At 66.4% G+C, this 115,343-nt stretch carries 92 protein-coding genes and 2 pseudogenes (1 of these 94 only partly in view); 37 read left to right on the plus strand and 57 right to left on the minus strand.

Annotated features, from left to right (window positions below):
- The 6 genes from EJV47_RS08810 to EJV47_RS08835 form a co-directional block, all read left to right on the plus strand.
- On the plus strand, positions 1–1,131 hold the 3' end of the coding sequence (locus EJV47_RS08810) for a hypothetical protein (RefSeq protein ID WP_126692789.1). 5,310 nt of this gene lie to the left of the window's left edge; the window shows 1,131 of its 6,441 coding nt (coding positions 5,311–6,441); the start codon falls outside the window, past its left edge; its stop codon occupies positions 1,129–1,131.
- Positions 1,132–1,318: 187 nt separating this feature from the next.
- On the plus strand, positions 1,319–2,176 hold the full coding sequence (locus tag EJV47_RS08815; RefSeq protein WP_126692790.1) for a hypothetical protein: 858 nt from the start codon (positions 1,319–1,321) through the stop codon (positions 2,174–2,176).
- A gap of 106 nt (positions 2,177–2,282) precedes the next feature.
- A complete protein-coding gene (locus EJV47_RS08820; RefSeq protein WP_243651072.1) occupies positions 2,283–3,044 on the plus strand; it encodes an endonuclease III domain-containing protein in 762 nt (253 codons plus the stop codon).
- Positions 3,045–3,073: 29 nt separating this feature from the next.
- The gene (locus tag EJV47_RS08825) at positions 3,074–3,271 is read left to right on the plus strand and encodes a hypothetical protein (RefSeq protein WP_126692791.1); all 198 of its coding nucleotides are present in this window, start codon (positions 3,074–3,076) and stop codon (positions 3,269–3,271) included.
- Positions 3,272–3,414: 143 nt separating this feature from the next.
- A complete protein-coding gene (locus EJV47_RS08830; RefSeq protein WP_126692792.1) occupies positions 3,415–3,684 on the plus strand; it encodes a DUF167 domain-containing protein in 270 nt (89 codons plus the stop codon).
- A gap of 85 nt (positions 3,685–3,769) precedes the next feature.
- Entirely contained in the window at positions 3,770–4,648 is an 879-nt protein-coding gene (locus EJV47_RS08835; protein ID WP_207895862.1) for a ZIP family metal transporter, read from the plus strand.
- Positions 4,649–4,807: 159 nt separating this feature from the next.
- On the opposite strand, the gene EJV47_RS08840 is transcribed toward EJV47_RS08835, so the two are convergent.
- The gene (locus EJV47_RS08840) at positions 4,808–5,515 is read right to left on the minus strand and encodes a hypothetical protein (RefSeq protein WP_165903672.1); all 708 of its coding nucleotides are present in this window, start codon (positions 5,513–5,515) and stop codon (positions 4,808–4,810) included.
- A 231-nt stretch (positions 5,516–5,746) separates the two neighbouring features.
- Positions 5,747–7,129 (minus strand): ammonium transporter, encoded by a 1,383-nt coding sequence (locus EJV47_RS08845; protein ID WP_243651074.1) that lies wholly within the window; start codon positions 7,127–7,129, stop codon positions 5,747–5,749.
- 262 nt (positions 7,130–7,391) lie between these two features.
- Between EJV47_RS08845 and EJV47_RS08850 the strand changes: the two genes are divergently transcribed.
- Together EJV47_RS08850 and EJV47_RS08855 are read left to right on the plus strand one after the other, a co-directional pair.
- Positions 7,392–8,738 (plus strand): ATP-binding protein, encoded by a 1,347-nt coding sequence (locus EJV47_RS08850; protein ID WP_243651076.1) that lies wholly within the window; start codon positions 7,392–7,394, stop codon positions 8,736–8,738.
- A 193-nt stretch (positions 8,739–8,931) separates the two neighbouring features.
- Positions 8,932–9,507: a DUF308 domain-containing protein gene (locus EJV47_RS08855; protein ID WP_126692794.1), complete on the plus strand. Its 576-nt coding sequence runs from the start codon at positions 8,932–8,934 to the stop codon at positions 9,505–9,507.
- A gap of 60 nt (positions 9,508–9,567) precedes the next feature.
- Here EJV47_RS08855 and EJV47_RS08860 read toward each other — a convergent pair whose 3' ends face one another.
- On the minus strand, positions 9,568–10,197 hold the full coding sequence (locus EJV47_RS08860) for a Crp/Fnr family transcriptional regulator (protein WP_126692795.1): 630 nt from the start codon (positions 10,195–10,197) through the stop codon (positions 9,568–9,570).
- A gap of 234 nt (positions 10,198–10,431) precedes the next feature.
- Between EJV47_RS08860 and EJV47_RS08865 the strand changes: the two genes are divergently transcribed.
- Positions 10,432–11,637 (plus strand): tetratricopeptide repeat protein, encoded by a 1,206-nt coding sequence (locus tag EJV47_RS08865; protein WP_126692796.1) that lies wholly within the window; start codon positions 10,432–10,434, stop codon positions 11,635–11,637.
- 64 nt (positions 11,638–11,701) lie between these two features.
- Here the strand turns inward: EJV47_RS08865 and EJV47_RS08870 are convergent, their stop codons facing one another.
- The 6 genes from EJV47_RS08870 to EJV47_RS08895 all read right to left on the minus strand — a co-directional run bounded on the left by EJV47_RS08870 (position 11,702) and on the right by EJV47_RS08895 (position 18,375).
- Positions 11,702–12,898 carry a threonine synthase gene (locus tag EJV47_RS08870; RefSeq protein WP_126692797.1) on the minus strand — a complete coding sequence of 399 codons (1,197 nt, stop codon included), beginning with the start codon at positions 12,896–12,898 and terminating at the stop codon, positions 11,702–11,704.
- A 104-nt stretch (positions 12,899–13,002) separates the two neighbouring features.
- Complete coding sequence (locus tag EJV47_RS08875; RefSeq protein ID WP_126692798.1) at positions 13,003–13,911, minus strand: LysR family transcriptional regulator; 909 nt, start codon at positions 13,909–13,911, stop codon at positions 13,003–13,005.
- A 112-nt stretch (positions 13,912–14,023) separates the two neighbouring features.
- A complete protein-coding gene (locus tag EJV47_RS08880) occupies positions 14,024–15,019 on the minus strand; it encodes a M20/M25/M40 family metallo-hydrolase (RefSeq protein WP_243651078.1) in 996 nt (331 codons plus the stop codon).
- A 103-nt stretch (positions 15,020–15,122) separates the two neighbouring features.
- Positions 15,123–15,878 (minus strand): hypothetical protein, encoded by a 756-nt coding sequence (locus tag EJV47_RS08885; protein WP_126692799.1) that lies wholly within the window; start codon positions 15,876–15,878, stop codon positions 15,123–15,125.
- 593 nt (positions 15,879–16,471) lie between these two features.
- Entirely contained in the window at positions 16,472–16,972 is a 501-nt protein-coding gene (locus tag EJV47_RS08890; RefSeq protein WP_126692800.1) for a hypothetical protein, read from the minus strand.
- 32 nt (positions 16,973–17,004) lie between these two features.
- On the minus strand, positions 17,005–18,375 hold the full coding sequence (locus tag EJV47_RS08895; protein ID WP_126692801.1) for an AAA family ATPase: 1,371 nt from the start codon (positions 18,373–18,375) through the stop codon (positions 17,005–17,007).
- A 152-nt stretch (positions 18,376–18,527) separates the two neighbouring features.
- On the opposite strand from EJV47_RS08895, the gene EJV47_RS08900 reads away from it, so the two are divergent.
- Both EJV47_RS08900 and EJV47_RS08905 read left to right on the plus strand, forming a co-directional pair.
- A complete protein-coding gene (locus EJV47_RS08900) occupies positions 18,528–24,083 on the plus strand; it encodes an alpha-2-macroglobulin family protein (RefSeq protein ID WP_126692802.1) in 5,556 nt (1,851 codons plus the stop codon).
- An 11-nt stretch (positions 24,084–24,094) separates the two neighbouring features.
- A complete protein-coding gene (locus EJV47_RS08905) occupies positions 24,095–24,562 on the plus strand; it encodes a hypothetical protein (RefSeq protein ID WP_126692803.1) in 468 nt (155 codons plus the stop codon).
- A gap of 143 nt (positions 24,563–24,705) precedes the next feature.
- Here the strand turns inward: EJV47_RS08905 and EJV47_RS08910 are convergent, their stop codons facing one another.
- Entirely contained in the window at positions 24,706–25,296 is a 591-nt protein-coding gene (locus EJV47_RS08910; RefSeq protein WP_126692804.1) for a Uma2 family endonuclease, read from the minus strand.
- Between the two features lie 68 nt (positions 25,297–25,364).
- Between EJV47_RS08910 and pbpC the strand changes: the two genes are divergently transcribed.
- Complete coding sequence (pbpC, locus tag EJV47_RS08915) at positions 25,365–27,866, plus strand: penicillin-binding protein 1C (RefSeq protein WP_126692805.1); 2,502 nt, start codon at positions 25,365–25,367, stop codon at positions 27,864–27,866.
- Positions 27,867–28,050: 184 nt separating this feature from the next.
- Here the strand turns inward: pbpC and EJV47_RS08920 are convergent, their stop codons facing one another.
- Positions 28,051–28,485 carry a hypothetical protein gene (locus EJV47_RS08920; RefSeq protein WP_126692806.1) on the minus strand — a complete coding sequence of 145 codons (435 nt, stop codon included), beginning with the start codon at positions 28,483–28,485 and terminating at the stop codon, positions 28,051–28,053.
- Between the two features lie 116 nt (positions 28,486–28,601).
- Between EJV47_RS08920 and EJV47_RS08925 the strand changes: the two genes are divergently transcribed.
- The 3 genes from EJV47_RS08925 (at position 28,602) to EJV47_RS08935 (ending at position 30,854) form a co-directional block, all read left to right on the plus strand.
- The gene (locus tag EJV47_RS08925; RefSeq protein WP_126692807.1) at positions 28,602–29,516 is read left to right on the plus strand and encodes an alpha/beta hydrolase; all 915 of its coding nucleotides are present in this window, start codon (positions 28,602–28,604) and stop codon (positions 29,514–29,516) included.
- A 213-nt stretch (positions 29,517–29,729) separates the two neighbouring features.
- Positions 29,730–30,302 carry a YMGG-like glycine zipper-containing protein gene (locus EJV47_RS08930; RefSeq protein ID WP_126692808.1) on the plus strand — a complete coding sequence of 191 codons (573 nt, stop codon included), beginning with the start codon at positions 29,730–29,732 and terminating at the stop codon, positions 30,300–30,302.
- An 87-nt stretch (positions 30,303–30,389) separates the two neighbouring features.
- Entirely contained in the window at positions 30,390–30,854 is a 465-nt protein-coding gene (locus EJV47_RS08935; protein ID WP_126692809.1) for a DUF4440 domain-containing protein, read from the plus strand.
- Between the two features lie 153 nt (positions 30,855–31,007).
- Here EJV47_RS08935 and EJV47_RS08940 read toward each other — a convergent pair whose 3' ends face one another.
- The 4 genes from EJV47_RS08940 to EJV47_RS08955 all read right to left on the minus strand — a co-directional run bounded on the left by EJV47_RS08940 (position 31,008) and on the right by EJV47_RS08955 (position 34,807).
- Positions 31,008–31,934, minus strand: coding sequence for a manganese catalase family protein (locus EJV47_RS08940; RefSeq protein ID WP_126692810.1), 927 nt, complete (start codon positions 31,932–31,934; stop codon positions 31,008–31,010).
- Between the two features lie 213 nt (positions 31,935–32,147).
- Positions 32,148–32,564: a DUF779 domain-containing protein gene (locus tag EJV47_RS08945; protein WP_126692811.1), complete on the minus strand. Its 417-nt coding sequence runs from the start codon at positions 32,562–32,564 to the stop codon at positions 32,148–32,150.
- 37 nt (positions 32,565–32,601) lie between these two features.
- On the minus strand, positions 32,602–32,961 hold the full coding sequence (locus tag EJV47_RS08950) for a hypothetical protein (protein ID WP_126692812.1): 360 nt from the start codon (positions 32,959–32,961) through the stop codon (positions 32,602–32,604).
- A 319-nt stretch (positions 32,962–33,280) separates the two neighbouring features.
- Complete coding sequence (locus EJV47_RS08955) at positions 33,281–34,807, minus strand: aldehyde dehydrogenase family protein (RefSeq protein WP_126692813.1); 1,527 nt, start codon at positions 34,805–34,807, stop codon at positions 33,281–33,283.
- Positions 34,808–35,268: 461 nt separating this feature from the next.
- Between EJV47_RS08955 and EJV47_RS08960 the strand changes: the two genes are divergently transcribed.
- Together EJV47_RS08960 and EJV47_RS08965 are read left to right on the plus strand one after the other, a co-directional pair.
- Positions 35,269–36,201, plus strand: coding sequence for an AraC family transcriptional regulator (locus EJV47_RS08960; RefSeq protein WP_126692814.1), 933 nt, complete (start codon positions 35,269–35,271; stop codon positions 36,199–36,201).
- Positions 36,202–36,234: 33 nt separating this feature from the next.
- Positions 36,235–36,828, plus strand: a complete 594-nt coding sequence (locus EJV47_RS08965) for a DUF416 family protein (protein WP_126692815.1) — start codon at positions 36,235–36,237, stop codon at positions 36,826–36,828.
- Between the two features lie 215 nt (positions 36,829–37,043).
- Here EJV47_RS08965 and EJV47_RS08970 read toward each other — a convergent pair whose 3' ends face one another.
- The 11 genes from EJV47_RS08970 to EJV47_RS09020 all read right to left on the minus strand — a co-directional run bounded on the left by EJV47_RS08970 (position 37,044) and on the right by EJV47_RS09020 (position 53,364).
- Positions 37,044–37,970, minus strand: a complete 927-nt coding sequence (locus EJV47_RS08970) for a bestrophin family protein (protein ID WP_126692816.1) — start codon at positions 37,968–37,970, stop codon at positions 37,044–37,046.
- A gap of 66 nt (positions 37,971–38,036) precedes the next feature.
- Positions 38,037–38,573 (minus strand): GreA/GreB family elongation factor, encoded by a 537-nt coding sequence (locus tag EJV47_RS08975; RefSeq protein ID WP_126692817.1) that lies wholly within the window; start codon positions 38,571–38,573, stop codon positions 38,037–38,039.
- A gap of 293 nt (positions 38,574–38,866) precedes the next feature.
- Positions 38,867–41,854, minus strand: coding sequence for a glycosyltransferase family 117 protein (locus EJV47_RS08980; protein ID WP_126692818.1), 2,988 nt, complete (start codon positions 41,852–41,854; stop codon positions 38,867–38,869).
- A gap of 179 nt (positions 41,855–42,033) precedes the next feature.
- The gene (gene rfbD / locus EJV47_RS08985; protein WP_126692819.1) at positions 42,034–42,888 is read right to left on the minus strand and encodes a dTDP-4-dehydrorhamnose reductase; all 855 of its coding nucleotides are present in this window, start codon (positions 42,886–42,888) and stop codon (positions 42,034–42,036) included.
- 126 nt (positions 42,889–43,014) lie between these two features.
- Positions 43,015–44,481 carry an efflux transporter outer membrane subunit gene (locus EJV47_RS08990; protein WP_165903673.1) on the minus strand — a complete coding sequence of 489 codons (1,467 nt, stop codon included), beginning with the start codon at positions 44,479–44,481 and terminating at the stop codon, positions 43,015–43,017.
- Positions 44,482–44,551: 70 nt separating this feature from the next.
- Positions 44,552–46,309, minus strand: a complete 1,758-nt coding sequence (locus tag EJV47_RS08995; protein WP_126692821.1) for an efflux RND transporter periplasmic adaptor subunit — start codon at positions 46,307–46,309, stop codon at positions 44,552–44,554.
- Positions 46,310–46,347: 38 nt separating this feature from the next.
- Positions 46,348–49,692, minus strand: coding sequence for an efflux RND transporter permease subunit (locus EJV47_RS09000; protein ID WP_126692822.1), 3,345 nt, complete (start codon positions 49,690–49,692; stop codon positions 46,348–46,350).
- A 99-nt stretch (positions 49,693–49,791) separates the two neighbouring features.
- Positions 49,792–50,718, minus strand: coding sequence for a TIGR03915 family putative DNA repair protein (locus EJV47_RS09005; protein ID WP_243651080.1), 927 nt, complete (start codon positions 50,716–50,718; stop codon positions 49,792–49,794).
- An 88-nt stretch (positions 50,719–50,806) separates the two neighbouring features.
- Positions 50,807–51,673 carry an alpha/beta fold hydrolase gene (locus EJV47_RS09010; protein WP_126692823.1) on the minus strand — a complete coding sequence of 289 codons (867 nt, stop codon included), beginning with the start codon at positions 51,671–51,673 and terminating at the stop codon, positions 50,807–50,809.
- A gap of 138 nt (positions 51,674–51,811) precedes the next feature.
- On the minus strand, positions 51,812–51,994 hold the full coding sequence (locus EJV47_RS09015; protein ID WP_126692824.1) for a hypothetical protein: 183 nt from the start codon (positions 51,992–51,994) through the stop codon (positions 51,812–51,814).
- A 44-nt stretch (positions 51,995–52,038) separates the two neighbouring features.
- Complete coding sequence (locus EJV47_RS09020) at positions 52,039–53,364, minus strand: putative DNA modification/repair radical SAM protein (RefSeq protein WP_126692825.1); 1,326 nt, start codon at positions 53,362–53,364, stop codon at positions 52,039–52,041.
- A 184-nt stretch (positions 53,365–53,548) separates the two neighbouring features.
- Here EJV47_RS09020 and EJV47_RS09025 point away from each other — a divergent pair, with 184 nt between their 5' ends.
- The 4 genes from EJV47_RS09025 to EJV47_RS09040 all read left to right on the plus strand — a co-directional run bounded on the left by EJV47_RS09025 (position 53,549) and on the right by EJV47_RS09040 (position 58,156).
- Complete coding sequence (locus EJV47_RS09025; RefSeq protein WP_126692826.1) at positions 53,549–55,462, plus strand: BamA/TamA family outer membrane protein; 1,914 nt, start codon at positions 53,549–53,551, stop codon at positions 55,460–55,462.
- Positions 55,463–55,663: 201 nt separating this feature from the next.
- Positions 55,664–56,497, plus strand: a complete 834-nt coding sequence (locus tag EJV47_RS09030) for a CvfB family protein (protein WP_126692827.1) — start codon at positions 55,664–55,666, stop codon at positions 56,495–56,497.
- 274 nt (positions 56,498–56,771) lie between these two features.
- A complete protein-coding gene (locus tag EJV47_RS09035; protein WP_126692828.1) occupies positions 56,772–57,461 on the plus strand; it encodes a Rossmann-fold NAD(P)-binding domain-containing protein in 690 nt (229 codons plus the stop codon).
- Between the two features lie 77 nt (positions 57,462–57,538).
- Complete coding sequence (locus EJV47_RS09040) at positions 57,539–58,156, plus strand: hypothetical protein (RefSeq protein ID WP_126692829.1); 618 nt, start codon at positions 57,539–57,541, stop codon at positions 58,154–58,156.
- Positions 58,157–58,239: 83 nt separating this feature from the next.
- Here EJV47_RS09040 and EJV47_RS09045 read toward each other — a convergent pair whose 3' ends face one another.
- The 4 genes from EJV47_RS09045 to EJV47_RS09060 all read right to left on the minus strand — a co-directional run bounded on the left by EJV47_RS09045 (position 58,240) and on the right by EJV47_RS09060 (position 63,327).
- A complete protein-coding gene (locus EJV47_RS09045; RefSeq protein ID WP_126692830.1) occupies positions 58,240–58,500 on the minus strand; it encodes a hypothetical protein in 261 nt (86 codons plus the stop codon).
- 122 nt (positions 58,501–58,622) lie between these two features.
- Positions 58,623–59,744 carry a DUF4249 domain-containing protein gene (locus tag EJV47_RS09050; protein ID WP_126692831.1) on the minus strand — a complete coding sequence of 374 codons (1,122 nt, stop codon included), beginning with the start codon at positions 59,742–59,744 and terminating at the stop codon, positions 58,623–58,625.
- 9 nt (positions 59,745–59,753) lie between these two features.
- Positions 59,754–62,147 (minus strand): TonB-dependent receptor, encoded by a 2,394-nt coding sequence (locus EJV47_RS09055; RefSeq protein WP_126692832.1) that lies wholly within the window; start codon positions 62,145–62,147, stop codon positions 59,754–59,756.
- Positions 62,148–62,649: 502 nt separating this feature from the next.
- Entirely contained in the window at positions 62,650–63,327 is a 678-nt protein-coding gene (locus tag EJV47_RS09060) for an OmpH/Skp family outer membrane protein (protein ID WP_126692833.1), read from the minus strand.
- Between the two features lie 279 nt (positions 63,328–63,606).
- Here EJV47_RS09060 and EJV47_RS09065 point away from each other — a divergent pair, with 279 nt between their 5' ends.
- Positions 63,607–65,511 (plus strand): S9 family peptidase, encoded by a 1,905-nt coding sequence (locus EJV47_RS09065; RefSeq protein WP_126692834.1) that lies wholly within the window; start codon positions 63,607–63,609, stop codon positions 65,509–65,511.
- A 206-nt stretch (positions 65,512–65,717) separates the two neighbouring features.
- Here EJV47_RS09065 and EJV47_RS28385 read toward each other — a convergent pair whose 3' ends face one another.
- The 4 genes from EJV47_RS28385 to EJV47_RS09110 form a co-directional block, all read right to left on the minus strand.
- Positions 65,718–71,231: a M4 family metallopeptidase gene (locus EJV47_RS28385; RefSeq protein WP_207895863.1), complete on the minus strand. Its 5,514-nt coding sequence runs from the start codon at positions 71,229–71,231 to the stop codon at positions 65,718–65,720.
- A 277-nt stretch (positions 71,232–71,508) separates the two neighbouring features.
- Positions 71,509–73,665 (minus strand): beta strand repeat-containing protein, encoded by a 2,157-nt coding sequence (locus EJV47_RS09100; protein WP_126692835.1) that lies wholly within the window; start codon positions 73,663–73,665, stop codon positions 71,509–71,511.
- A 320-nt stretch (positions 73,666–73,985) separates the two neighbouring features.
- Positions 73,986–75,113, minus strand: coding sequence for a jacalin-like lectin (locus tag EJV47_RS09105; protein WP_126692836.1), 1,128 nt, complete (start codon positions 75,111–75,113; stop codon positions 73,986–73,988).
- An 18-nt stretch (positions 75,114–75,131) separates the two neighbouring features.
- A complete protein-coding gene (locus tag EJV47_RS09110; RefSeq protein ID WP_126692837.1) occupies positions 75,132–76,061 on the minus strand; it encodes a peptidase inhibitor family I36 protein in 930 nt (309 codons plus the stop codon).
- 604 nt (positions 76,062–76,665) lie between these two features.
- Here EJV47_RS09110 and EJV47_RS09115 point away from each other — a divergent pair.
- On the plus strand, positions 76,666–77,313 hold the full coding sequence (locus EJV47_RS09115) for a response regulator transcription factor (RefSeq protein ID WP_126692838.1): 648 nt from the start codon (positions 76,666–76,668) through the stop codon (positions 77,311–77,313).
- On the opposite strand, the gene EJV47_RS09120 is transcribed toward EJV47_RS09115, so the two are convergent.
- The 10 genes from EJV47_RS09120 to EJV47_RS09165 all read right to left on the minus strand — a co-directional run bounded on the left by EJV47_RS09120 (position 77,247) and on the right by EJV47_RS09165 (position 88,520).
- Positions 77,247–78,380, minus strand: coding sequence for an ATP-binding protein (locus EJV47_RS09120; RefSeq protein WP_207895864.1), 1,134 nt, complete (start codon positions 78,378–78,380; stop codon positions 77,247–77,249). The two genes, EJV47_RS09115 and EJV47_RS09120, sit on opposite strands and share 67 nt — an antisense overlap.
- Entirely contained in the window at positions 78,323–80,014 is a 1,692-nt protein-coding gene (locus EJV47_RS09125; RefSeq protein WP_126692840.1) for a ligand-binding sensor domain-containing protein, read from the minus strand. The genes EJV47_RS09120 and EJV47_RS09125 overlap by 58 nt, the downstream gene beginning before the upstream one ends.
- Positions 80,015–80,088: 74 nt before the next feature.
- Complete coding sequence (locus tag EJV47_RS09130; protein ID WP_126692841.1) at positions 80,089–82,539, minus strand: RCC1 domain-containing protein; 2,451 nt, start codon at positions 82,537–82,539, stop codon at positions 80,089–80,091.
- Positions 82,540–82,625: 86 nt separating this feature from the next.
- Positions 82,626–83,618 carry a succinylglutamate desuccinylase/aspartoacylase family protein gene (locus tag EJV47_RS09135; protein WP_243651082.1) on the minus strand — a complete coding sequence of 331 codons (993 nt, stop codon included), beginning with the start codon at positions 83,616–83,618 and terminating at the stop codon, positions 82,626–82,628.
- Between the two features lie 94 nt (positions 83,619–83,712).
- The gene (locus EJV47_RS09140) at positions 83,713–84,591 is read right to left on the minus strand and encodes a T9SS type A sorting domain-containing protein (RefSeq protein ID WP_165903675.1); all 879 of its coding nucleotides are present in this window, start codon (positions 84,589–84,591) and stop codon (positions 83,713–83,715) included.
- Between the two features lie 170 nt (positions 84,592–84,761).
- Positions 84,762–85,718, minus strand: coding sequence for a 30S ribosomal protein S6--L-glutamate ligase (gene rimK / locus EJV47_RS09145; RefSeq protein ID WP_126692843.1), 957 nt, complete (start codon positions 85,716–85,718; stop codon positions 84,762–84,764).
- A gap of 45 nt (positions 85,719–85,763) precedes the next feature.
- Positions 85,764–86,246, minus strand: a complete 483-nt coding sequence (locus tag EJV47_RS09150; RefSeq protein WP_126692844.1) for an ATP-dependent zinc protease family protein — start codon at positions 86,244–86,246, stop codon at positions 85,764–85,766.
- Positions 86,247–86,543: 297 nt separating this feature from the next.
- Complete coding sequence (locus EJV47_RS09155) at positions 86,544–87,659, minus strand: PQQ-dependent sugar dehydrogenase (RefSeq protein WP_341539257.1); 1,116 nt, start codon at positions 87,657–87,659, stop codon at positions 86,544–86,546.
- A gap of 194 nt (positions 87,660–87,853) precedes the next feature.
- The gene (locus EJV47_RS09160) at positions 87,854–88,150 is read right to left on the minus strand and encodes a 2TM domain-containing protein (protein WP_126692846.1); all 297 of its coding nucleotides are present in this window, start codon (positions 88,148–88,150) and stop codon (positions 87,854–87,856) included.
- 76 nt (positions 88,151–88,226) lie between these two features.
- Positions 88,227–88,520: a 2TM domain-containing protein gene (locus EJV47_RS09165; RefSeq protein ID WP_126692847.1), complete on the minus strand. Its 294-nt coding sequence runs from the start codon at positions 88,518–88,520 to the stop codon at positions 88,227–88,229.
- A 209-nt stretch (positions 88,521–88,729) separates the two neighbouring features.
- Here EJV47_RS09165 and EJV47_RS09170 point away from each other — a divergent pair, with 209 nt between their 5' ends.
- Positions 88,730–89,281 (plus strand): O-acetyl-ADP-ribose deacetylase, encoded by a 552-nt coding sequence (locus tag EJV47_RS09170; RefSeq protein WP_126692848.1) that lies wholly within the window; start codon positions 88,730–88,732, stop codon positions 89,279–89,281.
- 321 nt (positions 89,282–89,602) lie between these two features.
- Here EJV47_RS09170 and EJV47_RS09175 read toward each other — a convergent pair whose 3' ends face one another.
- From EJV47_RS09175 to EJV47_RS27975, 9 genes are all read right to left on the minus strand, one after another.
- Entirely contained in the window at positions 89,603–90,418 is an 816-nt protein-coding gene (locus EJV47_RS09175; protein WP_126692849.1) for an alpha/beta fold hydrolase, read from the minus strand.
- A 291-nt stretch (positions 90,419–90,709) separates the two neighbouring features.
- Complete coding sequence (locus EJV47_RS09180) at positions 90,710–91,252, minus strand: DUF502 domain-containing protein (protein WP_243651083.1); 543 nt, start codon at positions 91,250–91,252, stop codon at positions 90,710–90,712.
- Between the two features lie 152 nt (positions 91,253–91,404).
- Positions 91,405–92,292: a 4-hydroxy-3-methylbut-2-enyl diphosphate reductase gene (locus EJV47_RS09185; protein WP_126692850.1), complete on the minus strand. Its 888-nt coding sequence runs from the start codon at positions 92,290–92,292 to the stop codon at positions 91,405–91,407.
- A gap of 46 nt (positions 92,293–92,338) precedes the next feature.
- Complete coding sequence (locus tag EJV47_RS09190; protein WP_165903676.1) at positions 92,339–93,028, minus strand: DUF1963 domain-containing protein; 690 nt, start codon at positions 93,026–93,028, stop codon at positions 92,339–92,341.
- 100 nt (positions 93,029–93,128) lie between these two features.
- Positions 93,129–93,833 carry a (d)CMP kinase gene (cmk, locus tag EJV47_RS09195; protein ID WP_126692852.1) on the minus strand — a complete coding sequence of 235 codons (705 nt, stop codon included), beginning with the start codon at positions 93,831–93,833 and terminating at the stop codon, positions 93,129–93,131.
- Positions 93,834–94,256 carry a hypothetical protein gene (locus EJV47_RS09200; RefSeq protein WP_126692853.1) on the minus strand — a complete coding sequence of 141 codons (423 nt, stop codon included), beginning with the start codon at positions 94,254–94,256 and terminating at the stop codon, positions 93,834–93,836. It abuts the gene before it with no gap.
- 186 nt (positions 94,257–94,442) lie between these two features.
- Positions 94,443–94,835: a hypothetical protein gene (locus tag EJV47_RS09205; RefSeq protein ID WP_126692854.1), complete on the minus strand. Its 393-nt coding sequence runs from the start codon at positions 94,833–94,835 to the stop codon at positions 94,443–94,445.
- 179 nt (positions 94,836–95,014) lie between these two features.
- Positions 95,015–95,719, minus strand: a complete 705-nt coding sequence (locus tag EJV47_RS09210) for a hypothetical protein (RefSeq protein ID WP_126692855.1) — start codon at positions 95,717–95,719, stop codon at positions 95,015–95,017.
- 41 nt (positions 95,720–95,760) lie between these two features.
- Positions 95,761–95,922, minus strand: coding sequence for a hypothetical protein (locus EJV47_RS27975; protein ID WP_165903677.1), 162 nt, complete (start codon positions 95,920–95,922; stop codon positions 95,761–95,763).
- An 89-nt stretch (positions 95,923–96,011) separates the two neighbouring features.
- On the opposite strand from EJV47_RS27975, the gene ade reads away from it, so the two are divergent.
- A complete protein-coding gene (gene ade, locus EJV47_RS09215; protein ID WP_126692856.1) occupies positions 96,012–97,676 on the plus strand; it encodes an adenine deaminase in 1,665 nt (554 codons plus the stop codon).
- A 260-nt stretch (positions 97,677–97,936) separates the two neighbouring features.
- On the opposite strand, the gene EJV47_RS09220 is transcribed toward ade, so the two are convergent.
- Complete coding sequence (locus EJV47_RS09220; RefSeq protein WP_126692857.1) at positions 97,937–98,353, minus strand: response regulator; 417 nt, start codon at positions 98,351–98,353, stop codon at positions 97,937–97,939.
- 73 nt (positions 98,354–98,426) lie between these two features.
- Positions 98,427–99,404: pseudogene (locus tag EJV47_RS09225) on the minus strand (PLP-dependent cysteine synthase family protein); the annotation flags it as partial.
- A 280-nt stretch (positions 99,405–99,684) separates the two neighbouring features.
- On the opposite strand from EJV47_RS09225, the gene sucD reads away from it, so the two are divergent.
- From sucD to EJV47_RS09250, 5 genes and pseudogenes are all read left to right on the plus strand, one after another.
- Positions 99,685–100,578 (plus strand): succinate--CoA ligase subunit alpha, encoded by an 894-nt coding sequence (gene sucD / locus EJV47_RS09230; protein ID WP_126692859.1) that lies wholly within the window; start codon positions 99,685–99,687, stop codon positions 100,576–100,578.
- Positions 100,579–101,088: 510 nt separating this feature from the next.
- Positions 101,089–101,823 carry a hypothetical protein gene (locus tag EJV47_RS09235; protein ID WP_126692860.1) on the plus strand — a complete coding sequence of 245 codons (735 nt, stop codon included), beginning with the start codon at positions 101,089–101,091 and terminating at the stop codon, positions 101,821–101,823.
- 51 nt (positions 101,824–101,874) lie between these two features.
- Positions 101,875–101,988 (plus strand): annotated as a pseudogene (locus EJV47_RS09240) (succinate--CoA ligase subunit alpha); the annotation flags it as partial.
- 467 nt (positions 101,989–102,455) lie between these two features.
- Positions 102,456–103,271 carry a hypothetical protein gene (locus EJV47_RS09245; RefSeq protein ID WP_126692861.1) on the plus strand — a complete coding sequence of 272 codons (816 nt, stop codon included), beginning with the start codon at positions 102,456–102,458 and terminating at the stop codon, positions 103,269–103,271.
- 217 nt (positions 103,272–103,488) lie between these two features.
- Positions 103,489–104,523, plus strand: a complete 1,035-nt coding sequence (locus tag EJV47_RS09250; RefSeq protein WP_126692862.1) for a hypothetical protein — start codon at positions 103,489–103,491, stop codon at positions 104,521–104,523.
- 49 nt (positions 104,524–104,572) lie between these two features.
- Here EJV47_RS09250 and EJV47_RS09255 read toward each other — a convergent pair whose 3' ends face one another.
- Entirely contained in the window at positions 104,573–105,316 is a 744-nt protein-coding gene (locus EJV47_RS09255; RefSeq protein ID WP_126692863.1) for a hypothetical protein, read from the minus strand.
- 113 nt (positions 105,317–105,429) lie between these two features.
- On the opposite strand from EJV47_RS09255, the gene EJV47_RS09260 reads away from it, so the two are divergent.
- The 5 genes from EJV47_RS09260 (at position 105,430) to EJV47_RS09280 (ending at position 110,712) form a co-directional block, all read left to right on the plus strand.
- Positions 105,430–106,833: a mercuric reductase gene (locus EJV47_RS09260; protein ID WP_126692864.1), complete on the plus strand. Its 1,404-nt coding sequence runs from the start codon at positions 105,430–105,432 to the stop codon at positions 106,831–106,833.
- A gap of 460 nt (positions 106,834–107,293) precedes the next feature.
- Positions 107,294–107,842 carry an RNA polymerase sigma factor gene (locus tag EJV47_RS09265; RefSeq protein ID WP_243651085.1) on the plus strand — a complete coding sequence of 183 codons (549 nt, stop codon included), beginning with the start codon at positions 107,294–107,296 and terminating at the stop codon, positions 107,840–107,842.
- Positions 107,839–108,969 carry a hypothetical protein gene (locus EJV47_RS09270; protein WP_126692866.1) on the plus strand — a complete coding sequence of 377 codons (1,131 nt, stop codon included), beginning with the start codon at positions 107,839–107,841 and terminating at the stop codon, positions 108,967–108,969. The genes EJV47_RS09265 and EJV47_RS09270 overlap by 4 nt, the downstream gene beginning before the upstream one ends.
- Complete coding sequence (locus EJV47_RS09275) at positions 108,966–109,901, plus strand: hypothetical protein (RefSeq protein WP_126692867.1); 936 nt, start codon at positions 108,966–108,968, stop codon at positions 109,899–109,901. The genes EJV47_RS09270 and EJV47_RS09275 overlap by 4 nt, the downstream gene beginning before the upstream one ends.
- Positions 109,902–109,935: 34 nt before the next feature.
- A complete protein-coding gene (locus EJV47_RS09280) occupies positions 109,936–110,712 on the plus strand; it encodes a hypothetical protein (RefSeq protein ID WP_126692868.1) in 777 nt (258 codons plus the stop codon).
- Between the two features lie 21 nt (positions 110,713–110,733).
- On the opposite strand, the gene EJV47_RS09285 is transcribed toward EJV47_RS09280, so the two are convergent.
- Positions 110,734–111,549 (minus strand): hypothetical protein, encoded by an 816-nt coding sequence (locus EJV47_RS09285; RefSeq protein WP_126692869.1) that lies wholly within the window; start codon positions 111,547–111,549, stop codon positions 110,734–110,736.
- A gap of 162 nt (positions 111,550–111,711) precedes the next feature.
- Between EJV47_RS09285 and EJV47_RS09290 the strand changes: the two genes are divergently transcribed.
- Positions 111,712–113,337 (plus strand): glycerol-3-phosphate dehydrogenase/oxidase, encoded by a 1,626-nt coding sequence (locus EJV47_RS09290; RefSeq protein WP_126692870.1) that lies wholly within the window; start codon positions 111,712–111,714, stop codon positions 113,335–113,337.
- A 214-nt stretch (positions 113,338–113,551) separates the two neighbouring features.
- A complete protein-coding gene (gene glpK, locus EJV47_RS09295) occupies positions 113,552–115,057 on the plus strand; it encodes a glycerol kinase GlpK (RefSeq protein ID WP_126692871.1) in 1,506 nt (501 codons plus the stop codon).
- Positions 115,058–115,343 lie beyond the last annotated feature (286 nt).

Below are 115,343 nucleotides of genomic sequence, written 5' to 3' on the forward strand. Positions count from 1 at the left end.
CACCTGGCCGTGGCCTTCTGGCTGAGCTTCCAGGCCCGCTCCGACGCCGCCCCGGTGCTGCTCTGGGCCTTGCTGGCCGCCGCGTTCTTCACCGCCGCCCGGGTGCTGGCCCCGCGCTGGTTGGGGCCCGAAGCGGAGCAACGCGCCGGCCGGCCCGGGCGCTACCTGCTGCACCTGAGCTACGCGCTGCTGGGCCTGGGCTTGCTCTACCACCTCGGCCCGGTGCTGGCCGGCGACGAATACCGCCTGAGCTGGCCGGCCCGCCGCTTCACGGCCGCCGCGCTGCTGCTGGTGCTGGGCGGCTTCACGCTCACCGCCCCGCCCGCCGCCAGCCCCTACCGCAGCTGGCGCTACCTGCACCCCTGGCTGCCCGAAGTCACGCTGCTCTTCCTTGGCTTTACCCTGCACTGGGAAACCCGCCTGATCTGGCACGCGCCGCTGGCCATCGGGCTAGCCCTGCTGCTGGCCGCCGCCGGGCCGCTGCTGCCCGCGCGGCTGCGGCGCGTGCAGCTGTACGCGCTGCCGCTGTTCTGGCTCAGCACCTTGCTCATCGGCTACGTGAGCCTGCGCTACCTGCGGCCCGGGCAGTGGCTGGGGGCCGACTGGCTGGCTACGGCCGGCGCCACCGGGCTGCTCTTCGGCTTTGCGGCCCTGGCCCTGCGCCGCCCGCCGGCCACCGAAGGGCTGCAGTGGCCGCCCGGCCTCGGCGGCCTGGCCGCCCTGGGCCGCCTGCCGTTTCACCCGCTGGTGTCGGCGCTGCTGTACCCGGCTTTCGTGGCCCTGGCCCTGCTGCTGGTGCAAAGCTTCGACCGCTCGGTGCTGACGGTACTGCTGATGCTGGAGGTCATGGCCGTGTTCGGGGGCAGCCTGCTGCTGCGCCGCCGCGACTTCCGCTACGTGGCCCTGGCCGGCATTGGGGTGTGCATGGTGCGTCTGGTGTTCTTCGATCTGAAGCAGCGCGGCACGCTCACGCAGGCGGTGGTGTTCATATTTATGGGCCTGCTGCTGCTGGCCATGAATGCCCTGTACGCCCGCTTCAAGAGCCGTTTTGCGCCGCCCGCGGAGCCTGAGCCGGAGGACGAGCCCGAAGAATTTGCCCCCGATGACCCCGACGCAGCCCTGACGCCGTAAAAAGCCCGGCAGGGGGCGGAACGTCTTGCCGGGCCGGCGTCGTTACTTGCCTGGAATACCGCTCCTGCGCTGGCATTTGTCCGCAAGGTTGTTTTTTTGCCGGGCCAGGCGCTTGTTCATGCTGCCGCCACCGTGCCCAGCGTTGCTTCCGGTCCGTTATTGTTCCGCTTACGCCCACCTCTCTCCCATGAATAGTCGTTCCCTGTTGCTCGTTCTCGGCCTGAGCGGGGCCGCCCTGCTGCCCGCCACCGCGCAGGACACGCCCGCCCAGCTCAATACCCCGCCCACCGCCCCCGATACCGTGGCCCAGCAGGCCCCGGTGCAGGCGGCCCCGGCCCAGCCGCGCTACCGTATCGGCCTCGTCAACGGCGCGGTGTACGCGGCCGACGACGTGGAAATGCGCCAGCCCGCCATTGGCCGCTCCTATCTGCTGCTGAACGGGCAGCAGCGCTTCGAGCTGGACCAGATTAAGTTCTTCGACGACGAAACCGGCCACTACATCCGCACGAACCTGCCCGGCTCGCGCCGCATGGCCACCATGCGCCGCGAGAAAACCGGCCGCATCAGCACTTACTCCATCACCTCGCAGCAGTATTCGCCGGGCGCGTTCGGGCCTTACGGCTACGGGTATGGCTACGGCTTCGGGCGCTTCGGCTACCCCTACGGCGGCCTGCCCTACGGCGGGGGCTACCCCTACGGCGGCTACCGCACCGTCAAGACCGAGTATTTCAGCAAGGACGGGGGCCCGATTCAGGACATGAACTACCGCAGCCTGCGCGTAGCCCTGTCGGACAACCCCGGCAGCGCCGAGCTGTTGCAGGATGTGGCCCGCCTGCGCCGCTTCAGCACGGCCGGCTACATCGTGGGCGGCGGCCTGCTGGCGGCCGGTATGCTGAACACCTTCAACGGGGCCCAGCGCATTTCGCCGCTGGTGTTCCTCTCGGTGCCGGTGCTGCTGGTGCCCACGTTCCTGAGCGGCTCGCAGAGCAAAAAGCTCAAGCAGGCCGTACAGATGTACAACTACGCCGGCGCTGCCGCCCGCTAAGGGCCGGTTGCCGCCGCCTGAATGCCTGAAAGCCAGCGCCCCATCCGGCGCTGGCTTTTTCGTACCCTGGCCCAACCGTGCGCCCCGCCCCTGCGTTTGCGCAAAGGTGTCTACCCTCCGCCTCCCCACCGAATCCGGCGCCGACTTTGCCCGCCGCCAGGCCCTGGCCTTGCTAGCCCACGAGCGGCTGTGCGCGCTCTACGGGGCGCCGTTCCGGTTTTTCAGCGTGAAAGACCCGCTCAGCGAGCTGGTCAGCGCCATTCTCTCGCACCGCACCAAAAACGCCGACTCGCACCGGGCCTACCAGCAGCTGACGGCCGCCCTGCCCAGCTGGGAGCAGGTGCGCGACGCGCCCACGGCCGAGGTAGAGGCCCTCATCAGTCCCTGCACCTGGCCCGAGCAGAAAGCCCCGCGCATTCAGGCCGTGTTGCAAGAGCTGACCGCGCGCCTCGACGGCCAGCTCAGCCTGCCCCGGCTCACCGAGCAGCTGACCACCCTGCCCGTGCCCGAGGCCCGCAGCTGGCTGGAAACCCTGCCCGGCGTGGGGCCCAAAACCAGCGCCGCCACCCTGCTCTTCAGCACCCTGCGCCGCCCGGCCATGCCCGTCGACAGCCACCACCACCGCGTGGCCCAGCGCCTGGGCCTGATCGGGCCGAAAGTGGGCACCGAGGCCTCGCACGCCCTGCTCGAAGCCCTGCTGCCCACCGATTGGGACGCCCAGCAGGTGTACGACCACCACGAGGCGCTGATGTTTCACGGCCAGAAATGCTGTTATTTCCGCAGCCCCGCCTGCGGCCGCTGCGTTATGCTCGACGTGTGCCCCACCGGCCAGCAGCTGCGCGGCAGCCAGGCTGCCTCGGCGGCATAACTTCCCACCGCCTTCTTCCCCGAAATCATATGCAAACCCACGGCGTGCCGGCCCTGCTGTCGGCCTTCATCCCCGGCCTCGGCCAGCTCATCAAAGGCCAGATTCTGAAAGCCGTCTTCATCTGGATTGCCAGCGGCGTGGTCGGCTTCCTGCTCTGGTGGACCATCGTCGTCCCCCTCGCCCTCTGGGCCTGGAACGTGTACGACGCCTACAACTCGCCGGCGTAGCGAGGGTATGAGGGTATGAGGGTATGAGGGTATATGTCGGGCGGGTTGTAGGGTTGGGCTTTTTTGCAGCTTTGCAACAACTTACTACCTCACTACTTCCGAACTCCTACCCTCCCACCCTCATACCCTCCTAAACTAACAGAATGGCCACCCTGCACCTGAAAGCCAAGCCCAACGCCCGCCAGAATGCCCTGGAGCTGGCCGCCGATGGGGCGCTGACGGTGCGGCTGAACGCGCCGCCCCAGGACGGCAAGGCCAACGACTGTCTGCTGCGCTTTCTGGCCACGGTGCTGCAGGTGCCGCGCAGCAGCCTCGCGCTGCTCAGCGGCCACACGGCCCCGTTTAAGAAGGTCGACGTGCCGGGGCTGAGCGAGGAGGAAGTGCGCAGCCGGCTGGCGGCGTATCCGAAATAGCGGCTGGTGCGTAGTGCCTGGGGCTTATTGCCGGGCTTGCAGAAGCATTTCCGGGGCATAAGGCACCACCAAGCACTACACCAACATGACATTTCCGCTCTGGCTGCTGGCCGGATTCTGGGGCCTGGTATCGGGCTCGGCCCTGCTGCTGGGCGCCGCCGTGGGCTACTTCGTTCGGGTGCCGCAGCGCCTCATTGCCGCCGTCATGGCCTTTGGCAGCGGCGTACTGATTTCAACGCTTTCCCTGGAGCTGATGGAGGAGGCCTACGCCCGCGGCGGCTTCAACGCCACCGGGCTGGGCTTCGTGGGCGGGGCGGCGGCCTACACCGGGGCCAACTGGCTGCTGGCCCGCTACGGGGCCAAGCACCGCAAACGCTCGGGCCACGAGCAGGCGGCCGAGCGGCAACAAGTGCAGGAAGGCGCCACCGAGGGCAACCAGGCCGGCGACGACAACGGCATGGCCCTGGCCGTAGGTGCCCTGCTCGACGGTATTCCCGAAAGCATCGTTATCGGGCTGAGCATGCTGGCCGGCGGGGTAGTGAGTACGGTGGCGGTGGTAGCCATTTTCCTCTCTAACCTGCCCGAGGGGCTGAGCAGCGCGGCCGGCATGAAAAAAGCCGGCCGCTCGGCCCGCTACGTGCTGCTGCTCTGGGGCGGCATTGCCCTGATTTCGGGCATTGCGGCCTGGGCCGGCTACGCCGTATTCAGCCACTTCTCCGCCAGCGTGGTGGCCTTCACCACGGCCGTGGCCGCCGGCGCCGTACTGGCCATGATTGCCGACACGATGATTCCCGAAGCCTTCGAGGTGGCCCACAACTTCACCGGCCTGATTACGGTGCTGGGCTTTCTGGCCGCTTTCTACCTGAGCAAGCTCGACAAGGACGACCCAAACGCCCCGGAAGTCATCAACAAGCACCAGCCTGCCCGAACCGCGGAGGCCGACCAGGAGGCACCCGGAAGCTAAGCCCGGCTCCGCAATCGGCACTGGAGCCGTAACAAGGCTTTTTCGGGCCGCCGCTGAATCGGCGCCGGGCCTGGGGCCGCAACACAACGCGGCGGGCCGGGACAGTAACTCTGCCCCGGCCCGCCGCGTGTGGATGCATCGGAGTTCGAAAGCAGCCGGTTACGCCGGCAGCTCCCGGGCCCGCACGGAGGCCAGGCGCGTCTGCCCGTCCAGGGCCAGCGCGGCGGTGAGCAGGCCGCTGAGGGCCACGATGCGCAGGCCGTACTCCAGGATGAAAATCATCCGGATCAAGTCGGTGTCGTAGTTCAGCCGGGTTTCGAGCACGTACACGAACACCGTACCGGCGCAGTAGAGCACCGAGCCCACGCTGGCCAGAAACATCGGCTCCCGCGTCAACCGCACCCGGTGCGGGTGGCTGAGCAGCTGCTCGAAATAGGCCAAGCCCAGCCCGATCAGCAGCACGGCCTGCCCCACGTGCAGGTAGGGGCTGTTGCTCACCCGCCAGTCCATCAGCCAGCCCGTTTCGTAGATGGCGCCCAGGGTGAAAACCACCATCAGCCCGAGCAATATCCGCCGCCGCCGCGGACTGGTGAAGGTGTGGTAGTAGGCCAGGCCGATCAGCACGGCTTCCAGCCACACCTGCGTGCGCAGAAACAGCAGGTTGTTGTGCAGCACGATGCGGCCGTACTCGCACAGCCCCCCAAACAGCAGGCTGCCCAGCAAGGTGCACGCCCACAGGCAGCGCCCGGCCGCCGTGAGGAAGTGGCGGCGCATCAGGCCCACGGCCGCCGGCACCAGGGCCGACACCACGCTCAGCACGTTCAGCTGCTTGGAAACGGCCACCAGCCAATCGGAAGATATACCCATCAAGCCCGAATTTACGCTATTGGCGCGCAACGCTCCGGGCCGCCGCTCGGTTCAGCCACCGCCGTTTTAGCCGACCGATTCTACCCTGGTACTACTGCCCCGAAAAAACGAAAAGCCGCCAGTTTCCCCTCTGGCGGCTTTTCTCCCTGCTTCACGAAACCTCCCCCCTGGTCCGCGCCGTGGGTGATCAGTCAACCCCGGACGGCGACTGACGGCGCGAATTCAGCTTGTTTAGTGCACTTCCGCGGGCGTCAACTCCCGGCGGTAAGTGCGCTCAAATTGTTCGTCCACGTGGTAAGTGGATTCCTCGTGCTGGCTCAGGTCGAGGCCCAGCTCTTCCTCGGAGGGCTTCACGCGCAGGGCGAAGAAGCGGCCGGTGAGCTTGAGCAGCAGCCAGGTGCCCGCGAAGGAGTAGCCGACCACGATAACCAAAGCTAGCAGGTGGTAGCCGAAGGTGGTAAACGAGCCGTGAATCAGGCCCACCTTATCGGCAAATACGCCGGTGAGCAGCATGCCCACGATGCCCCCCAGCCCGTGGCAGGGAAACACGTCGAGTGTGTCGTCGATGCCGGTGCGCGAGTTCTGCCAGTGCACGGCCAGCTGGCTGATCATCGAAGCCAGCACCCCGAACAGGATGCTCTGCCCGTAGGTGACGTAGCCGGCGGCCGGCGTAATGGCCACCAGTCCCACCACCGCGCCCACGCAGGCGCCCACGGCCGTGGGCTTGCCGCCGCGGGCCACTTCCATCAGCAGCCAGGCGAAAAGCGCGGCGGCCGAAGCCAGGTTCGTATTGACGAAGGCGGTAGCGGCCAGTTCGTTGGCGGCCAGGGCCGAGCCGGCGTTGAAGCCAAACCAGCCAAACCACAGCAGGCCGGTGCCCAGCATCACGTAGGGCACGTTGGGCGTCGAGAAAACCGAGTTGCGCTGGTGCGTGGTGCGCGGGCCCAGCACCATGGCCCCGGCCAGGGCCGCAATGCCGGCCGAAATGTGCACTACGGTGCCGCCGGCGAAATCGAGCACGCCCCACTTGCGCAGGAAGCCCTCGGGGTGCCAAGTCCAGTGCGCCAGCGGGCAGTAGATGAACAGGCAGAAGAGAATCATGAACACCAGGTAGCCCTTGAAGCGCACCCGCTCGGCGAAGGAGCCGGTAATCAGGGCCGGGGTGATGATGGCAAACTTCAGCTGAAAGGCGAAGTAGAGGATGAACGGGATGGTGGGCGAGAGCAGCGGGTGCGGGGCCGTGCCCACGTTGTTCAGCAGGGCAAAGGTGAGCGGGTTGCCGATGAGCCCGTGCCAGGAGTCGCCGTAGGCCAGGGAAAAGCCCACGAAGTAGAATACCAGCGAAATGACGCCCAGAGCCACGAAGCTCTGCAGCATGGTGCTGATGACGTTCTTGGGGCGCACCATGCCGCCGTAAAAGAACGAGAGGCCCGGCGTCATAATCAGCACCAGGGCGGTGGCGGTGAGCATCCAGGCAATGTCGGCCTGGTTGAGGCTGCCGGCTGCCGCGGCCGGGTGCTCGGTGGGGACGCCGGCGGCCACCATTGCCGCCAGCAGCAGCCCGCCCAGCGCCACGCGGGCTACTGATAACCGGGGAGAAGCTTCAGAAACCATACAACCTTTGTTTTTCAGGGGTCAATTTACGCAGAACTATCTTTTATCCGCAATACCCCCTCCATTTTACAAGCCCATTTTACGAAATAGACACAACATAAATTCAAAACCACCCCTTAACATGACACCCTCTGCCTGTAACAGACATTACACTCAAGTAAAGCCAGCCGTAGCATTTGCTCCTACCCTCCGCCGCGAAACGCGTAGCTTGCTGGCTGAACCCGCGTACCGTGTGATGTCGACGCTACCGAACCCTTCCGACTTGCAGCCACTGCTCGACGCACTGGCTTTTTCGCCCAACAACCTGCCACTGCGCCGCCACGTGGCCGGCCTGCTCCGCCAGCTCGGCCGCCTGCAGGAAGCCGAGGAACACTACCGCCTGGGCCTGCGCCAGGACCCCGCCGACGCCGATTTGCAGCTCGGCCTGGCCGATACCTACGCCGCCCTGGGCAAAACCTCCACCGCCCTGGTGGTACTGGAGGAGCTGCTCAGCTCGCACCCCGACAACGGCCGCGCCCACCTGCTGCACGCCCGCCTGCTGGCCCGTGCTGGCGGCCCGCCCGACGAAGCCCGCCAGGCCTACCAGCAGGCCCTGCAGCTCGACAGCAGCCTGCGCGACGCCGAGCTGGACGAGCAGCTGGGCTTGCGCCCGGCCGCCCAGGCCAGCACCGGCGGCGGCCCCATCGAATTCACGGCCAGCGTCTCGCCCCAGGGCCTCGACGAGCGGGCCCTCTTCGCCGGCCTCGAAAAGCCCACCATCGACTTCAACGACGTAGGCGGCATGGAGGCGGTGAAGGAGGAAATCCGCCTGAAAATCATCCACCCCCTGCAGTTTTCGGACCTGTACAAGGCCTACGGCAAGGCCGCGGGCGGCGGACTGCTGCTCTACGGCCCGCCTGGCTGCGGCAAGACCCACCTGGCCCGCGCCACCGCCGGCGAGGTGAAGGCCTCGTTTATCCACGTGGGCATCAGCGACATTCTGGACATGTGGATGGGCCAGAGCGAGAAAAAGCTGCACGAGCTGTTCGAGCTGGCCCGCATGCAGGCCCCCTGCGTGCTGTTCTTCGACGAGGTGGATGCCCTGGCTGCCAACCGCCACGACCTGCGCCAGAGCGCCGGCCGCACCCTCATCAACCAGTTTCTGGAGGAGCTGGACGGCGCCCGCCGCTCCAACGACGGGGTGCTCATCCTGGCCGCCACCAACGCCCCCTGGCACCTCGACCCGGCCTTCCGCCGCCCCGGCCGCTTCGACCGCATCGTGCTGGTGACGCCGCCCGACGAGCCGGCCCGCCAGGCCGTGCTGGAAGTGCAGCTGCGCGGCAAGCCGGTGGAGGAGAAAGTCAACCTGAAAGCCATTGCGGGCCTGACCGCCGGCTTCTCGGGCGCCGACCTCAAGGCCGTGGTCGACACCGCCGTGGAAACGCGCCTGCGCGAGTCGATGCGGGCGGGGCGGCCGCTGCCGGTGCAGCAGAGCGACCTGGCCGCCGCCGCCAAGCAGGTGCGGCCGAGCACCAAGGAGTGGTTTGCCACGGCCAAGAACTACGCCCTGTACTCCAACGAGGGCGGCACCTACGACGACATCCTGACTTATCTGGGCATCAAGAAGTAGGCGCGTGTAGTGTCTACGCCCGGCCCGGCAGCGTTTTTCGCGGCCGCGCCAACAGAGTTCAAGCAGGACACCCACCGCGCGGGCGGCTGATTCACGGAGCGGAATCGGCCGCCCGCGCTTTTTCACCTGGGTGAAAAATCAGCCGGCAGCGGGCCGGGACCTTTGCCTTGTCATTCACCTAATCGACCGGCATATGTCTACTCTCGTTTCAACGCCCGCTGCCCCGCCGCGCCAGGCCCAGGGCCTGCGCAACCTGTACCTGGTGCGGGCCGGCTTCTCCCTCATCTGGGTTACGCTGCTGCTCACGGCGGCCCCGTCGTCGGCGGTGCTGACGGCCGGCTTGCTGCTGCTCTACCCCACCTGGGACGTGCTGGCCACCCTCTGGGACGTGCGCCTGCACCACGGCACCGCTTCGCTGCGGCCGCAGTACCTCAACATCGGCATCGGGGTGCTGACGACCGGGGCCGTGGTGCAGGCCCTGCGCCAAGGCTTGCCCACCGTCATGCAGGTGTTCGGGGCCTGGGCCATCGTGACGGGCCTGCTGCAGCTGCTGCTGGCGCTGCGCCGGCGCCGGCAGCTGGGCGGGCAGTGGCCGCTCATCATCAGCGGGGCGCAGTCGACGCTCGGGGGCCTGTCGTTTATCCTGATGGCCCACGACCCGGCAACGGGCCTGCCCAATCTGGCCGGGTATTCCGCTTTCGGCGCGTTTTATTTCCTGCTCGCGGCCTACCGCCTGCACAAGGCCGCCGGCCACCCTGCGGCGTCGTAGCCCGTAACGCGGCCCTGCCCCAACCGATAGTAGCCTGGGCGGCGGAGCTTGTTGAGGGGGTTATTCGTCCGACCGCGCGCCCCGTTTGCCGCTCAGCCGGGCCCGGATACGGCTCAGGGAAGGCCCTTTGATGCCCAGATACGAGGCAATGTGCCCCAACGACACTCGCGCCGTCACGCCGGGAAACTGCCGCAGCAGCCCCAGGTAGCGCTGCTCCGCCGATTCGAACAGCAGGCTTTCGGCCTTGCTCTGCTGCAGAATCAGGTACTGCTCGGCCAGCAGCCGGCCAAACCGCTCCCAGCCGTGGGCCTGCGCGTACAGCTCTTGCAGCCGCTCGACGCTGATAACCAGCAGCTCACTGTCTTCCAGGGCCTCGATGTAGTACGGGCAGGCCTCCTGGGTGAGCAGGCTCTTGAGCGAGGTGATAAAGGCGCCTTCGGGCACGAAAACCAGGCTGTGCTCCTGCCCCGTGCTGGGGTCGACGTAATAGACCCGGAACAGGCCGCGCACGATGAAGCCCACGTAGCGGCACACCGAGTTGCGGAAGTTGAAGAACTCGTGGCGGGCAATGCGGCGGCTCACCCAGCTGCCCTCGGCCAGGTGCAGGTCCGCTTCGGAAAGCCGGGCGAAATCCACCAGCTGCCGGTGCAGCAGCTCGTGCGGGGTTGGGGAGGGAGCGGGCTTGGTCATAGGGCGCAAAGCAACGGAGAAGACAAAGTACCCGGCAAGGGAGCAGGTTTACCGCGCTTATTTTTTCACCTGGGTGAAAAACAACCGCCCCGCCGGGAGCCGGTGCTGCCCACTACCGCGGCCGGCAGGCCGGGCTTGCCCGCGCCGCCGTACTTTAGCGGAGCTTTCGGGCCCACGGGCCCGGCTCCACCTCCGATTTAGCCGCCCGGCACCGCCCACCGGGCGCCACTTTGCATGCCTTCTTACCAGCACATCAACCGCATCCACCTGCTGCTGCAGCACAAGCGCCCCCAGGACGCCGAACAGGAAGCCCGCCGCCTGCTGAGCGAGGAGCCCGAAAACGCCCAGGTGCTCAACCTGCTGGCCTGGGCCCTGATGGACCAGCAGCGCCTGCCCGAGGCCGAGGAAGCCGCCCACCAGGCCATTGCCGCCGCGCCCGAGTTCGACAACGCCTACTACTCGCTCAGCGCCGTGCTGCAGCGCCAGTACCGCCTGTCCGAGGCCGCCGAGGCCATCGACCAGGCCCTGGCCCTCGACCCGCAGGATGCCAACTACTACCACGTGCTCGGGCTGATCCGGTTTCAGCAGGGCCAGCTGCAGGCCGCCCTGCGCGCCGCCGAAGCCGGCCTCGCCTCCGACCCCACCCACGTCGACTGCCTGGGGCTGCGGGCGCGCTGCCTGGCCCGCCTCGGCCGCCGCGACGAAGCCACGGCCGACCTCGACGAAGCCCTGCGCCAGGCCCCCGGCGACGCGGGTACCTACGCCGACCTGGGCTGGGTGGCCCTGGAGCGCGGCCGGGCCAAGGAGGCCGCCGGCCATTTCCGCGAGGCCCTGCGCCTGCGCCCCACCATGGAGTACGCCCGCGAAGGGCTGGTAGCCTCGCTGAAGGCCCGCTTCTGGCTCTACAACTGGTTTTACCGCTTTATGGTCTGGACGCAGACGCTCAGCAGCGGCATGCGCGCGGGCCTGTTCCTGGGCATGTTTTTTCTCTCGCGCTTCGTGCCGGCGCTGGTGCCGCTGTACCTGGTGCTGGTGTACATGAGCTGGTTTGCCGAGCCCATCTTCAACTCCCTGCTGCGCCTGAACCGCTACGGCCGCCACGCCCTCAGCCCCGCCGCCACCCGCGACTCCAACCAGTTTCTGGCCCTGCTGCTGAGCGGCGGCACCCTGCTGCTGACGGGCTACTTCACCAACCTTGAGCCCCTGTTCATGCTCGGCATTACCGGCCTGGGGCTGCTGTTTCCGCTGGTGGGCACGCAGCGGCAGCTGCTGCCGGAGCGCCGCAGATGGTCCACGTGGTTTGGCCTGGCCCTGGCCCTGACGGGCGTGGCCGCCGCCCTGCTCACCGGCCTGGGCCACCCCTGGGGCCCGATGCTGTTCATGGGCTTCATCTACGGCACGCTGGGCTATGTCTGGCTGTTTGCCCTGAGCGGCTACTAGCAGTTCCCAGCAACAAAGTCGCGAAAAGCCCCGCCGTAGTCACGGACGGGGCTTTTTCGTGGCCTCAATCGGCGTGGCGGCCCTGCACGTTGGCGAGGTATTTCTGGGCCGAACCGGTGTTGAGCAGCAGGATGTCTTCGTCGGGGCGCAGCCAGCCGGCGGTGAGCAGCTGCCGGGCGGCCATCCACACGGCCGCGCCCTCGGGGGCCACAAACAGGCCTTCCAGCCGGGCCAGCTCCCGCATACCAGTCAGCATGTCTTCGTCGCTGATGGCCAGGGCCGTGCCGTTTGATTCGGCCAGCACCTGCAGCATGAGGGCTTCGCCCAGGGGCCGGGGCACAGCCAGGCCGTTGGCAATGGTGGGGCGGCCCTGGTAGTGCCGGCAGTCGGGCTGGCGGCCGGCCAGGGTTTCGACCAGCGGGCAGCAGCTCTGGGCCTGCACGGCCACCATGCGCGGCAGCTTGGCCTCCCGGGGCAGCCAGCCCAGGGCCTGCATTTCGCGCAGGGCTTTCCAGATACCGATGAGCCCGGTGCCGCCCCCGGCCGGGTACAGGATGACGTCGGGCAGGCGCCAGTCGTTCTGCTCGGCCAGCTCGTAGCCCATGGTTTTCTTGCCCTCGATGCGGTAGGGCTCCTTGAGCGTCGACACGTCGAGCAGCTGGCCGGCGACGTTGAGCTGGCGCACCCGGGCGGCGCAGTCGTTGATGAGCCCGTCGACCAGCTCCACTTCGGCGCCGTACCAGCGGCATTCCTCCTGAAAGGCCGCGGGCGTGTGCCGGGGCATTACCACGGTGGCGGGCAGCCCGGCCCGGGCGCAGTAGGCGGCCAGGGCCACGCCCGCGTTGCCGGCCGTGGGAATGATGCAGCCGGCCGCGCCCAGCTCCCGCGCCATCGACACGGCCATGCTCAGCCCGCGGGCCTTGAACGAGCCGGTAGGGTTCTGGCCTTCGTCCTTGAGCTGCACGGCGCGCAGCCCGTAGCGGGCCGCCAGCCGGGGCAGAGGCAGCAGCGGCGTCATGCCCTCGCCCAGACTCACGCGGTGGGCCTCGTCCTGCAGGGGCAGCAGCTCGTGGTAGCGCCACATGCTGGCTTCGCGGCCGGCCAGGGCGCTGCGGGGCGGGGCGGTGCTCAGGTCGTAGTCGGCCAGCAGCGGGGCGGCGCAGCAGGCCGAGACGGTGTGCAGGCGGGCGGCTTCGTGCGGGGTGCGGCAGCGGCTGCAGTGCAGGCCGCTGAGCCGGCTGGTAGTGGTGGCGGTGAGCATGGCGGAGGTTGTCGGCGCGGCCGCCCGGTGGTGGGCGACGGGCCTGAAAACGGCCGCAAGTAGCTCCGCGGTTATGCCCCCGGCAAATGGTATTTGGGCATAGGCTATTCCGCCGCGGAATAGTGGCGCCGCGCAAACTGCATAAACTCCCGGAACGGAGCCAGGTTCTCGGTGCCACGGCGCTGAATAAACTCGAAGTGCCGCTTAAGGGCCAGGCCTTCCACCGGCACCTCCGCCAGCTCGCCGGCGGCCAGGGCCCGGGCCACCGCCTGCCGGGGCAGAAAAGCCAGCACCTGGTCGTCGACGCGCACAAAGTTCTTCAGGGCCTCGGTGCCGCCCAGGCGCACCGGCACCCGGAGGTCGGCCAGGCGGATGCGCTGGGCCAGCAGGGCCTGCTCCAGCACGGCCAGGGTGCCCGAGCCGGCCTCGCGCAGGGCCAGCGGCACCTGGTAAAGGTCGGTGAGGGTGAGGTGGCGGTGGCGCAGCGGGTTGCGGGCCGAACACACGGCTACCACGTCGTCGGTGAGCAGGGGCGTGTAAGTCACGTTGCTCACGCGGTGAATACCCTCGATGACGCCCAGGTCGATTTCGTGGTCGAGCAGGGCCTTGAGGATATTCTCGCTGTTGCGGTTTTTGAGCGTGAGCTGGGTGCGCGGCCGCTCGGCCAGGTAGGCCGACAGCACCGGCGGCAGCACGTACAACGACACGGTGGTGCTGGCCCCGATAACCATCTGCACCTCGGGCGCGAAGCGCGGGTTCAGGGCCGCCATTTCCTCGCGCAGCTCGGTTTGCAGCTGCTGGGCCTGCAGCAGCTTGCGGTAGAGCAGCTGCCCGGCCGGCGTGAGGGCCACCGCGTTGCCAAGCCGCTCGAACAGGCCCGTCTGGTAGTACTCCTCCAGCGCCTTCACCTGCTTGCTCACCGCCGACTGGCTCAGAAACAGGCTCTGCCCCGCCTTGGTGAAGCTCAGCCGCCGCGCCACTTCCAGAAAGACCAGGTGTTGGGTGGAAAGCATGGAATTCGTTTTTCGTTGTTTGTTTTTCGTTGTTCGACCGGGCTGGATCAAGTGTCCTCTTCCGCTTCCCCTAACGAACAACGAAAAACAAACAACGAAAAACGAACATACCCTACGTTGCCAGGGCTACCACGGCGGCCACGGCACCGTTCACAACCTCGGCCATGCGGCGGAAGTCCAGCGTGTCGATGGTGTCGGAGGCTTGGTGGTAGTGCGGATTGCGCAGAAAGGAAGTGTCGTTGATCATCACCGCCGGGAAGCCGTAGCGCCAGTAGTTGCGGTGGTCCGACAGGCCGGCCAGCGACAGGGAGTCGGGCAGGTTGATGCGCTGCACGTCGAGCTGGGCGACGCCCTGCATGAGCTGCTGCACGCGCTGGGTAAAGGCTTCTTCCCCGTTGCGGCCGACCACGATGATGAAGTTGCCGGTGTTGGGGAACAGCGCGGCCAGGGCGTCGTTGGGGAAACGCTGGGAGCCGGGCTCGTCGCGGAAGTAGCCAATCATTTCGTAGCAGAGCATGGCCTTCACGGGCACCTGGGCCTCGTGCAGGGCCTGGGCGTGCACGGCGCTGCCCATGTCGTCGGAGGCGAAATAGGGCGGTTCCTCGTTGGGGTAGGCTACCAGCTCCACGGGGTGCTTCAGCTGCGGCGCCTGGGCGTGCAGCAGGCGGGCGGTTTCGAGCAGGCCGGCCACGGCGGAGGCGTTGTCGTCGGCCCCGGGCGTGTCGTCGCACACGTCGTAGTGGGCCCCGACTACCACCCGCTCGCCCTCGGCCGGCCCGAAGCAGGCAATGATGTTGCGGTAGCGGCGGCCGGCCACGGTGAAGGGCTGCTCGGTGACGCGGCAGCCGAGCTTACCGAACTCGGCCTTAATGTAATCGGCGGCCTGGTTGAGGGACGCGAGGTTGCGGTAGTTGCGGGCGGGCTGCAGCTCGGTCAGAAACTGCACGTCGGCGTAAAGGCGGCTTTGGTCGGCGCGCATGGCGGGGGTAGACGAGGCGGAAGGTAAAGCAAAGGGCCGCGGCCCCCACAGCAGGACTACCGTCAGCACCCCAAGCAGGACGGCGCCGGCGGCCAGCAGCCGGGCGCGGGCAACAATGGATAGAGGCATAGCAACGAGCAGGAGGCCGGGGCAACGCCGCCTCAGCCGAAGGAGCTGATGCCGGCGCGCTACGGGCTGGTAGGCAGCCAGCCGGGGCAAGATAGCGCCTGTTTTATTGCATAGCCACGGCCCGCAGGCTGTTGGCGTAGTCGACGAGGCGGGCCAAATGGGCGCTGTCGGTGAAGTTCAGGCCGTACTCCTCGGCGTACCGCTCGATTTGGGCGGCCTCGGCCGGAAAGTAGGCCAGCAGGTCGCGCCGGGGCTTGCGCAGGGCCACGATGCTGCCCTGCGGGGTGCCCAGGTAGAGGTTTTCGCGCACGTCGGTGTAGTAATACGGGCCACCTGCCGGGCGGGCGGCGTAGCCGGTGTTGAAGTACGCGTCGGACCAGGGCACGGCGCGCTGCACCAGCTGCTGGCGCCGCAGCAGGATAACCGGGCCGCCATTGAGCCGCTCAAAAAACGCCGGGGCCGAGGCCGGCGCCTGGTCCCGGTCGCGGTTCCAGGGGTACACCAAAAAGGGCCGGGAGCGTTGCACGTCCTGCCCGCGCCGCCGGACGCGGGCCGGCACGAAAGCCGAGCTGTTGCGGTACTGGGCGGGCAGCCGGTCGAAGCTCATGATTTCGCCGCGCACGGCAAAGGTGCGCACCATCATGGCGGGCACGGTGCGCACGGTGTTGTCGGCCATGGTGATGAGCAGCACGTCCAGCTCCGAGTGCAGAATCAGGGAGCCGCGCAGCGTGTCACCGTTGGTCAGCACCACGGTGCTGGAGGTGAAGGTTCGGGGCGTGGCGCTGAGCTGCCCCAGCGCCGCCTGCGGCAGCACGGAGCCGAGCGTGAGAATTCCCAGGGTGCGTAGCAGTGGCAGCATAGTCGTGAAGCGGCTGACAAAGTGGAAAGACGTGGAGAAAGAACGCACTAACGATGAAATGGTTAAGGGTGAGCTTGGCTTACTAAAAATAACGTTTCGGCGGGCTGAAAGCAAGCCCCGGAACCGGGCCCGCAGGCCGCAGGGCTATAGATGTCGAAGTCACGCTCAGGGCTGCGCTTCCGGCGACTCGCGGGCGCGTCAGCCGCTTGCTTCGGCCGGTTCGGAACCTACTCCGGTTCATTCAGGGGCTGCTCCGGTTGGTGCATAAGGTGCTCCGGTTCGTTCACACGCCACTCGGGTACATTCAGACGAGGCTCCGGTTCATTCAGGCGCCTCTCATGTTCGTTCGAACGAGGCTCATGTTCATTCGAACGAAGCTCCGGTTCGTTCAGACGCGTCTCCGGTTCGTTCAGACGACTCTTCGTACAGTTCGCATCCTAATTCGCAACGAATTTATCCAACTCATGTACGTGCAAACGCTGCCCGTGTAAGCTGGCTGCGGGTGCGACAGATGCGCCCGGCCCCGTCGCCACGGCCGCGCTACCGGGCCCTAGCGTGGGACGGGAGAGGTATCTGAGCACGTGTGGATGTAGTTATTCAGCTGCCGGAATGCAGCTGGCGGCCTTTACGCTGGCCCCCTTTTCCAGCCAGACAATGCACGCTGCCTCATTATCAACCGGGTGTACCCAGGCCACGGGCCGGGGAATCTGCAAGGCCTGCGCGTGCGTCGTGAAAAGATTAAACACGTTCGTCTCCTGCGAAATCACCGTGTCATCCGTAGCCAAGGCATTTTCCAGCAGATGCACGTCCTTAAGCATTTCGTGCCGCATCTTATCCGTGATTTCAAGAGCATGAATCCGGGTAGTCAGGCCACTATCTGGCTCTGGCTTCAACAATACGTATAGTTTCTTGCTCATCATCTGCACCAACCATTTCTTCGAGAAGATGGATTGATGCTTTTGCCATTCTGCATACTGTGTGGCAGATAGCACCACGCGGTGCTGCGCGGCTATAATCGTTTCCAGCACGCGGCGGCAAGCATCCGAAACCGGATGCTCTTTCTCACTGGCAGAACTGACCACGTTGGTGTCCACCACTACACGACGAGAGGTAGCTGGCAGCCGCATTATTCCGCCACGTTACCAAAGTGGCGCTTTCCTACCGCCGTCAGGTAGGCATCCTGGGCTTTCAGCTCCACATCGCCGAAATCCTCCGGCCACTCGCCGTAGGCCCCGTCCTCGTCCGGCTGCACGTACGTCACCTGCGTAGCGCCCTTCGAGTCGCGCGCAAACCAGTGCAGGGCCACGTCGGTATTGGCAATTTTATTCTCCGCAATCAGCGTCTGCACCGTCAGCAGAATCAGGCTGCTGTGCGTCTCCACGATGACGCGCACGCCCCGGTTAGCCGCCTCTGCCAGCAGCTCCGCCATGACCACCTGTGCCCGCGGGTGCAGGTGCAGCTCCGGCTGCTCCACGTACACAATCTGCCCCTCCTGCGCCGCAATCAGCGCCACCACGATGGGCAGCACCTGCGAAACGCCGATACCCACGTCCGCAATGTTGACCATATCGGCCTTCTTGCGGGTCTTGCTACCCACGGGCAGCCGGCTCACGCTTAGTTCGACTTCGTTGGCATTTTTGACTTTGGCGGTTACAGAATCGGTGAGTCCAAGACGGTGCAAGTATTCATTAGTTTGAGCCAGTGCAATCGTATTGCCCTGCTGTTGCCACTGACTAATTGTTCCTGCAGCGTACAAGTCAAAAGTCCCTTTTACTTGATTTTCGAAAGTAGTAGCCAAGTAAGAGCGTTTAGGAATACTGCGTAGTCCAGGAATATGCATGATTCTAGACAAAGCATTTTCCAGTAAATGTGTAAAAGACACCTTACCTATGTTTTCTCCTGCAGCAGTCTTCATCTGAATGCGCAAAAAACCATTGGTCTGGATTATTTCACCATACGCACCTTTTATACCCATTGCACCTCTTTGTATAGAGTATTTTATCTCCTCTGAAAGATCGTTGCTTGATGTACCAGGTATTAACGTGCTTATTTCATCTTCGAATGAAAACGTCTGCTGCTTCAAGTAGAAATTATTACCTTCTGCTGAATATATCTGTGTGTAGCTTATCGAGTGAAATTCATCTCTCCAGACTTCTTTACCCCATGTATTTATTGTTAATACCTTGTTCTCACCTTTAATATTACCAACTATTTCTTGCGCTGTTTCTGCTTGTATATGACTGCCATCTAACAATAACGAGCCAATTGGTTCATAAGACGACTCCATTGTTTGTTTAACTAGTAGAAAAGGCTGTAGTATACTCGACTTCCCCGAGCTATTCGTTCCCGCCAGCAGCGTCAGCGGCCGCACGTGCAGCGTAGCATCTACCAGCGACTTGTAGCCTTTCACCTGAATCTGCTCGATGAGCATGTAAGGCGGGCGGTTGGAAGCGGGTGGAGTAGCGGGAGCAGCTTTCGGTGTGCGTTTGGTAGCCATAGTGGCAAAGTACGAGACTAAACCCCGAAGTGCGGAAGCGCTTTGGCCGGGCGTCCCGACAATTGCATTACCAAATCAACGTTTTTAGCCTATCCAGTCCCGTTTTTCTCTACCTTTCCGCCCCGCCGCAACCGTCCACCACTACCCTATTCATGACTACCCCCCAACTGCTCCGCCTGCCGCTGCTGGTGCTGCTGGCTATGCTGTGCGCCTGCTCCAAACACGGCGCCGACGACTCGGCCCACGGGCCCGACGGCGAGGAAATCGACCCGTACGAAAACCTGGTGTTCAGCTTCGACGAGCCGGTGGCCGCGCCCGAGCAGCTCAGCCGCTGGGACACCACGCAGTATCTGCAGTTTGAGCCGGCCGTGCGCGGGCGGTTTATGTGGACCTCGGAGCGGGAGCTGGTGTTTTCGCCGGCCGAGCCCTTCAAGCCCAGCACCGCCTTCAAGGCCGAGTGGCGCAAGAAGGCCCTGCCCGCCGCCCAGAAAAAGACGCCCGACCTCAAGCGCGCCAAGTTCCACACGCCCTACCTCGATTTGGGCACCCCGCAGGTGTTCTGGACGGCCGCCGACGGCGGCGGGGCCCCGCAGGTGCGCCTGAACGTGCTCTTCAACTACCCCGTGCGCCCCGCCGACCTGCAGGCGCACCTGCGCCTGTCGGCCAACGGCCAGGTGCTGCCCTTCGACGTGGTAGCCAAACAGGCCGACCGCAGTCTGGGCGTGCAGCCCACCCAGCCCATCAGCCCGGGTAGCGTCGTGCAATTGGAGGTGCTGCCCGGCCTGCTGCCCGTGGGCGCCGAAGCCCCGGCCGAGGTGCAGAACGGCGAAGCCGACGGCCAGGCCAACCGCGGCAAGCTCACCGCCGCCGTCACCGTGCCCGACCCGCAGGACCTGCAGGTGCGCGAGCTGAGCGGCGCCATGCTCAACGGCGAGCCGGTGGTAACGCTCAGCATGAACCAGCCCGTCGACGCCGCTGCCATTCAGCCGCTGATTTCGGTGCAGCCGGAGGTGAGCTACTCGGTGGAAAGCCTGGAAAACGGGCTGCAGCTGCGCGGGGGCTTCGAGGAAGGCAAAACCTACACGGTGAGCGTACAGGCCGGGGCCCGGGGGCAGTTCGGCGGGGAGCTGAGCAAGCCCTTCAGCCAGAGCGTGGGCTTCACCGACGAGCGGCCCAGCATCAGCTTCGCCAACGGTGAAAAGGCCATGTACCTCGGCGCCGCCGGGGCCCGCAACCTGGGCCTGCGCATCAACGAGGTGGACAAGGTGAAGGTGAGCATCTACAAGGTGTACGCCAACAACATCCGCGAGCTGCTGCGCTCGGGCGAGCAGTACGGCTACGACTCCGACGAGGAAGGCAGCAGCTACGACGAAAACGGCGAGTACATCGACCGCAGCTACCGCTACTACAACACCGCCGACTTCGGCAGCCTGCTCACCGAGCGGACGTACACCACCACCGGCCTGCCCAAGCAGGGGCCGCTACGCCTGCTGCACCTGAGTTTGCAGGATCTGGAATTCGGCAACCAGCTCAAGGGACTGTACGTGGTGCGGGTGCAGGACACCGAGCGCACCTGGCTGCAGGTGTCGAAGATGGTGATGGTGTCGGACCTGGGCGTGGTGGTGAAGCAGGGGCCAACGGGCGCCACGGTGTTCGTCAACTCCCTGCGCAACGCCAAGCCGGTGAGCGGGGCCGCTGTGCGCTTTATCAGCCAGAACAACCAGACCATGTTCGAGGGCTCGACCAACGCCCGCGGCGTGGCCCAGATGGGCACCCCGGGCGACACGGTGCTGGCCCGGCGCTTCAAGCTGGGCGCGGTGATGGTGCAGCAGGGCCAGGACTTTACGTTCCTGGATCTGGAGCGCAGCCGCGTCGAAACCTCGCGCTACGACGTGGGCGGCCTGCAAAGCAACGCGGCCCGCTTCCAGGCCTTTCTGTACGGCGACCGGGACCTGTACCGCCCCGGCGACACCGTGCGCACCAACACCGTGGTGCGCACCGAGGACTGGCGCCTGCCCGGCGCGGTGCCGATGAAAATCCGCCTGCTGCTGCCCACCGGCAAGGAATACGCCAGCTACCGCCGCACCCTGAGCAAGGACTTCGGCTCCTTCGAGGCGCAGTTTATTTTGCCCCCGGCCGTCATGACCGGCCTCTACACCCTGGAAGTGCTGACCGGCAACGACGTGCTGCTGACCAGCAAGCAAATCAGCGTGGAGGAGTTCATGCCCGACCGCCTGAAAGTAACCGTGACGGCCACGCCCAAAACCGTGCAGCCCGGCCAGACCGTGCGCGCCGCGGTGCTGGCCCAAAACCTGTTCGGCCCGCCCGCCACAGATAGAAAGGTAGAGGTGGAATTCTCGCTCAAGCAGAAATACTTCAGCTCCAAGGACTACGCCGACTACGACTTCACCCTGAGCAGCGGCACCCAGCGCCGCGTGTCCTACGACGAGGAAGGCTCGGAGGAATCGTCCCTGAACAGCCGCTTCGAGAAGGCCGTGCGCGAAACCCGCACCGACGAGCAGGGCCGCGGCCTGGCCGAGTACCAGGTGCCCGACTACCGCGACCTGGGCACCCTGGAAGGCACCGCCTTCGCCACGGTGTTCGACGAAACGGGCCGCCCAGTCAACCGCCTGGCTACCTTCGAGGTGCGCACCCAGACGACCATGTTCGGCATTCAGCGCCTGCCCGACCTGGTGAATACCCGCCAGAATCTGCCCATCCGCGTAGTGGCCCTCACGCCGACGGGGCAGCCGGCCCAGGCGGCGGCGCAGGTGCAGGTGGTGCGCCTGATGTGGGAAACCGTGCTGGAGCGCCAGGGCAGCCGCTACGTGTACCAGTCGCAGCGCCGCGAGGAAACCTTGCTGACCAAGACCGTGCAGACCGGCCCCACCGGCGAGCTGACGTTTATGCCCGTGTACTCGGGCGAGTACGAGGTGCGCGTGGCCCGGCCCGGCGCCCAGACCTACGTGGCCAGCCGCTTCTACGCCTACGGCTACGGCGACACTCAGAGCAACGCCTTCGAAGTCAGCAACGAGGGCCAGGTGCAGATTGAGCCCGACAAGCCCAAGTACCAGCCCGGCGACAAGGCCACGCTGCTGCTCAAGACGCCCTTCCCCGGTCGGGTGCTGGTGACGGTGGAGCGCAACCGCGTGTTCGAGCACTTCTACGTGGATACCGACGAGAAATCGGCCAAGGTCTCGGTGAGCATCACCGCCGCTCACGTGCCCAACGTGTACGTGACGGCCACCGCCATCCGGCCCCTTTCGCCCGAGTCCAAGGTGCCGCTGACGGTGGCCCGGGGCTTCGTGCCGCTGACGGTGGAAAAGCCCGGCACCCACCTGCCCGTCGCCATCAAGGCCCCGGCCCAGAGCCGCTCCCAGCTGTGGCAGACGGTGGAGGTGCAAACCAAGCCCGGCGCGGCCGTGACGCTGGCCGTGGTGGATGAGGGCATTCTGCAGCTGAAAAACTACAAGACGCCCGACCCCTTCGGCTACTTCTACCAGAAGCGCGCCCTGGAAGTCTCGGCCCACGACGTGTACCCCTTCCTGCTGCCCGAGCTGGGCACCAGCTCCTCGGGTGGTGACGGCTACGACCTCTCGCGCCGCACCACGCCCGTACCCTCGCGCCGGGTGCAGCTGGTGGCCCGCTGGAGCGGCCTCAAGCGCGCCGACTCCAACGGCCGGGTGCAGGTTAAAATCCGCGTGCCGCAGTTCAGCGGCGCCCTGCGCCTGATGGCCGTGGCCTACACCGACGAGGGCTTCGGCTCGGCCGACCACACCATGCGCGTGGCCGACCCGGTAGTCATCAGCACCGCCCTGCCCCGCTTCATGAGCCCCGGCGACACCATCGACGTGCCCGTGACGCTGACGAATACGACCAGCAAGCCGATGACGCTGCTGGTCAGCGGCGACACTGAAGAAGGTCTGTTGGTGCCGGCCGAGAAACCTGCAAGCCAGAGGGGCAAGCTCAACGTCCGTTCGGTGACGTTGCGGCCAAATGCCGAAGGCCGGGTGAACTTCCGCTTCCTCGCCGACAAAATCGGGGCTGAAACCATTGCTATCAGCGCTAGCGTGGGTAGCACCAGTGCCAGCGCCAAGAGCGAAACATTCAAAGAAATCATCGAGCTGCCCATCCGCCCGGCTTCGCCCTTACAGATGCGCACTGGCGGCGGCACGGTGGCGGGCGGCAAGACGCAGGCGCTGGACTTGCGCACCGATTTCCTGCCGACCTCGCAGCGCAGCCAGCTGGTGCTGAGCCGCTCGCCCATGACCGAGTTCAGCAAGGACTTGCGCTACCTGCTGCAGTACCCCTACGGCTGCCTGGAGCAAACCGTGTCGGCCGCCTTCCCGCAGATTTACTACCCCGACCTGGCCGCCACGCTGGGCCAGGACAAGAAAGCCCAGCGCTACAACCCCAACTACCACGTGCAGGAGGCCATCCGCAAGATTGAGAGCATGCAGCTCTACAACGGCGCCCTCAGCTACTGGCCCGGCGGCGACTACGACAACTGGTGGGCCACCGCCTACGCCGCGCACTTCCTCTTCGAGGCCAAGCGCGCCGGTTTCGCCGTCAACCAGGGCATCCTGGACAAGGTCATGCGCTACCTGCAGTACCGCATCCGCAAGCGCGAAACCGAAGAGTACCAGTTCATGGATGTGAACAACATCGCCCGGCAGAAGACCATTGCCAAAAAGGAAATTGCCTACTCGCTCTACGTGTTGGCCCTGGCCGGCAAGCCCGACCCGGTGGCCCTGAACTACTACCGCGCCAACCAGCGCCTGCTCGCCCAGGACTCCCGCTTCGTGCTGGCCAGCACCAGCGCGCTATCCGGCCAGACGAAAGGCTTCCGCGACCTGCTGCCGCGTAGCTTCTCCGAGCCCGCCGCCCGCCGCGCCCTCGACGGCTCGTTCTACTCCCCCGTCCGCGACCTGGGCCTGGCCCTGAACACTCTCATCGAAGCCGACCCGAATAACCCGCTGGTGGCCCAGATGGCCCGGCAACTCTCGCGGCAGGTGAAGCAGGCCGGCTGGCTGAGCACCCAGGAACGCGCCTTTGCGCTGCTGGCCCTGGGCAAAGTGGCCAAGCAGAACCGCAACAGCACCGTAACGGCCACCCTGGCCGAAGCCGGCGGCAAAGTACTGGGCCAGTACAAAGGTCCGCAGGACCTCTCGGTGAACAACGTGGCCAACCGCCGCCTGAGCCTGAACACCCAGGGCAGCGGCAACCTGTACTACTCCTGGACGCTGGAGGGCATTTCGCCCACCGGGCAGGTGCGCCAGGAAGACCAGTACCTGATGGTGCGCCGGCAGTTCCTCGACCGCAACGGCGCCCCGCTCGGCCGGGCCGAGTTCCGCCAGAACGACCTAGTGGTGGTGAAAATCACCCTGCAGTCGGCCGATGCCGCCGGCGAGGTGCCCAACGTGGCCATTACCGACCTGCTGCCCGCCGGCCTGGAAATCGAAAACCCGCGCATCGGCACGGTGCGCGACATCACCTGGGCCACCGACGCCAGCACCCCCGACTACCTGGACGTGCGCGACGACCGGATCAACCTGTTCACCACCGCCACCACCCAGCCCAAGTACTTCTACTACCTGGCCCGCGCCGTGTCGAAAGGCGCGTTCAAGCTCGGCCCCGTCAGCGCCGACGCCATGTACAACGCCGAGTACCACTCGTACAACGGCGCAGGCGTGGTGCGGGTGCGCTAAGCCCAATGGCTATGCACCCGGACGCCCCGTTGGTTGGTATTCTATTTCTGCTGTTGCTGGCCGTTGGTACTCCTATCTGCCTGCTACTGCTCAGCCTGATGCGGAGCCGTTTCGGTCGCCGTACCAGTCGATTTGTAGCCGCTGGCGTTGGACTGGTGACGGTGTTGGCGGCATGCCTGGCCGGCGCCGTATTGTTTTATCTGCACTATCCCAGTCAGAAGTTCAGTCCGCAGGCTTGGGCGCAACACCCGGACGCGCGCTACACCCTCCGCGACAGCCTGGTAGCCTCCCGCCGGCTGCTGGGTTTGTCGCGGGCGCAGGTGTTGGGGTTGCTGGGCGAGCCGTCAGCTACTTACCGCTCCGCCGGCAATCAGCTGCTTTTTGACTTGGGCTATCCTCCTTCGCTGACCACCACCGTACGCCCGGCCGTGTTGGCCGTGCAGTTCGATACGCACGGACGAGTAGCCCGGGTTCGTTGATTTGCGCAAAACCAACACCGCAAGCCGCAAGCATGGCGCAACGAAAAACCGCCCTCCGATTAGGGAATCGGAGGGCGGTTTTTCGTTGTACGGCCTCTGTAGACCTCTGCGCACCTCTGCGGGAACCAGACGCCCGCGCCGCCCTACACATTTTCAAACACTTCGTCCCAGTCCAGCGTCAGCCCCGGCAGCGTATGCACGGGCACGGCACCCGGCTCGGCGTATTCGCCCTGGAGTTGATACTGCCCATCGACGAGGACGTAAACCAGAATGGTTTTCAAGTGCGGGCAGACAATCCAGTACTCCGGTACCTGGTACCGTTCGTACAGGGCAAATTTCACCCTCGTATCGTGGTGGAAATTGCCGGGTTGAATAATTTCTACAGCCCAATCGGGTGGCGCGATGCCGCCAAACTCGTCTAGCTGTTCTTCGGAGCGAAATACCATCAGGTCGGGCTGCACCACGTCACAGATCAAATCATCAGCCAAGCCAGCAGTGGGAAGCCGTACGTCGAGCGGCGCCATGAAAGCGTGCAGCTTATGAGCCCGCACGTATGGGTAGATGGCAGTAGCCAGATTCCCAACCACCTCCTGATGAAGCCGCAGATGGGGCGGTATTACGCGGAAATAGCCGTCGATTAATTCTGTTCGCTCCGGAAACCTCCACGTCAGATAGTCGGCGTAAGTGTAGCGCTGAGCCGGATCGAGCTGTTTGATATCGGTAATAGCGTCCATCTTTTCCTGGGTGAAGACTCCCGAAGATACGTGCCAAAAGCCCGCCGCCACCGGCGTATCTTGCAGGTATGAATAAGCGTCGCGGGCTGCGTTTTCTGGGCGGATTGGCCGTTTTGCTGCTGCTGTTGCTGGGGCTGGACCGCCTGTTTCCGCTGCCCCCGGTGCCGCCCTACTCGCCCGTAGTCTTGGCCGCCGACGGCTCGGTGCTGCACGCCTACCTCGCCCCCGACCAGAAGTGGCGCCTGCCGGCCGAATTGAGCGACATCACGCCCGCCCTGCGCGAGGCGCTGATTGCCAAGGAAGACCGGTGGTTTCGCTGGCACCCGGGCATCAACCCGGTGGCCCTGCTCAAAGCCGCCGGCCGCAACGCCCTGGGCCGGGGCCGCCGCACCGGGGCCAGCACTATCACCATGCAGGTGGCCCGGCTGCTGGAGCCCAAGGAGCGCACCGTGGGCGGCAAGCTGCAGGAAATGCTGCGGGCCCTGCAGCTCGAAGCGCACTACTCCAAGGACGACATCCTGCGCCTGTACCTGAACCTGGTGCCCTACGGCTCCAACATCGAGGGCGTGAAATCAGCCGCGCTGCTCTACTACGGTCAGCCCCCGCACTACCTCTCCCTGGCCCAGACGGTCACGCTGACCATCGTGCCGAACAACCCCACCGGCCTGGCCCCCGGCCGCCACAACGCGGCCTTGCAGGCCGCCCGCAACAAGTGGCTGCGCCGCCTGGGTGAGCAGGGAGTATTCGCGCAGAAAGATGTGGCAAACGCCCTGCAGGAGCCGCTATTGGCCCAGCGCCGGGCCGCCCCGCAGCTGGCCCCGCACCTCTCGCGCCGGCTGGTGCAGGAAGCCTTGCGTGGCACCGGGTCGTTCCACGAAAGTGGTACGACGACGTTGAGCCGTAGTACCACGCCAGCTTTCGATGCGGGCATCCGCTCCACGCTGGTGCGCAGCACCCAGGCCAAGGCCGAAGACCTCACGCGCCACTACGTGCGCCGCCTGGCCCCGCTGGGCATCACCCAGGCCGCCGTGCTCGTTGTCGACAACCGCACCCGCACGGTGCAGGCCTACGTGGGCTCCGCCGACTTTCACGACCTGCGCCACCAGGGCCAGGTCGACGGCATCCGGGCCATCCGCTCCCCCGGCAGCACGCTAAAGCCCTTTCTTTACGCCCTGGCCATGGACCGCGGCCTCGTGACGCCCAAGCGCGTGCTACCCGACGTGCCCACCAGCTTCGGCGGCTTCCGCCCCGAAAACTTCGACAAGCGTTGCCAGGGCGAAGTAACCCTGGAGCGCGCCCTGTGCTACTCCCTGAACCTGCCCGCGGTGCACGTGCTGCAGCAGCTCGGCGTGGGCGAATTCACCGGGCAGCTCGGCCGCGCCGGCTTCCGCACCGTGGCCCGGCAGGCCCCGCAGCTCGGCCTGAGCACCATCCTGGGCGGCTGCGGCGCCACCCTCGAAGAGCTGACCAACCTCTACGCCACCCTGGCCAACCAGGGCCGCTACGAGCCGCTGCAGTGGACCGCGTCAGGCCAGCCAGGCCCCGCAAAAAGCGACGCCAGCGGCGGGGCGGCGCAGCGCGAGCGAAGCGGCTCCGCGTCGTTGCTGACGGCAGGCTCCCCCTCTCTGCGGGAGAGGGGGCAGGGGGGTGAGGCCCGCGGGACCGGGAGTGCAACCCAGCTTTTGTCTGAATCCTCCGCCTACCTTGTCACCGATATCCTCTCCCAGCTCGTGCGCCCCGACCTCCCCGTGGGCTACGAAAACTCGCTGCGCTTGCCGCGCGTGGCCTGGAAAACCGGCACCAGCTACGGCCGCCGCGACGCCTGGAGCATCGGCTACAACCGCCACTACACCATCGGGGTGTGGGTGGGCAACTTCGGCGGACAGGGCGCCCCGGCCCTCACCGGCACCGACGTGGCCACGCCCCTTCTCTTCGACCTGTTCAACGCCCTGAGCTACAACGACGGCGGCGAGTGGTACGCCCCGCCCGCCGGGCTGGATTTCCGCCTCGTCTGCCCCGTCACCGGCCAGGTGCCCGGCGAGCATTGCCCCGACCAGGTCATGGACTACTTCCTGCCCGGCGTGTCCGACGTGCGCCGCTGTGAGCATCAGCAGGAGGTATTTGTGGCGGCCGACGGGGCGGTGAGCTACTGCCGCAGCTGCCTGCCCGCCGCCGGCTACCGCCGGGTGCTGTTCCCGAATTTCGCGCCCGAGGTGCTGGCCTTCAAAGCGGCCAACGGCCTGCCCCACGCCCTGCGCCCCCCGCACAACCCGGCCTGCGCCCTCGTGCGCGCCGCCGACGCCGCGCCCGACCAGGCTCCGCGCATCCTCTCCCCCACCCCCAACGCCGAGTACGTGCTCGACGCCCGTGACTCGCAGCAGCTCCAGTTGCGCTGCGCCGCCTGGAGCGACGTGCGCCAGGTGTACTGGTACGCCAACGACCAGTTCGTGCGGGCCGCCGCGCCCACCGAGGCCGTGTTCATCCGCCCCACGGCCGGCCCGCTAAAGATTTCCTGCGCCGACGACCACGGCCGCAATACCAACGTGCAGGTGCTGGTGGAGCAGCTATAACGGCGCATACGCGCGGCTCAATCGTTGCTGACGCTGGTCAACAGGCCAATCCAACGTCATGCTGAGCGAAGCCGAAACATCTCGCTCGGTAGTAATTTCTTCGTTGAACGAAAGAGTAACTACCCATCATCAGCACGCCAGATGTCTCGACTTCGCTCGACATGACAGCTCCGGTTATGCGTCTCTACACCGTGGCGGCGAGCTGTTCCTCGCGCTGCGCTTTCAGCAGCCAGTCCGTAGCCTCGCCTTCCTGGCTGGCATAGTGCAGGGCGTAGGGCAAGGCGTTGCAGCGCGACTCTTCCAGGCGGCGGAAGTCGTCGGCATCGACCAGGTGCAGGGGCGAAATCAGGTAGCTGAAGTACAGCCGGCCGCCCAGCTGCCGGGCCAGATGCGGCGCAAACTCGTCGAACACCCAGCGGGTGATGACCGGGCTGGAACTGGGCCGGCGGCGGGCGTCGAGCAGCCAGAAGCGGCAGCGGGGTATGTTGGCATGCTCCAGGTAGCCGTAGAGCCGCCGGATTTCGTCGTCGGTGGTGGCGCCCAGCCAGCGCACGACGAGGATACCCAGATCGGGGCGGTAGGACAGCTCGGCAAGGGGCGACGGGGAGGGCAGGCGCATGTGGGTGGAGGGCAGAAGCTGCCGCCTCATACGTAGCGGGCCGGGGCAAATGTTGGCTTTGGCGCACCACCGGGCCATTTTACCGTTATTTTGGCCAGTCTCCTGACTCGTTTTTCATGCGTAAGCTCTTTGTTTTCCTCGTGACTTTGCTGACAGCGGCGCCCCTGCTACGCGCCCAAACGGTGCTGCCGCTCTATCCCGGCCCCATCCCGAATGCCAAGCCCAGCGCCGTCGAGGAAGCCAGCGTGACCCTGGCTAACGGCGGAGTACGCATCTCCAATGTCGTGCAGCCCACGCTCACGGTGTTTCGGCCCGCCGCGGACAAAGCCAATGGCACGGCCATCGTCATCTGCCCCGGCGGCGGTTACGCCCGCCTCTCCATCGACCACGAGGGCTACGACGTGGCCCGGCGCCTCGCGGAGTGGGGCATCACTGCCTTCGTACTGAAATACCGCCTGCCCAACGCCGAAAGCCAGCTGGATAAGTCGACGGCGCCGCTGATGGATGCCCAGCAGGCCCTGCGGCTGGTGCGGCAGCAGAGCGCGGAGTACGGCATCCGGCGCGCGGGTATCATGGGTTTTTCGGCCGGCGGGCACCTGGCCAGCACCGCCGCCACCAGTGCCCCCGTTACCCGGGAAGGGCTGTTCAGTGCGACGCCCTCCCGGCCCGACTTCCAGATCCTGATTTACCCCGTCATCAGCTTCTCCGACAGCCTGATGCACGCCGGCTCCCGCACCAACCTGCTGGGAACCACGCCCGCGGCCCAGCAGATACGCCGGTACTCGAATGAGCTGCAGGTGTCGGCCCGGACGCCGCCCACTTTTCTGGTGCACGCCCAGGACGACAAAACGGTGAAAGTGCAAAACAGCCTGCGCTTTTACGAGGCTTGCCTGCACCACCGCGTCCCGGTGGAAATGCACCTTTATCCGCAGGGCGGCCACGGTTTTGGGCTGCACAACAAGACCACCAAGGACGACTGGATGGAGCGCCTGCGCAACTGGCTGGACGCGGGCGGCTGGCTGAGCCGATAACTTCTTATCTTTTTCACAAAACGCCCTGAAAACCGCTCTTCAGGGCGTTTTTCACGCTATAGCCGGGCTTCTGTACTGCCGCTGTAACCTTCTTTTGGCAAGGCTAGTTTAGGGTTGTGTAGCCGCTCTTGGCACGGTGCTTGCAAACCACCAGTCAGAAGTCGGAAACAAAGTTGAGTCTGGTTCTTCGGAACCTTAACCCGAAACACAGCCATGAAAAAGCTCCCGTATATCTTCAGCCTGCTGCTCGCCCTTGTTGTTCTAATGCAATCGGCTGCCGTGCAGGCCCAGAGCAAAGTAAGCCCGCAAGCTAAAGGTGCCATCATCGGTGGCATCGGTGGTGCCGCCGCCGGGGCCATCATCAACAAGAAAAACCGCAAAGTAGGTGGCGTAGTAGGTGCCGCCGCCGGTGCCGGTACCGGTTACATGATCGGCCGCAACATCCAGAACAAGCAGAAAGCCCGCGCCGCCGAGGCTGCCCGCGTAGCCGCCGCCAACCGCGCCGCCCGGGCTGAGCGCGAAGCCGCCGCCGCCCGCGCCGAGCGCAACGCCCTGGCCAAGCGCGCCGAAGCCGCCGAGCAGCGCGCCGCCCTGGCCCAGGCCGGTCAGCTGCCCCAGCAGCAGGCTATGCAGCCCGCTATGGCCGCTGGATTTGCCGCCGCTGGCACGCCGGCCATGCTCTACAACACCAGCAACGCAATGAGCGCCGCCTACCTGCCCAACAACTCCTACGGCGACCGTTCGACACCCTACGCTTCGTCGGAGGTGCGTCGTAAGAGCTGGTAAGCTGCCGCCTGGCCTCCTTTCCCGAAAACCCAGGCCTTCGGGCCTGGGTTTTCGCTTTTCCTCTCCGTCCCAACCAAAACTGACCCCATGAAACCCATTGCAGCCCTTTTGCTGACGTCGACGGCGGCCCTGACCCTGGCTTGCACCAAAACCGCCGAGACGCCCGCCGTCAACGTGCAGACCCTGGACCAGCAGTTCATCACCGCCTGGAACTCGCGCAACGCCATTCAGCTCGACACCCTGCTGGCCGATGACGTGCATTTTCTGCAGGGTGAGGCTCATTACCAGGGCAAGTCGGAAGTCTCGGACAAGTGGATTCGGGCCACGATGGGCACCATCGAAAACCTGCGCCTGAACGTGGCTTCCTCCGTCAACGACGAGAAAACCGCCTACGAGGGCGGCACCTACTCGGTGGACGTGCTGCCCGCCGGCCCCGGCCAGCCCGCCGGCGAAGGCGAAGGCAACTTCGTGCTGATCTGGAAAAAGAACCCCAAGGGCCTCTGGAAGCTCGGCTACGCCCAGCTCGAAGGCCTGCCGGTGCGGGCGCGCTGACCTGCTCCAGTCACCAATAAACAACGGGCCCCGACCAAACAGCTTGGTCGGGGCCCGTTGTCGTTGGGGGTTGCTCAACTGCCATGTCGAACGAAGTGAGACATCTGGGTCGGGATCCACTACCCGGACGTCTCGCTTCGTTCGACATGACAATTATTCGGCGTCGCGGCCGCCGAGGGGGCCGTGGCCGCCGGTACCGCTGCCGCTCATCTTGCCTTTCACTTTGTCGCTGAGGGTGCCCGTCATAGCGCCCATGGTGGTCATCTGCTCGGTTTGGGCGTGGCCGCGCGGGTCGGGCGGGGCCAGCACCGGGATGCCGCCCAGCGGCGCGGCTTTTTCCACCCGGAACTCACCCTTGCCGTCGATGGAGGGGCCGGAGGTCCAGCGGCCGCCCTCGGTCGTATCGTTGCCGATGTAGGTGCTGACGAAGGAGTAGTTGAAGTTCTGGTTTTCCTCGCTCTGCGGGAAGCTGTTGGGGATGGGGTGCGCCCCGAGCCCGCCGATTTCCTCCAGCACGGCCATCCACTGGTTCTGGTGCATGGTGTCGCGGGCAATGAGGAAGGCCAGCATGTCCTTCATGCCGGGGTCGTCGGTGGCTTCCCAGAGGCGGGTGGCCAGCACGCGGCCGGTGGCTTCGGCCATGACGTTGGCGTGCATGTCGGCGGCCAGGTTGCCGCTGCCCACCACCCAGGAGCCGTTGAAGGGCACCCCGTTGGCGTCGACGGCCATAGCCGCCAGGCCCGACGACAGCACGTGGCGCGGGTCCATGCCGCCGAGCACGGCGCCCACCACTTTGTCCTTGGCAAACTCGTCCTGCACGCTCATCGGCGCACCTTCCAGGTTCAGGGCCACGGCCGTAGCCAGCATTTCGATGTGGGCAATTTCCTCGGTGCCGGTTTCGAGCAGCATGTTGCGGTACTTCACCGGGCCCCGGGCGCCCCAGCCCTGAAACAGGTACTGCAGGCACACGCGAATTTCGCCTTCGATGCCGCCGATGGCCTGCTGCAGCATGCGCGCGAATACGGGATTGGGCTTGTCGACCCGGACTTTGTACTGCAGTTCTCTATCGTGGTAGAACATAGCGTGGAAAGGGTTTGGTTGTGGTTGCTGGTGCCCCCAACCGGAAGGCACGTAGCATAGCTATACGCCCCATTTTCCTGCCACAGCGAATCGATAAATACGGGTTTAGCTAGGCATTTTTACCCTTTCTGCGCGAACAAATACGCACAAACTCGGCCGTAAGCGCACAAAAAAGCCCGGCCTTCAAGGGCCGGGCGGTATGGTTTCCCAGTTCTACGCCTCGCTCATCTGCGGGTACTCATCCCCGGCGTACACCGGGGCCATGTTCTGCTCCTCTTCCTGCGTAAACAGCCGGGAGCGAATCAGAAACCTTACGCCCAGCGGAATTTCCAGCGAGAAGCTGGCGCCGCGGCCTTTCACCACGTCTACCGTCAGCTGGGTGTGCTGCCAGTACTCAAACTGGCTGCGGGTCATGAAAAAGTCGCAGCCGTGGATGCGGCCCAGCCACACGTCGTTGCCGCCGACGCGAAATTCGCCCTTGGCAAAGCACATGGGCGAAGACCCGTCGCAGCAGCCGCCGCTCTGGTGAAACATCAGGGGGCCGTGCTCGTCGCGCAGCAGGTCGATGGTGGCTTCGGCGGCCGGCGTGACGAGTACGCGCGGGGTGGGTTCGGAGGCGGTGGTGGACATGGCGAAAGGAAACGGGATGACGCCGGGCCGGGCGCCGCTACTTGGCGGCGCCGGCGCGGCGGGCGTAGAGGTAGTAGGTGCCGGTTTCGGTGTTTTGCACCAGCAGCTTGCCCTGGCGGCGCTTGCTCATGTTGTAGCGCAGGCGCCGGACGGGGTCGTAGTACCACACCCAGTCGCCGTTTTCGCCCTGGGTGCCGCCGTATACCGGCATGGTGGGCATGCGCACGGGCGCGCTGGGCAGGGCGTACGCCGGCGGCTTCTGCGCCGTGGGCTCCACCACTTGTTTCAGCTCCCAGTCCGGGTTTTGGGCGCCGGGCACGGGCAATTCCTGGGCGTGGCTGGCCGTGGTCAGCAGCACGGCCCCGAGCAGCAGATAACTTTTGGAACAGAGCGACATAGACAAGAACAATGGGTTTAGGTGTATGACGCAGATACCACCGCCACCGTTGCACCCCGGCCCGCTCACCAAACAGGCCGCGCCCACCCCGCACGAAGCAGTGGGCACGGCCTGCGGCAGTCCTACGCAGTGGAGGCGCCAGCAGCTACCAGCCGGGTCGGGCGCGTCCCCACGGATTACATGCGCGCCCGGGCCCCAGCCGGTATCAGCGCGCCCCCACGCGCTGAGAAAGGGTAAGAGGGTATGAGGGTAGGAGTTTAAGAGTTATTAAGGCCGATCAATAACTCCTACCTTCACACCCCCATACCCTGATACCCTACTAGAAGAAGCCCAGCTTCTGCTGGCTGTAGCTGATGAGCATGTTCTTGTTCTGGCGGTAATGCGAGAGCATCATCTTGTGGTTCTCGCGGCCGAAACCGGAGGCCTTATAGCCGCCGAAGGGGGCACCGGCGGGGTAGTCGTGGTAGCAGTTGACCCACACGCGGCCGGCCTGGATGGCGCGGGGCACTTCGTACAGCTCGTGGGCGTCGCGGCTCCACACGCCGGCGCCGAGGCCGTAGAGCGTGTCGTTGGCCAGGGCAATGGCTTCGTCGGTGGTTTTGAAGGTGGTTACGGACACTACCGGGCCGAAGATTTCCTCCTGGAAGATGCGCATCTTGTTGTGGCCCCGGAACACGGTGGGCTGGATGTAGTAGCCCTCGGCCAGGGCGCCGTCTTCCTGCGTGTAAGCGTCGCCGCCGGTCAGCACCTCGGCGCCTTCGGCCTTGCCGATTTCCAGGTAGCTCAGGATTTTCTCGAACTGGTCGTTCGAAGCCTGGGCGCCCATCATGGTTTCCTTGTCGAGCGGGTTGCCGAGCTTGATGGCCTTCACGCGCTCAATCACGCGCTCCATAAACTCGTCGTAGATGTCTTCGTGGACCAGCATGCGCGAGGGGCAGGTGCAGATTTCGCCCTGGTTCAGGGCAAACATCACCGCGCCTTCGATGGCCTTGTCGAGGAAGTCGTCGTCGGCGTCGAGCACCGATTTGAAGAAGATGTTCGGCGACTTACCGCCCAGCTCCATCGTGACGGGAATGAGGTTTTCGGCGGCGTACTGCATGATGAGGCGGCCGGTGGTCGTCTCGCCCGTAAACGACACCTTCTGGATGCGCGGCGAGGAAGCCAGGGGCTTGCCCGCTTCCAGCCCGAAGCCGTTGACCACGTTCACCACGCCGGCCGGAATCAGGTCGCCGATGAGCTCCATCAGCACCATGATGCTGGCGGGCGTCTGCTCGGCGGGCTTCATCACCACGGTGCAGCCGGCGGCCAGGGCCGGGGCCAGCTTCCAGGTAGCCATCAGCAGCGGGAAGTTCCAGGGGATAATCTGGCCCACCACGCCCAGCGGCTCGTTGATGTTCAAGGACACGGTACTGGCGTTCAGCTCGGTAGCCGATCCTTCCTCGGCCCGAATAACGCTGGCGAAGTAGCGGAAGTGGTCGACGACCAGCGGCAGGTCGGCGTTGAGCGTTTCGCGGATGGCCTTGCCGTTTTCCACCGTTTCCACCGCCGCCAAGGCCTCCAGGTTTTCCTCGATGCGGTTGGCAATCTTGTTCAGCATGTTGCTGCGCTCCGTGGCCGAGGTCTTGCCGTAGGTCTTGAAAGCCTCATGCGCGGCGTCGAGGGCCAGCTCGATGTCTTCCTTGGTGCTGCGGGCGACTTTGGTAAAGTTCTTCCCGTCGATGGGCGACGGGTTGTCGAAGTACTGGCCCTTCACCGGCGCCGTCCACTTCCCGCCGATGTAGTTATCGTAGTGGTCCTTGAATTTCGGGCGGGTAACGAGGGTGGTGGTTCTTTCGAGCGTTTCCATGCGGATGGGAAGTATGTGGGGTGATTGGGTAAGCCAATTTCCCCTTATCCTCCCCGAAACTGCTGTACTATTCTCTCATCAAGGTGGCCTATCGTCGCAACTTGAGTAAGTGCTTGCTCACCTCCGCGAAACCAACGGCTGCGCCTCGCGCCCGTTCCTTATATTGCTACTGCCTTTGTTGCTTGAAACGCCCCCGATTTACGCGGTAAAGGCCGGATTTTGGAGGACCGGATGTATACGTTTTCGTCTGTCATCCTGAGCAGAGCGAAGGACCTTATCACGCGAGAACGGGTCGTTGTTACGTCGGTCGTTCCTATTCCATAAGGTCCTTCGCTTTGCTCAGGATGACAGGCACGAAACAAGCTACCAGCTCGCCCTCCCATCCGCAACCATTACCGCTGCTCCGGGTTCTTTCCAGTACCGGAAGTAGCATTTTCAGTTTCAGGCTTCCCCCGCTGCCCATGAGCCGAACCTTGTTGCCCACGCCCATTGCCCTGCACCCGGAAGCCGACCTGACGACGCTGGTCGAGCACCGCACGGTGTACTCGCTCAATGCTTTTGAGCTGAACATCTTCGAGACGCACCAGCAGGCGGCGCAGGTGCCGCTGAGCATGGGCGCGCTGGTGCTGACCACCATGCTGCGCGGCAAGAAAGTGATGCACCTGCCCGGCCGCGACGCCTTCGACTACCTGCCCGGCGAGTCGGTCATCGTGAGCGAGCAGCAGACCATGGTCATCGACTTTCCGGAGGCCGACGAGCAAAACCCTACGCAGTGCCTGGCCGTGGCCATTCCGGCCGATACCATCCGCGGCACCGTTGATATGCTGAACGAGCGGTACCCGCGGGTGGAAGAGCACACGCCCTGGCTTCTCGACGAGCACGCCTACGCCCACCTGCACAACACGCCGGAGCTGACGGGCACGCTGGAGCGCATTATCCGCGTCTCGCAGGAAGACACGGCGGCCAAGGACGTGCTGGCCGGCTTCACCCTGCAGGAGCTGCTGGTGCGCCTGATGCAGACCCAGGCCCGCAAGCTCATCTTCGACAACTACGCCCAGCACCTGACCTCGCACCGCTTCGCCCACGTGGTGCAGCACATCAAGCGCAACCTGGCCGAGCCCCTGCCCATCGAGAAGCTCAGCGAAATGGCCTGCATGAGCAAGGCCACGTTCTTCCGCCTGTTCAAGCGCGAATTCGGCCTCACGCCGGTGGAATTTATTATTCAGGAGCGGCTGAAAGAGGCCAAGCGCCTGCTGCGCCACCCCTTGAGCACCGTGGCCGAGGTGTGCTACCGCACCGGCTTCAACAACCCGGCCTACTTCCAGAAGCTGTTTCGCAAGCACGAAGGGCTGACGCCGGGCGTGTACAAAAAGCAACAGGGCGCGTTGGGCTGAGCCGGCTGCCTGATTCCGGCCTAGCTTTGTGGCATGGCCGACGACCTCGAAACCCTCATCTACAGCTTATCCGACCGGCAGAAAGCCGTATTTGCCGGCCTCGTGTGCGAGCGGCTGCTGCCGCAGTACGAGGCGTTTTGCCGGGCCGTGAGCTGGGGCAGTCCGGCCGTGTACGAGCGGGGCGTAGAGCTGCTCTACAACTCGGCCTTGGGCGAGTTTCACGCGGCCGAAGCCGCCGCGCTGCTGGAAAAGCTGGAGCTGGTCACGCCTGGTCTGCAGGAGTTTGACAGCCCCCTGACCTCCTACGCCGTGGATGCCTGCATTGCCCTGCACGAGGCGCTGCAGTTTCTCACCGACAAGCAGGAAACCCACATCAGCCACTGCGCCACCGCCACGCTCGACAGCGTGGAAGCCTTCGTGCAGCACTACCGGCAGCTCAACCCTGACCAGCGCGGTTTCGAGGCCGCCGTGGCCGCCGACCCGTTCATGCAGGCCGAAGCGGCCCGGCAGCACCGCCTGCTCGATGCCCTGCTCAGCATCCACGAGTTCGACGCGGCCAGCATTCATCAGCTGCGCCGGCTCAACGGCCGCGGCGGCATCGTGGATTTGGCGCGGCTACCAGAGTAGGCAGCCCATCATCCTGAGCGCAGCGAACCGGAGGTCGACGTAGTCAAGGCCCTTCCCCGAACCCTGCACCGCCGCTGTCTACGAAGTGCAGACGCTAATGCCAGAACGACAAAAGCGCAGTTACCTAACGTCAGGGCATTGGTGGCTGCGCTTTTCGGTTGGTGCAGGGCGCGAGCAAGGTCCTTCCTTCGTCAGGATGACGTGCTAGTGCTTGGCTAGAACACCAAACTATAGGGCGCGGCGGCAATGGCTTTTTTGTCTTCGTGCAGCTCTACGCCCAGGATTTCGTGCACGTTCACGCGGATGCGGTTGGCCATCTGGGTTAGCGGCAAGTCGTTGCTGTCCTTGCCGAAGGGGTCCTCGATTTCGTCGCCAATCATTTCGACGCCCAGCAGGGCAAAGGCGCCAAACATGGTAATGGGCACCATGAAATAGCCGTAGGTGGAAAGCAGCACCAGCGGCATGACCACCAAAAACACCGTGATGAAGGCTTTGATAAAGAAGCTGTAGGAAAACGGAATGGGCGTGCGCTGAATCCGTTCGCAGGCACCCGTCACGTCCAGCAGGACTTCGTGGTGGCGCTGAATGGCCAGCAGGTGCACCGGCAGAATCAGCTCCTTGCACAGCAGCTCCTCGTAGAACTCCTGCAAAGTGGCCGCCAGCAGCGAAGGTACGTGCCCCGACTGCCGCAGCCGCTCCATCATGTCGGGGCCGAGGTCCTCCAGCTGCTCGAACCGCACCCCCTCGCGCAGGTGGCCGTCGAGGGCCATCGGGAAATTGGAGAGCAGCTTGGCGAGGTGGAAACGGTTGGCCTGGTCGGTGGCGGGCAGGCGCGCGTGCAGCAGCACGGCCAGGTTGCGGCAGTTGTTGACGAGCTGCCCCCACAGCCGGCGCCCCTCCCAGAACCGGTCGTAAGCCGTGTTGGTGCGGAAGGCCAGCAGCAGGCTCAGCAGGATGCCCAGCAAGGAGAAATACTGCGGGTCGACGGTAAACTTGACGTTCATCACCCCGCGGCCCAAGATGGCAATGGCCAGGCCGTAGAGGCCCAGCAGCAGCACGCGCCGCAGCAGCTTACGGATGATGGCCGACTTGTGCAGGTGGCGGAAGGCTTCCCACCAGTCGCTGGATTTGTATACTATCATGGGCAACAACGGGGCGTAGGCGGCGCCGCAAAGCTACAACCCGCCCTCACAACCGCGCCGGCTGCCCTAGCCGCCGTCGTACGCTATGCCCACGACTTCCACCTGCTCATCCTTGGGCCCGAGACGCAGCGTGAGTACCTGGCCCCGCCGGGCCCCGACGACGGCCCGGGCAATGGGCGCCACAAACGCCACCCGCCCTTCGGCCACCGAAGCCTCATCCACCCCCACGATGGTGAAGCGCCGCTCGGTCGTTGTCTTGCCGCCGGGCTTTGCGCTGTCCACCGGCCGCAGCGTCACCGTGGCCCCGAAGCGCACTTCGTCGGCGGGCTGCTGGCGCGGGTCCACCACTTTGGCGCTGGCCAGGCGGGCATTGAGCTGGCTAAGCTGCCCGTTGAGCAGGCCCAGCTGCCGGGTGCGGTCGGTGTCGTTTTCGCGGTTGGCTTCGGCCTGGCTGCGCTGGGCTTCCAGCTCCGCCAGCTCCTGGCGCAGCTGCTCCAGTCCGCGCGGCGTCACGTAGTTGGGCGTACCCGGCGGCAGCGCCGCCCGCGGCGGAATAATCGGCGGCGCCTGCGAATCGTCTTCTTTTACAAAACCTCGGCTCATGCCTGAGCAAACGGATGCGGGGCCGGTTTGGTGACACAACAGCTTCTGCTTGGACAATCAGTGCCAGTTGTCACAAACGTTTCTATTTTTTATTGAATGTGACTCACGTTGTCACATTCAACTATTTTTTTCATGCAATGTGACAACGTGAGTCACATTCCGTCTTATTTTCTATCAAATGTGACAGCGCCAACGGGTGCATACTACCGCTGAGGTGGTATGCACCCGTTGGCGCTGGTTGCCTATTGATACCTTATTACACGGCACCAACGCCGTACAACGCGCTTACTGCCTCACGACCGGGGCACGTACTGCTCCAGCAGCCCCACGATGCGCTGGGCCCGGGCCGTGTCGCCCGTATCGGCAGCGGCCTGGTAGAGGCGGCTCAGAGTGAGGGCCTGCAGCTGAATTTCGCGCTCGAAGCGGGCCGGCTCGTGGGTGCTGTAGTAAGCCAGGCTCTGCTGGGCGCGGTTGGTGAGCAAATCCATGATGCGGTGGCCGCGCTCGGCCTGCCCCAGCTGCACCAGCGGCGCGGTCAGGTCGGCGGTGTTGTAGTCGAAGGGGATGGTGTCGTCGGGCATCACGCGCAGGCAGCGGTCGATGACCTGCCGGGCGCGGGCGCGGTTGCCATCCTGCATATAAGCCTGGGCCAGGCGGGCAAACTGCTCGCGGTACTGGCCCACGGTGCGGCGCTGGGGCTCGTCGTAGTACACGCGCGGGTTGTTGAGGTTGCGGTACGCGAACTTGCGCATGAGCGAGTCGAAGAGAATTTCGCGGGCCACGTAGCCGATTTCGCCTTTCTGCGCCGCCTTGGCGTCGGGGTTGTCGCAGGGCAGAATGCGGTAGGCCAGGCCTTCGAGCTGCATGTAGGGCGCCAGCCCCGCGTACTCGCCCGGCGACATGTAGGTGGACATGTACACCGGCCGCTGCCAGTTGTTGGTGGCCAGCAGGTCGATGATGGCCAGCTCCTTTTTCTCCATGTAGCCGCCCGAGCCGGCCTGCCACTGCATACGGGCGGTAAGCTGCCCCAGCCGCTCCCGCGGCACGATGCCCAGGCGGCGCACGGCGGCCGTATCCACGTCGAGGAAGAAGTTCTCGGACGGGTACGACAGCAGCGGCCGGCCGTTCTGCGTTTGCACCTGCAGCAGCGGGGAGTTCTGGCGCACCAGCTGCACAAACTCGCGGGCGTTGACGGCCGCCACCGACGGATTCGGCACCAGCGGCAGGTAGTCGTTGGTGCCCTGGGTGTAGTCGGCGTGGGTGAGGCTCAGGGGCAGCGCGGCCGAGGGGCCCATGCGCTGCTTCATCTGGTCGAGGTACCAGTCGGTATTGAGGTAGGGCGACACGGCCACGCGCACGTCGGGGCGGATGCCTTCCACCTGCTGGGCATACCAGAGCGGAAAGGTGTCGTTGTCGCCGGCGGTGATGAGCACGGCGTTGGGGGCTACGCTGCTCAGCACGTTGCGGGCCCAGTCGAGGGCCAGGTAGCGGTCCGAGCGGTTGTGGTCGTCCCAGCCCTCGGCGGCCATGAGGGCCGGCACCACCAGGCCCAGCGCGGTGGCCGCGGCCAGGCGCAGCGCCGGGGCCCGCAGCAGGGTGCGCAGCGCCGCCGCCAGGGCCGGCACGCCCAGCCCGATCCAGATGGCAAAGGCGTAGAACGAGCCCACAAAGGTGTAGTCCCGCTCGCGCGGCTCGATGGGCGGCTGGTTGAGGTACAGCACGATGGCCGCGCCCGTCAGCACGAACAGCAGACCGACCACGGCGGCCCCGCGCCCGTCGCGGCGCAGCTGCAGCAGCAGGCCGGCCAGGCCCAGCAGCAGCGGCAGGGCGTAGTAGTCGTTGCGGGCGCGGGTGGCGGCCAGGTCAGCGGGCAGGCCGTTCTTGGCCGTGCCGGGCCAGAGCACGCCGGCCTGCTGCACGTCCGACTCGCGGCCCACGAAATTCCACAGTAAATAGCGCCCGTACATGTGGCCGAGCTGGTAGCGCACGAGGAAGCTCAGGTTGGCGGCCATCGTGGGCCGCTGCTCGGGCTGCACGTCGACCCACTTCTGATACTCGCGCAGGTGGCCGGGCAGCTGGCTGTAGAGGCGCGGCAGCAGGGTTTTGTCCTCGGCGGCGTACACCGGCTCGGCTTTGCGCTCCACCACCACGTAGCGGCCGTTTTGCCGCTCGTAGCGCGGGGCACCGTCTTCCTGGGCCACGGGCCGGGCGTTCAGCTGGGGGCCGTAAAACAAGGGCCGGCTGCCGTACTGCTCGCGCTTCAGGTAGCTCACAAACGACAGCACGTCCTCGGGGTTATTCTCGTCGATTAGCGGATTGTAGCCCGAGCGGATAGGCACAATCAGGTAGGTGGTGTAGCCGATGAGCACGAAGCACAAGCTCAGCAGGCCGGTGTGCAGCAGGCGCTGCTGCCGGCGCTGGGCCGTGCGCAGGCCGTACGCCAGGCCGCCCACCAGCAGCAGCCCAAACAGCGCCACGCCCGAGTTGTAGGGCAGCCCGAAGGCGTTGACCACCAGCACTTCCAGCTCCCCGGCCAGGGCGGGCAGCCCCGGAATGACGCCCAGCAGCACCGTCAGCACCAGCGCGCCGCTGATGGCCAGCGTAAGCAGCACTCCGCCCCGGGTGGGCGCGGCGTGGCGGCGGAAGTAGTAGATAAGCCCCAGCGCCGGCAAAGCCAGCAGGTTCAGCAGGTGCACCCCGATGCTCAGGCCCATCACGTAGGCAATGAGCACCAGCCATTTGTCCGAATCCGGCTCGGCGGCGCGGTTGTCCCACTTCAGCATCAGCCACAGCACCAGGGCCGTGCCCAGCGACGACAGAGCGTACACCTCCCCTTCCACGGCGCTAAACCAGAACGAGTCGGAAAAGGCAAAGGCCAGGGCGCCCACCACGCCGCTGCCCAGGATGAGCGTGGTCTGTTGGGCCGCGGGCTCGGCGGTGCGACTTTCGGCCGCGCCCAGCACCAGCCGCCGGGCCAGCAGGGTGATGGTCCAGAACAGCAGCAGCACGGTAAAGGCGCTGCTCAGGGCCGAAAGCAGGTTGATGAGCACCGGCACCTTGGCCGCGTCGCCGAAGCTGAGCATGGAAAACAGCCGGCCCAGCAGTAGGAAGGTGGGCGCGCCGGGCGGGTGCGGCACCAGCAGCCGGTGGGCGCTGGCAATAAACTCGCCGCAGTCCCAGAAGCTGACGGTGGGCTCCAGCGTGAGCCAGTAGGCCGTGAGGGCCAGGCCGAACACCAGCCAGCCGAAGAGGTTATTGAGCCTGGAATAAGAGTAGCGCATGAGCCAGCAGGATAAGGTCCGGGCGCGTCAGATGCGGACCGGGGCGCCAGGGTTGCCTGGGCAGCCGGCCCGATTTTGCGGAACGGCACTTTCCCTTTCTCCGCTCAAGCTGAAAAGCCCACGTCAGTGCGCTGACGCCGGCTTTTTCCGTCTTCGATTCTTGAAGTAGCAACGAGCGGCTACCCCAGCCGCCGCAGGCACTGCTGCAGGCTCACCCGCCAGTGCGGAATGCTCAGCCCCAGCTGCTGCTTGGCCTTGCTCTTGTCCAGCACCGAGTAGGCCGGGCGCCGCGCCCGCGTCGGAAACTCGGCCGTGCGGATGGGCACCACCCGGGCCGGCACACCGCTCAGCTCGAAGATGGCCACCGCAAAGTCGTACCACGACGTGACGCCCTCGTTGCTGTAGTGGTAGAGCCCGTAGGCGGTGCTGCCCGTGTCGATGATGTGCAGCAGGGCCGCGGCCAGGTCCACGGCGTAGGTGGGCGTGCCCACCTGGTCCCACACCACCCGCACCTCGCCCCGCTCCCGGCCCAGGCGCAGCATGGTTTTCACGAAGTTGTGGGCAAACTCGGAGTACAGCCAGCCGGTACGCACGATGAAGTGCCGCTCGACCAGGGCTGCCACCGCCTGCTCCCCCTCCAGCTTGGTAAGGCCGTACGCGCCGATGGGCGCGGCTGCGTCGGTTTCCTGCAGGGGCTCATTGGCCGCGCCGGCAAACACGAAATCGGTGGAAACGTGCAGCAGCGTGGCCCCGAACTCCTGGCACAGCCGGGCCAGGGTTGCGGCCCCGTCGCGGTTGATGCGCCGGGCCTGCTCGGGCTCGTCTTCAGCCCGGTCCACGGCCGTGTAGGCGGCGCAGTTGATGCAGTACTGCGGCCGGTGCTGCTCAAACACCCCGCGCAGCGCGGCGGGGTCCAGGATATTGGCCTGCTGTGAACTCAGCAGCACCAGGCCCGGGAGGTTGCGCTCGGCCGCCACGCGCGCCAGGCATTGCCCCAATTGCCCGGAGGCCCCAAAAACCAGAATGCTGCTCATACCAGGTGCGTGTGTCCGGCGGCGAAAATAGCGCGTTCCGGCTTGTGCTGCTTCGGCGTCCTCCGGCGGCCGCGTCCAGGCCGGGCACCTTGCCAAACAGCCAGGCGAGCCGCCCGGTCAGCGGCGTTATTGCCAGCTGCCGCCCAGGGCGCGCACCAGCTGCACGGTGGCGCGCAGCTGCTCGCCGCGGTTCTGGGCCAGCAGCCGGGCCGATTCCAGGCTGACGCGGTTGGCGTCGACGACTTCGAAATAGGAAGTCAGGCCGGTGCGGTAGCGCTCGGCGGTGAGGCGCACGGCCAGGTGGGCGGCGCGCTGGGCGGCTTCCTGGGCCGCGAGCTGCTGCTGCCGAAAGCGCACGTCGGCCAGGGCGGTTTCCACTTCCTGCACGGCCGTGAGGGCCCGCTGCCGGTACTCGGCGGCCAGGGCGTCGTAGCGGGCGGCGGCCACCTGCTGGGTAGCCCGCAGCCGCCCGCCGTTGAAGATGGGAATAGACACCACCCCGCCCACGTAGTAGGTGTAGTTGTCGGCCACCCGGGGCAAATCAGCCAGCTCGGCGCTCTGCGGGCCGATAAAGCCGTTCAGCGACACCGTGGGCAGCCGCGCCAGCCGGGCCACGTCGACGCGGGCGGCGGCGGCGGCCAGCTCCCGCTCGGCGCGCTGCAAATCGGGGCGCTGGGCCAGCAGCGCGGCGGGCAGGGCCACCGGCACGGCGGGCGGCGGGGCGGGCACGCCGGGGCGCGCAGCCAGGGCAAAGGCGCTGGCCGGCCGGCCGACGGCGGCGGCCAGGGCAGCTTCGAGGCCGGCGCGCTGGCGCTGCACGTCGAGCAAGGCGGCTTCTACCAGGGCTAGCTCGCTTTCGGCCCGGCGCAGGGCTATTTCGTTGTCGATGCCGGCTTTGAACCGCGCCTGGGTGAGCTGCACGGCGCGCAGGCGGTCCTGGCGGGTGGTGTCGAGCACGGCCGCGTCGGCGTCGAGGGCACGCAGGCCGAAGTAGTAGGTGGCCGCGTCGGTGGTGAGGGTGAGCTGCACGGTGCGCAAATCGGCTTCGGCGGCCTGGGCGTCGGCGCGGGCGGCCCGGATGCCGCCGCGCAAACGGCCCCACACGTCGGCCTCGTAGCTCGCGTTCAGCGGCACGTAATACTGGGTTTGCAGCACGCCGCGGCGGTTGTTGGCCCCGTCGCCGAGGGCAAACGGGATGGGGCGCAGGCCGGAGAGGCGGGTGCGGTAGGCCTGCGGGTCCAGGGTCAGCTCGGGCAGGCGGTACGAGGTGGCAATGCGCAGATTGGCGCGGGCTTCGTCGACGCGGGCGGCGGCGGCTTGCAGGGTCGGACTGTTAGCCAGGGCCTGCACTTCCAGCGCGGTCAGGTCGGGGTCGGCAAACAGCTCCCACCACGGCGCCACGGCCGGCGACGCCGCCGGTGCGGGCACTTCGGCGGTGGTCAGCGGCTGCGGCACGATGGGCGCGGCCGGGTCGGCGGGCGTTTTCCAGGCGGCGGGCAGCGGCACGGCGGGCGGCTGGTAGCGCGGGCCGCGGGCGCAGCCGCCCAGCCCGCCGAGAGCCAGCAGCAGCGCGGCCACGAGCGGCTTCAGCAAGCAGTACGCGGCGGCCCTTACGCGCGGGCGGCCGTTGACTAGCGACGATGGTGACAAGAGCAGCACGGCGTTAGGGTTTGCCTCGGCCTGATTCACCCGCTGACCCGCCGCGGGCCGCTTGCGCCCCTTGGCGGCTGGGGCCGCCAGGCTGCTTGTCCACGGGCAAGGACTGGCGCGGGCGGTCGGGCTCGTAGAGCGGCTCGGGGCCTTCGGGCTTATCCTTCTTGCCCTTGCCTTTGTTGTCCTTGCCGGCTTCGGCCCGGCGCACTTCCACGGCCAGCCCGTCGCGCAGCGTTTCGCTGGGGTTGATGACCAGCAGCTCCCCGCCCTTCAGGCCCTTGGTTACTTCCACTTCGTCGCCAAAGTCGCGGCCGGGCTCGATGGGCTGGTAGTACACCTTTTGGTTGCGCACCACCACTACGCGCGGCTCCAGCCCACTCGGCACCAGGGCGTTGGCCGATATGACTACGCTCGGCGCCGTGCGCGGCACCCGGAAGCGCACCAGCGCAAACACGCCGGGCTTGAGCTGCTCCCGCGGGTTGGGCACTTTCACCTCGGTGAGCAGGGTGCGGGTGTCGGGCGCGAGGGCACCGGCATCGCGGGAGACGCGGCCGGGGAAAGGCTTATCCGGGAATTCGGGCACGATGACGTCGGCCCCGAGGCCGCGGCGGATGCTGGGCGTGAAGCTCTGCGGCACGTTCACAAAGGCGCGCAGGGTGTCGGTCTGGGCCAGCTTGTAGAGCTGGCTGCCCTCGGCGTTGCTGACGGCAATCAGCCCGCCCAGCTCCACGTTGCGCTCCGTCACGATGCCGCTGAACGGGGCCGTCACGCGGCGGAAGTTGCGCTGGGCCAGCAGCTGGTTCAGCACGGCGCGCTGGGCCTCGTACTGGGCGCGGCCCTGGTCCAGCTCCTGCCGCGAAATGGCGCCCGGCAGGACCACGCTGCGCAGGCGGTTGTAGCTGGTGCGGGCCAGCTCGGCGTTGGCGCGGGCCTCGGTCACGCGCTGGTCCAACTCGGGCGTGGCAATGAGGGCCAGCAGCTGCCCCTTGCGCACCCGCGCCCCGATGTCGGCGTACCAGGCCTCCACGTAGCCGTCGACGCGGGCGAAGATGTAGGTTTCGCGGTTGGCGCGGGTGTTGGCCGACAGCTCCAGGCGGGTGGTGTCGGGGGCCTTCACGGCGGGCTGCACCCGCACCACGGGCTTGGCAATGAGGGTGGCGCGGGCGGCCTTTTTCCGCTCCTGGTTTTTCTTGATGCGCGGAATAATGCCCACCAGCAGCAAGACCACGAACAAGCCGCCCACAATCGACGCTACCAGCCAGAACCGCCGCTTGCTGCGTGGTTTTGGCTGGCCGCTAGCTTTTTCGTCATCCGATTTGGGTTCGGTCTGCGCGTCCGATTCCCGCTCCGTCTTCTCAGCGTCCGATTCCTGCTTCGGCTTCTCAGCAGCTTTGGTTTTTTGCCGCTCCGCGTCTTTTTCTTCCGGCTTATCGTCCGTTTCGGAGGTCTTTTGCGTCTTGCCCGACTCCGTGCCGGTTTCGTCGGGCTTATCGTCCGCGCCAGCTTTGGCCGGGTCAGCTTTACCGTCTTCCGGCTCGTCTTTCCGCTCCGAAACCGGGTTTTCGCCGAAGCGCATGTGGTCCTTGATGGCCTGGCCGGGCTCGTTGTGGTTCACCGGATCGGGCGCGGCGTGGTCATCGGCCGGGGCCGGGTCGTCGATGCCGTGCTCGTCGGCGTGGCGGCGCGGCTGGCCCGCGGCGTCCCCGGCTGGGGCGTCGTCTTCGTCGGGGCGGTCGGGGCTGGGTTTATCGGGCTTATCGGCGGACATGCGGCGGCAAAAACACTAGCTACGAACTCGATACGGAATTAGGCGGCCTGTTTGGCGGGCTGCTCGGCGGCGGCCGGTTTTTTCTTCAGGATGCTGTACATCAGCGGCACGAACAGCAGGGTGGTGAACGTGGCCAGCAGCAGCCCGCCGATGACGGCGCGGGCCAGCGGGGCGTTCTGCTCGCCGCCTTCACCCAGCGCCAACGACATGGGCAGCAGGCCGATAATGGCCGCCAGCGCCGTCATCAGCACCGGCCGCAGGCGGGTAAAGCCCGCGTCCAGGGCTGCGTCGGCGGGGCTTAGCTCGGGGTCGGCTTCCATCCGCTCGTTGGCAAACGACACCACCAGAATGCTGTTAGCCGTGGCAATGCCGATGCACATAATAGCGCCCATCAGGGACGGCACGCTGAAGGTGGTCTGCGTCACGAACAGCATCCACAGCATGCCCGACAGGGCGCCCGGCAGAGCCGTGATGATGATAAACGGCGTCAGCCAGGACTGGAAGTTGACCACCATCAGCAAGTACAGCAGCAGGATGGCGCCCACCAGCCCGAGGCCCAGGCCCAGAAACGAGGTGCGCATGCTCTCCACCTGCCCCCGCACTTCGATAAACGAGCCTTCCGGCAGGTTCAGCTCCAGGCTTTTCACGATGTCGCGGATGTCCTTGCTTACCCCGCCCAGGTCGCGGCCCTCTACGCTGGCGTACACGTCGAGCACGCGCTGAATGTCGTAGTCGCTGACGACGGCGGTGGCCAGCTCGCGGCGGGTGGTGGCGAAGTTGCCCAGCAGCTGCGCCTCGGGCTGCGCTTCGCCGGTGATGCCGATGTTCTTCACGTCGTCGAGCGTAGCCAGGCGGCTGGGCGGCGTCTGCACGGCCACGGTGTAGTTCACCCCCGATTCGGGGTTGAGCCACTGGTTGGGGTTGGTTTGGGTGCTGGAGCTGAGGTTCACCAGCACGTTGTCGGCTACGTCGCTCTGCGAGAGGCCGGCCTGCTGGGCGCGGGTGCGGTCCACGTCCACGCGCAGCTGGGGCACTTTGGTCTGGAAGATAAAAGCATCAACCACGCCCGGCACGGCGGCTATTTTGGCCTGCAGGCGCCGGGCCAGGGCCTCGTTTTCTTCCACCGAGCGGCCCGTCACCTGCACGTCGATGGGCGCGGGCAGGCCGAAGTTGAGTGTCTGGTTGACGATGTCGGCGGGCTGAAAGAAGATTTCCAGGTCGGGGTACTCCTGCTTCACGCGCCGCCGGATTTCGGCAATATAGTCCGCACTCGGCTCGTGCTTTTCCTTCAGGGCCACCAGAATTTCCCCGTCGCCAGGCCCGATAACGGGGTTGTCGCTCAGCAGCAGGTTCACCGGAATATTGGGCAGGCCAATGTTGGACAGGACCATATCCAGCTCCTCGGCCGGAATGACGCGCCGGATCAGCTGCTCCACTTCCCGGAAGCGCCGCTCGGTTTCCTCCAGCCGGGTGCCCGTGGGGGCGCGCACGTGCAGGCGGATCTGCCCGGCATCGACCTTCGGAAAGAAGTCCTGCCCGATAAACGGGTACAGCCCGGCCGACACCACGAACAAGCCCACGAAGCAGCCCACTACCAGCTTGCGGTGCGCCAATGACCAGCGCAGGGCCTCACCGTAGGCGTCGCGCAGGCGGTTGAAGCGCTTCTCGAAGGCCACGTGCACCCGCCAGATCCAGCTTTTCTCAATCTTTTCGGCGCCCTTCTTTTCCTCCTCAGTCAGCGGCGCTTCCTCGGCTTCTGCCTGCGGAGTGTCGCGGGCGGCTTCCTTGTCCAGCTCGGCGGCGCGCAGGCGCTGCAGACCTTTTTCAGCCTCGCTCACCGGCTTTCCGTTGCGGATTTCCTGGCTGGGCACCCGCTCCGGCCCCTGCTGGTGGTAGATGGGCAGCTCCTTGCGCATGAACACCGAAGCCATGGTGGGCAGCAGGGTGCGCGAAAGCAGGTACGACACGAACAGCACGATAATCACCGTGGTAGCCAGCGGGGTGAAAATGTCGGCCGCCACGCCCGTGAGGAAGAAAATGGGCACGAACACGATGGCCAGCCCCAGCGTGGACACCAGTGCTGGCAGGGCCACTTCGCTGGCGCTGTCGAGGATGGATTTCTTCACGCCCTTGCCCATGCTCATGTTGCGGTGCAGGTTTTCCACCTCCACCGTGGCGTCGTCCACTAGGTTGCCGATGCTCATGGCCAGCCCGCTCAGCGTCATAATGTTGAGCGTTTGGCCTAGCCCGTACAGGATGGTGATGGTCAGCAGCGCCGCCAGCGGAATACTGAGCGTAATCATGCCCGTGGAGCGCCAGGAGCCCAGAAACAGCAGAATCATCAGGCCCGTCAGCGCCGCCGCCGTCAGCCCTTCGATGACCACGCCGCTGATGGCTGAGCGCACGAAAAACGACTGGTCGAAGAGCAGCTTCACGTCGAGGCCGGGCGGGGCAGTTTTCAGCACCTGAGGCAGCTCCTCCTTGATGCCGTTGATAACGTCGAGGGTGCTGGCAATGCCGCTTTTGAGGATGGGAATGACGGCCGTGCGCTTGCCGTCCTGGCGCACCAGGTTGTTTTGCACCGCCGCGCCCTCGTGCACGAAAGCCACGTCGCGGATGTACACCGGTACGCCGTCGACGGTCTTGATGGGCAAATCATTCAGCGTCTGGATCATCTCCGGACTGCTATTGAGCCGCACGTCATACTCCCGGTCGCCGATTTTGGCCACGCCCGCGGGCAGAATCACGTTCTGGCTGATGAGCGTGTTGACCACGTCGTTGCCGGAGAGGCCCTTGCCGGCCAGCGCCTCGGGGTCCAGGTCCACCATGATCTGCTTGCGCCGGCCGCCGTTGGGCACCAGCAGGGAGGCGCCCTTCACCACCGCCAGCCCGGGGCGAATAAACGAGCTGCTCGCGTCGTAGAGGTCCGCCTCGCCCAGCGTTTCGGAGCTGAGGCTGGCCTGGGCAATGGGCACGTTGGAGGCCGAGTAGCGGATAATCAGCGGGGCGCCGATGCCCTCGGGCAGGCTGCGCAGGATGGTGGCCGTAATGGCCGTGAGCTGGGCCACGCCGGCCTCGGGGTCGGTGCCGGGCTGGAAAAACACCTTGATCAGCCCCACGCCCTTGATGGAGCGCGACTCCAGGTGCTCGATGTTGTTGACGGTGGTGGTGTAGATGCGCTGGTTGATGTTGAGCACGCGCTTGTTCATCTCCTCGGCGCTCATGCCCTCGTAGCGCCACACCACGCCCACCACCGGGATGTTGACCTCCGGGAAAATGTCCACCGCCATGGTCAGCACGCTCGCCACGCCGGCCGCTACGATGAGCAGGGCCATGACGACAAAGGTGTATGGGCGCGCCAGCGCGATTCGGACTATCCACATAAGCTCTGCGGCAACGCCGGCACGGGGGCACCGGCTCAGTGCTTCAAGCCCATACGGAGAATGCGTGGGAACAGTCGAAATGCCCTGCCGGGTAGTGTGTTACCGCCGCTTATTGTCGATGGGGCGGAACTGCCGCTCGCGGGGCTGCTTCTCGGTGAGGTAGCGCCAGTAGCGCTTAGGCATGTGGCGCCGGTGCAGCTTCACGTTGCGGCGCTCGGGAATATTGACGTGGTCGAAGTAGGCCTGCCAGAGCACCTGGAACAGCGGCTCCCGCTCGTCCAGCACCGCCGCCGATACGGCGCTGCTACCCGCCGCCACCGCGTCCACGGCCGCGTCGAAGCTCACCACGTCGGTGCGGTGCAGGTCGTAGTAGAGGCCGTAGCGGCGGCGCCGGTCAAAGATGAGCCAGCGCTGGTCGGCGTAGCGCTTGGTAAAGTGCTCGGCAATGAGGGGCAGCACGTCGAAATCGGGCTCGATGCTGGCGTGAAACAGCCCGTCCTGGGTCCGCTCGAAGCGCACAAAAGCTTCCATGCGGTGCTTCTCGCGAAACAGCTGCTTGTTGATTTCGGCCACCGTGCGCACCGTGTCGTCGGCGAAATTCTCGCTGATGTCCTGCCCGCCCGCCTCAATGGCCTGCTGCACGTAGCGGAAAATGAGCAGTTCCCGGTCGGGGCGCTCCGAGAGAAACGTCTTGTACAGATTGGTGCGCGCCTCGGCCGGCATGTGCCGCAGCAGCCCTTCCCACACCCGCCGGGCCTGGGCCTCGTCGGTGGGTACGAAGTGCGTCTCGCTGAACAGCCCGCCCTGGGCCCCACCCTCGGGCTGAATGGCTTCGGGCCAGCGGCGGGTTTGCCAGCAGGTGAGCAGCACCGTCAGCAGCCCGTCGAAGGAGCCGTCGTAGGTGAAGCGGGCGGCACGGTCGAAGCCCGGTGGCAGGGCGCCGCCCGGCCGGAGCGCGGTAACGGCTGGCCGGGCCGGCAGGCCGGGCGCCCGGTGGGATAAAGAAGTAATGCGCGGCTTTTTCACGGATAGTAGCGGGGTGGCCTCGATGGTCTGAGGTGTGGAGAGGCCGGGTTAGCGGGCCGGCTGAAGGGTCGGCTTTTATCGGTAGGTCTCAGGGGTGAGTTGCAAAGTGCGCCAGCAGCAGTTCGTTCACCCGGTCGGCCTCTTCGTGCTGCACCCAGTGCGTGGCCTGGTCGAAGTAGGTCAGCCGGCCCTGGGCGCAGTACTGCAGGCTTTCGGCGGCCATTTCGGCTTCCAGAAAGGCGTCGCGGCGGCCCCAGATGAGCTGCAGCGGCACCGCGACGCGCCCGGCCTGGACGCTGCTACCCCGGCGCGCGGCGGCGCGGTACCAGTGAATCATGCTGCGCATGGCCCCGGGCTGGCTCCAGGCCAGGCGGTAGCGGCGCAAATCGTCGGGGCCGAAGGTGCCGCGGCGACTGGTGCCGGTGAGGCTCCGGCGCCCGGCCCACCAGTAGTGCAGGCGGGCTAGCTGCTCGGGCAGCCAGGGCAGCTGGAAGAAAAAGGCGTACCAGCTGCGGAGCCGTTGCCGGCCGCTGCGCCGCAGCGTGCGGGCAAATACCGCCGGGTGGGGCACGTTCAGAATAGCCACCCGGGCCAGCCGCTCGGGGTGCCGCGCCGCCAGGTGCCAGGCCACGATACCGCCCCAGTCGTGGCCCACCACCCCGGCCCGCTCCGCGCCCGCCGCGTCCAGCAGGCCCAGCACGTCGGCAACCAGCTCCTCCACGGCGTAGGCGGCCACGCGGCGAGGCTTGGCGGAGAGGTTGTAGCCGCGCTGATCGGGCGCCCACACCCGGTAGCCGGCGGCGGCCAGGGCCGGAATCTGCCGGTGCCAGCCGTACCAGAACTCCGGGAAGCCGTGCAGCAGCACTATGAGCGGGCCATCGAGCGGACCGCACTGCACCACGTGCAGGCGCACGCCGTTGGTTTCGACGTAGTGGTCTTCCAGGGAATACTGCATCCCCCCTATACGACGCCGCTGCCCCGGATTGATACGGCCGAGCCCGAGCTGAAGCTCCGCCGCGCGCCCCGGCTACCAATCCGGGGTGGGCCGGCCGCGGAAACGGCGCCGTACCGGTTGGGCCGGAGCGTACCGGCTTTAAGCAGCTTCGGCCGGGCGCTGCTGGGCGGCTAGCTGCGCCCGGCGCTCCTGCAGCTGCTGGCGCACGATGGGCAGCAGCTCGGAGAGCTTGCAGCAGCAGGCCATGCGGGCCACTTTGTCGGCTTCGTCGAGCGAGGGGCCCAGGGGCAGCGCGGGTTGCTGGTGGTCGAGAATAGTCATGGCGGTTGTCGAGAGAAGAGAGGTTGCTAGGGTTGAGCGGTCCGTCAGCCGGCCTGGCGGAACAGGTCGAGCTGGGGCGAGACGAGGTCGGGAGCGGTGACGATGGTGGGCTCGGGCGCGAACAGGTCGAGCTGGCGCTTCACGAGGGCCGAGCGGGTTTGCCCGTCGCCGTAGAGGATTTTGCGGCGCACGGTCTGCTCGTCGTACTCGCGCTTTTCCAGGGCCATGCCGCGGCAGGTGATGAAGTAGCGCGCCCGGCGCAGCACCACCCCGAACTTGTGCAGGTGGTCGAGGGTGAGCGGGGCAAAGCGGCGGGCCGCCACGATGCGCTTGGCCGACTTCATGCCGATGCCCGGCACGCGCAGGATCAGCTCGTAGTCGGCCGTGTTCACGTCGACGGGGAAGACGTGGCGGTGGCGCAGGGCCCAGGCCAGCTTCGGGTCGATTTCCAGGTCGAGGTGGGGATGCGCCGGGTCCAGGATTTCGTTGGCGTCGAAGCCGTAGAAGCGCATCAGCCAGTCGCTCTGGTACAGGCGGTGCTCCCGCATCAGCGGCGGCTGCACCACCTGGGGCAGGCGCTGGTCGCCGCTCACGGGCACGTAGCCCGAGTAGTACACGCGCTTGAGGCCGTAGCCCTTGTAGAGGCTGTCGGTGAGCTGGATGATCTGGTGGTCGGTTTCGGGCGAGGCGCCCACCACGAGCTGGGTGGTCTGGCCGGCGGGGGCAAACTGCGGCGCTTTCTTAAACAGCTCCCGCTCCTCGCGGTTCTGGGCCACCTTGCTCTGAATCTGGCCCATCGGGGTCAGAATCTCGGCGTAGTTTTTCTCCGGCGCCAGCGTGGTCAAACTCAGCTCCGAGGGCAGCTCGATGTTGACGCTGAGGCGGTCGGCGTACAGGCCGGCTTCCTGAATCAGCTCCTCTGAGGCGCCGGGAATGGTTTTGAGGTGGATGTAGCCGTTGAACTTCTCCTCGGTGCGCAGCTTCTTGCAGATGCGCACCAGCCGCTCCATGGTGTAGTCGGGCGAGGAGAAGATGCCGCTGCTCAGAAACAGGCCCTCGATGTAGTTGCGGCGGTAGAAGTTCATGGTCAAATCCACCACTTCCTCCACCGTAAAGGCGGCGCGCTTCACGTCGTTCGATTTGCGCGAGACGCAGTAGGCGCAGTCGAAAATGCAGTGGTTGGTGAGCAGAATCTTCAGCAACGATACGCAGCGGCCGTCCTCGGTGTAGGAGTGGCAGATGCCCATGCCCTCGGCGTTGCCCAGGCCCTTGTTCTCGTTTTTCCGCTTGCCGCCGCTGCTGGAGCAGGAGGCGTCGTACTTGGCGGCATCGGCCAAAATGCTTAGCTTTTCTATGATTCGCTCGTTCATCTGCGGGCTGCGCTTCTGGGTTGTAAAGAACCAGAAAAACGCCCTTTTGCGCAACTCAGTTCCAGAATTTTTGGGACTAATTTTTTTAGAAAACACATTCCCGTAACGGTCCGCGCAAACGGCCCGGCGCGGGGTTTCGTATCTTCGGCAGCAGCGCCCCGCTCTCCGGGGCCGCCGCCCGCTCGTGTTTAATTCTTTGCCGCGCTTTTTTTTCCTCCTGCTGCTTGGGGTGCTGCTGGCCCTGGCACCCGCCCGCCGGGCCCGGGCGCAGCAGCCCGTTCCCATCCTCCCCGCCGATACGGTGCGCCGCCCCACCACCGGGCCGGCCGTCGACTCTTTGCGGCGGCGCTTCGACGAGCAACGCTTCCTGGGCGGGCTCAAGGCCTACACCAAGCGCAAAACCATCCTGGGCAAGGCCGCGGCGGCCATTTTCAACTTCACCGAGCGCCGCGAGGAGCAGGGCGGCCTCGACGCCACGCTGCTCGATAGGCAGTACGACCGGCACAACTACAAAATCGTGCGGCGGGTGGAGGTGAAGACCCTCGACGCCTTTGGCTACAACATCAACGACTCGACGCGGGTGCCGCGCAACATCCTGGAGAAGGGCGGCAACGCGCTGCACATCAAAACGGCCCGGCGCAAGATCCGCAAGCTGCTCTTGTTTCGCCCCGGCGAGGAATTGCAGCCGCTGGCCTTGTCGGAAACCGAGCGTCTGCTGCGCCAGACCAACTTCCTGCTCGACGCGCGGGTGGTGGTAAACGAGCGGACCTCGACCAAGGACAGCGTCGACATCAAGGTCATTACCAAGGACGTGTTCAGCCTCAGCGCGGGCCTGCAGATTCGGGACGTGGGCGCGGGCCTGCTCACGCTGCGCGACAAGAACTTCCTGGCCCGGGGCCACGACTTCCGCAACCGCCTCGACTACGGCCTCTCCGACCCGCAGGGCTGGCGCTACCAGGGCAGCTACACCGTGCCGCTGCGCAACTATCTGGGCGTGCAGGCGCGCTACCGCAACCAGTGGCAGTACGAGGAAATGGCCGCCTCCATTTACCGCGGCTTCGTGTCGGTAAACACGCGCTACGCCTACGCCCTGAACCTGACGCGCTTCAACCAGGGCGTGCAGCGCACCTTCCCCGACGACGGCAGCCTGCCCGAGTACGACCCGCTGCGCAGCTCCGTGGCCGACGCCTGGGTGGGCCGCGCCTTCCAGCCCCGCTCCTACGACCTGGGCTACGAAAACCCGGCCCGCATCATCGTGGCGGCCCGGGCCCTGCGCACCGACTACTACGCCCGCCCCGACGCCACCTGGCAGCCCAGCAGCATCGGGCTGCTGAGCCTGGGCTACAGCGTGCGCCACTACTATAAAGACCGGTACCTGTTCGGCTTCGGCCGCACCGAGGACGTGCCCACCGGCTCCCTGCTCACCCTCACCGGCGGCTACGAAATGCGGCCCACGGCCTCGCAGCCCTACCTGGCCAGCCGGGTGGCGCTGGCCGGCTTCAACCCCCTGCGCGGCTACTTGTACGTGAGCGGGGAATACGGCCGCTACCTGCGCAGCGGCGAGTGGAAGGAGGGCGCCTTTACCAGCGAAATCCTGGCCTTTACGCGCCTTTACCACACCGGCAACTGGCAGTGGCGGCACTTCTTCTGGCACCGCGGCATCATCGGCATCGACCGCGCCCCCGACAACCTGCTGCTCAGCATTGCCGGGGAGCGGGGCCTGCGCGGCTTCCGCGACGACGGCGTGCTGCGCGGCATCAGCCGCTTCGTGGTCAGCTACGAGGCCAACGTGTTTACACCGGTGTCGTTTCTGGGCTTCCGCGTGGCCGGCATTGCCTGGGCCGATGCGGGCTGGCTGAGCACCAACGGCCGCACCTCGCCCTTCCAGGGCAAGCCCTACACCGGCTTCGGCATGGGGCTGCGCCTGCGCAACGAGTACCTGGCCGTCAATACCATCCAGATTCTGTTCGGCTTCTACCCGCGGGGCATCGACGACGGCAGCGGCACCCGCCTGTTTCAGAGCACCCGCCCGTTCTACCGCTTCAACGACTTCAGCTTCGGCCAGCCCGGCATCGTGCGCTACGACGGGGATTTGTAGGTAGGGTATGAGGGTGTGCCGGTAAGAGGGTAGGAGTTGTTGAGAGAGGACTGGAGGCAGGAGTCGAGTGATGTGCCCTCTTTAAAATCCAGCCTTCATACTTATTAACCCCTACTCTTACACTCTTCTACCGCACAAAGAACTCCTCCCCTCTTACCCCCGTGCCCTCCTACCCTAATAAAAATCCCGACCTTCGCTCCCATGAACCTCGGTGACTATAATGACCTGGAAGTAGTCCGCTTCGTCGAATTCGGCGTGTACCTGACTTCCGACGACGGCGACATTCTCATGCCCGACCGCTACGTGCCGGCCGGCGTGCGGGTGGGCGACGTGGTGCGTGCCTTCGTCTACCGCGACTCCGAGGACCGGCTGGTGGCCACCACCGAAACGCCCCTGGCCCGCGTCAATGAGTTTGCGGTGCTGCGGGTGACGCACGCCGGCCCGCTGGGCGCCTTCCTCGACTGGGGCCTGGCCAAGGACCTGCTTTTGCCCCTGCGCAACCAGCCCAAGCGCGTGCAGACCGGCGACCTGGTGCTGGTGTACATCTACCTCGACGAAACCTCCGACCGCCTCGTGGCCACCGCCAAGTGGGAGCGGTACACCGACCCCGCCCCCGACCTGGAACCCGGCCTGGCGCTGCCGCTGCTGGTGGCCGGGCAGAGCGAGCTGGGCTACGCCGTGCTGGCCGACGGCCGCTACCAGGGCCTGCTCTACCGCAACGAGGTATTCCGCCCGCTCAGCATCGGCGATAAGCTGACCGGCTACGTGCGCCAGGTGCGCCCCGACGGCAAGGTGGACCTGAGCCTGCAGCGCCAGGGCTACGACGAGGCTTTGGCCGCCGCCGAGGAGCTGGTGCTGTACCTACGCAAGGCCGGCGGCCGGCTCCCGCTCACCGACAAGACCGACCCGGAGGAAATCTATCGGCGCGTGGGCATGAGCAAGAAGGTGTTCAAGAAAGCCCTGGGCACCCTTTACCGCCGCGGCCAGGTGCAGCTGTTCCCCGACCACACCCTGCTCATCGACGACGCGGAGTAGACTCTCCGCGCTGGCGCCGGTTTAGCCGTCGAAGACGGCGTAACCGGTGCCGAACATAAGGCAGGCTTTCAGCCTGCGTGACACATTGCTGATATTAGGCCGGAGTCGTCGTTCGGGCGCCGCCCGCAGGCTGAAAGCCTGCTTGATAGTAGGCACCGGTTACGCCGTCTGCGACGGCTAAACCGGCGCCAGCGCGGAGGGCCTGCCCGGCGGCCAGCAACCTTCCGGGCGCCACTTCGTTGGGGAATCCGCCGAATCCACCCTTCCGCCTGCTATGGAACCAACCTCGTCCGGCCCCCAGAAAGTTGCCCTCATTGCCGGGGCCAGCGGTTTGGTGGGCAGTCAGTTGCTGCCGCTGCTGCTCAACAGCGGCCGCTACGCCAAAGTCATCAGCGTGGGGCGCCGGCCGCTGCCGCTGCTGCACCCGCTGCTGGTGCAGCGCACCGTCAGCTTCGATGACTTGGAAGCCCACCGCCTCAGCCTCATTGCCGACGACGTGTACTGCTGCCTGGGCACGACCATGCGGCAGGCGGGCTCCAAAGAGGCGTTTTACAAGGTTGATTTTCTGTACGTGGTGAAGCTGGCCGCCCTCACAGCCGCCAACTTCGCAGCCCAGCTGATGGTGGTATCGGCTATGGGGGCCGATGAAGGCTCGACGTTCTACTACAACCGGGTGAAGGGCGAGATGGAAGCCGCCGTGCGCCAGGCGCCGTTTCGGGCCATTCACATTTTCCGCCCTTCCCTGCTGCTGGGCCAGCGCCCCGAAAAGCGCCTGGGCGAGCAAATCGGGACGGTGTTGCTGCGGGTGCTGGGGCCGCTGCTGGTGGGGCCGCTGCGGCGCTACCGCGGCATTTCGGCCCAGGCCGTGGCCCAGGCCATGCTCAACGCCGCTTACCAGGATGGCGGCGGCGTGCGCGTGTACCAGTCGGATGAAATTGCGGCGGGCATCTCTCCGCAGGCCTGAAATTGCACTCGAACCCGTAAGTTTGGCCTCTGAAACCACGAAAAACAAACTACACCGAGTATTTTTTGGACTTCCCGATGAAGAAACTCACCATACTCCTTTGCGCGCTTTGCCTGGTTCTTGGATTCGGCCAAGCCTCGGCCCAGACCAAGAAGACCAGCTCGAAGGGCAGCAGCAAAAGCAGCGGCAAATCCTCGGGTGGCGGGGGCGGCCAGGCCGGCTACACCACGGCCATCGGCCTGCGCGGCGGCAACTTCGCCTCGGGCCTGACCGTCAAGCACTTCTTCAACAGCGGCAAGAACGCCGCCGTGGAGGGCCTGGTCACCACCGAGTACCTGGGCCGCGGGGCCCGCTTCACGCTGCTGTTCGAGAAGCACTGGACCATCGTGCCCGACGTGAAAAACCTGCAGTGGTACGTGGGCGCGGGCCTGCACGCCGGCGCCTACCGCGGCCGCTACTACTACGCCGTGGCCTACCGCTACCGCAAGAACAAGGACTACCGCGTGTACTACTACCCCGCCTACGAGGACAAGACGTACCCCGTCTTCGGCGCCGACTTCGTGCTGGGCCTGGAGTACAAGATTCCCGACCTGCCGGTGGTTATCGGCGTCGACTACAAGCCCTACTTCGACGTGTTCGACGGCCACACGGGCGTGTACCAGGATGCCGCCGCCAGCGTGCGGTTCAGCTTCTAAGCCCGCGGCCAGAGCAGCCCGCAACGCACAAGGCCCCGGTGGAGCAGTTCCACCGGGGCCTTGTGGCGTTTGGGCCGGTCCGATTAGCGCACCAAGATGATGCGGCGGCCGCGCGGAGCGGCGTGGTAGCGCGGGCCGTAGTACGGCCGGGGCGGCGCCGGGCGGTAGTAGCGCGGCCGGTAGTACGGACGGGGCCGCACAATGACGGCGGGGGGCGGCGGGCCGACTACCACCGGCGGCGGGGGCGGGCCCACCACGGCGTAGCCCGAGGAAACGCAGCTGGTCAGCAGGCCGCCAAGGCCTACCGCCGACACCATTACAAAGGCTTTCAGAGGATTATGCATATACAAAAGGCGCCCGGGGCGCGGTTGGGTTCTACTGCAGGTTAGACGCAGCCGGGGCGGCCAGGTTTAATCCGCCCCCGGCCGCTGCCGTGCAAAACCCGCGCCCGCGCCTCTCCGCTCCCCTACAGCGGCGTGCGCACCAAGGCATCGGCCACGCCGCCAAAGATGCCGAAGCCGGGCGACACGTTGGAGTACAGCGGAGTGGGCTCGGCGAAGGGGTTGCCGTTGTTGTTCTGGTACTGCCGCTGGCTGTTGTAGAACAGGTACAGGTCGCGGGTGAGGTGCATCAGCCGCACTTCCAGCAGCAGCGCCCCGCCGGTGGGCAGCCCCGAACGGGAGTAGCTCAGCGTCTGGGTGAAGCTGATGCGCTGCCCGTTCAGGTTGGTGTCGGTGAAGGGGTACAGGTTGTAGCTGGAAGCCGGGTCCGACAGCCGGTAGCCGGCCACGTTGCCGATGCCGTCGTCCTCCACGTTCAGAAAGCCCGCCTGCTGGCCGTCCTGGTCCACAATGCGGGCGGCGGCCACATAGTAGTCGGCGCTGCCGCCCGGGTCGTCGAAGCCGACGGTGACGCGGAGCCGGTCCTGGCCGTTGGCATTGGGGCTGAGCGGCGTCACGGTGGCCTGCACGGGCACCGTGACGGGCAGGGTCAGGCGGCTTTCGGCGGCCTCGAAGCCGGGCACGGCCGCGCGCACCTGGTACTCCTGCCCGGGCCGGAACTGGTAGCGCAGCGTGGGGCGGTACTGCCCGTAGCCGTAGCCGCCGGGGGGCGCTGGCGCGGCCCGGTAGCGCTCCACCACCGTACCGGCCGCGTCGCGCACTTCTAGGGTGGCATCGTCGCGGCCCTGGCCCTGCAGGGGGCGCGAATCGTAGAGGCGCTGGCTCACGCCCACGAAGGTCAGGCGGCGGCCGATCAGCCCCATGCGGCTGAGCGAGTCGTCCCAGGGCAGGTTGTCGATGGTCAGCGACAGGGCCACCCGCGGGGTGTGCTCGGGCTCGGGCACGTCGACGGCCGTTTCGCAGGCGGTGAGCAGCGGCAGGGCCAGCACGACCGGCAAGGCCCGGCTCAGCCCTGGCAGGTGGGGTGTGGGCACGCCGGCCGCCGCTTGGTCAGCTGCGGGGTTGGGGCGGGGTCTGGGCGCGGCCGGCTTGTTGGCCGAGGGCGGGGTAGCGGCCGATTTACCGGCGGCCCGCGTGTGCGGAAGCGCAACCGAAGGAAGGCGCAAGTCAATCAGGGACATCAGCATAACCGGCGGTTAGAATTTAAAGCTTTTGCTGAAGGAGGGAATGATGGGGAACAGGCTGATCTGCCGGTAGCCGGCCGGCTGCTGGTTGCCGCGCACGTCGGTGTAGGCCTCGCGGAAGTACAGGAAGTAGGGGTTGCGGCGCGAGTAAGCGTTGTAGAGCGAGAAGCTGTTCACGATTTCGCCCCACTTCTTCTTGCGCGTCTGGCTCAGGTCGAGGTCCATGCGATGGTAGGCGCGCATGCGGTAGGAGTTGCGCGGGCCGTAGTCCTCAAACTCGCCCCAGTCGTAGCCCAGGGAGTAGCGGCCCCTCGACAGGGTAATGGCGTTGCCGGTGCCGTAGACCCAGGTGCCCGACAGGCGCAGCGTCGGCGAGAGTTGGTGGATGATGACCAGCGAGGCGTCGTGGCGGCGGTCGTACTTGAAGGGGTAGATGCGGCCCTGGTTCAGCTCGGGGAACTGCCGCTTGCTCCAGGCCAGGGTGTAGCCGATCCAGCCGGTGGTGCGGCCGGTTTTCTTTTGCACGAACATTTCCCAGCCGTAGGCCCAGCCCTTGCCGCTGGTTACCTGGTTTTCCCAGTCGCTGTCGGCCGAGCCCAGGAAGCTGGCCCCCTCGCGGTACTCGATCAGCCGCTGCATGGGCTTGTAGTACACCTCAGTGCTCAGCTCGTAGTCTTCGCCACCCAGGCGCAGGTTGCGGGCCGCGCCCACGGCCACCTGCTGCGCCTTCTGCGGCTTGATGCGGGGCGTGGCCGGCACCCAGAGGTCGGTGGGCAGGCCGATGCCGCTGTTGGCCAACAGGTGGATAAACTGCGTGGTGCGGGCGTACGAGGCCTTCAGCGCCCATTCCGTACCGATGAGGTAGCGGGCGGCCAGGCGCGGCTCCACCGACGGAAACAGCTTGCCGCGCACCACGAAGCCGTTGAGCCGCAGCCCGGCGTTGACTTTCAGCCGCTCACTCACTTTGTAATCGTCCTCGGCGTAGAGGCCGATTTCCTGGGCGTGGGTGCGGGTGCCGGCGTTGAAGTTGGGGTTGAAATCGGGGTCGGAGGAGCGGGCCTGAATGGCCCCGGGCTGGAACTGGTGCCAGATGTACTGCCCGCCGAAGCGGATGTAGTGGTCGGGCAAAGGCACGTAGTCGAAGTCCGACTTCAGGCTCCAGTCGCGGATGTTGGAGAGGTACTGCAGGGTGAACTTATCGGTCTGCAGCTGCCCGCCGGGGTTGCGCCGCACCTCCTTGTCCTCGATGCCCACGTCGAACTGGTAGCGGCTGAAGGTGAGGTGGGTGTTGGCAAAGAGCCGGTCGTTGAGCACGTGGTTCCAGCGCAGGGCGGCGGTGAGGTTGCCCCAGCCCAGCTCGTCGCGCACCTCGGAGTACTCCCCGTTGTTGTACTTGTCCTTGAAGCGGGCGTAAAACTCGTCGCGGCCGGTGTAGGCGCTCAAATACAGCCGGTCGCGCCGGCCCAGCTTCCAGTTCACCTTGGCGTTGACGTCGTGGAAGAAGTAGCCGACGGTAGCCCCGGCCGAGGCCAGCTTGATGAGGGGCCGGGCCAGCACGTCGACGTAGGTGCGCCGGGCCGAGAAGATAAACGAGGCCGTGTCCTTCTTGATGGGGCCTTCCAGCGTCACGCGCGAGGCAATCAGCCCGATGCCGCCCTCGCCGTGAAACTCCTGCATGTTGCCCTCCTTCATCGAAATATCGAGCACCGAAGACAGGCGCCCCCCGTAGCGGGCCGGAAAGCCGCCCTTCACCAGCTCCACGTTGTTGAGCGCGTCGGCGTTGAAGACGGAGAAGAAGCCGAACAGGTGGGAGGCGTTGTAGACCGGGGTGCCGTCGAGCAGGATGAGGTTCTGGTCGGGGGAGCCGCCGCGCACGTACAGGCCGTTCTGGCCCTCCCCGCCGCTTTGCACCCCGGGCAGCAGCTGCAGCACCTTCAGCACGTCCCGCTCGCCAAACAGCGCCGGCACGGCCTTGATCTGGTTGAGCGGGATGTTGGCCGTGCCCATGCGGGTGGTTTCGGCCAGTTTCTCCTGCCGCGTCCCCACAATTTCGACGCTCTGCAGCTCACTGCTGGCCGGCTGCAGGCGCAGGGTCAGCTGCTGGCTTTTGTTGCCGGGCAGGGGCAGCACCAGCCGTTGGTAGCCCAGGTAGGAGGCCAGCAGGCGGGTGGTGCTGTCGGCGGCGGGCAGCGTGAGCGAGAAGAAGCCATAGGTGTTGGTGCTGGTGCCCTGGCCCGAAGCCGGGTGCACCACCGCCACCCCGATGAGGTTTTCGCCGGTGCTGGCGTCGCGCACGTAGCCGCTGAAGGTGACGCGCGCCGGAGTGGGCTGCTGGGCCAGGGCCGCGGGGGCTGCCAGCGCGCCGGCCACCAGGGCCAGCGCGCCGCCGCGTAAGCATGTTTTCATAACCGCTGAGAGGGAGTGGGAACGGGGTCGGCGCCGCCTTCCGTCCGGGCCGCGGGGCGCGGCAACGGGCCGGCGGGGCCTTCATTCGCACAGAGAAACGCCGGCCGGTATTGGTTGTATATAGACGGTAAAAAATATAGGACGCTGGGGAGGTGGCAGGGTCCACCCGCGCACCCCGCGCACTCGCTCGGCTATTGCCGAGCGAGGCCTACGTGGCTCGGCTGTGCCGAGCGCGGCCCCGCGCCACCTGAACAACGACGCCCACGCGGCGCGGACGACTGCTCGGCACAGCCGAGCTACGGACGGCCCACTCGGCAATAGCCGAGCGAGTGCGCGGGTGGAACAGAAAAGCGCAGGCACCAACGTCCGAACGTTGATGCCTGCGCTTTTGTCGTTCAGGCTGATTGACGACGGTGTTGTTATCAGCGGCGGGGCGGGGCTGGCGGCAGGTCCTTCGTCGGAATGGCAGGGCTGCTTCCCTCCCACTACTGCCGCTTGCTGCTTACTTCTTCCCGGCGGCGTACTCGGCGTTGAGGCGCTTGAGGATGATATCGGTGATGTCGAGGCCCTGGCGGGCGTAGGCGATGGTGCCACCGCCGGCCACCAGGATGAGGTCGTAGTTGTTTTCCTTGCCGTAGCCTTCCAGCAGCTTATTGACCTTGGTAAGCACCTTTTCGGTCATCTGGGCTTCTTCCTGCTGGGCCTGCTGCTGCAGCTGCTGCTGGCGCTGGGCCACCTGCTGCTCCTGGGCTTGCAGGCGCTGCTCGGTGCTGGCGCGCTGCTCGTCGGTCATGCCCGCGGCCGATTTCTGGTAGGTCTGCACGGCCGTTTGCAGGGCGCGCACGCCGGCTTCGTGCTGCTTCTGCCAGCCGGCGGCTTTGCGCTCAAAGGCCCGGCGGGCATCCTGCAGGCCCTTGTAGTTGTCGAGCAGCTTGGTGGATTCCACGTAGGCCACCTTGCGCACGTTGTCTTCCGCAGCGGCGGGGGCAGCCGGGGGAGCCGCCGGCGTCGTGGCCTCGGCCGAGTCGGGCTTTTCGGCGGGAGCCGCCACGGGGGCGGCGGGCTTGGCGGCTACCGGGGCGGGCGCGGCGGCCGGGCGGGCAAAGTGCAGGTAGAACAGCACCCCGACGGCAATCAGCAGGACGGCGTTGAGGGCAAGCTGGAGAGAGGAATTTTTCATGCGGTCAGAACGCGGTTGCGGCGGACCTGGCGCGGCCCGTATCCGGCAAAGATGCGGTGAATTGGTGAAATGAGTCAGGGGGTGATAAGTGACAGGTAACAAGTAACAGGCTGGGCGTTCTGACCGGTCACGTGTTACCTGTCACCTGTTGCCCATCACCCAATTAAACTATAGCCAAGTTTCCCTATATTAATTCAAGCACAGCGCCCCGGCTGCCATTCCCCACAAATAGGCCCGGCGCTGCCTCCCAGCCCCATTCTTCCCACAACCAGCTCCTCTATGAAGCACCTCTCCTCCCTGTTACTGGCCGGCGGGCTGCTGCTGGCCCTGCCGGCCGCGGCCCAGCTCAAGAAAAAGGCGGCCCCGGCCCCGCCCAAGCGCTACAGCATCGAGCAGTTTATGAGCACCACCCGGCTTAGCGGCCGCGCCTTCTCGCCCGACGAGGAGCAGGTGCTCTACTCCTCCAATCAGACGGGCATCTTCAACCTCTACACCGTGCCCGTGGGCGGCGGCCCGGCCACGCCGCTGAGCGCCTCCACCAAGGAAAGCCTCTACGCCGTGACTTACCTGCCCGACGGGCGCATCCTCTACCGCCACGACCAGGGCGGCGACGAAAACTTTCACCTTTACCTGCGCGAAGCCGACGGCACGGAGCGCGACCTGACGCCCGGCGCCAAGCTGCGGGCCGAATTCCTGGCCTGGCGCCGCGACAACAAAGCCTTCTACGTGCTGTCGAATGAGCGCGACCCGCGCTACATGGACGTGTACCGCTACCAGCTGCCCGGGCTGCAGCGCACCCTGTTGTTCCAGAACGAGCAGGGCTTCGACCCGGCGGCCGTGTCGGACGACGAGCGGTACGTGGCCCTGCAGCAAAGCCGCACCACCCTCGATTCCGACGTGTTTATCTACGACGTGGCCGCCAAGGAGCTGAAGCCGCTGACCGCCCACCAGGGCAGCATCAGCAACGTGCCGATGGCCTTCGACCCCGCCGGCCGCTACCTCTACGCCACCACCGACGACGGGGCCGAGTTCAGCTACGTGGTGCGCTACCCCCTGGGCGGCGGGCCGCGCCAAACGGTGGAGCAGGCCCGCTGGGACGCGGTGTACACCGGCTTTTCGCGCACCGGCCAGTACCGCCTCACCATGTTCAACGAGGACGGCCGCACCAGCCTGCGCCTCTACGACGCCATCAGCGGGCGGCCGGTGGAGCTGCCGGCCCCGCCCAGCGGCACCATCACCGGCGTCGCGTTTTCGCCCTCCGACATGCGGCTGGCCTACTACGTCAACGGCGACCGGTCGCCCGCCGATTTGTACGTGTACAACTTCGCCACCCGGCGCACCAGCCGGCTTACCCAGGCCCTGAACCCGGCCATCAGCGCCGAAGACCTGGTCGATACCAAAACCATCCGCTACAAGTCCTTCGACGGGCTCGACATTCCGGCCCTGCTCTACACCCCGCTGGGCACCAAGAGCGGCAAAACCAAGCTGCCGGCGGTGGTGGAGGTGCACGGCGGCCCCGGCGGGCAGTCGGTGCCCACCTACCACGCCCTGAGCCAGTACCTGGCCAACAACGGCTACGTGGTGCTGCGCGTGAACAACCGCGGCTCCTCGGGCTACGGCAAGACCTTCTTCGCCGCCGACGACCGGAAGCACGGCCGCGAGCCGCTCTGGGACTGCCTGGCCGCCAAGAAGTACCTCGCCTCGCTGGGCTACGTCGACACCTCGCGCGTGGCCATTCTGGGCGGCTCCTACGGCGGCTACATGACGCTGGCGGCCCTCACCTTCGCCCCGCAGCGCTTCGCCGCTGGCGTCGACATCTTCGGCGTCTCGAACTGGGTGCGTACCCTGCAGAGCATGCCCACCTACTGGGAGGCCAAGCGGCAGGCGCTGTACCGGGAAATCGGGGACCCCACCACCGAGCTGGAGCGCCTGCGGGCCACTTCGCCCCTGTTCCACGCCGACCAGATTGAACGGCCCCTGCTGGTCATTCAGGGCGCCAACGACCCGCGCGTCATCAAGCCCGAGTCGGACGACATCGTGGCGGCGGTGAAGAAGAAGGGCGGCGCCGTGGAGTACGTGGTCTTCGACGACGAGGGCCACGGCTTCGCCAAGCGCGCCAACGAGCAGCGGGCCTACGAATCGACCCTGAACTTCCTCAACAAGTACCTGCAGCCGGTGAATTGAGGCGGAGCAGGTGAGTGGATGTTGGACGCCTGAGCCAAGGGCTTCCCTCCCATCCTGCACCGACGCTGATAACGACGCGGTATTGCCAGCAGCACCACCAAAAAGCGCAGCCCCCAGGCCCGAACAATTGGGCGTTGGGGGCTGCGCTTTTTGGTGGTGCAGGGTTCGAGGGAGGTCCTTCTCTCAGGATGACGTTCAACATCCGCTTACTCCAGCAGGAAGCGGGCGGTGCTGGTGCTGCCGTCGGGCTGCTGCAGGCGTAGCAGGTAGGAACCAGCCGGCAGGCCCGTCGTGGGCACGCTCCCCGAGGCCCCGGGCGGTAGCCGGTGCGTAGTCAGGCGCTTGCCGGTCAGCGAGTACACCGTCAGCTCGGCGGCCTGCTGCAGCGCGCCGCGGCGCACATAGTGCAGCGCGGCACCGCGCGGCACGGGCTGCGGGTACAGCTGCAGCCCGGGGCGGCCATCGGCGGGCTGCGGGGCCACGGTGCGCACCTCCGAGAACTGGGCGGTGCCATCCAGGTCCACCTGGCGCAGGCGGTAGTAGAGCGGCGCTTCGGGGTTCAGCCCCTGGGGCAGCTGCCCGTCGAGAAAGGCGTAGTCGGTGGGGCTGGTTTTGGTGCCCTGCCCGGCCACCTGGCCAATTTGCCCGAACTGCTGCCCGTCGAGGCTGCGCTCCACCTCGAAGCGGGCGTTGCCCACTTCCTGGGCCGTACGCCACTTCAGCTGCACCGCCGGGCCCTGGGCCGCGGCGGTAAAACTGACCAGCTCCACCGGCAGCGGCAGAGAGGCCAGGTTCAGGCGCACGGCCACGGCGCTGTTGCCGCTGGCGCTGACCGCGTCCAAATCCCCGTCGCCGTCCACGTCGGCCAGGGCCAGGAAGCTGACCGCGCCGGCCACGGTGCCGTTGGCGAAGGGCGGGGCAAACAGCCCGCTGCCGTTGTTGATGCGCACTGACAGGCCCGCCGAACCCCCGCTGACGAAGTCCAGGTCCCCGTCGGCGTCGACGTCGCCCAGGGCCAGGGCCACGGGGGCGGCGCCCACCGCCACCTCGCCATCAGCCGCAAGGGCCGGCGGGGCGAAGGTGCCGCTGCCGTTGTTGAAGCGCAAACTCACGGCACTGGTCGTCTGGCTGCTGCTGAGCAGGTCCAAATCCCCGTCGCCGTCCACGTCACCTAGCAGGGCCGTGAAGGGCCCCTGCCCCACCGCCACGTCCTGCCCGCCGCTGAAGGTGCCGCTGCCGTTGTTGAGGCGCAGGTACACCACCGTGCCGGTGCTGCTGTTGTAGCTGTTGGCGGCCAGGTCCAAATCCCCGTCCGCGTCCACGTCGCCCACCACTACGCCCGTCGAGAAGCTGATGCCGGCCACGGTGGAGCTGAGCGTGAACGAGCCCGCCCCGTTGTTGAGCCACACCGTCACGCCACTGGCCGTGGGCATGAGCAGGTCCAGATCCGCGTCGCCGTCCAGGTCGCCGAAGGTTACCCCGCGCGGCCCGCTGCCGGTGCTGAGCGTGGCCATCTGGCCCGGCGGAAAAGTGCCGTTGCCGTTGTTGAGGGCCACGGTGGCCGTGGAGCCCGAGCCGGCGGGGTTGCCGTAGTTGCAGCTCACAAAGTCCAGGTCCCCGTCGCCGTCCACATCGGCCAGGGCCAGCGCAATGGGGTAATTGCCCACGTTCACGCTGCTGGGCGCGCCGTAGCCGCCCGCGCCGTTGTTGAGGGCCACGCTCACGGTGCCGGGGCTGTTGTAGTTGGCCGTCACGAGGTCGAGCAGGCCGTCCCCGTTCACGTCGCCCAGCGCCAGACCATTGACGCTGCCGGCCAGCGTGGGCGTAGAGCCGCTCCCGAAGCCGCCCCGGCCCGCGCCGCCGGTGGCGGCCGTAAACTGGTACACCCGCTTGCCGGTGCTCAGCCCGCCCGCGCCCAGCACCGAGCCGGGCATGCTCACGCTCACCACCTCGCCGGCGCGGAAGTCGCGCAGGGTTGCCCCCAGGCTGCTGGCGAAGCGGGCCGTGCTGCCGCTCAGCGTCCAGGCGCCGGCTTTGCGCCCGCCCGTCTGCGCCGAAAACACGCGGGTATCGGTCATGGAGGCGCTGGTCACCGGCTCGGTGAAGCCCAGGGCCACGGCCGAGTTGGGGCGGGCCGCGGCCAGGGCATTGACGGCCGGCAGCGTGCCCGCCACGGCCGAGCGCAGCTGCACGCTGAACGTGGTGTTGGCCGCGCTGCTGCCGCCGGGGGTCGCGACGGTGATGCTCTGGGTGGCGCTGCAGCCAGCCGGCACCACGAAGCTCAGGCTGGTCGGCGTGATGCCCGTGGGCGTGGCGGCTACCCCGTTCACTGTCACGGCCGTGGCGCCCGTCAGGTTGGTGCCCGTGAGCGTGACGGCGGTGCCCGCCGCTCCGCTGGTGGGCGACAGGCTGCTGATGGTGGGCGCGGCCCCGGCGCAGTTGGCCGCGAGGGTAAAGGGCCCCTGAGCCGTGCCGAAGCCCGTCACGTACACCAGGTAGGTGGTGCCGCTGGTCGAGTTAAACGTCAGCCGGGAAGGGCCGCCGTTGGTGTTGCCGCAGCCGTCGTCGTCGCTGGCCACGCAGGTGTAGTTGCCGCAGCTGCCGGTGTACACGAACAGCACCATGTCGTAGGTAGTGCCGGTGCAGGCCGTCAGCGTGATGCTGCTGCCGGTGCCCGTCAGCTGGTAGAACACCCCGCCCGAAGCCGTGGGCACGATGCCGCCGCAGTTGCCCGTCGGGTCGCCGGTGCTGGTGACGCCTACGGTGGTGCCCGTCACCGAGCCGCCGCAGCTCAGCGTGGGCACGGTGCCCGAGCACACGTCATTGGCGGGCGGCATGGTGAAGCTGGCGCTGCTGGCGCTGGTGCCCACCCCGTTCGTGACGCTGATGGTCCCAGTGGTAGCCCCGGCCGGCACCGTGGCGTTGATAGTCGTGTTATTGACCACCGCAAACGTGGCCGCCGTGCCGTTGAAGCGCACCGCCGTGGTGCCCGTGAAGTAGTTGCCGGTGATGGTGACGGCCGTGCCCGCCGGGCCGCTCGTCGGCGTGAAGCTGCTGACGACGGGCAGGCCCGTATCGACGGTAAAGGCCGTGGCGGAGGTGGCCGTGCCCAGCGGCGTGGTCAGCCCAATATTGCCCGACTGCGCCCCGGCGGGCACGGTGGCCCAGATTTCCAGATCCGACGCCACCGTGAAAGTAGGCGCATTCACGCCGCCGAAGCGCACGGCCGTGGTGCCCGAAAAGCCCCGCCCGCGGAGGTTGACCACCGTGCCCACGATGCCAGCCGCCGGCGAGAAACTATCGAAAGCCAATGAGGGCGTCACCGTGAAAGTGGTGGGCGAGGTGGCCGTGCCGCTGGCAGTGCGCACCGTAAGGGGGCCGGTGGTGGCCCCGCCCGGCACCGTGGCCGTAATGGTGGTGGCGTTGACGACGGTAAAGCTTGGGGCGTACTCGCCGTTGAAGCGCACGTTCAGCGCCCCGGTAAAGCTGGTGCCGGTGATGGTAATGGCCGTGCCCACCGGGCCGCTCGTCGGCGTGAAGCTGGCAATGGCTGGCAGCACCGTAAAGCTGGTCGGGGCCGTAGCCGTGCCGTTGGGCGTGGTCACCGTCAGGGCCCCGGAGGTAGCCCCGGCTGGCACCGTGGTGTTGATGGTCGTGCTATTGACAACGGTAAACGTGGCCGTGGTGCCGTTGAAACGCACCGCCGTGGCCCCGGTGAAGCTGGTGCCGGTCAGCGTCACGCTGCCGCTTTGCACCTGCCCGGCGGCCGGGGTGTAGCCCGTAATGGTGGGGGCCAGTCCGGGCGAGTTTACCGTGAAGCTGGTGGCCGTCGTGACGGTGCCGCTGGGCGTGGTCAGGCTGATGACGCCGGTGGTGGCCGCGGCGGGTACTGTCACCGTCACGCTGCCCCCCGCGTTGAGCGCGGCAATGCGGGCGTCGGCGCCGTTGAAGGTCACCTTGTAGGTTGCCCCCAGGTTGTTGCCGCTGATGGTTACGGCCGTGCCCGTGGTGCCGCTGCCGGGCGAGAAGCCGACGATGGTGGGGGCCGCCTCCAGGGCGCCGCTGCTGCTGCCCACGCCCACGGCCCGCCAGGCCTGGGCCACGGCCGTGGCCTCGGCCGAGCCCAGCCCGTATAGGTCGATGGCGGCCTGCAGGGTGGCCCGGCGGGCGTCGATGAACTGCGAAGTAGCCGTCAGGTAGAACCGCTCGGCGCGGTAGGCAATGCGCTCGGCCTTGGCCATGCTGATGCCCGTCACGCTGAAGCTGGTATTGTGGTCGTTGGTGCCCGCGCCGCCCACGCACACCAGGTAAAACCAGTAATTGAGCACCCCGGAGTTGATGTGCACGCCCCCGTTGTCGGAGGAGGCAGTGTGCCAGCCGGTGCCCTTGTAAGTATCGGGCTGCCCGAACTGGTTGGGGTTGCTCATGGAGCGCAGCGCCAGGCCGAAGCTGGGCTTGGTAATGTCCTCGCCGATCAGCCAGATTTGCTTGGCCGCGTCGAAGCGGTTTTCCACGCAGGCGCCCCAGATGTCAGAGAAGCCCTCGTTGAGCGCACCCGACTCGTAGGAGTAGACCAGGTCGGCGGTGGCGTCGCACACGGCGTGGCCGATTTCGTGGCCGCACACGTCGATGGCCGTCAGGGGCTTAAACAGGGCGTTGCCGTCGCCGTAGAGCATGGCCGTGCCGTTCCAGTAGGCGTTGTCGGTGCCGGCCGGGGTGTTGGGCGTGTCGTCGTAGTGCACGTAGCTCAGCAGCACCGAGCCCCGGTCGTCGTAGGAGTCGCGGCCGTGCACGCTGGTCCAGTAGTCCTGCGTCACCTGGGCGCCGAGGTGGGCGTCGAGGGCCGCGTTGTCGAAGAGGGCGTTGTCGTGCTCGGCGGCCGTCCAGTTGTTGTTGTTGTCGATGAAGTCCACCGCGGCCGCGAAGGCGTTGCCCCGGCGCACGTTCAGCGTGGTTACTCCCCGGCCGGTCACGGTTTCGCGCAGGCGGTAGCCCGAGCCGGTGTTGTCGGTGGTGGAGCTGCGCGGGCCCACGTAGCGGGTGGCGAAGGAGGCACCGGGCGCGTTGGCGTGCTTGATGATGGCGTTGCGCAGTACCACCTGCCCGGTGCGGGCGTCCACGTAGAGCCAGTCGCGGGAGGCCGGCTCGTGGGCGTAGATGTTGAACTTCCAGGCCAGCACGAGCGGGCGGTAGGCGGCGGGCTGGCGGAAATCCTCCACCAGCACCAGCTCGCCCCGGGGCCGGTAGCTGGCGGTGGGCTGGCCGGTTTGCTGCCGCAGGGCCGCTTCCTCGGCGGGCAGCTGCCATTTGTAACGCCGGGCGCCCACGGCGGCCATGGCCCGCTGCAGGGCCGCCGCCTCGCCCAGGGCCGGCTGCACCGAGAGGCCGGCCGCCAGCGCGGGCGCCGCGCCGCTCACCGCCTCCACCCGGCCGCCGCGGCTGTGCACGCGCAGCCGGGCGTGCTCCACCTTCACGCCCTGGTAGTAGAGCTGGTACTGCTCGTGCACGAAGCCCAGCGCATCGGGGGCGGTTTCGAGGGGGCGCAAATCGGCCGCGGGGGCCAGGTGCAGGGCCTCGCGCAGCACCTGCTGCCGGGCCGCCACGGTAGCCGCGGGCCGCCCGACGAGTTGCTGGGCCGCGGCGGGCAAAGTCAGTAGCAGCCCGGCCAGCAGCGCCAAGGGCGCGTGAAACCAGAATCGGGGGCGGTATACGTTTTTCATAGGCACAGGAGCAGGCGTGGCAAAGGGCACTCCGCAGCCGCCATTGGGCAAAGCCAGCGGGGGCGACGACAGAAAAGGGCTTATGCCGGCGGCAGCCCGGTATACATCTGCTAATTACAATATTTATCGGCCGCCTTACCGGGATATTTCAGGTTTTGCCATGACATAATCATGTGATACCCAGCCCACCAGGAGCCGGGCACCGAGCGCATTGCTAACCCCAGTCATCCGGCTGGGTATAAAAAAAGGGCGGCCCAACAGGCCGCCCCTTTCCGGGTTAGTATGCAAGGTGGGGAGTGCCGGCCACCTGGTTGATATAGCCGACGGTCCAGTTGGTGCCATCCGAAATGGCAATGACGGTTTTGGAAGCCGCGTTGGGTCTCAGCTCGTAGCCCGCGCTGCTCGACACCGCGCTGCTGCTGCTGGCCCCGTAGATGCTGCCCCCGGAGGTGAGCAGGAAGGCGCTGGTGCCCGTGCTGTTGTTGCGCAGGTAGTAGATCCGGCCGGGGCAGGTGGTGGGGTCGGGGAGCAGGTAATAGTTGCTGTTGGTGCCGGGAGCCAGGCCGTAGTAGCCGCCGATAACCGTAGTGTTATTGATAGGTCCCTGGTCGAGGCCGTTGGCGCCGCCCGCCGTGCCACCACCCCAGTTGTTGACCACCCCCACGGCAAAGGTGCCGTTGACTTGCAGGGAGCTGCTGGGCGCCGAGGTGCCGATGCCCACGCTGATGGCATCATTCTGCCCGGCAACGTCGCCGATTACCAGCGAATTACGTTGGGAAACGGTGGCATTGTTGCCGATGGCGTAGGCATCGTAAAGGCCGGTGCCAGCCTGCGCATTGCCGCCGAGCAGAATATTGTTGGTGTTGCTGGTCATGCTGCTGCCGCTGCCGGTTCCGATGACGACGTTATTGCTGCCGGTCATATTCGCGCCGGTGTACCCTGCGCTGTTACCGATAAACACGTTGTTGGTGCCAGTGGTCAGGTTGTTGCCGGCGAGAAAGCCCAGCAGGGTATTGCTAGCGCCGGTGGTTTGCTGCCCCGCCCCGTAGCCGATGAACGTGCTGTTGTTGCTGTTGATTCTCTCCCCGGCCCGTGCCCCCACGACAACGTTGTATATGGCGGAGTTGTTGGCCACCCCGGCGTTGTAGCCCAGCAGCACCGACAAGGAGCTGGGCGTATTGAGGCCCAGCGTCACCCGCCCGTTGGCGTGCACCCGGAAGGCTTCCGCGTTGTTGCGTTTGAAGAAGAGGTCCTGGTCGTTGGTGGTACCTAAGAACTCGTTGCCGTTGGTGGCGTTGCCCGTCAGGCTCCAACCGCTGCTGCTGGGGATGGTGGCCCAGGTGTTGTCGCCGCGCAGGTAGGTGGTGTTGCCGGGCGTGCCGGTGGCACTGAGTTCGGCAATACCGATGGCGTCGTCGGCTACTTTGGCGTTGGTCACGGCATTGTCGGCCAGCTCGGTAGTTGCCACGACCCCGGCCGCCAGCGTGGGGTTGGGGTAGGTACCGGTCAGGTCGCCGCCAGCCGTGCCGCCAGCCGTGCCGCTGGGGGTACCGCCGGCGGGTGTGGCCCAGGTATTGTCGCCGCGCAGGAAGGTGGTGGCGCTGGCCGTACCGGTAGCGGCCAACTTCGGAATGGTCACCGCGTCGTCGGCCAGCTTGGTGCTGGTCACGGCGTTGTCGGCGAGCTTGGTAGTCCCCACGGCCCCGGTCCCGATGGTCGGATTGGGGTAGGTGCCGGTCAGGTCGCCGCCGGCCGTGCCGGTGGGGGCACCGCCGCTGGGCAGCGTCACGGAGTTGCCGCCGGTGCCGCTGATGCTGAGCGTCTGCCCGGTGATGCTCAGCGTTTGGTTGGCTTCGCTGCTCAGCACGCCGTTGGCATCCGTGGTGACGACGCCGGCGGTGCTCAGGTTGCGCAGGCGCACGGCACCGCCCACGTCGAGCGTCCGGCTGGGTGACACCCCGCTGCCCAGCCCAATGCCCACGCGGCTGTTGCCACTGACGTTGGTCCACGTCAGCACCGGCGTGGTGGTGCCGCTGGCCCGGTAGCCCAGCAGGCCGCCGGTGCCCCCCGTCAGCACCGGGCCGGCGGTGGTGGCGTCGTAGGCGAGCTTGTTGTTGTCGTCGGCGGTGGCGTTCAGCTTCAGGTCGTTGCCGTTGAGGGCCAGGTCCTGGGTGGCCGAGTGGTTGCCCAGGTTGTCGCCGGCGGGGGCGGGGCTCAGGTACACCCAGGTGGCCGGGGTGCCGGCGTAGTACCAGAACCCGGTTTGGGTGCCGCCGCTGGCAGTGCCGTCGGTCTGGTACACCATCAGGCCCTGGGGCACGTTGGTTAGGGCCGTGCGCTGGGCCTGCGTCAGGCGCGGAATCAGCAGGCCCTTGTCGGTGGCGCTAATTTCCAGCGCCGCTTTGGCATTGGGCGCGTTGGTGCCGATGCCCACGTTCTGGGCCAGGGCCGCGGGGCAGCACCCAGCAGCAGGGCGGCGGTCAGCCAGGCGGCGGATTGCGGATAGCGTAACGTGTTGGTTATATGGCTGGTGTGGAGCGAGGATTCCGGCCTCAAAGCTAACCCGGCCCCACCCCCACCACGGCAAAAGCCCTTGTACCCTGAATAGGGTACAAGGGCCCGGGTGCCCGGATGGAGCAAAGCCAAGCTTCGGGGCGGCCCACCCGGTAGTGGAGCCGCCCCCCGCGCCGCGCCTACCGGCCAGGCCGCCCCCGCGACCAGGAGCAGCCCGCCGGGCGGCGGCTGGCGCGGTGCCTACTTGTACACCGCGTACTGCCAGCTCATCGTGAAGCCGTCAATCTGCTGGCCGGCGTAGCCCTGCAGGCTGCTGAGGGCGGCGCCCACGCCCTGCGGCGCGGCGGCACTGAAATTGTCGCCCCCGGCCCCGCCGATGCCGAAGTCGCGGCCCTTGCTGGTGCGGAAAAACACCTGGTCGAGGTAGGCGCCGCTGCCCCCGTACAGGGCCACAATGGTTTCATCCGCGTCCAGCGTCACGACTACCTCCGACTTACCCTTGTTGCCGTGCAGCCCCGAGGGCTGGTTGCTGTACTGAAACTGCATGCCCGTCACGTAGCCCGTCTTGTTCTCTGCCGAGGAGTAAAGCATCACCCCCGTGACCTGCCCGCCGTTGAGCTGGTCCTGAAATGCCTCGCTGTAGTGGGTGCTGGTGGGGTAGCCGCCCTGGGTCACCGTCACGGTGTGCTGGGTGGGCTTGGTCTTGAAGAGGATACCGGGGAAGCTCGGGCCGCCGGCCTGCTCCGGGGTGGCGGGCTCGGTGTTGGCGGTGCCGAAGTAGTGCCACAGCCGGGCCGGGCTCACGTAGCCGCTGAGCTGCTGCTCGTACTGCGGCCCCACGTACTCCTCGATTTTGCGCTTGGCGGCCTCGGCGTCGGCCTGCTCCGAGAACCGCTGCTCGTAGCCGGTGTAGGCGTCGGCCAGCACGTAGTCGGTAGCCAGGTTGGTGCCGGCCAGCGTGATGGTAATCTGGCTCAGGCGCCACTCCCAGGCTTTTTTGGCGGCGGTTTCGGCGGCCTGGCTGAGCGTGGCAATAGCCTGATCGAGCTTGGCGCGGGCCAGCTCCGGGTTTTCATCGGCCACGCCGCCGCTGATCAGCTCGTAGTTGTAGGCGCGCTCGGCCAGCATGGCCACGCTGATGGAGCCGAAGGCAATCAGGTAGGTAATGTCCTGCTCGGGGTGGGTCTGATCGAGGAACAAGGGCTGGTTGGTCTGCAGCTGCTCCAGGATGTCGCCCAGCATCTGGGCCTTCTGAGTGCCGGGGTTGGCCTGCACGAAGGTGTTGATGTCGTCGTAGTAGCCCTGCAGCAGGTCATTCAGCGCCTTGATGTTGTTGGCGTTGATGAGGCCGTTGACCAGGGAGGTCATGTAGCTGGTCATGTCGTTTCACACCTCGGCCGTGCTGGGGCCGCTGGGCCAGAGCAAATCCAGCATCCCCGTGAGCAGGCCGCCCACCTCGGGCACCATGCCAATCACGTCGCCCAGCACCGAGCCCAGCTTCTGGGCCGTCTGGTAGCGCTGAATGGTAATGACCTCGTTGGGCGTCTGCTCGGTCTGGGTGAAGTCGGCGGGCAGTTGCTCGAACACCTTGAGGCTGCTCACCCGCACGGCGCCCTGGCTGATGGAGTACTTCGACAAATCCGGTATCAGGCTGTTCGGGCCGAAGCGGGCAATGAGGGTGCCGTAGCTGGCGTCTTCGTACAGCTCCACCCAGGTGGTGGGCCCGGTAGTGAGGGAGTTGGGGTACACTTCGTACCAGTAGCCGCTCTCCTCGTTGTAGTAGCGGTAGCCGTCGATGCAGCCGGTATTCACCACCTCGCCGGCCCCGCGCAGGGCAAACGCCTCGCCGGTGTAGCGGGTGCCGCTGTATATTTTCACCCAGCACTGGCCCGCGGCGGTTTCGTTGGTGGCGTCCCAGAAGTTGGGCTGGTGGTCGTAGGTGACGAAGCTGACGATGGTGTTCTGCCAGTCGCCCAGGCCCGGCAGGTTGTAGTCCTCCAGGTTCTTGATGCCCGTGTTCGGCCCGACGCGCAGGATTTCGCCCTCGCACTTGTGCTGCGAAAACACGCACAGCCAGGTAGAAGGCCCGGTCTTCAGCGAGTTGATGCTGTCGTCCATTTCCTGGTCGTCGCCGTCGTAGGTGTACTCGGCCAGGTCATTAATCGTCTGGGCCCCGCTGAAGGTGCGGGTGTTGCCCTTGTAGTCGTCGTTTTCCCAGAAGCTGACCCAGCAGTCGGGGTTGGCGGCGGCGGCGGTGGTTGTGTCAGGGGCAGGCGCGGTCTGAGCCTGCAGCAGTTGGTCTTGTTCGAAGGACATAGGGGTACGCGTCGGCTAGGACGTGAGGTGGAAAACAGGATTGGAATGCCCGGCGGCGGCCTCTAACGGGCGCCGCCGGTACTTTGTAAGAATGAGCGGCGGCCAAGCGGAGCCGCGCGGGAGTGCCGGCCTCAACCAGCAGCGCCCACCCGGGGCAGCCGCCGGGGCCGGTGGGGCGTAGCCTGCCGCCCCGCGCGGGCAGCGCGGGCGGGGCAGCCCGAGGGAAACGGCCTTGCGTAGAAAGGCCAGGGAAACGGGAAGTAAAAGCTGGGGCCTACTCTGGAATGGGCTTTTCGGCATCCGCCCGCGAGCGTTGCCATAGGTGTGGCCGGGCAGCGCCGGCGGCAGAGGGTAAGCAGGGGGCGTGAGCGGCCGGGTAACGGATAAGGCGGCCGGGGCTAATACCCCGCCGGCCAACGGTCCGGACGCGCCGACGGCGGGGTGTGACAAAGGTGCGGGCCCACCCGGCAGCGGGCACCGGCGCGGTTGTACCCTGTTTAGGTGACATTAGCCGAAAACCCGTTGCGGCCCTACCTTGTCCCCTGATTCGGGTACAGCCCCGCCGCGGCCGCCCCGGCCGCGGTCTGCACCTTTGCCGTTGCTTATGACTGCCCCCGCTTTCCCCATCAGCCTGGCCATCGTCGAAGACGACGCCCGCGTGCGCGACCTGCTGCGCGAATACCTCTGCCGCCAGCCCGAGTTTGCCTGCGCCATCGTCACCGGCTCGATGGAGGAGTTCTGGCAGGAACTGGCCCTGAGCCTGCCCCCGCGCGTCATCCTGCTCGACGTGAGCCTGCCCGGGCAGACGGGCCTGCAGGCCCTGCCCCTGCTCAGAAAGCGCCTGCCCGAGGCCGACATCATCCTGCAAACCATGCACGACGACCCGGTCCGCATCTACGAGGCGCTGCGGGCCGGGGCCACGGGCTACATCATCAAGAACGCCACCAGCCTGCCCCAGTACCGGCAGGCCATCCTCGACGTGCTGCAGGGCGGGGCGGCCCTCTCCCCTTCGGTGGCCCGCAAGGCCCTGGCCCACTTCCAGCCCGCGCCCAGCCAGCAGCCGGCCCTGCTCTCGGTGCGCGAGCAGCAGGTGCTGCAGCCCCTGCTCGACGGCCTGAGCGAAAAGCAGGTAGCCGCCCGCCTCACGCTTTCGCCCGACACGGTGCACACCTACGTCAAGCGCCTCTACGAGAAGCTGCGCGTCAGCTCGCGCAGCGAGCTGCTGAGCCGCGCCGCCAAGGGCCACCTGTAGCGCGCCGGCAGCAGGGGCACCCGCAGGCGCACCCGCCAGCCCTGCGGTGCCGGGCCGGCTTCCAGCGTGGCGCGCAGCAGCTCGGCGCGGTGGCGCATGTTGCGCAGGCCCTGCCCGGCCCGCGCCGCGGGGGCCGCGGCGGCCTGGTTGCTCACCGTCACTTCCAGCTGCGCGTCGCCGCCCAGCGTCACCCCAATGGGCGTACCGGGCGGACTGTACTTGAGGGCGTTGGTTACGGCTTCCTTGAAAATCAGGTAGGCGTGCTGCCGCACCGTGGGCGGCAACGGCTGCGCCAGCCCCGCGCTCAGGCCGGTATCGTCGAGCACCAGCGGGCGGCCGGTGGCGCGGGCCGTGGCATCGAGGTGGTCCTGCATGCGGTCGACGAGGGCGGCCAAGGTATCGGCGGCGGCGTCCACGCTCCAGATGATGTCGCGCACGGTGCCAGCGGCAGCGCGGCTGTCGTCGACCAGGGCCGCGAGCGAGGCGGCCGGGGCGGCTTCCAGCTCCCGCAGTAGCTCGGCCTGCATGGTCACGCGGGTGAGCAGCCCGCCTACTTCGTCGTGCAGGTCGGCGGCCAGGCGGGCGCGCAGGGCGTTTTCGCGCCTTAGCTGGTGAAGGCGGTTGCGCTGCCAGAGGTACACGGTCAGCACCGCGGCGGCGGCCCCCAAGGCCCAGGTCAGCGGGCGGTTCCACCACGCGGCCGTCACCGTCAGCGGCAGGCACAGCACGTTGGCAGCCGGCACGCCCTGGCTGGTTTCGCCCCGGATTTCGACGGTGTAGTGGCCCGGCGGCAGGCCCTGCAGGCGCAGCTGCGGCGAGGTGCCCAGCCCGATCCACTGGTCGGCCAGCCAGCCGCGCACCCGGTAGGCGTAGCGGGCCTGGCTGGCGTCGGCCGTGTTGGTCAGGGCCAGGCTCAGGTCGACCAGCGGCACCTCGGGGGCCAGGTGCAGCGCGGGCAGCGGGTCGTGGGCGAGCTGGTAGCGGGTGCGGCTGGCCTCGGCTGAGCTGCTCAGGGCCGTGAAGCCGGCCAGCAGCAGCCGGGGCCGGCTGGCGCTGGTAGCGGCCACCTGCCCGGGCCATACCCGGTGCAGCCCGGCCACGCCCCGATCAGCAGCGTGCCGTTGGCCGGGTCGGTGTAGGCAGCGCGGGCGTTGCACTCGTCCGACGAGAGGCCGTGGGCGGTGGTGAAGACGGCCAGCTGCCCGGTGGTCGGCCGGTAGCGCACCAGGCCCTGGTAGGTGCCCAGCCAGAGGTAGCCGCCGGCGCTGGGCGTGATGGTAGCCACCGAGCCGCTGGGCAGGCCCTGGCCGGGCGTCAGCGCCAGGCGGGCCCGGCCATCGGGCTCGATGACGGCCAGGCCGTGGCTGCGGGTGCCCACCCACAGCCGCCCGTCGGGGGCCAGGTACAGGCAGCGGGCCCCGTCGACGGCCACGCGCCGGGCCGCGGGGGCCGCGGGGCCGTAGCGCCGGCGGGCGCCGGTGCGCAGCGTCAGGCGCTCCACGCCTTCGGGCGTGGCCAGCCAGAGGTGGCCGCGGCCGTCGGGGCACAAGTCTTCGAGCAGGCGGCCGGCCAAGGGCGGGGCCGCAGCGGGCTGGTCGGCGGGCACGTAGGGCCGGAAGGTTTGCACGGCCGGGTCGTAGCTATAAAGGCCAATGCGCGTGGCGGCCCACACGCGGCCGCTTGCCGGGTCACGCTCCAGGCTGCCGACGCCGATATCGGCCTGGGTCTGCCCCTGGGCCACCAGCCGGTCGAAGGCCCCGGTGCGGGGGTTGAAGCGCAGCAGCGGGAACACCCCGGCCGCCAGCCAGTCGCCGCCCGGCCCGAGCGGGGCCGGCACCACGCCTTGCAGCACCGGGGCGTTGCCGCTGGGCAGCACGGCCGCGTTCCAGCGGCGCAGCGGAGCCAGGGGCGAATCGGCGGCCTGGGTGAGGATGCCGCCGTAGCTGCTCACCAGCAGGCGGCCATCGGGCAGGCGCACCGAGGCGCGCACGCTGTAGGCCTGCCGCCCCGGCCCGGGCAGGGCGCGGATAAAATCGGCCGTGGCCGCCCGCGACCAGCAGCCGCGGGTGCCGGTATCAAACACCCACCAGCGCCCGGCGCGGTCGGCCCGCAGGCGGCCGTGCCAGATGGCTTTGGGCTGAAACGGCAGCGGCAGGGCCGCCCGCAGCCGGGGTTGGGGCGCCGGGCCGGCCGTCCACTCCAGCTGCCGCACCTGCCCGGGGGCAAGCAGCGTGGGGCCGTCGGGCAGGCGCAGCACGTCGGCCCCGACTTCGTGGGGTTCGGGCGCCCAGCGCATTCCCTCGATCAGCCGGCCACCGGCGGCCAGGCGGTACATGCCCGCGCTGCCCAGCAGCCAGGGCCGGCCGGCGGGGTCGTACACCGGGCGCAGCCTGGAGCCCGCCACGGGCTGGCTCCAGGCGCCCAGCAGGCGGCCGGAGGGGTGCAGCTGCCAGAGGCTGTCGGTGCCCGCGCACCACAGCGTCTGGTCGGGTGCCGGCCAGATTTCGCCCAGGGTAGCGCCGGGCAGCCACCGCGGGCCGGCGGGCTGCCCGGCCAGGGTGTAGCGCCGCAGGCCGTCCTGCTCCTGGGCCACCCACACGTGCCGGCCATCGGCCGCCAGGGCCAGCGCCCCGATGTTGCGGCTGCTGCCAGCCGGCCAGGGCAGCGGCAGGGCCTGCAGCACCTGATTAGCCGGTCTCATGCCCTTCCATGCACCGCTTCAGCCTATGAAAATACCGGATGAGCCCCTGATTACCAGTGAGTCGGCGCAGCACCTCATTGCACGGCGAAGCGGGCGGTGGCACTGCTTCCGTCGGGCAGCTGCAGGCGGGCCAGGTACCAGCCGGGCCGCAGCGCGTCCAGCGGCACGCGCCCCGTGCTGCCGCCGGGCAGCGGGTAGCTGGCCACGCGCTGTCCGGTGAGGGTAAACAAGATAAGATCGGCACCGGCGGCCGGCGGCCCGTTCAGCGCATAGTGCAGGGCTTGGCCCGGGCTCAGCAGCGTCGGGTACAGGGCCAGGCGGGCGGCAGCTCGGGTGCCGCGCACGGCCGTCACCCCACCCAGGCTCACCGGGCGGGCCCGACCAATGTAGTTGGGGTAGCCGAGCTGCCCGTAGTCGTTTTTGCCCCAGGCCCAGAGCGTGCCGTCCTGGCGCAGGGCCACGGTGTGCCGGTCGCCGGCGCTGGCGCGCACCCAGTTGGTGCCCGTGCCCACCTGCACCGGCAGGTACTGGTAGCGCCGGGTGCCGTCGCCCAGCTGGCCGTTGTCGTTCATGCCCCACACCCACAGCGTGCCGTCGGTGCGCACGGCCACGGCGTGGTAGTCGCCGGCGGCTACGCTCTGCCAGTTGGTAGCCGTGCCGATTTGAGTCGGCTGCAGGCGCGTCAGACCGGTATTGTCGCCGAGCTGGCCGTACAGATTGCCGCCCCAGCCCCACAGCGTGCCATCGGCGCGCACGGCCAGGGTGTGGAACATGCCGGCGCTGATGCTGCGCCAGCCCAGGCCCGAGGGCGGAACAATCTGCACGAACGTGGCGCGCTGCACGGTGGTACCGTCGCCCAGTTCGCCGCCGGCGTTGCGGCCGCAGGCCCACAAGGAACCGTCGCGGCGTTGGGCCACGGTAAAGTATTCGCCCGCTTCCACGCTCAGCCAGGTCGTGGTGGTGTCGACGCGCGTGGGAACCGTCACGTGGAGCCCGGCGGCCACGCCCAGCTGCCCGTACACGTTGGAGCCCCAGGCCCAGAGCGAGCCGTCGGGGCGGATGCCGAGCCGGTGGTTGCCGTCCTCCGTGATGCTGCGCCAGGTGCCACTCCCGCTCACCGGCACCACCGTGCCGCCAATGCCCCCGACCCCGACCACGGGGTTTTCCAGGGACCAGAGCGTGCCGTCGGCGCGTAGGGCCAGGGTGCTGTTGTTGCCGCTGCCGACGCTGCGCCAGGTGGCTACCGTTCCAATCTGCGCCGGTACCGGCCGCTCGAAGGGAATGGCGTCGCCGAGCTGCCCGTACTGGTTGCGGCCCCAGGTCCACAGCGTGCCGTCGGCCCGCACCAGGGCCGTGTGGTCGGCCCCGGTGCTCATGTCCAGCACCGGCCCGCTCGGGCTGATGGGCCAGGGCAGCATGTTGGCAGCCAAGGAGCTGTCGGGAGTGCCGCACTGCCCGTAGAGGTTGCTGCCCCAGGCCCGGAGGGTGCCGTCGGCGCGCACGGCCAGGGTATGCTCGCCGCTGGGGCTGGTTACCACCCGCTGCCAGGTGCCGGGCAGCTGCACCGGGCTGCGGCGGATCAGGTTGGTGGCGTCGCCCAGCTGGCCGGCCAGGTTGTTGCCCCAGGCCCAGAGCGTGCCATCGGTGCGCAGGGCCATGGTATGGCTGGCGCCCGCCGCTACCTGCTGCCACAGCGTGCCGCTGCCCAGGGGCCAGGGCACATTTTGCATGGTGCCCGAGCCGCCAACCTGGCCGTCGTCGTTGCGGCCCCAGGTCCACACGGTGCCGTCGGTGCGGGTGGCCGTGCCGTGGTAAGCGCCGGCGCTGATGCTGGCCCAAGTGCTGGCCGTGCCCACCTGGATGGGCAGGTACCGGTTGGAGCCGGAGGCGCCCAGCGTGTTGTAGGAGTTGTCGCCCCAGGCCCAGAGGGTGCCGTCCTGGCGCAGCGCCAGGCAGTACCGCCCCCCGGCGCTGACGCTGCGCCAGCTGGTGGCCGTGCCGACCTGCCGCATGGGCTCGGGGTAGTTTGTCGGCCCCAGGCCCATACCCCAGGCCCACAGGGAGCCATCCTGCCGGATGCCCACGGCGAAATCATGGCCGGCGCTGACGCTAGCCCAGTTGTAGAGCGAATCGATACGGACGGGGCGGAGCGGGTCGGGGTAGGTGTTCAGCTGATTGCTGGACGACTCGCCCCAGCCCCACAGGCTGCCGTCCTGCCGAATGGCCAGGGAAAAGTCCTTGCCGGCGCTGACCTGCCGCCAGTTGCTGGCCGTGCCAACCTGCACGGGCCGGGGCCGGTCGGTGGTGGTGCCGTCGCCCAGCTGGCCCTGGTCGTTGCGGCCCCAGGCCCAGAGCGTGCCATCGGCCCGGATGGAGAGGCTGTGGCTTTCGCCCACCGCCAGCGTACCGGCCGCCGACTGCGCCCCGGCCGGCAGCGCGCCCCCGAGTACGAGCAGCAGCGCCCCCACCAGGCGGCTCCGGGTGAAAAGCATCGAGTACAAAGCGCGCGAGTAGTTGTGCAGCATAAGCCCACTGATAGTTTGCTGGTAAAGCTATAAGCCGGCGCCCTTATCCCGGGCGGGTGACTTGAAAATAAGCCTCGGCCGCCGTGTTAACTCGGGGCAGGCACGGCCACGTGCAGCAGCGCGTCGCCCTGGTTGACCACTGGCATGTGGTTCAGCCCGATGATGTAGCCGCTCAGGGGCGACTCCAGGCGCACGGCCATTTCGCCGTAGGGGTCGGCCACCACGCCGTACTCCTGGCCTTTTTCGAGGTATTGCCCGGTGCGCAGGCCGGTGCGAAACAGGCCGGAGTACTTGGCCCGTAGCCAAGTGTGGCGGCGGCACACCACGGTGGCCTGGGCCGGCGCGGGCGCCTCGGCCAGCATGCCCAGGTGCTTCAGGAAGCGGAACGTACCGGCCGTAGCCAGCTCGATGCCCGGCTCGTCGAGCCGCAACGACTCTCCGGTTTCGTACACGATGATGCGGCGGCCCTGGCGCATGGCCGCCTCGCGCAGGGAGCCGGGTCGCAGCTCGGCGTGCAGGGTGAAGGGCGCGGCAAAGGCGGCGGCCAGCGCGTCGGTTTCGGCGTCGACGCCGAGGATGCAGCGCACCTGCGGGTGGTTGGAGCGGGCCGCCCCGCCGGTATGAAAATCGATGCCGTAGTCGACCAGGGGCATGATTTCGCGCATGAAGCGGTGGGCCACCCGGCTGGCCACCGAGCCGCGCGGGGAGCCGGGAAAGGAGCGGTTCACGTCCTTGCCGTCGGGCACCTCGCGCGAGAAGTTCAGGAAGCCGTAGATGTTCAGGATGGGAATGGCAATGATGCTGCCCTTGAGCGGCTGCTGCAGCTGCCCGCGCCGGATCATGCGCCGGATGGTTTCGATGCCGTTCACCTCGTCGCCGTGCATGCCGGCCATCAGCAGCACCGTGGGACCGGGCTCCACAGCCCGGAACACGTGTACCGGCACGTCGATAACGGTGCCGGAGGGCAGCTTGGCAATGATGAGGCGGGTCAGCACCTGCTCGCCGGGGCGGATGACGAGGCCGTTGAGCAGAAAATCGGTGGGACCGTGGTACGTGGAAGCAGTAGGCGTGTCGGACAAGGGCGGAGCGGTAAAAACGGCAAGGCCGCCGCACCCGGAGCGGGCACGGCGGCCTTTAATCTGCTAATAATTTCGCAGTTCCGCGCGCCGGAGCCTATTCTACCACCAGCCGGCGGGTAGCCGGGGCCGGCTGGCCGTCTTCGCGCAGGCGCAGCACGTAGGTGCCAGCGGCCACGCCAGCCAGGGGCAAGGTCAGCCGCTCGGCGGCGGCCGGGCGGACGGTGCGCACGGCCCGGCCCTGGGCGTCGAGCAACTCCAGGGTGGCGCCCGGGGCGCTCCGACTCAGCTGCACGCTCACGTGGTCGTGGGCGGGATTGGGGTAAACGCTGCGAATCAGCGGCGCGGTAGCCTTGGCCGGCGCGGCGGATTTTGCTGGCGCAGCGGCCGGGGCCGGGTGGGCCTTTTCGGCCGCTGCTACGGCGGCGGCAAACTCGGGAGCCGGCACAATGCGGTACGTAGGCAGGGCCTCCACTACGCCCCGGTAAAACCGGTGCAGCGGACGGGCGGCGTAGCGCAGCCGGGCATCGTGCTCGTCGCCCTTGCGCGGGTGCTCGGTCACGAGGTCGGCAAACTCGCCGCGGTCGACGAGGCGGTGCAGGCTGTCGAGCTGCCAGCCGTGGCCAATGAGGCCCGTCACCTCCCCGCCGCCGGCGCGCATGGCGTACACGTAGCAGCTCTGGCCGCTGCGGCTGCTTTCGGTGAGGTAGTACAGCCGGCGGTAGCGCGTGGCCCGGGCCAGCAACAGGGTATCGGTGTCGCCGGCCCTGGTGCGCGTAATCAGGTTCTGGCCGGTTTCGGGCTGGTAGCGCACCTGCAGGGCCTGGGTGTCGCGCGCCGATAGCAGCACGATGTCGCGGCCCAGCACCGGCTCCAGGTTCAGGGGCCGTTTTACCTCGTAGGGCTCGAAGCTGAGGCCGGAGCCGCAGCTGCACAGCAGGGCCAGCAGGCCGGCGGAAAAAGCAAGACGCAGCATAGATGGCAGGTTAAAAGATATGCTCTTCATGCGCCCAGCGGGCCCGACGTAACCCGGGGCCGCCCAAGCGTGGCACCTGCATGAACGCGCCGGCCTTTGGTTCCGTGTGCTAGTGCCTGCAGCGCCATACGGGGCAGCAGGCACTGGTCCAACCTAAAGCTTATGCCACTTTACAGATGCTGCTCGTCCGACTGCGTATCGGGCAGCACTTTGGCGGCCGATTTCGTGCTGGGCTTCTTCTTGGTTTTCTTCTTGGAGGCCAGCTCGGCGGTGTACTCGATGATTTTGCCGGCAATATCGAGGCCGGTGGCTTTTTCGATGCCTTCCAGGCCGGGCGAGGAATTGACTTCCAGCACCAGCGGGCCGCGCTTGCTCTGCAGCATGTCCACGCCGGCAATGCCCAGGCCCAGGGCCTTGGTGGCCAGCAGGGCGGCGGCTTTTTCGGCGCGGGTGAGCTTGACCAGCTTGCCGGTGCCGCCGCGGTGCAGGTTCGAGCGGAACTCGCCCTCCTTGCCCTGCCGCTTCATAGCCCCCACCACTTCACCGTTGACCACAAAGGCGCGCAAATCGGCGCCCTTGCTTTCGGCAATGAACTCCTGCACGATGATGCGGGCCTTGAGGTTGTGAAAGGCCTCAATGACCGACTGGGCGGCTTTTTCCGTTTCGGCCAGCACCACGCCCAGGCCCTGGGTGCCTTCCAGCAGCTTGATGATAACCGGCGCCCCACCCACCTGCTGAATCATTTCCAGCACTTCGTCGGAGTAGTTGGTGAAGGCGGTTTTGGGCATGCCCACGCCGGCGCGGGCCAGAATCTGCATGGAGCGCAGCTTGTCCCTGGAGCGCACGATGGACTGGCTGTCGACGGCGGTGCGCACCTTCATCATCTCGAACTGCCGCACCACGGCCGTGCCGTAGAACGTGACCGAGGCCCCGATGCGCGGAATAATGGCGTCGAAGCCTTCGAGGCGGCGGCCTTCGTAGAGGATGCCGGGCGTGCCCTTTTCGAGCACCAGGTTGCACTGCAGGTGGTCGATGACCTCCACGCGGTGCCCGCGCTGCTCGGCGGCCTCTACCAGGCGCTGGGTGGAATAAAGTTTAGGCTCACGTGAGAGAATCGCCAGATTCATATGGAGCGGAGAAATACGAGGGGAGGGAGAAAGAAAAGAAGCCAGCTAGTCGCCGGGGTGGGCGCGGTGCTGGCTTTTGTAGGAAAGGTTGCGCCGGGCCACGTCGACTACGAGCCGGGCGCGGCGCAGCAGGCTGCGGCCGATGAGCACGGGGTACTTCATGTCGGAGCGGTCGGACAGGGAGAATTCGGTGTCGTAGTCTTCCCCGAACAGGCGGATGACGGCCCGGATGACGTAGCGTTCCTGCACCTCGCCGTTGGAGGAGCGGATGTCGCGCAGCGAAAACTCCGCAAACTGCAAGGGCGTGCCGTTGAAGGCCGGGTGGGCGTCGTCGAGCAGCAGCACCCGCAGCAGCGGCCGCCCGTCGGGCAGGGTATCGACGTGGATGCCCGTGCAGTGAATGGCCCCGGTGAAGGCGCCGGTGTCCACCTTGGCCTCCACCCCGCGCAGCTGAAACTGCGGGAAGTCGACCAGCTCACGGCGGCCGACAATGCGCTTCGGGGGTCGACGATGGTGGGCCTTCTTCACAGGGGCAAAATACGGGCACGGCGCCGAGAGGCCCGGCAGGTAGCCAACGTTTTTTTTCGGGAGCAGCGGCAGCACTGGCCGTCATTGCGAGCGAAGCGCGGCAATCGTTCCTCTAGCAGCACCGCCAACGCAATACCTACCAGCCAAAAACGTCCCCGCTCGGAACTGCAGACGTGCGGCTTCGAGCGGGGACGTTTTCGTTCTGACGGCTTCTTGGTTTCTACTGGCTGTACCGTTGTGCCGCGAGGGGAAAGATTGCTTCGCTTCGCTCGCAATGACAGCGGGGTGCTACCGCCCCTACTTGCCGTAGCTGATGCGGTAGACGCAGTCGTTCTGGTCGTCGGAGACGAGCAGGGCGCCGTCGGGCATGACGAGCAGGGCCACGGGGCGGCCCCAGCTGCGCTGCCCCTCCAGCCAGCCCGAGGCGAAGGTCTGGTAGCCGGTGGCTTTCTTGCCGGAGGCATCCACCGTGACCAGCGTAATGCGGTAGCCGCTCTTGCTGCTGCGGTTCCAGGAGCCGTGCTCGGGGATGAAGACCTGGTTGCGGTACTGGGCCGGGAACATCTGCCCGGTGTAGAACTTCATGCCCAGCGGGGCCACGTGGGCGCCCAGCTTCTGGGCCGGCGGGGTGTAAGTGCTGGCTTCCTTGCCCTTGCCGAACTGCGGGTCGGGCAAATCCCCTTGGTGGATGTAGGGAAAGCCGAAGTGCAGGCCGGCGGCGGCGGCGCGGTTCAGCTCGCAGGCCGGCTTATCGTCGCCGAGCATGTCGCGGCCGTTGTCGGTAAACCACAGGGCTTTGTCCACCGGGCTCCAGTCGAAGCCCACGGTGTTGCGCACGCCGTAGGCCACGGTTTCGAGGCCGGTGCCGTCGGGGTTCATGCGGTTGATGGTGGCGAAGATGGGTTCCTCGGGCAAGCACACGTTGCAGGGCGCCCCCACCGGCACGTACAGCTTGCCGTCGGGCCCGAAGCTGATGTACTTCCAGCCGTGGTGCTCCTTGGTGGGCAGCTGGTCGTACACCACCTTCGGCTTGGGCTTCTGCCGCAGGGTGGTGGCAATGTTGTCGTAGCGCAGGATGCGGCTGATTTCGCCCACGTATAGGGCCCCGCCGCGCACGGCCACGCCGTTGGGCTCGTTCAGGCCCGAGGCAATGGTGACCAGCTCATCGGCGCGGCCGTCCTTGTTGCGGTCGGGCAGGGCGTACACTTTGTCGCCGCGGGTGCCCACGTACACGGTGCCGTCGGGGCCCAGGGCCAGGGAGCGGGCCCCGCCCACGTTCTGGGCGAAGTAGCTGATGCGGAAGCCCGCGGGCAGCTTGATTTTGGCGAGGTTGGCGTCGGGGGCGGCGGGCGGCAGGGCGGGGCCCGAGCCGGCCAGCGGCAGCACGAGCAGGAAGGGGAGCAGTCGGCGCATCATAGGGCTGCAACTGCCACGGTGGGCCAAAAGTTGCAGCCTTGGTCAAGCCAGCAGAACAAGAACGTCATGTCGAGCTTGCCGAGACATCTTGCGTGTTTGGTCAGATAGTGTTTTGTTACTATCGAAAGTCAGCACGCGAGATGCCTCGACTTCGCTCGGCATGACGTTCTATCGGGTTTCGTTCTGCTGGCTTACAGCCGGCCGGCTTCCTTGTCGCGCAGCAGCTGCTGGTACTCGCGCTCCGACCAGCTTTGCTCGCTCACGAAGCCGTAGGTGGTCAGGCCCTGAATGCCCAGGCCCAAGCCCCAGAACAGCGTCGGCCACACCGGCCAGGGCACGAAGTTGTAGCTGTCGGCGCCGGTGAAGTACCAGATGGCCCACAGCAGCGCGTTGACCAGCAGGTAGGTTACCAGGTGGGACTTGAAGGCGGCGCGGCGGCGGGCCAGGCGCCAGAGTTGGGGGTCACGGTCTTGGAGGGGGGCGTTCATGGCGGTAGGCGGTGAGGTGGTTGGGGTTAGGTTAAATATAGCTCCATTCCAATATCAGGAGCAAGCGGGGCCGGACTTAGCGCTGACCGGCTTCCCGTTCGCGCAGCAGCTGCTGGTACTCGCGCTCCGACCACGAGTCGGTGCCCAGCAGGCCGTAGCTGGCGAAGCCCTTGATGGCCAGGCCCAGGCCCCAGAACAGCATTATCCAGGCCGGCCAGGGCACCTGCTGGCCGTGCATCCGGTGGCCGGTGAAGTACCACACGGCCCACAGCACGGCGCTGACGAGCACGTAAAGGAGGAGCTGAACTTTGAACTGGGCGCGGTTTTGGGCGAGGTTCCAGAGGCGGGCGTTGCGGTCTTGCGGGTTCATGGCGCTGGTTGGTTAGGCGGTTATCTTGAGTCAAACATACCCGGCGCCGCCCCCCGGCTTCAAGTAAAAGGTGCCGAACCGTCGGGCCGGGCCGCCGAACCGTAAAAAGCGGCCGACGAGCCGCAGCAGCGAATTGGTGCAGTAGTGAAATGAAGCGCGGCCGTTCCCGTATCATAGCCATCCGTTCACCCCTCACCACCCTTCCGCCCATGTCCCTCCCCTACTCCGCCCGCCGCGCCTTCGGCCGCATCCTGCTGGCCCAGGCCGACATCACCAAGCTCGACACCGACGCCATCGTCAACGCCGCCAACTCCTCCCTGCTCGGCGGCGGCGGGGTCGATGGGGCCATTCACCGCGCCGGCGGCCCCGATATCCTGGAAGCCTGCCGCCGCCTGCGCGCCGGCCACTACGGCAAGGGCCTGCCCACCGGCGAGGCCGTCATTACCACCGGTGGCCGGCTGCCGGCCCGCTACGTCATTCACACCGTCGGGCCCGTCTGGAACGGCGGCCACAAGCACGAAGCCGAGCGGCTGACCAGCTGCTACCGCAACTCCCTACAGCTGGCCGCCAAGCACGAGCTGCGCAGCGTGGCCTTTCCCGGCATCAGCACCGGCATCTACGGCTACCCCAAAGCCCAGGCCGCGCACATAGCCGTGCAGACGGTGCAGGACTTCCTGGCCGCGCACCCGCTGCCCGAAACCGTGGTACTGGTGGCCTTCGACGAGGAAACGTACCGGCTCTACGAGCAGGAGCTGAGCTGACGGTAGCCCTGGCAGTCATTGCGAGGACGAAGGACGAAGCAAGCCTTCCTCTAGGAGCACCGCCGACGCAATACCCACCAACCGAAAAAAGGCCAGTGCAACGCGCCGCCGCTAACACGCGCACCGTCCAAAGTCCATTCTAATCCAAAAGCTGCTCCGCCCGAAACTCGTATCTGCAGCTTCGGGCGGCGCTATTTTCGGTTGCTGCGAGTTGCAGCGGCGGTGCGACTAGAGGAAGGATTGGCTACGCCTTCCTGCGGTTGCCGCGCTTGACTACGTCGACCTTCGGTTCGCTCGCAATGACTACGAGGTGAACCGTCGTCAGGCGGCGCCGCGCAGTTCCTCGGGGTGGCGGCGCAGGTAAGCCGCTACGTCGTAGAGCAGGCCGCCGTGGCCGGCGTCGAGCAGCACGGTGTGGGCAGCCTGCAAGGAGCCGATGAATTCGCGCAGGCCGGCGTGGGGAATGACGCGGTCGTGCTTGCCGAGGAAGAAGGTGATGGGCGTAGGGCGCTGGTTGAGCAGGCGCGCCAGCCGGCGCGTGTCGAAGGTCAGGTGGCGGAAGCCCGTCCAGCTGCGGTACACGCGCAGGCGCTTTTCGCGGCTATCGAGCTGCCACTGGGCAAAGCGCACCAGCCCCGAATCGACAATACGGCGCTGGCCCAGCGCGTCGATGAGGCGAAGCAGACGCTGGGGGCGCAGCACGGCCCGGCCCAACACTCCGCGCATCCAGGGCGGGTAGGTAGCCAGCGAATACCAGAACTGCGTGCGGATACCGTCAGGGGCCACCAGCCAGAGGTGCGCCACCCGCTCGGGCATAGCTTCGACCAGCGTGAGGGCAAACTTGGCGCCCATGCTAAAGGCCAACAGTCCGAACTGGTCGATGCCTTGCTCGGTAAGAAACTGCGTCAGCAGCTCCGCTAGGCGCTTTTTGCGGATGGGCGCGTCGGCCTTGGCCAGGCGGCTGCGGCCGTGGTAGAACAGGTCGAAGGCGTACACCGTCACCTGCTCGCCCAGCAGCCCGGCCACGTGCCGCCAGTGACTTTCGCTCTGCCCGTAGCCGTGAAACGCCAGCACTGGCCGCGGCCCGCGGCCATACACCTGGTAATGCAGCTTCGTACGGCCCGATTCGACGAACATGTTTTGGGTGATTAGGTGATTAGGTGATTAGATGGGTACGGCGGCTGGATGAAAAAGAACGTCATCCTGAGCCTTAGCGAAGGACCTTCCTCTAGCCACGCACTGCCGCTTGAGTATAGGCTCAGACGACATAATAAAACGATGCAAGCGCAGCCACCCTGCCCGGACGATTGGGCGTCGGTAGCTGCGCTTCACAGTTGGTATAGGGTTCGAGGAAGGTCCTTCGTCCTCGCTTGATGCGCGACATGCTCAGGATGCCGTTCTGATTTTCCGAATCCCTTAATCCCCTAATCACAATTTGGCCACGCCGCCCGATACCACGAACTTCATGACCTGGGCGCTGGGCAAATCGAGGAAGGTGACGTTTTCGCGGGGCACCAGCAGCAGCTCTCCGCTGAAGTTGTAGGAGTCGGGGAAGTACACGGCGGTGAGGTCGGGGCGGTGCATGGCCTTCATTGTGTCCTGGGTTACGAAGCCGATTTTGTAGCACTCCGTCCCGGCAAACACCTTCACCAGCACCGGGCAGTTGAACTTCTGCTCCTCGCCCAGCAAGGCATCGAAGATGTCCTTGATGCTGCTGTACAGAATGTTCACGACCGGCAGGCGGTTCAGAATCCTTTCGCCCAGCACGATGAACGGGCGCACCTGGGAGCCAATGAAGCCCAGCAGCGTGAGCATCACAATCATCAGCCCCAGGCCCAGCCCCGGCACCCCGTTGATGTCGAAAATGGTGTCGAGCCAGTGGAAAAAGGCGAACAGGATGTAGCTGGTCAGCGCAATTGGGGCCAGAATCAGCAGGCCGCGCAGAAAGTAACCGAGTATCTTTTTGATCATAAGCAGCAAGCAAAAACGCCCGGCCGGAGCCAGGCGAATGTAGTCGGCATAGCGTTCGGGCCGCCAGCGCCGTAGCGCGAAGCTCCGCTTCGCGTATTCCGAACGAGTCGTTGAACGACAACCGTTCTGGATACACGAAGCGGAGCTTCGCGCTACAGCGCCACCGCCGCCCCGATTTCGCTGATGCGGTCCGATACGCGCTGCATCAGCCACATCGGGGTGCTGGTGGCCCCGCAGATGCCCACGGAGCCGGCGCCCTCAAACCACTCATCCTGCAGCTCCTGCTCGTTTTCCACGAAGTAGCTGCGCGGGTTGGTCTGGTTCACCACCTGAAACAGGGCCTTGCCGTTGGAGCTTTTGCGCCCGCTCACGAACACAATCACGTCGTGCTCCACGGCGAATTTGCGCAGCTGCGGCTCCCGGTTCGATACCTGCCGGCAGATGCTGTCGTTGGCGTCGAACGTTTCCAAGTCACCACCGGCGGCCAGAATGCGTTCCTCAATGAGCTGCTTCATGCGGTAGAAGCCCGCGGTGCTCTTGGTCGTCTGGCTGAACAGCGTAACCGGCCGCTTGAAATCAATCTGGTCCAGGTCCTGCTCGGTCATCACGATGAGGGCCCGGTTGCCGGTCTGGCCCGTCAGGCCCGCCACCTCGGCGTGGCCCGGCTGCCCGTAGATGACAATCTGCCCGTCCTGGCGCGTGGTGGCGTCGAAGGCGTGCTTGACGCGGTTCTGCAGCTTGAGCACCACCGGGCAGGAGGCGTCAATCAGCTCGATGTTGTTTTGCAGGGCCAGCTGGTAGGTTTCCGGCGGCTCGCCGTGGGCCCGGATGAGCACCTTGCAGTCGTGCAGCTGGCGCAGCTGTTCCCGGTCGATGATGCGCAGCCCCTGCTGGTGCAGGCGCTCCACTTCCATGCGGTTGTGCACGATGTCGCCGAGGCAATACAGCTCCCGGGAGTCCTGCAACTCGTCCTCCGCCATCTGGATGGCGTACTCGACGCCGAAACAGTACCCGGAATTCTTATCGATGGTGACGTTCATGTGCTGCAAAGTTCGGAAAAAGACCGTTGGCAACCACCGTGCCGGCTCAGGTGGACTGCCAGGAAAAGCTTAGCTGGTCAGCGTGATGAGAACAATACAACAGATACGCAGTTCCCACGTCGCAGAACATAAAATCCAGGCCTTGTTCCGACGCAATTTGAAATAGCAGCCGCTGTGGCCGCCCACACACCGGGCAGGGCGGGTACTCGGCGTACTGCACCCAGCTGGGCCAGCCGCCGAGCTGGTCGTGCCCGAAGCCGTGCTGGTCTATCCAGGGCTGCGGCTGCTCTTCTTCCTCATCCGGCAGTTCATCACCCTCCCATTCATCTGCCGTGGGCAGCTGCTCGTGGCGCTGCCACCCCACAATGCTCTGCGGCGGCAGCATCTTGGTCTGGTGGCTCATCAAAGCCGTTTGCCGGGCCGCCGCCGGCAGCAGGCGCGCCACGGCCGAGCCGTCCTCAGACAGCGGCGCCCCGCAGTCGGCACACCCAAACAGCTGCACCAGCCCCTGCCCCACCTCCGTCCGCACGGGCGCTTTGGCCGGCAGGGTAGCCACGTCGAGCTGCAGAAACAGGGGCATGGTCACGCCGCAGTGGCGGCAGCGGGGCCAGGTTTCGTCCGGAGCCAGATCAGGGGCGCCGCCGAAGCGGTTGGGCTGGTTCGCAAACTGTCCTTCCTGCGTCTGCGGCAGCCAGAGCGGCCGCCGGTTGGCTTCGCGCCATTGGTCGTAGACCACCGCAGCCACAAAAGTTACTGGCGGCGCCGTACTCGGCCGCGGCGCGGCCGGCCGTCTGCCCGCAAACAGCTCCGTTAGCCAGGCCCACAGTCCCACGGTATCAGCCGTTTTCGGCCGCGCGCAGCCCGTCGACCAGGATGGACGAGACGCGCTCCAGCACGAAATCCACCTGCTCGTCGATGGTGATGTGCGAGGTATCGAGCAGCACCGCGTCGGGGGCGCGGCGCAGCGGGCTTTCCGAGCGGGTGGAGTCGAGGTAGTCGCGCTTCTGCAGGTTCTGCACGATGTCGTCCAGCGGCACCTGCTCGCCCTTGTCGGCCAGCTCTACCTGCCGGCGCATGGCGCGGGTGTGCACGTCGGCGGTCATGAAAATCTTCACCTCCGCGTCCGGAAACACGGTGGTGCCGATGTCGCGGCCGTCCATTACCACGCCGCGCTTGCGGCCCATGCGCTGCTGCTGCCGCACCATGGCGTGGCGCACGGCCACGATGCCCGACACCTCGCTTACGGCGTTGGAAATGCGCATCTGCCGGATTTCATCCTCGCGGATGGCCCCGTTGAGGCACAGCTCGTTGCGGCCGGTGCGGCGGTTGCGCTTAAACGTAATCTGCAGCTGGTGCAGGGCTTCCTCCACCCGTCCAAGGTCATCGAAGGGGATGTTGTGCTCGAGCAGGTACAGGGTGACGCCGCGGTACATGGCCCCGGTGTCGATGTAAGCATAGCCAAGTTCGGCGGCAACGGCCTTCGCCGTGGTGCTTTTGCCGCAGGAAGAGTAGCCGTCGATGGCTATGACGATATTTTTCATCTAGAGCGGAGGTCGGCGGGCCGTCGACGCGGGAAGCGGCAGCGGAATCCACGTCAACCGGCGGGCGGGCTTCGCCGAAGCCAGGCGCTCGGGTACCGACTGGTAAAACCCGACCACCGATTCGGTGAGTCCGTGCGTCAATTGGCGGTCCACATGCTCGAACGGCCGCACAAAGGTATGGCCTCCGAGCTGGATACCCATCACCCCGGCCGCATTGGCCTCCCACGAGCCGCCGAAGGAGCGGATGATGCACTCCCCCAGAAAGCAGCCTAACGCATTGACTACGTTGGGCCTATCCACCGCGCCGAGGGCTTCGCGCTGGGTTTCAATAAAATCCATCAATACCCGCACGGCGGCTTCGTCGAAGGCGGGTACATTGAGTTGTTGCCGAACGGCTTCAGCGGCGGCGCGCAGCTCTTCCATGGCAGTAGGCGGTAAGAAATTGAAGGAACGAAAGAAGCAGTAACCAGCGAGTGGTTGACTACGTAGTTACAAAATTTCGGCCACAACGCGCCATTTGGGGCAAAAAAAATAGCTCCTCGCGGAGCTTTTATGAGAAACCAATAAGATTATTTACAGAAAGTCCAATTTAAAACTTGCGCCATTCCTTTAGATCCAGCTGCGCTTGGGCAGGGGCTCGGCCAGCCGCTGGGGGATGGAGGCGTAGAAATCAGCCACTGACTCCTTGAGCCCGTTGTCGAACTGCAGCATCACGCGGTAGAAGGGGTTGTAGAAGCGGGTGCCCTGGAAGCCCACGCCGGTGGTGCCGTCGGGGCCGGTGGCCCACTCGCCCTGGTAGCCCTGCACCAGGCACTGGCCCAGGAAGGCGCCCAGGGCCATGACCACGCCCTGAATATTGTCGCGGGAAAGCAGGGGGCGCTGCTCCTCGATAAACGCGGCCAGGCGCTGCACGCCGGCTTCGTCGAAGGCGTTGACCTGCAGCTGCTGACGCACGGCGTCGGCGGCCTGATGCAGCTGGAGAAGGGGATTTTCGTCGGACATGGCAAAGCGCGGCCATTGGAGCCGCTGACTCCCAAGGTAGCACACGCGCCGCAAACGGAGCCCGGCCGGGGTGGCCGCTGCCGGCCGCTCGGGCTCAGCCTGACTGTGCTTAGCCACCCAAAAAAACGCCGCCCGCTGGGAGGCAGCGGGCGGCGCGGGTACTGAAAACGGCCAACTGACTACTGCGCGGCCGGCGCGGCGGCCAGCAGGGCCGTCGGGTCGAAGCCAGCGGGCTTCCAGCGCAGGTACACGTCCAGAATCTGCCGGGCGTGGGTGGCTTCCAGCTCGTTGCCGCGCAGCTGCTCGGCCAGCTTGGGCTGGTCGCCGACGAGCAGCAGCATGGCGGCGCGGAAGTCCTTGGGCTTTTTGGGCAGGGCCACGGCCCGGCCGTCGGGAAAGCGCAGCACCGGCACGGCCCCGGTAACGGTGGCGTACTCCAGCAACTCCACCTGCGGGCGGTGCAGCACGCGCCGGCCCAGCAGGGTCACGGGCCGCACGGGCTGCGCGTCCTTGTCGACGGGCATGAAGCGCACGTCCGTTACCACGGCGAAAGTGTCGAGGTTGACCACGGCCTGCCGGAACTCGTTGAACTCCATCGGAATGGCCTGCTTGCCCTTGCCGGCTTCCAGGCCCTTGTTGGTCACCGTCACGTAGCTGGTCTGCCAGCTGGCGTCGGGGAGCTGGTAGCTGCCTTTGCCCTTGCTCACAAACTGCATATCAGGCCCCATGGAACCGCCGTTGGCGGACATAAGTATTGCCAGGCCGACCAACTGGGCCACCTGGGCGTAGCAGACTTGAGCACCGAGCAGCAGCGCGGCTATCAGACCGAGGCGCTTGGCTGCGGCGGCCGGGCGACGCCGGGCGCCGGGAGTAGAAAGGAGCATATAGATAGGGGTAATTGGTGGGGGAGCGGGGCAGGGGGCCGTTAGTGACTGTCGCAGGGACAGGGCGTGTGGCCGCCGCGGGCCTTGCGCTTGTAGGAGGCGGTTTTCTTTTGCTGGGGCGTGCGGCGGGCGCAGCTGCTGAGGCTGGGCACGGAGGCAGCCAGCGTGAAGGCAGCGAGCAGCAGGGTCAGCGTCTTTTTCACCGGTCAATGGATTTTCAGACAAAGATACCCTTCTTTGCCCGGCTGCTGTAACGCGCCCCTCCCCTGTTTTAGCTCCCTCCTTCCCGCTTATGTCCGCTGATTTTTCCCTGCGCGCCAACGTCGTTGATATTCCCGCCCGCACGGTGCGCCCGGCTACCATCCGCGTGGCCGCCGGCCGCATCACGGCCCTTGATTACGAAGCTGCTACCGAAGCCGACCCCGCCCTGCCTTACGCCCTGCCGGGCTTCGTCGATGCCCACGTACACGTGGAAAGCTCCCTGCTGGTGCCGGCCGAGTTTGCCCGCCTGGCGGTGGTGCACGGCACGGTGGCTACCGTGTCGGACCCGCACGAAATCGGCAACGTGCTGGGCGTGGCCGGCGTGGAGTTCATGCTCGACAACGCCCGCCAGTCGCCCTTCCACTTCTGCTTCGGGGCGCCCTCGTGCGTGCCGGCCACCATCTTCGAAACGGCCGGGGCCACCATCACCGCCGACGACATCGAAAAGCTGTTTCAGCGGCCCGAAATCGGCTACCTGGCCGAAATGATGAACTGGCCCGGCGTGCTGCACGGCGACGCGGACGTGCTGCGCAAGATTGCGCTGGCTCGGCAGTACAACCGCCCCGCCGATGGCCACGCCCCCGGCCTGCGCGGCGAGGATGCCCGCCGCTACGCCGCCGCCGGCCTGAGCACCGACCACGAATGCTTTACCGCCGACGAGGCCCTCGACAAGCTCGCCGCCGGCATGCACATCCTGATCCGGGAAGGCTCGGCGGCGCGCAACTTCGAGGCGCTGGTGGACCTGCTGCCCGAGCATTCGGCCCAGATCATGTTCTGCTCCGACGACAAGCACCCCGATTCCCTGCTGCTGGGCCACATCGACGCGCTGGTGCGCCGGGCCGTGCAGCGCGGCATCGACGTGTGGCAGGTCTTGCAGGCCGCCTGCCTGAACCCGGTGCAGCACTACCGCCTCGACGTGGGCCAGCTGCGCCCGGGCGACGCGGCCGACTTTATCGTGGTCGACAACCTGCAGGACTTCCGGGTGCGGCAGACTTACCTGCGCGGGCAGCTGGTGGCCGAAAACGGCCGGACACTGCTGCCGACGGCCCGGCACGCAGCGCCCAACAACTTCCACGCCCGCCCAGTGCAGGCTGCCGACTTTGCCCTGCCCGCCGCCGATGCTACCGCCACGGCCGCCCAGGTACGCGCCATCCGCTGCTACGACGGTCAGCTCATCACCTCCGCCGACCCGGCCAGCCTGCCCGTGCAGCAGGGCCAGGTGCAGCCCGACGTGGCCCACGACGTGCTCAAGCTTACGGTGGTAAACCGCTACGAAGCTGGCGCGGCCCCGGCCGCGGGCTTCATCCGCGGCTTCGGGCTGCAGCGCGGCGCCCTGGCCAGCAGCGTGGGCCACGACTCGCACAACATCACCGCCGTGGGCTGCTCCGACGAGGCACTAGCCCGCGCCGTGAACCTGGTTATCGAGGCCAAGGGTGGGCTAGCGGCCGTGGGAGACGACGGCGAGGAGCTGCTATTGCCGCTGCCGGTGGCCGGCCTGATGTCGGATGGGGAAGGCTATGCCGTGGCCGAGGCCTACACCGCCGTAGACCAGCTGGCCAAGCAGCTCGGCAGCCCGCTCGGCGCCCCGTTTATGACCCTGTCGTTCATGGCCCTGCTGGTTATTCCCGCCCTCAAGCTCAGCGACAAAGGCTTGTTCGACGGGGAGAAATTCGAGTTTGTGCCGGTGCTGGTGTAGCTTCGTAGCTGGCCCGTGGCTGGCGCCGGTTTAGCCGTCGAAGACGGCGTAACCGGTGCCCACCATAAGGCAGGCTTTCAGCCTGCGTCCGGCGCTTGGAAGAGCGGCACCGCCCAACCTTAGTAACGTTCCACGCAGGTTGAAAACCTGCTTTATGCTAGGCACCGGTTACGCCGTCTTCGACGGCTAAACCGGCGCCAGCCACGAAAAAGGGCCGCCCGGCGTACCGGGCGCCCCTTTTCAGGTTAGTAGTCGTGCGCTTAGTTGGCCTGCGAGAAACGCTTGTCCAGCAGCTTCTGCATCTTTTCCTCCGTCAGCGGCTTGGCCAGGTACTCCACGCCCTCGTACTGGGCCACGCGGGAGGTATCGGCCGAGTGCATGGAGGTAGTCAGCACAGCCATGACGGTCTTTTCGCGCACTTCGGGGGCCAGGCGGCTATACTGGTTCAGGAATTCGAAGCCATCCATGCCGGGCATCTTCAAGTCCACGAATACCAGGGCCGGGGCGGCGTCGGTGGCGGGGGCGGCGGGACCCCAGATCTGGTGGAAAGCCTGCTCCGCGTTGGTAAACGAGAGGATATTTTCGGCCAGATCCAGGCGCTGCAGCAAGCGGTTGTTCAGAAAGCTCGTGGTTTCGTTGTCGTCAATCAGGACGACCTGGTTTAGCTTGGGCGACATGACGTTAACCAGTTAGCGTGAGTGAATCTGCCGGCCACTCCTTGCAGTCGGGACTACTAAGATACTCAAATTAGTCGAGCCAGCCCTGCGCTTGCATCCACTCGTCGTTGTAGATTTTGCCGAGGTAGCGCGTGCCGTGGTCGGGCAGCAGAACGACCATCGTATCCTCTTCCTTGAGGTTTTCCTTGGCGTATTCGAGGGCGCCGTGCACGGCCGAGCCGCAGGACCAGCCCACGAACAGGCCCTCTTCCTTGGCCAGACGGCGCGTCATCAGGGCCGCTTCCTTGTCGCCGACTTTGAGGAACAGGTCAATCATATCGAAGTCCACGTTCTTGGGCAGAATGTCTTCGCCGATGCCTTCCGTCTTGTAAGGATAGATTTCGTTTTTGTCGAAGATGCCCGTTTCCTTGTACTTCTTGAACACCGAGCCGTAGGTGTCGAGGCCCAGGGCAAACACCTCGGGGTTTTGCTCCTTCAGGTATTTCGAGATGCCGCAGATGGTGCCGCCCGTGCCCACACCGGCCGCGAAGTGGGTAATCTTGCCTTCCGTCTGCCGCCACAGCTCGGGGCCGGTAGTTTCGTAGTGCGCGGCGGTGTTGGAGAGGTTGTCGTACTGATTGGGGTAGAAGGAGTTGGGCGTCTCCTGGTTGAGGCGGCGCGCCACCGAGTAGTACGAGCGAGGGTCTTCGGGCTCCACGTCGACGGGGCACACCACCACCTCGGCGCCCACGGCCCGCAGGATGTCCTGCTTTTCCTTGCTCTGCTTGTCCGACATTACGAAGATGCACTTGTAGCCCTTGGTAATGGCGGCCAGGGCCAGGCCCATGCCGGTGTTACCGCTGGTGCCTTCGATAATGGTGCCGCCGGGCTTGAGGATGCCGGCCTTTTCGGCGTCTTCGATCATGCGCAGGGCCATGCGGTCCTTCACCGAGTTGCCGGGGTTGAAGTACTCGACCTTGGCCAGGATGGTGCCGGGAATGCCTTTGGCGACGCTGTTGAGCCGGACCAGCGGCGTGTTGCCGATGGCTTCAACGATGTTGTTGAGGTACATGGGAGGGAGATTGGGAAAGCGCAAAGGTACGGATAAGGAGAGATGGTGAGGTGGTGAAATGGTGAGTTTGACCACCTGGCGCCAAGAAGCCCAGCCGCTAGCCTACAAGCCCGTCGCAATGGCATACCCGCCTGACAGAGCTACACTTACCTCCCTGCCGACACTCACCATTTCACAATTTCACCACCTCACCATTTCCCCGCCCGCCGAAAAGCCTACCTTTGCCGCCGGCTCGCCGTAGGCGGCCATTTCCTCTGAATTACTTCACTCACCTTCCCACATGAGCGTACTGGTCAATAAGGACTCGAAAGTGATTGTGCAGGGCTTCACGGGCTCCGAAGGCTCGTTCCACGCCCAGCAGATGATTGACTACGGCACCAACGTCGTAGGCGGCGTGACGCCGGGCAAAGGCGGCCAGCAGCACCTGGGCCGGCCCGTGTTCAACACCGTGGCCGACGCCGTGAACGAAACCGGCGCCGACACCAGCATCATCTTCGTGCCCCCGGCTTTTGCCGCCGACGCCATCATGGAGGCCGCCGACGCCGGCATCAAGGTTATCGTGACCATCACCGAAGGCATTCCGACCAAGGACATGATTGCGGTGAAGGAGTACCTGAAAGGCCGCCAGGGCCTGCGCATGATCGGCCCGAACTGCCCGGGCGTGATGACGGCCGGGGAGTGCAAAGTGGGCATCATGCCCGGCTTTATCTTCTCCAAGGGCAAAATCGGCATCGTGTCGAAATCGGGCACGCTGACCTACGAGGCCGTAGACCAGCTGACCAAGGCCGGCCTGGGCCAGACCACGGCCATCGGCATCGGCGGTGACCCCATCATCGGCACCACCACCAAGGAAGCCGTGGAGCTGCTCATGAACGACCCCGAAACCGAGGGCATCGTGATGATCGGCGAAATCGGCGGGGGCATGGAAGCCGAAGCCGCCCGCTGGATCAAGGAAACCGGCAACAAGAAACCCGTAGTGGGCTTCATCGCCGGCCAGACGGCGCCTCCCGGCCGCCGCATGGGCCACGCCGGGGCCATCGTCGGCGGGGCCGACGACACGGCCGCCGCTAAAATGGCCATCATGCGCGAGTGCGGCATCCACGTGGTGGATTCGCCGGCCGAAATCGGCGACACCATGCTGCGCGTGCTCAACGGCGAGAAAGTAGAAGCGTAATATATTGCGCCTTTTATTGCGAAAGCAGCGACGGAGTAACTCCGTCGCTGCTTTTTTTATTTGCAAACGCTCGTTGTTTTAAAATATAGATATATACATTTACTCCGCTAGCCTGCAGATGCCGAAAAGCGGTAAGAGCGTAGGCAATTGTTTTTCAACTATTCAACTGACGTGAAAAAGAAGCTTCGGGCTTTTCTCATAGCAACTGGCTTGGTAGCAACTGCACTGACGGTCAATGCACAAACGGAAACGGGTGAGGACGGCGTAATCTACGTTGCTGGGCGGCCTTTCTGGGGCGACCAGCGCATTTGCGCACCTGATGGCACGACGTGCTGCTGGCAGAGCTATGCGTTGTTTCTGCCTGTGGGAAAATGCATACCGGTCGGATCCAATCCTTGATTAGATTTTGCTTTGGTGCGGGTGGCATGGCTTGCCGCCCGCCTTTTCACACTTCTTACTGCCGTTTTTAACTACATGATTGTGAGATGCGTCTCCATTTTATTTCACAACATGAACACAATTTTAGCAACCATAACGACACTATCGGCATTCTCGTTGGCCGCCCCCACTTTTGCACAAATTCGGTCCGATTCCGCCCGCGTTATTGTGCTACCCGACGTAGCCATTCAGGATCGTATCGAACGGCTTTCTGTCTCTTCTGGTACGGAAGACCGCCGCACCTGGCACGTAGTCGCGCCGGGCAGCGGCTGCGCGGTACGGTTCCAGCACCCGCGTGCGGGCTACCACGAACTGCGTCAGTTGCGTCTGTACCTTGATGCACCAGGGTTTATCAAGGACGGTGGCCTGCGGGTGCGGGTGGCGTCGGTAACGGCTAGCGGACAGCCTGCCGCCGACAATCTGCTACCCCAGCCCGTGGTGCTGGACACGCGGGCGTTGCGCCGCTCCCGCCGCGTACTCACCCTGCACTGGCCCGATTACCACCTGACGGTGCCATCCGAAGGTTTTTTTCTCATCATAGAGGGCGTCGGGCAACAGCCCGATGAGGTGATTGGGGGAAAATTGCCACCCACCCGCCATCATCGGCTGGGATTTTATGAAATCAAGCGCGTGGGTAATTCCGCGGAAACGTTGCGGGTGGTAGATGTAGATTGGTTTCCGAAGCTGCGGGGTGCGGACTACACCGGCGACGGCGCGGACGTATGGTGGCGTAATACCAAAACTGGTGAGTGGGGTGCGGCCAAAATCGGTAACCCGATACCAATGCTGGAAGCGGTATTTGAATAACCCGCCGGCCCTGTGCGTCCTAGCCGTAGCCTAAGCTAACAAGCAGCCAACGCCCCGGCCCCAATGGCCATCATGCGCGAGTGCGGCGTCCACGTGGTGGATACGCCGGCCGAAATCGGCGATACCATGCTGCGCGTGCTGCAAGACGAGAAAGTAGAGGCGTAATCTATTGCGCCTTTTATTGAAAAAGCAGCGGCGGGGTAGTCCCGCCGCTGCTTTTTTTATAGATAATAGCTTGTTTTTTTAAAACATAGCCATATATATTTACGCCGCTAGCCCGCGGATGCCGAAAAGCGGTAAGAGAGTAGGCAATTGTATTTCAACTATTGAACTGACGTAAAAAGAAATTTCGGGCTTCTCTGCTGGCCGCTGGCTTAGTGGCAACTGCGTTGACCGTTAATGCCCAGACAGAGAAGGGTGATGATGGAGTAATTTACGTTGCCGGACGTTCTTTCTGGGGCGACCAGCAGAAATGCGAAGGCGAAGGAGCGTCACGCACATGTTGCTGGCAAAGCTATGCGATGTTCATCCCAGTTGGCAAGTGCATAGAAGTGACGCCTTGATTCGTTGAGATGGGCGGCAGTTTGTCTTGATAAACTGCCGCCCATCTCAATTCGTTTATCTTTTAACTAATGCTAATTAAACCCTATCATATTCGTTGTTTTTTATTCAACAAAAATTTGTTAAAAAGCCTGTTTGACGACCACATGAGTGTATTCTACATGAGATTAATGGCGGCTTTCACCGCAATTTGCCTTTCGGATTTTTCAGCAGGCGCGCAGCAGCGCCCCGATTCTGCCCGGGTTATAGTGCTGCCAGATGTCAGCATTCAGGACCGCATTGACCGCCTGACCCTGGCTTCGGGTCCCGAAGACCGCCGCACTTGGCACGTGATTGCCCCGGGCAACGGCAGCGCCGTGCGCTTCCGCCACCCCCGGGCCGGCTACCATGAGTTGCGGCAGTTGCGCGTGCACCTAGAGCATCCCGGCGGCATCCAGGATGGCGGGCTGCGGGTGCGCGTGGCCTCGGTGCTCGCCGACGGGCAGCCCGCCACTGACAACCTGCTTCCGGAGCAGGTTGTGCTGGACACCCGCACGTTGCGTCGTTCTCGGCGCACCCTCACGCTGCAATGGACGAACCACCATTTGATTGTCCCACCCGAAGGCTTTTTTCTGGTGGTGGAAGGCGTGGGCCAGCAACCGGACGAGGTAAAGGGAAACCGGCTGCCGCCCGACCGCCACAGTAAGATGGGCTATTATGAAATCATGCGGCGCGGGCAACCTCAAGAAGTAGTGCGCACCGTTGACATAGATTCGTTTCCGCAGTTGCGGGGCGCCAACTACACAGGGGAAGCTGCCGAGGTGTGGTACCGCATTCCCAAGACGGGCGAGTGGCTGCCAGAAAAAGTCGGCTCTCCCATTCCCATGCTGGAAGTCGTATTTGACTAACGCGAAGACATCGTTGGCACCACCAACCGGGCAGGTGACGGCTCAGCGGGCCGCTTTCCGCCAGGCAGAAGCTCCGGCATAGCGCCGGAGCTTTTTATATAGATTTGCCACTATTCAATATTTTGTCAGGCTCTGCTGTCTATTGTGCTGCCAGGCAACACTCCGCTTATTTTCTGAGATGATACGGCCGTCATTGCTCATCATTCTCTCCGTTGGCATGGCTTGGCCGCAGATGGCCAGCAGCGCCCAACAGGCCCCCTACCGCGTAGTAGTGGCCGATGCCCGCACCCGCGCCGCCCTGCCCGCCGCCACCGTGCAGGCCGATGGCCGCACCCTGCGCCCCGACGCCGCCGGCCGCCTGAGCCTGCCCGCGCGCCCACAGCGCCTGCAGCTCAGCCACGTGGGCTACCAGTCGCGGCTCTGGCAGCCCGCCCCCGCCGCCGACACGCTCTGGCTCACGCCGCAGGCCACGGCCCTGCCCGGCGTGCAGGTGCGCGCCCAGCCCAGGGCAGTTCTGTGGCGCTACGCCGGCAAGTCGCGCTGGCCCCAGGACGCTTTTGTCCAGGGTCTGATTCCGGGCCAGCAGGTAGCCGTGCACTACCGCCCCGCCGACAGCACCCGCCAGTACCGCATCCGGGCCGTGCGCGTGCGGCTGGGCCAGCGCTTTCCGGAAGGTCCGGCGGGCATGTTCACCGACCGCCGGCAGTTTCCCAAGGGTCAGTTGCGCGTGCACCTAGCCCTGCCAGGCCCCGATGGCGCCCCTACCGCCGACTTCGCCGCCCAATCCTGGCTTATCACGCCCGCGCAGTCGGAGGGGCACGACAACGGGTGGCTGCGGCTACCCTGCGACGCGGAGCTGCTGGTGCCCGCCGGGGGACTGTTCGTAGTGGCAACTTCCCTCAGCAGCCCCGACGAAACGGCCCTGCGCGCCCGGATGTTGGAGTACCGCAAGGGCCACCCGGAAACCGGCACCGACTTCAACTCCAAGGAGCCCAAGCGCAAGGGCACGACGCTTAATCAGTTCGTGGAAGTGCAGCCGGCCGGCGGCCCCACCCGCCTGGTACCGGCCGAGGACTACCCCGCCGTGGCCCAGCGCACCGCCCCCAACGAAGCCGGCGGCCACAGCTGGCAGTACCGCAGCCGGCGGTGGCAGAGCCAGCAGGCCTACTATGCGGAGATGCGCCAACGCTTCCCCCACTCCGATTATTCGCCGGCCAACTACGAGCTGGTGCTGGAAGTGGAGGAACTGTAAGGAAACCCGCATTCAGAGCCGACTCCTCAGTTCTATGCGGGGCAGAGCATTATTCCCCCCGCCCGTCGCCGCCGACGTTGATGATCAGGCCCATGCTGAACACGGAGTTGCCGGCGGTGAGGTACTTGCGGTTCTTGAGGCCGAAGTTCCAGCCGCTCATGGCCTGAAACTTCAGCGGGCCGATCAGGCCGATGCGGGTGTAGCTCACGGGCTCGAAGAAGATGTTGTCCTCGCCCGGAATGCGCTGCCCGTTCAGGATCAGCTCGGGGGTGTTGAGGTAGCTCAGGCGCAGGGCGGCCCCGTAGCGGAACTGCCAGGTGCGGCCCAGAAAGTCGAATTGCTCCCGCTTTTTCTTGGTGTAGTTTACCTGGGCGAAGTACTTCTCCATGCGCGCCTCCACCGACTTGGTGATTTCGCCGCTGCTCAGGCGCTCCACCCGCTTGCCGTGCCCAAAGCCGGCGCCGGCGTACACCTCCAGAATGCGGCTTTTTTCGGCCCCGAAGCGCGTGTGGTAGCCCACGCCCAGCTCGCCGAAGTCCTGGTCGTAGATTTTGCGCTTGCCGTTGGTGTGCAGAAACGAGGCCGTGCCAATCAGCCCGATATGCTCGCCCACGGCGTAGGCGCCCTGGGCCGAGACGTTGGCCTTCCAGTTGGTGTGCAGGCCGCCGCTGAACTCACCCTTCTGGGTGAGCATGGGCGCGGCGGCGGGCGGCGGAAAGTAAATGGAGGCGCAGCCGCTTAGCAGGGGCAGCGCGGTGAGGCAGGCAAAGGAAGCAACGGGGCGAAGGGCCATGCAAGCAGCGGTTGGGGTGAGTAAGCAACGCCCGCGGCGGCGTTTCGTTGTATGCAGGGCCGGGCACCGAGGCTACCTGTTACTCGCCGCTCCGGCCCAACCACACCGCTAATATGATTGAATCGGAGCGTTTCGACGCCATTATCATCGGCTCGGGGCAGGCCGGCAACCCGCTGGCCTACGCCCTGGCCGACGCCGGCCGGCGCGTGGCCCTCATCGAAAGCCGGCACCTGGGCGGCTCCTGCATCAACTACGGCTGCTCGCCCACCAAGGCCCTACTGGCCGCCGCCCACCGCGCCCACGCCCTGCGCACGGCCGATAAGCTGGGCCTGCCGGCCACCGAGCCGGTCATCGACATGGCCGCCATCATAGCCCGCAAGGACCGTCTGGTGCAGCTGCACCGCGAAGGAATCCGCAAGAACCTGACCCAGGAGCACGAGGGCATTACGGTGCTGCACGGGCATGCGGCCTTCGTGGGCCCGCGCACCCTTATGGTCACGCCCAGTCAGCAAATCGAGGCCCGGCGGCTGACGGCCCCGCTCATTTTCATCAACACCGGCACCACGGCGGCCTGGCCCGACATCGAGGGCCTGCCCGAGGTGGGGGCGCTGACCAACGAGACGCTGCTGGATTTGCCCGAGCTGCCCGAGCACCTGCTCATCCTCGGGGCCAGCTACATCGGGCTGGAGTTCGGGCAGATGTACCGCCGCTTTGGCGCCCGCGTGACCATCGTCGATACCAAGCCGCGGGTGATGAGCCGCGAAGACGAGGACGTGCAGCAGGAGCTGCAGAAGCTGCTCGAAGACGAGGGCATCGAGTTTGTGCTCGGCGCCCAGGTGCGGCGCGTCTCGCGCGGGGCCGACGGGCACGTGACCCTCACGGCCGATACCCGCACCGGGGAGCGGCGCCTGCGCGGCACGCACCTGCTGGTGGCCACCGGCCGCCGCCCCACTACCGAGACGCTCAGCCTGAACCTGGCCGGCATCGAAACCGACGCGAAGGGCTACATCCGGGTCGACGAGCGGCTGCGCACCGGCGTGCGCGGCGTGTACGCCCTGGGCGACGTGAAGGGCGGTCCGCAGTTCACCCACATCAGCTACGACGACTACCGCATCGTGCGCGACGCGGTGCTGCACGGCAAGACGCGCACGACCAAGGAGCGGCCCCTGCCCTACGTGGTATTCACGGAGCCGCAGCTCGGGCGCGTGGGCCTCTCGGAGCGCGAGGCCCGGCAGCAGGGCGTGGCCTACCGCGTGGGCACGCTGCCGGTGTACCACATCGGGCGGGCGCGCGAAACGGAGGCCCCGGCCGGCTTCATCAAGGTGCTGGTGGGCCCCGACGACCGGCTGCTGGGCGCGGCCGTGCTCAGCGAGCAGGGCGGCGAGATAATGAGTATGCTGCAGCTGGCCATGGCCGGGCGGCTGAAGTACCCGCAGTTGCAGAACATGGTGCTGGCCCACCCCACCTGGGCCGAGGCGCTAAACAACCTGTTCAGCCGCCTGGAACCGGGAAAGTAAAGCGCGTCTTCCGCACGTGGGGCGCACCTGGCGCACTCGCTCGGCTATTGCCGAGTGAGGCCTACGTGGCTCGGCTGTGCCGAGCGCGGCCCCGCGCCGCCTGAACGGCAATGACCACGCGGCGCGGACGACTGCTCGGCATAGCCGAGCTACGGGTGGCTCACTCGGCAATAGCCGAGCGAGTGCGCGAAAGATGCCGTTACAAAGCTTTACGAGACCATCTTTCAAGCGTAAGATGCCGTTACCGCAAGATGTAATGGCATCTTACACTTGAAAGATGGTCTTCCATCTCGCGGGGCGAAGGGTTTCAGGTGAAAGATGCCGTTCCATCTTGCGGGACGGAGGATTGCGGGTGAAAGATGGCCTTCCCGCCCGCGGGCAGCAGGATTCGGCAATTATTTTCGGCCCGCAACCAACCTTTGCGCCGGGGGGCAGCACATTCAGCCAAAGCCCCTTCCCCGTGAACCTGCTGTCCGTGTCCGAAGAACTTTCCGAAGAGCAACTGCTGCTGGCCGGCTGCCGGGCGCAGGAGCGCGCCGCGCAGTACAAGCTGTACCAACGCTACAAATCGGCCATGTTTTCCTCGGCGCTGCGCATCCTCGGCAGCCGGGATTTGGCCCAGGACGCGCTGCAGGAGTCGTTCGTCGACGTGTTTCGGCAGATCGACAACTTCCGGGGCGAGGCCACGCTGGGCTCCTGGATCAAGACCATCGTGGTGCGGGCCTCCCTGCGCATCCTCAAGCGCGAGCAGCGCATGGAAGTGTACGACGCGGACCGCCACGCCGAGCCCCTGGTAGCCTGGCACGACAACCTCACCGGCGAAGCCCTCGAAAAAGCCATCAACGAACTGCCGGCGGGCTACCGCGCCGTCTTCTGCCTCATCGAAGTAGAAGGCTACATGCACCGCGAAGTGGCCGAGATGCTCGGCATTTCGGAGGGCACCAGCAAGTCGCAGCTGTTTCACGCCAAGAAGCTGCTGCAAGTAAAACTCCACCACCTGTACGCATGAGCCACCTTCCCGACCTGCCCGAACCCGGGCAGCACAACCTGCGGCGGGCTCTGCTGAACCTTCCCCGCCACCACCCCGACGAGGCCCTCTGGGCCCGCATCGAGTACTACCTGGCCGGCGAGTATAACCTGCGCCGCGCCATCCTCAGCCTGCCCCGGCACGACGCCGATGCCGCGCTGTGGCTGCGCATCGAAAGCTGGCTGCAGAGCGAGCAGAACCTGCGCCGCGCCATTCTGGGCCTGCCCCTGCACCAGCCCGCCGAGGAGCTGTGGCTGCGCATTCAGGCCCACCTGGCCGGCGACGAGCCCCTGCGCCGGGCCCTGCTGGCGCTGCCCGTGCACACGCCGCCCGAGCAGCTGTGGGCCCTCATCGAGGACCACCTGAGCGGGCAGCAGCACCTGCAGCGCGCCCTGCACGAGCTGCCCCGGCACGAGCCCGACGAGGCCCTGTGGCACGGCATTCAGGGCCAGTTGGGCGGCGAACGGGCCCTCGACCGGGCCGCCACCTTCCTGCCCGCCCACGAGCCCGACGACGACCTGTGGGGCGCCATTGCGGCCCGCCTCGACGAAGCCGCGCCCGCCGCCGCCCCGCTGACGGTGGCCGCCGATACGGATACCGTAGCTGCTCCGGCGGCTACGCACGCTGCCCCCGCGCCCGCGCTGCGCCGCCTCTGGACCAGCCACATGTGGCAGGTGGCGGCCAGCGCGGCCGCGGCCGTGGTGCTGGTGGCCCTGGTGTGGTGGCAGCGCGGGGCCGCGCCCGCCCAGCCTTCCGTAGCCCAGGTGGAGGTGGCCGCGCCCGGCGGCGCCCGCGAAACCATTAGCTACAGCGAGGAAGTGGTAACCATGCCCGCCGAGCCCCAGCCAAGCTACGCCAGCTTCGACGCGCTGGAAACCCAGGGTGTCTCGTTTATCGACGCGCACTGCACCTCCCTGCCCACGGTGTGCCGCAGCACCGAGTTTCGGGACCTGCGCAACCAGCTCACCGAGCTGGAGGCTGAGGAAAAGCGCCTGCAGCAGGATGCCCGCCGCTTCGGCAATACCCCGGAGCTGGTGCAGGACCAGGTGCGCGTGACGACGCTCAAGGCCACCGTCACCCGCGAGCTTATTCAGATGCTGATTTCATGAGGACGGCCCTGCTGACATGGAAAGCGCCGGGCCGCGTACTGCTGCTCTTGCTGCTGGGCCTGCTGATTGCCGTACCGGCGGTGCGGGCGCAGGTGAAGGTGCAGGTGGTCACGCGCACGGTGGAGCAGGCGCTGCCCTGCCCGCCCAACACCGTGGTGCGCATCCGGGCCGAAAAAGCCACGCTGCGCGTGCAGGGCTGGGACAAGCCCACCGTGCGGGTGGTGCTACGGCTGATTGCGCGCCACCCCGAGCGCGAAGTGGCCGAGAAAGAGCTGCCCGCCGCCCGCTACCAGATTGCCCGCGAAGGCCCCGTCATCGACCTGGTGAACTACTTCGCCGTGGCCGCCGGCGCCCCGGCCATCCGCAGCGACCTGCGCGCCGAGTACACCGTGCAGATGCCCGCCGATAACAACCTGGATGTGGTCAACGCCTACGGGCAGACCACGCTGACGGAGCTGACCGGCCGGCAGAAGCTGCAGCAGGATTTCGGCCAGATTACCCTGCACGACTTGCGCGGCAGCCTGCTCATCGTCAGCCGCTTCGCCGACGTGACGGGCACCAACCTGAACATGGGCCTGAGCTGCGAGGCGGATAAGTCGGCCGTGCAGCTGACCGGCATAGCCGGCAACTACGCCATTCGCAACCGCTACGGCAGCGTGCTGCTGGAGCCCACCGCCGAGCTGAAAAGCGCCACCGTGGACGCCGAGCGGACCGAGGTGAAGGTGGTGGTGCCGCAGCTGGGCTTGTTCAACTACACGCTCAGCAGCAGCCACAGCACCCTCAGCGTGCCCGCCACCCTCACGGGTGCGGTGCGCAAGCTGGGCGGCACCCAGACGCTGCGCACCAACGCGGCCCGCCTGCCGCTGATTCGCGTCATCACCTCCTACGCCCCCTTGACGCTGGAAACGTCGCCGCTGCTGATAAAGCGGTAATTTCCTCCTTGCTCCGCCCCTGCCTCTCTGCGCTATGAATCCCCGCTCCTTATTCCCGCGGCTTCTCCCCTCTTCCTGGTTTTCACCCCGCCGCCTGAGCTGGCTGCTGCTGCTCTTGGCCCTGCTGCGGGCCGGCGCGGCCGCCGCCCAGCAGCCCACCACCGCCCCGCCCGATACCTCGCGCATCAGCTACGGCGAAGAAACCATGCCCGAGCCCCTGGGGCCGCCCATCAAGCCCGAAGCTAACGGCTACACCCGGCTCACGCGCCTGCAGGTGGAGGAGCGGGAGCTGTTTAAAATCGGGCTGAACAACTTCGGCTTTCCCGACCGCGCCACCCGCTACGGCCTGCACCTGGCCTACGAGCGGAAGCTGGGCACGGCCTGGTCGGTGATGGGCGAGGTAAGCCCCGACATCTTCAACTACTACCGCCGCGACACCGTGGACGGGCGCGCCCACACCGTGCTGACGGGCCGCGTGCAGGTGGCGGGCCGTTACTACTACAACCTCAACCGGCGCATCCGCCGGGGCCGCAGCGCCAGCAACTTCTCCGCCAACTACGTGGGCCTGGGCCTGGGCGCCGGGCTGGGCAAACACTCCCACCTCTCCCCGTTCTACAACTACGTGAACCTGGGCAAGCCGGTACGCGTGACGGGCATGCTGCAGTACGGGCTGCAGCGCCGCCTGGGCCAGTACGGCTTCGTCGATTTCAACTGCGGCCTGCCCATCCTGCTCACCCCCGACGAGGACGCACTGCAGCTAGGATTCCGCCTGCGCTTCAACCTGCGCATCGGCCTGGCGCTGGGGCGCTAAGACGGCCGGCTCAACCCTCTGCTACTCGCGGCGTGGCCGCTGCCAGAGCAGGTGGGGCTGAAACACCAGGCTCAGGGTAATCGACAGCCGGCTCTTGCGCGCCTCGGTAGCGGCGCGGTTGCCGGCGCGCTCCTCGGGCAGCCGGAACCCCGGCGAAAAGCCGTACCCGAAACCTAACTGGGCGTTGACCCAGTCGTCGGCGGGCTGGCGGGAGCCGCTGAAGCGAAAAAACAGCGTCGGCTCGTGGTACCACATCTGCCGAAAGTCGGTGGGCACCTCGGCATTGACGTAGCGGCGGAAGCGCACGTGGTCGATGCGGTACGCCACTCCGACCGACATCAGATCCTCGGCAAACCAGTGCAGGTAAGCTTCCGCAAACAGCCGCCGGTAACGAGCCTGGTATTGGTAGGTCCAGATGGAATCTTGGCTACGGTCCCGAAAAAGCGCCCCGCGCAGCCCGCTGAGCTTTAAATACGAGTGTGCGCCCCGGCCCAGGCCGTAGCCGGCAAAGCCCCCGAGCAGCACTGCCGGGCTGGGGCGCCAGTAAGTGCCCAGCGCCGCTTCCAGCTGCCGCGTCCGCAACTCAGTATTCAGCGTCACGGAGTCGCGGGTGTCGCTGCCAGTGAGGTTGCCGAAGGCCCCGGCGCCGCGCAGCAGCACGTGGGCGCAGGGCGAATAAACTGCTGCTCCCTGCAGGCTGCCGAGGGTATTGAGCCCGCCGCTGACTTCGACCTGCCGCGGCCCGTCGATCAGGGGAGCGGGCACCTGCAGCGGGGTGTAGACGGAGCAGGCCGTCAGCCCGAGCAGGGCGGGAAAGCGGAGTAAACGTAGCAGCATAGGCAGCGGGCGTAACTTAAAAACACGGGTACTGGATACTGAGCAGAGCCGGCTGGTGGCCGGAAGGTTGTCAGCGCCGAGCCCAGTTGGGCAGGTTTTCAGCCGCGGGGCGGGCTCTTCCGTTGTAGCCCTGGCGGCGCGCCCGCCTTCCACCTTCGCCTTATGCCCCTTTTGCCTTCGTCGTCCGCCCCCAAGAATCCGTTCAGCCGCATTGCTCAGCTGCAGCAGCTCGGCACCCAGCCCGAGTGGGACCTGATAGTCATTGGCGGCGGGGCCACGGGGCTGGGCGTGGCCCTCGACGCGCTCAGCCGCGGCTACCGCACCCTGCTGCTGGAGCGCGACGACGTGGCTAAGGGCACCAGCAGCCGCAGTACCAAGCTGGTGCACGGCGGGGTGCGCTACCTGGCCCAGGGCGACGTGGGGCTGGTGCGCGAGGCCCTGTACGAGCGCGGCCTGCTGCTCCAAAACGCCCCGCACTTGGTCAGCAACCAGGCCTTCATTATCCCGAATTACCAGTGGTGGGGCGGCGCCTTCTACACCATCGGCCTGAAGCTATACGATTTGCTGGCCGGCCGGCTGAGCTTGGGCGCGTCGGTGCACATCAACCGGGCCGACACGCTGCGCCGCCTGGGCAACCTGCGCCCCCAGGGCCTGCGCGGCGGCGTGCTCTACCACGACGGGCAGTTCGACGACGCGCGCCTGGCCGTGAACCTGGCCCAGACCGTCATCGAGCAGGGCGGCACGGTGCTCACCCATTTCCCGGTGACGGGCCTGCTCAAGGACGCGCAGGGCCGCATCGGCGGGGTGCGGGCCGAGGACGCCGAAACCGGCCGCCCGTACGAGCTGCGCGGCCGGGTGGTGGTCAACGCCACCGGCATCTTCGTCGACGACATTCGCCGGCTCGACCAGCCCGAGGTGCCGCCGCTGGTGCGCCCCAGCCAGGGCGTGCATTTGGTGGTCGACAAGTCCTTCCTGCCCGGCGACGATGCGCTGATGATTCCCAAGACCGAGGACGGGCGGGTGCTGTTTGCCGTGCCCTGGCACGGGCGCGTGGTGCTGGGCACCACCGATACGCCCCTGGACGCCATCAGCGCGGAGCCGCGGGCGTTGGCGGAGGAAATCGAGTTTATTCTGCGCACCGCCGGGCGTTACCTGGCCCGGCCACCGCAGCGGGCCGACGTGCGCAGCGTCTTCGCCGGGCTGCGCCCCCTGGCGGCGCCCACCAAGGGCTCGGCCCAGACCAAGGAAATTTCGCGCAGCCACAAGCTGCTGGTGTCCGCGGCGGGCCTGCTCACCATCACCGGCGGCAAGTGGACCACCTACCGCCGCATGGGCCAGGACGTGGTCGACCGCGCCATCGAAGTGGGCGGGCTGCCCCCGCGGCCCAGCCAGACGGCTGGCCTGCGCATCCACGGTGCCCAGGCCCCGACGGACCGCCGCAGCCACCTCTACGTGTACGGCAGCGACTTGCCGGCCCTGCAGCAGCTCATGCAGCAGCGCCCTGAGCTGGCCGAGCCACTGGTGCCGGAAGCGGAGTTCAGCCGGGCCGAAGTGGTGTGGGCCGCCCGCTACGAGCTGGCCCGTACGGTGGAAGATGTGCTGGCCCGCCGCGTGCGCCTGCTCTTTCTCGACGCGGCCGCAGCCGAACGCGCCGCCCAGGTGGTAGCCGAGCTGCTGGCCACCGAGCTGGGCCACGACGCGGCCTGGCAGCAGGCGCAGGTGGCCGCCTTTACGGCGCTGGCGCGGCAGTATCAGCTGGAAAAAATAGAACGTCATCCTGAGGCGTAGCCGAAGGACCTTCCTCGCACCCTGCACCAACTGGAAAGCGCAGCCACCAACGCCCCATCGTCCGGGCATAGTGGCTGCGCTTTACCGTTTCAGCCGATTAATGTCTGCTCGTTGGTATCAGCGCTGGTGCGGGGTAAGAGGAAGGTCCTTCGCTGCGCTCAGGATGACGTTCTATCTTGCTCGTCGTTGCTTCTCTTCCGCTTCTCCTTCCGCCATGCCGCAGTACATCCTCGCTCTCGACCAGGGCACTACCAGCTCCCGGGCCATTCTCTTCGACCAGCAGGGGCGCATCGTGGCGCAGGCGCAAAAGGAGTTTACCCAGCTGTTTCCGCGGCCGGGCTGGGTGGAGCACGACCCGCTGGAAATCTGGGCCACGCAGGCGGGCGTGGCGGCCGAGGCGACGGTAAAGGCCGGGCAGAACGGCCGCAGCATCGCCGCCATCGGCATCACCAACCAGCGCGAAACGACCATCGTGTGGGAACGGCGCACCGGGCGGCCCGTCTACAACGCCATCGTGTGGCAGGACCGGCGTACGGCCGCCTACTGCGACGAGCTGCGCGCCGCCGGCCACGAGGCGCTGATTCGGCGCAAAACCGGGCTGCTGCTCGACGCCTACTTCTCGGCCACCAAGCTGCGCTGGATTCTGGATAACGTGCCGGGTGCCCGGCGGCAGGCCGAGGCCGGGGAGCTGGCCTTCGGCACCGTCGACAGCTGGCTGGTGTGGAATTTCACCCAGGGCGAGCGGCACATCACCGACGTGAGCAACGCCGCCCGCACCCTGCTCTTCGACATTCACCGCCGGCAGTGGGACGAGGAGCTGCTGGCCCTGTTCGACATTCCCGCCAGCGTGCTGCCCGAGGTGCGTGCCTCCAGCGAGGTGTACGGCGCCACCAAAACCACCGTGTTTGCCTCCAAAATTCCGCTGGCGGGCATGGCCGGCGACCAGCAGGCGGCCTTGTTCGGGCAGCAGTGCACCACGCCGGGCCTGGTGAAAAACACCTACGGTACGGGCTGCTTTATGCTGATGAACACCGGCCCGGAGGCCCGCCCCTCGCAGCACCAGCTGCTGACCACGGTGGCCTGGCAGCTGGGCAATCAGCCGGTGCAGTACGCGCTGGAAGGCAGCATTTTCATGGCCGGGGCGGTGGTGCAATGGCTGCGCGACCAGCTGGGCATCATCCGCTCGGCGGCCGAGGTGGAGCAGCTGGCCCGGCAGGTGCCCGACAGCGGCGGGGTGTGCTTCGTGCCGGCGTTTGCGGGCCTCGGGGCGCCGCACTGGGACCAGCACGCCCGCGGCACCGTACTGGGCCTGACGCGGGCTTCCACGGCGGCGCACCTGGCGCGGGCGGCCGTGGAGGCCATTGCCTACCAGACGCTGGACGTGCTGCGGGCCATGGAGGCCGACGCGGGCCTGCCCATCCGGGAGCTGCGCGTCGACGGCGGAGCGGCGGCCAACGACTTGCTCATGCAGCTGCAGGCCGACGTGCTCGGGGCCCGGGTGGTGCGCCCGCGCCTGCTCGAAACCACCGCCCTGGGCGCCGCCTACCTGGCCGGCCTGGCCGTGGGCTACTGGGGCGGGCTCGACGAGCTACAGCAGCTGAACGCCGCCGATACAACCTTCGAGCCGCAGGCCGAGCGGGCAGGCATAGCGGCGGGCATTGCCGAGTGGCAGCGGGCGGTGCGGGCCGTGCGCGCCTGGGCCGCCGATAAGGTGGAATAGGTGATTGGGGAATTAGGGTTGAACGTCATGCAGAGCGCAGCGAAGCATCTCGCGGGCTGACGTTGCGCCTCCCCCCCGGCCCCCTCTTCGAAAAGGAGAAGGGGAGCCAGACGAAGCGGTAGAGATGCTTCGACTTCGCAGACGCCAGACAAAGTATGACGGTTACTATCCGACGTCGGCCCGCCTCGACCTCCGGTTCCTTGCTCGTTTGATGCGCGACGGGTGCGGCATGGCGTTCGAGGGGCATCTTTCCTGACTTTTTAACTTGCCGGCCGCTACTGCTGAT

Source organism: Hymenobacter gummosus (assembly GCF_003970915.1).
In the GTDB taxonomy this organism is placed as follows: Bacteria; Bacteroidota; Bacteroidia; order Cytophagales; family Hymenobacteraceae; genus Solirubrum; species Solirubrum gummosum.

Coding starts and splice junctions, on each gene's coding strand:
- EJV47_RS08815 (WP_126692790.1), top strand. CDS start 1,319: ATGAATAGTCGTTCCCTGTTGCTCGTTCTCGGCCTGAGCGGGGCCGCC.
- EJV47_RS08825 (WP_126692791.1), top strand. CDS start 3,074: ATGCAAACCCACGGCGTGCCGGCCCTGCTGTCGGCCTTCATCCCCGGC.
- EJV47_RS08830 (WP_126692792.1), top strand. CDS start 3,415: ATGGCCACCCTGCACCTGAAAGCCAAGCCCAACGCCCGCCAGAATGCC.
- EJV47_RS08835 (WP_207895862.1), top strand. CDS start 3,770: ATGACATTTCCGCTCTGGCTGCTGGCCGGATTCTGGGGCCTGGTATCG.
- EJV47_RS08840 (WP_165903672.1), bottom strand. CDS start 5,515: ATGGGTATATCTTCCGATTGGCTGGTGGCCGTTTCCAAGCAGCTGAAC.
- EJV47_RS08845 (WP_243651074.1), bottom strand. CDS start 7,129: ATGGTTTCTGAAGCTTCTCCCCGGTTATCAGTAGCCCGCGTGGCGCTG.
- EJV47_RS08855 (WP_126692794.1), top strand. CDS start 8,932: ATGTCTACTCTCGTTTCAACGCCCGCTGCCCCGCCGCGCCAGGCCCAG.
- EJV47_RS08860 (WP_126692795.1), bottom strand. CDS start 10,197: ATGACCAAGCCCGCTCCCTCCCCAACCCCGCACGAGCTGCTGCACCGG.
- EJV47_RS08865 (WP_126692796.1), top strand. CDS start 10,432: ATGCCTTCTTACCAGCACATCAACCGCATCCACCTGCTGCTGCAGCAC.
- EJV47_RS08870 (WP_126692797.1), bottom strand. CDS start 12,898: ATGCTCACCGCCACCACTACCAGCCGGCTCAGCGGCCTGCACTGCAGC.
- EJV47_RS08875 (WP_126692798.1), bottom strand. CDS start 13,911: ATGCTTTCCACCCAACACCTGGTCTTTCTGGAAGTGGCGCGGCGGCTG.
- EJV47_RS08880 (WP_243651078.1), bottom strand. CDS start 15,019: ATGCCTCTATCCATTGTTGCCCGCGCCCGGCTGCTGGCCGCCGGCGCC.
- EJV47_RS08885 (WP_126692799.1), bottom strand. CDS start 15,878: ATGCTGCCACTGCTACGCACCCTGGGAATTCTCACGCTCGGCTCCGTG.
- EJV47_RS08895 (WP_126692801.1), bottom strand. CDS start 18,375: ATGGCTACCAAACGCACACCGAAAGCTGCTCCCGCTACTCCACCCGCT.
- EJV47_RS08900 (WP_126692802.1), top strand. CDS start 18,528: ATGACTACCCCCCAACTGCTCCGCCTGCCGCTGCTGGTGCTGCTGGCT.
- EJV47_RS08905 (WP_126692803.1), top strand. CDS start 24,095: ATGCACCCGGACGCCCCGTTGGTTGGTATTCTATTTCTGCTGTTGCTG.
- EJV47_RS08910 (WP_126692804.1), bottom strand. CDS start 25,296: ATGGACGCTATTACCGATATCAAACAGCTCGATCCGGCTCAGCGCTAC.
- pbpC (WP_126692805.1), top strand. CDS start 25,365: ATGAATAAGCGTCGCGGGCTGCGTTTTCTGGGCGGATTGGCCGTTTTG.
- EJV47_RS08920 (WP_126692806.1), bottom strand. CDS start 28,485: ATGCGCCTGCCCTCCCCGTCGCCCCTTGCCGAGCTGTCCTACCGCCCC.
- EJV47_RS08925 (WP_126692807.1), top strand. CDS start 28,602: ATGCGTAAGCTCTTTGTTTTCCTCGTGACTTTGCTGACAGCGGCGCCC.
- EJV47_RS08930 (WP_126692808.1), top strand. CDS start 29,730: ATGAAAAAGCTCCCGTATATCTTCAGCCTGCTGCTCGCCCTTGTTGTT.
- EJV47_RS08935 (WP_126692809.1), top strand. CDS start 30,390: ATGAAACCCATTGCAGCCCTTTTGCTGACGTCGACGGCGGCCCTGACC.
- EJV47_RS08940 (WP_126692810.1), bottom strand. CDS start 31,934: ATGTTCTACCACGATAGAGAACTGCAGTACAAAGTCCGGGTCGACAAG.
- EJV47_RS08945 (WP_126692811.1), bottom strand. CDS start 32,564: ATGTCCACCACCGCCTCCGAACCCACCCCGCGCGTACTCGTCACGCCG.
- EJV47_RS08950 (WP_126692812.1), bottom strand. CDS start 32,961: ATGTCGCTCTGTTCCAAAAGTTATCTGCTGCTCGGGGCCGTGCTGCTG.
- EJV47_RS08955 (WP_126692813.1), bottom strand. CDS start 34,807: ATGGAAACGCTCGAAAGAACCACCACCCTCGTTACCCGCCCGAAATTC.
- EJV47_RS08960 (WP_126692814.1), top strand. CDS start 35,269: ATGAGCCGAACCTTGTTGCCCACGCCCATTGCCCTGCACCCGGAAGCC.
- EJV47_RS08965 (WP_126692815.1), top strand. CDS start 36,235: ATGGCCGACGACCTCGAAACCCTCATCTACAGCTTATCCGACCGGCAG.
- EJV47_RS08970 (WP_126692816.1), bottom strand. CDS start 37,970: ATGATAGTATACAAATCCAGCGACTGGTGGGAAGCCTTCCGCCACCTG.
- EJV47_RS08975 (WP_126692817.1), bottom strand. CDS start 38,573: ATGAGCCGAGGTTTTGTAAAAGAAGACGATTCGCAGGCGCCGCCGATT.
- EJV47_RS08980 (WP_126692818.1), bottom strand. CDS start 41,854: ATGCGCTACTCTTATTCCAGGCTCAATAACCTCTTCGGCTGGCTGGTG.
- rfbD (WP_126692819.1), bottom strand. CDS start 42,888: ATGAGCAGCATTCTGGTTTTTGGGGCCTCCGGGCAATTGGGGCAATGC.
- EJV47_RS08995 (WP_126692821.1), bottom strand. CDS start 46,309: ATGTCCGCCGATAAGCCCGATAAACCCAGCCCCGACCGCCCCGACGAA.
- EJV47_RS09000 (WP_126692822.1), bottom strand. CDS start 49,692: ATGTGGATAGTCCGAATCGCGCTGGCGCGCCCATACACCTTTGTCGTC.
- EJV47_RS09010 (WP_126692823.1), bottom strand. CDS start 51,673: ATGCAGTATTCCCTGGAAGACCACTACGTCGAAACCAACGGCGTGCGC.
- EJV47_RS09015 (WP_126692824.1), bottom strand. CDS start 51,994: ATGACTATTCTCGACCACCAGCAACCCGCGCTGCCCCTGGGCCCCTCG.
- EJV47_RS09020 (WP_126692825.1), bottom strand. CDS start 53,364: ATGAACGAGCGAATCATAGAAAAGCTAAGCATTTTGGCCGATGCCGCC.
- EJV47_RS09030 (WP_126692827.1), top strand. CDS start 55,664: ATGAACCTCGGTGACTATAATGACCTGGAAGTAGTCCGCTTCGTCGAA.
- EJV47_RS09035 (WP_126692828.1), top strand. CDS start 56,772: ATGGAACCAACCTCGTCCGGCCCCCAGAAAGTTGCCCTCATTGCCGGG.
- EJV47_RS09040 (WP_126692829.1), top strand. CDS start 57,539: ATGAAGAAACTCACCATACTCCTTTGCGCGCTTTGCCTGGTTCTTGGA.
- EJV47_RS09045 (WP_126692830.1), bottom strand. CDS start 58,500: ATGCATAATCCTCTGAAAGCCTTTGTAATGGTGTCGGCGGTAGGCCTT.
- EJV47_RS09050 (WP_126692831.1), bottom strand. CDS start 59,744: ATGCTGATGTCCCTGATTGACTTGCGCCTTCCTTCGGTTGCGCTTCCG.
- EJV47_RS09055 (WP_126692832.1), bottom strand. CDS start 62,147: ATGAAAACATGCTTACGCGGCGGCGCGCTGGCCCTGGTGGCCGGCGCG.
- EJV47_RS09060 (WP_126692833.1), bottom strand. CDS start 63,327: ATGAAAAATTCCTCTCTCCAGCTTGCCCTCAACGCCGTCCTGCTGATT.
- EJV47_RS09065 (WP_126692834.1), top strand. CDS start 63,607: ATGAAGCACCTCTCCTCCCTGTTACTGGCCGGCGGGCTGCTGCTGGCC.
- EJV47_RS28385 (WP_207895863.1), bottom strand. CDS start 71,231: ATGAAAAACGTATACCGCCCCCGATTCTGGTTTCACGCGCCCTTGGCG.
- EJV47_RS09105 (WP_126692836.1), bottom strand. CDS start 75,113: ATGACCTCCCTGGTCAACGGCCTCATCAACGCCAACAACATCAAGGCG.
- EJV47_RS09110 (WP_126692837.1), bottom strand. CDS start 76,061: ATGTCCTTCGAACAAGACCAACTGCTGCAGGCTCAGACCGCGCCTGCC.
- EJV47_RS09115 (WP_126692838.1), top strand. CDS start 76,666: ATGACTGCCCCCGCTTTCCCCATCAGCCTGGCCATCGTCGAAGACGAC.
- EJV47_RS09125 (WP_126692840.1), bottom strand. CDS start 80,014: ATGAGACCGGCTAATCAGGTGCTGCAGGCCCTGCCGCTGCCCTGGCCG.
- EJV47_RS09130 (WP_126692841.1), bottom strand. CDS start 82,539: ATGCTGCACAACTACTCGCGCGCTTTGTACTCGATGCTTTTCACCCGG.
- EJV47_RS09140 (WP_165903675.1), bottom strand. CDS start 84,591: ATGCTGCGTCTTGCTTTTTCCGCCGGCCTGCTGGCCCTGCTGTGCAGC.
- rimK (WP_126692843.1), bottom strand. CDS start 85,718: ATGAATCTGGCGATTCTCTCACGTGAGCCTAAACTTTATTCCACCCAG.
- EJV47_RS09155 (WP_341539257.1), bottom strand. CDS start 87,659: ATGCGCCGACTGCTCCCCTTCCTGCTCGTGCTGCCGCTGGCCGGCTCG.
- EJV47_RS09160 (WP_126692846.1), bottom strand. CDS start 88,150: ATGAACGCCCCCCTCCAAGACCGTGACCCCCAACTCTGGCGCCTGGCC.
- EJV47_RS09165 (WP_126692847.1), bottom strand. CDS start 88,520: ATGAACCCGCAAGACCGCAACGCCCGCCTCTGGAACCTCGCCCAAAAC.
- EJV47_RS09170 (WP_126692848.1), top strand. CDS start 88,730: ATGTCCCTCCCCTACTCCGCCCGCCGCGCCTTCGGCCGCATCCTGCTG.
- EJV47_RS09175 (WP_126692849.1), bottom strand. CDS start 90,418: ATGTTCGTCGAATCGGGCCGTACGAAGCTGCATTACCAGGTGTATGGC.
- EJV47_RS09180 (WP_243651083.1), bottom strand. CDS start 91,252: ATGATCAAAAAGATACTCGGTTACTTTCTGCGCGGCCTGCTGATTCTG.
- EJV47_RS09185 (WP_126692850.1), bottom strand. CDS start 92,292: ATGAACGTCACCATCGATAAGAATTCCGGGTACTGTTTCGGCGTCGAG.
- cmk (WP_126692852.1), bottom strand. CDS start 93,833: ATGAAAAATATCGTCATAGCCATCGACGGCTACTCTTCCTGCGGCAAA.
- EJV47_RS09200 (WP_126692853.1), bottom strand. CDS start 94,256: ATGGAAGAGCTGCGCGCCGCCGCTGAAGCCGTTCGGCAACAACTCAAT.
- EJV47_RS09205 (WP_126692854.1), bottom strand. CDS start 94,835: ATGTCCGACGAAAATCCCCTTCTCCAGCTGCATCAGGCCGCCGACGCC.
- EJV47_RS09210 (WP_126692855.1), bottom strand. CDS start 95,719: ATGCTCCTTTCTACTCCCGGCGCCCGGCGTCGCCCGGCCGCCGCAGCC.
- ade (WP_126692856.1), top strand. CDS start 96,012: ATGTCCGCTGATTTTTCCCTGCGCGCCAACGTCGTTGATATTCCCGCC.
- EJV47_RS09220 (WP_126692857.1), bottom strand. CDS start 98,353: ATGTCGCCCAAGCTAAACCAGGTCGTCCTGATTGACGACAACGAAACC.
- sucD (WP_126692859.1), top strand. CDS start 99,685: ATGAGCGTACTGGTCAATAAGGACTCGAAAGTGATTGTGCAGGGCTTC.
- EJV47_RS09235 (WP_126692860.1), top strand. CDS start 101,089: ATGAACACAATTTTAGCAACCATAACGACACTATCGGCATTCTCGTTG.
- EJV47_RS09245 (WP_126692861.1), top strand. CDS start 102,456: ATGCTAATTAAACCCTATCATATTCGTTGTTTTTTATTCAACAAAAAT.
- EJV47_RS09250 (WP_126692862.1), top strand. CDS start 103,489: ATGGCTTGGCCGCAGATGGCCAGCAGCGCCCAACAGGCCCCCTACCGC.
- EJV47_RS09255 (WP_126692863.1), bottom strand. CDS start 105,316: ATGGCCCTTCGCCCCGTTGCTTCCTTTGCCTGCCTCACCGCGCTGCCC.
- EJV47_RS09260 (WP_126692864.1), top strand. CDS start 105,430: ATGATTGAATCGGAGCGTTTCGACGCCATTATCATCGGCTCGGGGCAG.
- EJV47_RS09270 (WP_126692866.1), top strand. CDS start 107,839: ATGAGCCACCTTCCCGACCTGCCCGAACCCGGGCAGCACAACCTGCGG.
- EJV47_RS09275 (WP_126692867.1), top strand. CDS start 108,966: ATGAGGACGGCCCTGCTGACATGGAAAGCGCCGGGCCGCGTACTGCTG.
- EJV47_RS09280 (WP_126692868.1), top strand. CDS start 109,936: ATGAATCCCCGCTCCTTATTCCCGCGGCTTCTCCCCTCTTCCTGGTTT.
- EJV47_RS09285 (WP_126692869.1), bottom strand. CDS start 111,549: ATGCTGCTACGTTTACTCCGCTTTCCCGCCCTGCTCGGGCTGACGGCC.
- EJV47_RS09290 (WP_126692870.1), top strand. CDS start 111,712: ATGCCCCTTTTGCCTTCGTCGTCCGCCCCCAAGAATCCGTTCAGCCGC.
- glpK (WP_126692871.1), top strand. CDS start 113,552: ATGCCGCAGTACATCCTCGCTCTCGACCAGGGCACTACCAGCTCCCGG.